This is a genomic window from Kitasatospora albolonga, from assembly GCA_002082585.1.
Classification (GTDB): Bacteria; Actinomycetota; Actinomycetes; order Streptomycetales; family Streptomycetaceae; genus Streptomyces; species Streptomyces stephensoniae.
Window position 1 is genome coordinate 4,535,318 of sequence record CP020563.1, and the last position, 112,487, is coordinate 4,647,804.

The following is a 112,487-nucleotide window of genomic DNA, read 5'->3' on the forward strand; positions in this document are numbered from 1 at the left end:
GACGATGACGTCGACGGCCTGCGCCAGCCGGCGCTCGACGGAGGCCAGGTCCGCCGAGTCGTCGACGGCGACGCCGAGCGTGGCCCAGCCCCGGTGGTCGAGCCGGAAGGTGCAGGCCACGACGGTGGCCCCCGGCGCCTGCCGCAGGAACTCCGCCTCCGGCCACACCGCGTCGTCCAGCCCGGCCACGGCGGACCGGGTCACCACGGGTTCGCCGCCCGGCTCGCGTACGGCGGCCCCCGGCATCGACCGCGTGGTCGCGACGATCACCGGGGCGTCGCTCCCGGCGCTCAGGGCGCGCATGTACCGCAGGACGTGCTGCTCGTCCCACCGCGTGCCCACGACGAGGTGGACCCCCGGGGTGGCGAGGAGCGGCGCGTAGACGTCGTCCGCCAACGCCGCGACCTCCTCGGCCCGCGAAGCCGCCTGCCAGAGCCGGTGCAGCGCACTGGACCACGTGTCGTCGACCATGTCCCCGCCCTCCGGTGCCGTCTCGTCTCCCGAACGCGGCCTTGTCTGCCGTACGCGGTCGTGTCTGCCGTACGAGGCGTTGTCCTCCGCCCTCGGCCAGTATGACCGGCGGGCCGGAATTCATGCCGTGGGAGGGATCACGGCTGTGCCCTTCTAGCCCGCCTGCGGGCGGGTCACCACCTTGATGTTGAAGGTGTGCGACCCCACCCCGCCCGCGATCCCCATGAAGAGGAACGCGAAGTGCTCCTGGCCGCGTGCGGTGGTGATGCCTCCGATGTCCAGCTGGGAGGAGGGCGGCCAGCCGAGGTCCGTGAGGAGGCGGCCGGTGGTCCGCTTGGCCTCGGCGTCGTCGCCGGAGAGGAAGACCGTGCCCGGTTCGGTGAGGTCGCCCGGGGTGGTCATGGTGGTGGAGTCCATCGTGCAGAGCGTCTTGACGACGGGGGTCAGCGGGAACGCTTCCTGGATCAGCTCGCCCAGGCTGCTGTTGGGGTGGGTGAGCTCGGAGAAGTCGTCGGAGAGACCGACCCCGACGTCGATCAGCAGGGTCCCGGCCAGCGCCGGGGCCCCGATGGAGCGCAGCAGCTCCACGGAGACGCCTCCCGGCGTGGCGTTGACCAGCACCTCCGCGTGCGCGGCCGTCTCGTCGAGGCCCGCGACGGGGAGGCCGAGACCGGTGCGCTCCTTCGGGTGGCGTGATCCGAGGAGGACGTCGTGTCCTGCGGCGCGCCAGCCGTGGGCCAGGGCGCGAGCTACATTTCCGGTGCCGAGCAGTCCTATACGCATGAGAACGACGCTAGCCAGCGGGGCGGGCGGGGCGTATCGGGCCGGAGACGGGAGCGCGCCGGGACCTGAGGCGTAGTTCTCGAGGTCCGGGGGGTACGGGGATGGAACCCGTACCCGTGCACGCGGTCCGTCAGACCCCCGCCGGGGTCTTCTCCGGGGAGCCGGGGTCCGTGCCGTCGGGGTCTCCCGGTGAGGCGGGGTGCGGGGACGGGTGGGGGCCGCCCGTGGCGGCGACCGTGGAGGGGGCCGGGTCCTGGGAGACGTTGAACTCGGTGAGCAGGTCCTTGCTGAAGCCGAAGAAGTACGTGGCCAGGAAGCCCGCCACGTAGCCGACCAGCAGGCCGGCCCCGTAGATCGCGATCGTGGTGCCCAGGCCGTGGTTGCCGTCGACCAGCGGGAACAGGGCCCAGCCGGACGGGCCGATGGCGGTCGAGCCGACCGTGTCGCCGAGCTGGTGGAACAGGCCGACGAAACCGCCGCCGAACGCGCCGCCCACGCACGCCGTGACGAACGGGCGGCCCAGCGGCAGCGAGACGCCGTAGATCAGGGGTTCGCCGACGCCCAGCAGACCCGCCGGGAGCGCGGACCTGATGGTGCGGCGGATCGACTCGTTGCGGGGGAGGCGGAAGTAGACCGCCATCGCCGCGCCGACCTGGCCCGCGCCCGCCATCGCCAGGATCGGGAGCAGGACCGTGTACCCCTGCTGCTCGATGAGGGTGGTGTGGATCGGGATCAGCGCCTGGTGCAGGCCCAGCATCACCAGGGGCAGGAACAGGCCGCCGAGGACGAAGCCCGCGCTCGCGCCGCCGTTGGAGAGCAGCCAGTCGGCGAACGTGCCGATCGCGGAGGAGATCTCCCCGGCCACGTACATCAGGCCGAAGATCGTCACCAGGCCCGAGATCAGCACCGTCAGCGTCGGGGTGACCAGCACGTCCAGCGCCTCCGGCACCCAGCGGCGGCACCACTTCTCCACGTACACCGCCAGCACCGCCGCCCCCAGCGCGCCGAGCACACCGCCCTGGCCCGGCGAGAGGGTCTGGCCGAAGGCGTCGATGTTCGCCACGCCCGGGAACACGATGATCGCCGCCACCGCACCGCCCAGGATCGGCGTACCGCCGAACTCCTTCGCCGTGTTGTAGCCCACGAACACCGCGATCAGCGCCATGAAACCGGACGCCATCGCCGCCAGCGCGGGCGTCACGGCGGGCAGCCACCCCAGGTTGACCAGCAGACCGTTGAGGCCCGCGATGATGCCGCAGCCGATGAGGGCCGGGATCAGGGGGACGAAGATATTGGCGATCTTGCGCAGGAACAGCTTGAAGGGGGTGGCGTTCCTCGCCTTCTGCCGCGCCTTGATCGCCGCGCCCTCGGCCGCCAGATCGTCCGCGGAGGCGGAGGCCGTGGGGGCGTTACCCGGAGTCGGTGCCGCCTCCGCCACCAGGCGCTCGAACTCCGGCGTCACCCGCGCCACCGTGCCCGGACCCAGCACGATCTGGTACGTCTCGTCCTCGACCACGCCCATCACGGCGGGCAGCGCCTTCAGCGCCTCGTCGTCCACCAGGGACCGGTCGTGCAGGCCGAGGCGGAGCCGGGTCATGCAGTGGGCGATGGAGCCGACGTTCGCCGCGCCGCCGACGAGCGGGAGGATCGCGGCGGCGGTGGCGCGGTTCTTGTCTTCTGTGGCCATGGTGCTCGGTGCCTTGCTGTGCGGGGGGTGTGGTGCAGGGGGGAGCCTGGGGGCGGGTCAGGTTGCGGTGGTGGGCTTGGCGTTCAGCGCCTTACGGAGGTGGCCGTCCGACTCCGCCAGCCGCTCGGCCGCCGTCGCCGCGTCGACCCGGCCGAGGATCACCAGGATCGCGTGCTTGACCTCGCCGTCGGTGGCGGCGAGCGCGGCCTCGATCTCGGCGTCGGGCGCCCCCGTGGCGAGGGAGACGATGTGCCGGGAGCGGGCCCGGAGCTTCTCGTTGGAGGCGCGGACGTCGACCATGAGGTTCCCGTACGTCTTGCCCAGCCGGATCATCGTGATCGTCGAGATCATGTTGAGGACCAGCTTCTGCGCCGTGCCCGCCTTCAGCCGGGTGGAGCCGGTGAGCAGCTCGGGGCCCGTGACGATCTCCAGGCCGTGTTCCGCCGCGGCGGCCAGCGCCGAGCCCGCGTTGCAGGAGAGCCCGATGGTCAGGGCGCCCTGCGCGCGGGCGTGCTCGACGGCCCCGATCGCGTACGGCGTACGGCCGGAGGCGGAGATGCCGACCACCGTGTCGTCCGCCGTCAGCTTCAGCGCGTCCAGGTCGGCGGCGGCGAGCTCCTTGCTGTCCTCGGCCCCCTCGACGGCCTTCACCATGGCGGACGGGCCGCCCGCGATCAGGCCGACGACCTCGGAGGGGTCGGTGTTGAAGGTGGGCGGGCACTCGCTGGCGTCCAGCACCCCGAGCCGCCCCGCCGTGCCCGCGCCCGCGTAGATCAGCCTCCCGCCCCGGGCCATCCGCCCGGCCGTGGCGTCGATCGCCGCGGCGATCTCCGGGAGGCGCTCGGCGACGGCGGCCGGGACGGTGGCGTCCTCGCCGTTCATCAGCCGCGCGATCTCCGCCGTGGACAGCCGGTCGATCTCGGCCAGCTCGGGGCGGAACGCCTCCGTGGCGAGCGTGGCCAGCTGGGCGCGGAGCTCGCCGTAGCTGTCGGTGCCGGAGGCGTCGGTGGTTCCGGAAGCGTCGGTGGTGGAGGTCATGGAGGGCGGCTCTGCTTTCTCGGGCTTGTTCTCGTACGCGTACGGGTCGTGCGGTGTCAGCGGGTGGAGCGTGGGCTGTGGCGGTGGGCCAGCGCCTCGTAGGAGGCGGAGAGGGCGGGCGCGGCCGTCTCGTACGTACGCTGGGCCACGCCTATGAACAGGCAGTCCACGACCAGCAGCTGGCTCGTCCGGCTCGACATGGCGGCGGGGCGCAGCTCGCTCTCGCGGGCGGTGGACGTGGTCAGTACGTGGTCGGCGTACTGCGATACGGGCCCGTCGGGCCGCCCGGTGATCGCGACCGTCGTCGCCCCCCGGTCGAACGCCACCCGCAGCGGCTCGATGACGTCACCGGTCGAGCCGGAGTGCGTGATCGCTATGGCCACGTCCCCGGCGCGCAGCTGCACGGCGTTGGTCACCGCCAGGTGCGGGTCCGTGTGGGCGTGGGCTATCAGGCCGATCCGGAGCAGCTTCTGCGCGAGGTCCTGGCCGACGAGGGAGGAGGCCCCGACGCCGTAGATGTCGATGCGGCGGGCGGTCGAGGCGGCGGTGACGGCGGCCCCCAGCTGTACGGTGTCCAGCCCGGCGGCGGTGTCCGCGAGGGTCTGCTGCTCGTCGAAGGCGAGCTTGGCGACCACCTCGGCGATCGGGTCGTCCACCGCGATGTCCGCCGTGACGGCGGGGGACCGGCCCGACTCCTGGTGCGCGGCGAGCCCGGCCAGCGCGAGGCGCAGATCCCGGTAGCCGGGGTAGCCGAGGAGGCGGGCGGTGCGGACGACGGTCGCCTCGCTGGTGCCGGTGAGCTCGGCGAGACCGGTGACGGTGAGGGCGGCGCACCCGGCCGGGTCGCCCGCGACGGCTTCGGCGACCAGCTGCATGGAGCGGGTCATGGAGGGCGCGAGCGTCCGCACCTTGGCGGCGAGGGCCGCGGGGGCGGGCGGGGAGTCGCCGCTGAAAATTTCCTTCACGTCTTGGGTCACCTCTGAAAGGTATTTTCAACCCGGGGGTGCGTCAACCCCTCCCGCTGCCCTGTGGTCTGTGCCTCTGGCGCCGCCCCGCGCACGCGCGGGCGCACAATGGGGAGCATGGAGCTGAACCCCCTGGAGCAGGCACTGCACACCGCCCGCGCGCTGGTCATGGCCGATCTCGTCGCGGCGGACGTCGCCGAGGCCGACGTCGTCTCGTTCGTCGAGGACGCCGTGACGCACCGCCGCTGGTGGGTCGAGCAGTGGCCCGAGGGCGCGGAGTTCGTCGCCGGGCTGATCGCCCAGGACGTGCAGGACGCCCTGCTGGAGAAGTACGGGAGGTGGCCGCTCTGCCCCGCCTGCGCCGAGGACGAGCCACACGCGCTGGACGTCGAGCCGGAGCTCGGCCCCGACCCGCACTGGGTGTGCGTCAAGGCGGCGGTGGCCGTGGCGCCGGTGGGGGAGCTGGGCGGGGTACTGCGGCGGTGACCCTTTACATCGACCCGCCCACCTGGCCCGGACACGGCCGCCTCTGGTCGCACCTGGTCAGCGATGTGTCGTTCGAGGAGCTGCACACCTTCGCCGCCGCGATCGGCTGCCCGCCGCGCGCCTTCGAGCGCGACCACTACGACGTACCGGAGGCGTACTACGCGGACGCCGTACGGGCGGGGGCACGGGAGATCGGCTCGAAGGAGCTCGTACGACGGCTCACGGCCGCGGGGCTCCGGCGGCCGAAGGGGCGCGCGGTGCCTTAGGGGGCGTGCCCGGTGCCTTAGGGGGCGCGCGGCACCCTGGAGAGCGTGGCGCCTTTGGGAACGTGCGACGCCCTGAGAGAGCGTGCGACACCTTAGGGAGCGTGCGGCGTCCTAAGAGAGCGCGCGGCGCCCTGAGCCCTGAGAAGTGGTTGGCGCTCCAGCCCTAAGAAGAAGCCGGCTCCGACGCCGTCACCCCGGCCGCCGCCCGGCCCCCGCTCTTCGCGATCAGCCGCGAGCGCGAGAGGCCCCCGCCGCCCCCGCCCCGCTGGAGGCGCAACGACACCGCCACCGCCGCCAGCGCCAGGATTGTCATCCCCGCGCCCGCCCACGCCGTCGCCGCGAAGCCGAAGTCCGCGTCGATCACCGTGCCGCCCAGCCACGGGCCGCTCGTGTTGCCCAGGTTGAACGCGGCCGTCGTCGTGGCCCCGGCCAGCGTCGGGGCCGCCCCGGCCACGTTGAACATCCGGGCGTTCAGCGCGGGGGCCGTGAAGAACGCCGAGAGGCCCAGCAGGAACGCCAGCGCGACGACCGCGACCTGGCTGGAGGCGAACAGGGCCAGCGCCGCCAGGAACACCGTGGACGCCGTGATACCGCTGAGCAGCACCCCGAACAGGTGCGCGTCCGCGACCCGGCCGCCGATCGTCGTACCGATCAGCGCGCCGACCCCGAACAGGCCCAGAATCCACGGCACCCACCCCGAGTCCAGGCCCGCCACATCCGTCAGCAGCGGCGCGAGATAGCTGAAGGCGCAGAACACCCCGCCCGCCGCCAGCGCGGTGATCACGATCGCCAGCCAGACCTGCCGGTCCCGGTAGATCGCCAGCTCCTGCCGGAGCTGCGGCTTCCGCTCCGGCAGCGGGATGTGCGGGATACGGGTGATGACCCCGGCCAGCGCCACCGCCGAGGCCACGCCCACCGCCCAGAACGCCGACCGCCAGCCGAGGTGCTCGCCGAGGAAGGCGCCCATCGGCACGCCCAGCACATTGGCGATCGACAGCCCGCCGATCATCACGGCCATCGCCCGCGCCCGCTGGTTCACCGGCACCATCGCGATGGCCACCGCCGCCCCGACCGCCCAGAAACCCGCGCAGGCGAGCGCGCTCACCACCCGGGAGGCGAAGAGCACCTCGTACGTCGGTGCCAGCGCGCCCGCGACCTGCCCGAGGCCGAAGACCGAGATCAGCGCGATCAGGGTCGTCCGGCGCGGCAGCCGCAGCGTGGCCACGGCGAGCAGCGGGGCGCCGACCACCATGCCGATCGCGAAGGCGGATATGAGGAGTCCGGCCTGTGGGATCGAGACGTTCATGTCGTCCGCGATGGGCGGCAGCAGGCCCGACAGCATGAACTCACTGGTGCCGAGAGCGAAGACCGAGAGGCCGAGGATGTATACGGCCAGCGGCATGGGTGTGCGGCGGCGGGAGGCGGAGTCGGGCATGACTCGTCCCAACGCCGGAGAACGCCCGCGCATTCCCGGCCCCCGGCCTTCTCGGCGGCCGAACATTCCCGGCCCCGGCCTCTCGGCGGCCGACCGGACCGCTGTACGGCGGCCGACCTGACCGCTATTCGGCGGCCGACCTGACCGCTACTCGGCGGGCAGCGCGTTCAGCTTCTTGCCGTGCAGGGCGAAGACGTGCTTGCCGTCGGTGGCCACCAGCCAGGCGCGGTGGTCGCTGGACCCGTCGTTGAACGTCCAGAGCAGGGCGCCGTTCTTCGCGTCGAAGGCGTGGACGCCGCCCTTCTCGTCCAGGTCGGTGGCCCCGTAGAGGGTGGAGCCGACGCGGACGAACTGCCGGGGCACCTGCCCGCCCGCCTTCTTGAGGCTCGTCGACTGCCAGAGGCTCTTTCCGGTCCCCGGCTCGATCGCCCGGAGCGTACGGCCGCTGTCCGCGATGTAGAGCACGCCGTCCAGGACGGCCGGTTCGCTGAAGGTGGTGAACTGCTCGGACTCCACGGACCACTTCTCCGTACCGTCGGAGAGGGCGAACGCCTGGAGCCGCTGCCCCTGCGGGACGATCACCAGGTCCTCGTGGACGGCGAAGGGGCCGTAACTCGTCTTCGTCGTCTTCTGCGTCCACACCTGCCGGCCGGTGGCGGTGTCGCGCACCGTGAGGTTGTTCTTGAAGTCGGTGTAGACGAGGTAGCGGCCCTGTACGGCGGCGTGGACGCCGTTCTGCTGGGTGCCGAGGTCGCGCCGCTCCTTCCAGACGACCTTGCCCGTACGGTTGTCGAGTGCGGCGATCACGTTGGTGCGGGAGGAGTTGTCGGCCTCCAGGATCTCGGCGATGACGTACACCTGCCCGTCGTCCACCGCGACCGGCATCGGCTGCCGGTACTCCTTGCCCAGGCGGCTGCGCCAGGTCTCCTTGCCGGTGGCGGGGGCGTACCCGATGACGTTGCCGTCGAACTTCCCGCTCGCCAGGTACAGGGTGGCGCCGCCGTCGCCGAGCAGCAGCGGGGCGCCGGGGACCGCGCCGCCCTCCAGCGACCACCGCGTCTCGCCGTCGGTCCCCTCCAGGGCGGTCAGCGGGTCACCGCTCGCGATCACCACACCGCCGACGGCCACCAGCTCGTCGTTGTCCCCGTACGTCTCCGCCGAGGTCCTCCTCGCCCACACGGGCGCGGGCGCCTCCCCGTCCTTGCGGGGGGCGGGGGAAGCGTCGCGCGGCGGCGGGATGCTGCCCTCGCCGCCGGTCGCGGACTCGTCCTCGCAACCGGTCAGCCCGGCCCCGAACACCGCCATCGTGATCCCGCCACCGGCCAGGCGAAGTATTCGCCGCCGGGAAGTTCCGCCGGCCGTCGCGCTGTATCCCGTGAACACCTTGGACATGGTGCTGTCCCCCATGGATTCGTCAGAGTGTGTGCAACTGCGATGCCAGACGTTAGCGGTCGTCACGTGTCACCGGCCGGGGCAGGGCGCGACCGGGACGACACCGTGAAAGAACCGGAACATTTGCTGATTGCCTGTCATAGAGGGCCGGTCATGGCCGGTCACTCCGAACCGGGGCGGTCCAGCAGCTCCAGTTCCGTCGCCAGGTTGTGCCGGGCCCGTGCCTCCCACGCGGCCGCCCCGTGCGGCGTACGGAACAGCCTCGGCAGCGCGAGGAGTTGCCGCAGCACCGCCACCCGCCCCGCCCGGAACGCCTCGTCGGGGACGAACCCGTACTCCTCCCGTACCCGCGCCGCATAGTCCGCGTACTCCTGCGGGCCGCCCGCCAGCACCGCCAGGTCCGCGTCGCACAGCACCTCGCCGTTGCGGTCGCCCTCGGCCGGGTCGTGCGTCACGGTGAGCCGGACCAGCCGTGCGACCTCCGCCGTCACCGCCGCCCCCACCCCAGCCTCGGGCAGCGCGCGTTCGGCGAGGGCGGCGCTGCGCTCCTCGTTCTCCGTGCGGTCGGGGCGGTACACCGCGTCGTGGAACCAGGCGGCCAGGCGCACCGCGTGCACATCGTCGGCGTACCCGGCGAGGGTGTCGATCCGGTCCAGGACCGCCGTCAGGTGGGCGGTGGTGTGGTAGCGGCGCTGCGGCTCGTCCCAGCGGGCCAGCAAGTTCTCGGCGTACGGCAGCGGGTCGGGGGCGGAGTCGGGAGCGGGGCCGGGACCGGAGCCGTACGCTCCGGAACGGGCGGCCAGGAGCGTCTCCCGCCAGCGGTCGGGCAGCGCGGCGCGGGAGTTGCCAGTGCCGTGCGGGTCGTACGGGTCGTGAGGGCGCGGGCTGTCCGTCATGGGACGACCTTAGGCCCGGCCGGACGGGGGCGCCCCGGGGGCCGACCGCCCCTCGGACCTGCCCTTGTCGCCCTGTCCCGCAGTCACTACCGTGCGCCCGTGAAGATGGACCTGAACGCGGACCTCGGCGAGGGCTTCGGCCGCTGGACCCTGACCGACGACGAAGCGCTCCTCGCCTGCGTCACCAGCGCCAACGTGGCGTGCGGCTTCCACGCGGGCGACGCCTCCGTCATGCGGCGGGTCTGCGACGCGGCGGCGGCGAACGGCGTACGGATCGGGGCGCAGGTCTCCTACCGGGACCTGGCCGGGTTCGGGCGCCGCTCGATGGATGTGCCGTCCGACGAGCTGACCGCCGAGATCGCCTACCAGATAGGCGCCCTGCGGGTGTTCGCCGAGGCGGCCGGTTCCACCGTCTCGTACGTCAAACCGCACGGCGCCCTCTACAACCGGACCGTCCACGACGAGCAGCAGGCCGCCGCCGTCGTCGCGGGCGTCCGGCTCGCGGGCGGCGGCCTCACCGTCCTCGGGCTCCCCGGCTCCCACCTGCTCGTCCACGCCTCCGCCGCCGGACTGCCCGCCGTGGAGGAGGCGTTCGCGGACCGCGCGTACACCGCGCGGGGCACCCTGGTCCCGCGCGGCGAGCCGGGCGCGGTGGTGCACGACGCCGACGAGGTCGTACGCCGGAGCGTCGGCCTGGCGCTCGACCGCGCGGTCACCGGGGCGGACGGCGGCCGGATACCGGTGGAGGCCCGCTCGCTCTGCGTCCACGGGGACACCCCGGGCGCCGCCGCCCTCGCGCGCCGGGTGCGGGAGGCGCTGGAGGGGGCGGGCGTGCGGGTCGAGGCGTTCACGTGAGGATGGAGAGCGGCGGTACGGAGGGGGCGGGCGGGACGGAGGCGTACGGGATACGCGTGCTGCCCGCCGGGCCGCACGCCCTCCTCGTCGAACTGGCCGACGGCGAACGCGCCGAAGCCTTCCACGCCGAGCTGCTCCGCAGGCGTGAGCGCGGCGCACTCCCCGGCGTACGCGAGATCGTCCCCGGCGCGCGGACCGTGCTGCTCGACGGCATCGAGGACGGTACGGGGCGTGAGGGGCGCGTTCCGGCAGGCCGGGGCCGGGCCCGGGACCGGCTCGCGTGTGACCTCCTCTCCTGGCCGATACCGCCTCTGCGCCGCGAGGAACAGGACGCCGTCGAGATCCCCGTCGTCTACGACGGCCCCGATCTGGAAGAGGTCGCCGCGCTCTGGGGCGTCCGCGCCGACGAGGTGCCCGGCCTCCACTCCCGTACCGCGTTCCGGGTGGCCTTCTGCGGGTTCGCGCCCGGGTTCGGGTATCTCACCGGGCTGCCCGAGCGGCTGTACGTGCCCCGGCGCGCGACCCCGCGCACGAGGGTTCCGGCCGGGGCGCTGGCCCTCGCCGGGCCGTACACCGGGGTCTACCCGCGCCCTTCGCCCGGCGGCTGGCAGCTCATCGGGCGGATGGTGGACCCGGCGGTTCTCTGGGACCCGCGCAGGGAACCGGCGGCGCTGCTGGGGCCGGGCACCCGGGTGCGGTTCGTGGTCCCGGAGCCCGTGCCCCCGCCTCGTACGGAGCCGCGCCGATGACTGCCGTACGGAACGGGCTCCTCCACGTTGTCCGCCCCGGCGCCCTCACCACCGTCCAGGACGCGGGCCGCCCCGGCTGGGCGCACCTCGGCGTCGGGCGGTCCGGGGCGCTGGACGCGCCCGCCGCCCGGCTGGCCAACCGGCTGGCGGGCAATGCGCCGGGCGCCGCCCTCCTGGAGACCACCGTCACCGGGTGCGCCGTCCGCCCCGACCGGCCCGTGGTGGCCGTCGTCGGCGGTGCGGGGTGCCGGGTGACCGTCGACGGGCGGCCCGTGGCGTGGGGCGCGCCCGTACGGGTTCCGGCGGGCGCGGTGCTGGACGTGGGACCCGCGCTCCACGGCGTACGCGGCTATCTGGCGTTCGCGGGCGGCCTGGAGCCGGACCCGGTGCTGGGCAGCCGCTCGGCCGACCTCCTCTCGGGGATCGGCCCGGCCCCGCTGAGCGAAGGCGACACGCTGCCCCTGGGCGAACCGGCCGGCCGGCCACCGGCGTACGGCCCCACCGCCCCCTGGCCCGGTGCTCCGGCCGAGCTGGTCCTCCCGCTCCACCCCGGCCCGCGCGACACCTGGTTCACGCCCGCCGCGCTCCACACGCTCACCACCGCCGCCTACCGGGTCTCCCCGCACAGCAACCGCATCGGCCTCCGCACCGAAGGGCCCGCTCTGGAGCGGGCCCGCGAGGGTGAACTGCCCAGCGAGGGCATGGTGCTGGGGGCGATCCAGGTTCCCCCGGACGGCCTCCCCGTCGTCTTCCTCAACGACCACCCGACGACCGGCGGCTATCCGGTCGTCGGCGTCGTACCGGAAACCGCCCTCGCCAAGGCGGCGCAGGCGGTTCCGGGCACCCCGGTGCGGTTCGTACGGGCCTGAACCCTCACGCTCCCCTGAAGCCGCGCAGCCGCAGCGAGTTGCCGACCACGAACACCGACGAGAACGCCATCGCGGCCCCGGCGATCATCGGGCTGAGGAGCCCCGCGGCGGCCAGCGGCAGTGCGGCGACGTTGTAGGCGAAGGCCCAGAACAGGTTCGTCCGGATCGTGGAGAGGGTGCGGCGCGCGAGCCGGATGGCGTCGGCGGCGGCCCGCAGGTCTCCCCGTACGAGGGTGAGGTCACCGGCCTCGATCGCGGCATCCGTCCCCGTACCCATGGCCAGGCCCAGATCGGCCTGGGCGAGCGCGGCGGCGTCGTTGACCCCATCGCCGACCATGGCGACCGAACGGCCTTCGGCCTGGAGGCGCTTGACGACGTCGACCTTGTCCTCGGGCATGACCTCGGCGTACACCTCGTCGATGCCGACCTCGCGGGCCACGGCGTCGGCCACCGCCCGGTTGTCGCCGGTCAGGAGGATCGGGGTGAGCCCGAGGGCGCGCAGCCGCCGCACGGCCTCGGCGCTGGTGTCCTTCACCGCGTCCGCGACCTCCAGGACCGCCCGCGCCTCCCCGTCCCACGCGACCGTGATCGCCGTCCGCCCGGCGCTCTCCGACTCGGCCTTGGCGCGCGCCAGTTCGGCTGGCAGGCGGATCTCCCACTCGGCCAGCAGCTTCTCCCGGCCGACGAGGACGGCGTGGCCGTCCACCACACCCTGGACGCCGAGTCCGGGGACGTTGGCGAAGCTTTCCGGGGCGGGGAGGGTGGCCCCGCCCAGCCGCTCGACGGCGCCTGCTGCCACGGCCTGGGCGATGGGGTGTTCGGAGGAGTGCTCCACCGCACCGGCCAGTCGCAGGACGTCGTTCTCGTCGGTGCCGTCGGCGGTGTGTACGGCGAGCAGGGTCATCTTCCCCGTCGTGACGGTGCCGGTCTTGTCGAGGACGATGGTGTCGGCGCGGCGGGTGGTTTCGAGGACTTCGGGGCCCTTGATGAGGATGCCGAGCTGGGCGCCGCGGCCGGTGCCGACCATGAGCGCGGTCGGAGTGGCCAGTCCGAGGGCGCAGGGGCAGGCGATGATCAGGACCGCGACGGCCGCCGTGAACGCCGCCGTGAGTCCGGCGCCGCTGCCCAGCCAGAAGCCCAGCGTCCCCAGGGACAGGGCGATGACGATCGGGACGAAAACGGCGGAGATACGGTCGGCGAGGCGCTGGGCGGCGGCCTTGCCGTTCTGTGCGTCCTCGACCAGGCGGGCCATGCGGGCGAGTTGGGTGTCGGAGCCGATCCGGGTGGCTTCGATGACGAGGCGTCCGCCCGCGTTGATGGTGGCTCCGGTGACGGAGTCCCCGACGGCGACCTCCACGGGCACGGACTCGCCCGTCAGCATCGAGGCGTCCACGGCCGAACTGCCCTCGACCACCCTGCCGTCGGTCGCGATCTTCTCCGCGGGCCGGACCAGGAAGCGGTCCCCGACCTGGAGTTCGGCGGTCGGCACGGTCACCTCGCGCCCCTCGCGCAGGACGGTGACCTCCTTCGCGCCCAGCTCCATGAGGGCCTTGAGCGCGGCTCCGGCCTTCCGCTTGGAGCGGGCCTCGAACCAGCGCCCGGCGAGGATGAAGGCGGTCACCCCGGCGGCGGCCTCCAGGTAGATGTTCCCGGCGCCGTCGCCGCGCGCGATGGTCAGCTCGAACGGGTGGGTCATCCCCGTCATCCCCGCCGTACCGAAGAACAGCGCCCACACCGACCACAGGAACGCGGCCGATGTCCCGACCGAGATCAGCGTGTCCATCGTCGCCGCGCCGTGCTTGAGGTTGGTCCAGGCGGCGCGGTGGAAGGGCCAGCCCGCGTAGACGACGACCGGTGCGGCGAGGGTCAGGGAGAGCCACTGCCAGTAGTCGAACTGGAGGGCCGGGATCATCGCCATCGCGATGACCGGGACGGCGAGGACGACCGAGGTGACCAGGCGCTGACGGAGGGCGGTGAGCCCGTCGTCGGGTTCGGACTCCGCCGTTCCGCCCTCCTTCGCCGCCGTCGGGGGTGGCGGTTCCTGGGCGGTGTAGCCGGTGGCCTCGACGGTGGAGATCAGATCCTGTACGGAGACGTCCTCGCCCCGGTACGTCACCTTCGCCTTCTCGGTGGCGTAGTTGACGGTCGCCTCCACGCCGTCCATCCGGTTCAGCTTCTTCTCGATGCGGGCCGCGCAGGAGGCGCAGGTCATACCGCCGATGGTGAGCTCGACGGTGCCGGTGCCGACGGCCGGGGCGGTGCCGGGGGTGGTGGCGGATTGCGTGGGCACGGGGCCTCCTCGGGGCGGGCTTTGATACCCCTAGGGGGTATCTCTTCCTCTCTCCATGTATACCCCCCTCCCCTATGAAGCGCAAGGCGCGCCGGGAGGCGCCTGCGGGGTGGGCTCGCGCATCTCCGCGATCATGCGTTCAGATGGAGGGCTGTGCGGCCGACGGGCCGCCCCGTAGGCTGGCCATTGGACTAGACCTGTAGCCGCGCACAGCTGCGGACAACCGCGTATCGGAGGAATGGGGACCCATGAGCAACCGTGCAGTCCTGGAGGTGATCGCTCTCGACGCGGAGGACGCGGTCGCCGCCCAGGCAGGTGGTGCAGACCGCCTCGAACTGGTCACCGACATGGCCGCGGACGGCCTGACGCCGTCCCGGGAGACCTTCGCGGCGATCCGGTCCGCCGTGGACATCCCGCTGCGCGTCATGCTCAGGCTGGCGGACGGCTTCGCCGCCGGTGACATCGAGGCGCTGGCCCGCAGGGCCCTCGAACTGCGGGCGGAGGGCGCCGAGGAGTTCGTGCTCGGCTTCCTCGACGAGGACGGCCACGCCGACCTCGTGGCCGTCGAGCGGATCGTCGCCCAGCTGGACGGCAGCCCCTGGACCTTCCACCGCGCGATCGACCGGGCCGCCGACCGCGACGCCCTGCGCAAGCAGCTCGCGGACCTGCCCGGCCTGGACACGTTCCTCACGGCGGGTTCGCCGGACGGGGTCGACACGGGCATCCCGACGCTCCTCGCCGAGGCCGCCCGCGGCGGCGAGCCCGGGTACGCGGCGCAGATCCTGGTGGGCGGCGGCCTCCAGCTGCACCATCTGCCGCGGCTGCGGGCGGCGGGGATCGACGCCTTCCACATCGGCGGCGCGGCCCGCCCGTCCGGCTGGTCGGCCCCGGTGGACGCGGCGGCGGTACGGGAGTGGCGCGAGGCGCTCGACGCCTGAGTGCGCAGGGGGCGGGAGCCGCACAGGTCCCGCCCCCGCCCCGTCCCCGTATCTACCCCAGCGCCTCCGGCAGCGGCGCCGCGTGGACGACCGTCAGCCCCGACACCGCACGGGTCAGCGCCACGTACAGCCGCCGCAGCCCGGTCCGCTCGTCCGGTTCGCCGTCCACCACGGCCGCCGGTTCGTCGAGCACCACGTAGTCGTACTCCAGCCCCTTCGCCAGCGACGCGGGCACCAGCGTCAGCCGGGACGCGGCGGTGGTCTCCTCACCGGGCGAGAGGTACGCGTGCCCCGCCGCCTCCAGCGCCGCGCCCAGCACCGGAATCCGGGCGTCGGCGGCGATCAGCCCGATGGACCCCTCGTGCCGCAGCGACTCCTCGCAGGCGGCGACCACGGCCGCGTCCAGTTCCGCCGCCCCGCCCGGCACCTCCCGTACGGCCAAAGACCCCGGCGACTCCCGCACCGACTCCACCGCCGCGAGACCCGGCGAGATCGCGGGCAGCAGCCGGGAGGCGTACGCGATCACCTCGCGCGGCACACGGAATCCGGCGGTCAGCTCCTCCACCACCGCGTCCGCCTTCCCCAGGTGGAACAGGGCCTCGTCCCAGCTCTCCGTGGACCACGGCGTCGTCCCCTGCGCGAGGTCCCCGAGCACGGTGGCGGAACCGGTCGAGCAGCGCCGCCCCACCGCCCGGTACTGCATCGGGGAGAGGTCCTGCGCCTCGTCGAGCACGACATGGCCGAGCGAGTGCGTACGGGCCACCAGGTCGCGGGCCTCGTCGATCAGCACCGCGTCCGCCGCCGACCACTTGGCCGACCGCACGCTCCGGGCGGGCTTCGCCCACAGGATCAGCTTCTGCTCGTCCTCGGTGAGCAGCCCCTCCGCGTGGGCGGCGAGGAACTCCGGGTCGGCCAGCAGCCGCAGCACCAGCTTCTCCGGGTCGACGGCGGGCCAGATCGCCTTCACGGCCGCCTTCACCGCCGGGTTGCGGGCCACGGTGTTCTGCACCCGGTCGTCCGGCGCCTCTCCCGCCTCCTCCATCCGTACGAGGACGGCGTGCGCGATCCGCTGCGGCAGGGCCTCGTGGGCGGAGCCGTACCGCATGTCCCGGGCGAGCAGCTCCTCGACCATCTCCTCGATCTCGTACGCGGGCACGCGCCAGCGCCGCGACCCGCGCACGACCACGACGGGCTCGGTCGGGGTGGTGACATGCGAGCGGACGGCCCGCCGCAGCACCTCGGCCATCCGGGCGTCGCCCTTGACGACGGCGGCGGCCGCGTCGTCGCTGCCGCGCACCGCCACCCCCGCCGTCACCAGGTCGTCCACGGTGGCCTGCTTGACCTCCAGCTCACCGAGGGCGGGCAGGACCTGCTCGATGTAGTGGAGGAAGGACCGGTTCGGCCCGATGACGAGGGTGCCGGTCCGGGCCAGCCGCTCACGGTGCGCGTACAGCAGGAAGGCCACCCGGTGCAGGCCGACGGCGGTCTTCCCGGTGCCGGGGCCGCCCTGCACGCAGACGGTCCCGCCGAGGCCGCTGCGGACGATCTCGTCCTGCTCGGGCTGGATGGTGGCCACGATGTCGCGCATCGGCCCGACGCGGGGCCGCTCGATCTCCGCCTGGAGGAGCCGGCTGGTGTGCGCCGCCTCGGCGGGGTCGGTGAGGTGCTCGTCCTCGTACGCGGTGAGCTCGCCGCCCGTGTACCCGAAGCGGCGGCGGAGCCCGACGTCCTGGGGGTTCTTCGGGGACGCCTGGTAGTACGGCTGGGAGACCGGGGCCCGCCAGTCGATGACCATCGGGTCCCCGGCGGCGTCGTGGACGTGCCTGCGCCCGATGTAGAACCGCTCGCCCTCCGCGCCCTCGGCCAGCTCGCCGCCGACGGCGTGGAGGTAGTCGAGGCGGCCGAAGAACAGGGGGGTGTGGGAGAGGTCGGCGAGCGCCTTGATGCGGTCGTCGATCTGGGACTGGAGCACGGCGGCGTTGACCCAGTTCGCGGTGACATCGCGGATGTCGAGCGCCTGGACGTCCTCGCGCATCGCCCGCAGGGCGGCCCGGGACGCGGCGAGATGGGCGCGTTCGTGCGCCAGGGGGTCGGCGGGGTCGGGGGTGGAGTCGCTTTCTGCTACGTGCGCGGGCACGGTGTTGCCTCCGGCTCTTCAACGCAGGACGGCGGACCGTTCGTCGACCCCGGCGGGAGCCGGAGCAGGACAGTCCGCTCGGAAGGTTCGTTCGCGTGTGTCGGCCGGTTTCCGTCCGGTCGGCGGCGCTCCCGGGGCCGTTGACGCGGCGCGGGAGGCGGGCAGACCGGCGATTGTAGCCACAGGGCGGGGCGGCGGCGAAACGGAATTCGGGCTTCGCCCACGCCGGTACGACGAGCCAGGGGTACCCGTAGGGGATGTGCACGGGCCGAGGGGTACTGGAGAGCTACGCGCCCGGCGTGCGGGTTCCGTCTGCGGGCCGACGCGGCCGAACGGGTGACGGGAGCACCATGGATACATGAGCACAACGACTCTGAACCCACGCAGGACCGGCCCCGCGCACGGCGCGACCGCGGTCACCGGTCACCACCGACCCCATCGCGTCGGAGACGCGGTGCGCGCCGTGAAGGTGTTCGTGACGACGGCGTTCAGCGTGGTCATCCTGGGGGAGTACGCGGAAGGGGCCGGAGTCCTCGGCCGAGGCCGCTGAGCTTCCCGAAGCACCCCCGGGTTCTTACTGGTGCCCGATGCGCACCGCGCCCCGGACGCGGTCCGGCCCGACCAGGGACATCGCGTCGAGCGAGCCGTCGGGAACGGGCAGCAGATGGGCGTCGACCCAGGTCTCTCCGGCGGCCTCGTTGAACCACGGGTCCTCCACCACCACCGCCCCCGGCACCACCCCGTGACACAGCACCCAGTGCGGCACGTCGAACCCCTGCATCACGGCCAGCGACACGAGAAGCAGCACATGCTCCCGTCGGCCGACCGTGTCCCGGAGCCCGGCCAGGGACAGCCGCCGCCCCTCGACCGGGACGCCGAGCCGACCGGCGTCCGCCCGTGACACCCGCTGGAGCACGGCCCGCCACGCCCGCTCGTCCCCGGAGAGATGGTCGAGCAGGACGGGCCCGTCCGTGTCGAGGAACACCTCGACCGGCGAGGACGGCCACCGGCGGCGTACCGCGACACCCAGCCCCACCGGCTCGCACGCGGCGAAGTTGGTCGCGTCCCGCCACAGGGTCAGCTCCGCCTCACGGTCGAGCGCCTCCCGCCGCTCCACGCCCGCGTGCGCCTGCGCGACCAGGGCGGTGACGGCGCCGCAGGTGAAGTCGGTGCTCTGCCGGTAGTACGGCGGTGGCCCGGCAACCCCGTCCCTCCACCCGCCCTCGCCTCCGCCTCCGCCCAGCCACCGCACATACCCGGCCCCGGGCCCGTCCGCCCCCGGCCCGGGCGGCAGTCGCAGCGGGGCGAAGCCCGCCGCACCGGCCTCCCCGGCGCTCGCCGTCCACCCCTCCCACTTGACCTGCGCGAGGCCCTGCCCGTACGCGTACGCGACGACGGCCGCCACCGCCTTCGGCACATCCCCCACCGCGTCCACGATCTTCACGTAGGCGGTACCGGGGCGCGCCGTCACCAGCGCGGCACCGCCCCCGTCGGCCGTGCCCACCAGGCGGGGAGCGTGCGGGGAACGGTCCACCGCGCCCCAGCGCTCCAGCACCTCGGGCGGGGCGATCCGCCGCACCGCGTCGGGCCACGCGCCGGGCCCGTACGGGATCACGGCGTACGTCGACGTCATGCGCGGGACCTCCGGAGCAGCCAGACGAAGTACGGGGCGCCGACCAGGGCGACCATGAGCCCGGCGGGGATCTGGGCGGGCGCGATGAGCGTGCGGCCCAGGGTGTCGGCCACGCAGACCAGCACCCCGCCGATGAGCATCGCGACCGGGATCACGCGGCCGTGCCGGGCGCCGACGAGGGACCGGGCGAGGTGCGGGGCGACGAGCCCGACGAAGCCGACGACACCGATCGCGATCACGCCGAGCGCCGCGAGCACGGCGGCGACCGTGAGCGAGGCGAAGCGGGTGCGGGCCGGGCTGACGCCGAGGATGCGCGGGGTGTCCTCGTCGACGGCGAGCAGGTCGAGCTGACGGCGCATCGAGAGCAGCAGCGGCAGGGCGGCCAGCAGACCGGCCGCGACCGGGACGACATCGGGGAGCGAGCGCCCGTACGTCGTCCCCGAGAGCCAGGTGAGGATGCGGGGCGTGTTCCACGGGTCGGCGCGCAGGAGGAGGAAGGTCGAGACGGCGCTGAGCCCGTACCCGCAGCCGATGCCGATCAGGACGAACCGGTCGGGCAGGAAGCCGCCGCGCCAGGCCAGCAGGGCGATCAGCGCGAACGTGGCGAGGCCCGTGGCGACGGCGGCCGCGATGAGCACCGGCCGCCCGCCGGGCAGGTCCGACGTCACGACGGCCACCGCGCCGAGCCCGGCCCCCGCCGTGATGCCGAGCACGCCCGGCTCCGCCAGCGGGTTGCGTACCGCGCTCTGCACGGCGCACCCGGCAAGACCGAGCGCCGCGCCCGCGAGCACCGCGGCGGCCACCCGGGGCATCCGGTCGTCGAGCGCGCGCCCGACCAGGTCGGGGGCGGTGCCCTGCGCCCAGAGGACGAGGTCCCCGGTGCGCAGCCAGAGGCTTCCGGCCAGCACCCCCACCAGCACGGCTCCGGCCAGGAGCACCACCGCGACGGACACCACCAGCAGGAACGACCGGCGGGACCGGGTGGCGGCCCGGGCCTGCGGGGGCTGCCGGACCGGCCCCGCGTCCCGCAGGCGGAGCGCGAGGACGACGATCACGACGGCGCCGAGCAGCGCGGTCGGGATGCCCGTGGGGACGGAGGCGGCGCCCTCGGCCCCGAGCACCGCGCGCAGCGCCGCGTCCGCGAGCAGGACGAGCAGCGCGCCGAGCAGCCCGGCGCCGGGCACCAGCAGCGCGTGCCGGTGCAGGGCCCGTACGCGTACGGCGATCAGCCGGGCCAGCACCGGGGCGCCGAGCCCGACGAACGCGATCGGGCCCGCGAGGGTCACCGCCGTGCTGGTCAGGAGGACGGCGCAGAGCACCGCGGCCGTACGGGTCGCCCGGACCGGCACGCCGAGCGCGGCCGCGGTGTCCTCGCCGAGGCCCAGCACGTCCAGCTTCCGGGAGAGCGCGAGGGCGGCGCACAGCACCGCGGCCACCAGCGGGATCGCGCGCGTCGACGCGTCGATGTTCAGCTGCGCGAGGGAGCCGCTGCCCCAGGCGAAGAGGCCGGTGGTGTTCCGGTCGAAGAGGATGAGCAGCATCGCGGTCGCCGCTTCCAGCGCCATCGCCGTCGCCGATCCGGCGAGGACGAGGCGCGTTCCGGAGGTCCCCGCCGTACGGCCCGTGAGGGCGAGCACGAGGACCGCCGCGAGCAGACCGCCCGCGAAGGCGACCGCGCCGGAGGCCCAGAGCGGCACGGTGAGCCCGAAGGCGGCGACGGCCGACAGCGTGAAGTAGGCCCCGGCGGTGACCGCGAGGGTGTCCGGCGACGCGAGCGCGTTACGGGTGACGGACTGGAGCAGCGCCCCGGCGGCACCGAGGGCGAACCCCACCGCCACGCCCGCGAGCAGCCGGGGCAGCCGCGACCCGGCGACGATGTCCCCGACCGGCACCCCGCCGATGTCCTCCCGCGCCCCGGCGGCGTACCGGACCAGGTCCCACATGCCCGCGCCGGAGGTCCCCTGCGTCAGATGCCAGAGGCCCACCAGCACGATCGCGGCGGCGAGGAGCCCGAGGACGGCGGCCCCGGCGAAGCGGCTGCCGCCGCTCACCGGGGCCGGTGCCTCCGTGACCGGGGCCGGAGCGCTCACTTCGTGGTGCTGAACGCTCACTTCTTGGTCAGGACATCGACGTACGCGTCGATCGCCTGCTCGCACGAGCGCGGCCCGCCCGCGCCCCAGACCCGGGCGGGGAAGCTGTGCGCCCGGCCTTCCTTCACGGCGGGGAGCGACTTCCAGACCGGGTTCTTCCGGAGGGCCTTGACGTACCCTCCGGCGCCTTCGTCGTTGGCGTAGAAGAGGTTCGCCCTGCCGACGGCGGTCAGCCCTTCGACGTCGGTCTGCGCCAGCCCGTACGAGGGGTCGACGCCCCCGTCCCCGTACGCCTTGTTGATGTCGTCGGTCCAGGCGGCCTTCATGCCCAGCTCCTCGCCGATCGCGGTGAACAGGGCGGCCTCACCGTACGGGCGGACCGTGAGGTTGCCGCCCTGGAGCCAGCCGTCGAAGAACAGGAAGTCCTTCGTCGGCAGATCGGCGTCGGCCACCTGCTTCTTGGCCTCCGCGAGGCGGTCGTCGAACTGGCTGATGACCTGCTTCGCCCGCTCGGTGCGCCCCGTGGCCTCGCCGATCAGGTTGAACACGTCCCGTACGTTGCCGATGGGGTCCTCGGGGTTGGCGCCCCGGGTGGCGATGACGGGTATGCCCCGCTTCTCCAGGGCGACCAGGGTCTCGTCCTTTGCGTCGAACGCCTCCACGACGACGAGGTCGGGCTCGGCGGCGGCGAGCGTGTCGAGGTCGGGCTCCTCGCGGGTTCCGATGTCCGTCACGCCCTGGGGGAGCTTCTCCGCGCTGACCCAGGTCCGGTAGCCCTTGGCGTCGGAGACCGCGACGGGCGTGACGCAGAGGGTGAGGGCGTCCTCGACCTGCTGCCACTCCGTGACGGCGATGCGCTGCGCGGGCTTGTCCAGCTTCACCTTCCGGCCGAGGCTGTCGGTGAGGGTCACCGGCTCCGCCGAGGTCGCCGTGGTGTCCCCGGCGCAGTCCTTGGAGGCCGGGGAGGCGGCGGCACCGGCCTCGGGCGTCTTCACGTCGGTGGTGCCGCAGGCCGTGGCGGCAAGGACGACGGCGAGCCCGGTGGCGGCTGACGCCATGAGGCGGTGGGCGCGGATCATGAGGGGTCCTCTTCTTCTCTGTTACTGCCGGTGGGAGTGGTCGGGGCGGTGGGGGCCGGATGGCGCCCGACGGGGTCGATGCGGACCCGGCCCGTGCGCGGGTCGACGCCCGCCTCGACGCGGATGTCGTAGACCTCGCCGATGTTCTTCGCGGTGAGGACGTCGGCGGGCGGCCCGGTGGCGTGCACGCGGCCGGAGCGCATGAGGACGAGGGTGTCCGCGACGCGCGCGGCGTGGTCGAGGTCGTGCAGCACGATGCCGACGGCGATGCCGTGGTCCTGGACGAGGTCGCGCACCAGGTCGAGCGTCTCGATCTGGTAGCGCAGGTCCAGGTGGTTCGTCGGCTCGTCCAGCAGCACGACACCGGTGTTCTGCGCCAGGCAGGCGGCGAGCCACACACGCTGCATCTCGCCGCCGGAGAGCTCCCCGGCGGCGCGGGCCGCCATGTCCCGTACGCCGGTGGCGTCCATCGCGTACGCGACCGCCGCGCGGTCCGCCGCCGAGAGCCCGGAGAAGCCGCGCCGGTAGGGGTGGCGGCCGAACGCGACGACCTCCGCCACCGTCAGCCCCTGCGGAGCGGGCCGCGACTGGGAGAACAGCGTGACCTCGCGGGCGAACTCCCGCCCGCTGAGGAGGGAGACCGCCCGCTCGGGCTCGCCACCACCGTCGCTGCTGCCGCCGAGTGTCACCCGGCCGCCGTCGACCTGGTGCAGCCGGGCGAGCGAGCGCAGCAGCGTGGACTTGCCGCTGCCGTTGGGTCCCACCAGGGCGGTCGCGCGACCGGGCTCCAGTGTCAGCGAGATGCCGTGCACGACGGGCGTCCTTCCGTACCGCAGGACCAGGTCGTGCCCGTTGAGGGCGGCCGGGGGCGGGGAAGGGCTGCTGCGCATGGGAGGGTCCGGTCGTGTCGAGGGAGGGGGGTGCGAGGGCACCCCGGGCGCCGCGCGTCGCCGACCGGGCTGCCGGCTCTCCTGGGAGCTGTCCTGGCCCGATGACGATCACCTGCGGCGGGCAACAACTAAGGGTTGCCTAAGTCCCTGGAAGGCTATATTCCGCCTGGAGTGTCGGCAATCAGGAGTTGGAGACAGCTGATACGGCGTTCCGGACACCGGGAGCGCCGGAAGGGCCGACGGCCACGGAGGCACCGCCCTCCGGGCCCTCCGCACTCGTACGGGAGAACGCCCCCGGTGTCGTCCCCATGACCCGCCGGAACGCGGCGATGAACGTGCTGGTCTGCGCATAGCCCAGCAGCAGGGCGACGGTCTGCACGTCGAACCCCTCGGAGAGCAGCGTCAACGCCCGGTGGACGCGCAGCGCCTGCCGCCACTGGGCGAAGGACAGCCCGGTGGAGTGGCGGAACGCGCGGGTGATCGTCCGGTCGCTGGTGCCGAGCGCCCGCGCCCACTCCTCCAGCGACCGGGGGTCGGAGGGGTCCTCCAGCAGGGTTTCGGCGATCACGTCGATCCGGGCGTCACCGGGCAGCTGGAGCGCGAGCTGACGCTCCGAGGGCAGCAGTACGTCGAACACGACGGACTCCGCCCGCGCCCGGGCCGCCGCGTCGAGGTCCGTACGGACGAGATGGGTGAGCAACGACTCCAGCAGCGGGGTCATCTCGATGGCGGTCGGCCCGTCGAACGCGACCGGCGTGCGCTCGGGGGCGAAGAAGGCGTCGTGGAACGCGACGCCCGCCGTCAGCCGCCCCCCGTGCACCACCCCGGCGGGCATCCACAGCCCCTGCCCCTCGGAGACGGTGAACACCCGGTCCGCGACCCGGGACACCAGGGTTCCGCCGCGCACCCAGACCAGTTCGTGCAGGGGGTGGGTGTGCGGCTCCCACTCGGTGGGGACGCCGGAGACATGGGACTCGGCGATGATCGCGAACGGGGCGTCGGCCCCCGGCGGAACGGCCGAGGCCCGGCACGTCACGGTGCCGGGCTCCCGCGACCAGGTCCCGACGCCGGTGACGCCGACGTTGCCGACACCGACGCCGGTGACGCCGACGTTTCCGGCACCGACGCCGGTGACGTCGGCACCGGCGGCGAGGTCAGGGGGACGAGGGGACATGGGCCGACTGTATCCAGCTCCAGCTCCAGCTCTGTCTAGCTCTCCGCCAGCAGCTCGTCCGCGTCGACGATGCGGTACGCGTACCCCTGCTCGGCCAGGAACCGCTGGCGGTGCGCCGCGAAGTCCTGGTCGATGGTGTCGCGGGCGACGACCGAGTAGAACCGCGCCTCGTGCCCGTCGGCCTTCGGCCGCAGGACGCGCCCCAGCCGCTGGGCCTCCTCCTGGCGCGACCCGAACGTTCCGGAGACCTGGATGGCGACGGTGGCCTCCGGCAGGTCGATGGAGAAGTTGGCGACCTTGGAGACGACGAGGACGCTGATCTCCCCGTTCCGGAACGCGTCGAAGAGCTTCTCGCGCTGGGCGTTGCTGGTCTCGCCCTTGATGACGGGCGCGTCCAGGTGTTCCCCCAGCTCGTCCAGCTGGTCGATGTACTGCCCGATGACGAGGGTCTGCTCGCCCCGGTGCTTCCGTACGAGCGCCTCGGTGACCTTCCGCTTGGTGGCGGTGGTGGCGCAGAAGCGGTACTTCTCCTCCGCCTCGGCGGTGGCGTACGCGAGCCGCTCGGAGTCGGTGAGGTTGACCCGTACCTCCACGCAGTCGGCGGGCGCGATGTAGCCCTGCGCCTCGATCTCCTTCCACGGGGCGTCGAACCGCTTGGGCCCGATGAGCGAGAACACGTCGGACTCGCGGCCGTCCTCCCGTACGAGGGTGGCGGTGAGGCCGAGCCGCCGCCGGGCCTGGAGGTCGGCGGTGAACTTGAAGACGGGCGCGGGCAGCAGGTGGACCTCGTCGTAGACGACGAGCCCCCAGTCCCGGGAGTCGAAGAGTTCGAGGTGCGGGTAAATCCCCTTCCTGCGGGTGGTCAGCACCTGGTAGGTGGCGATGGTGACCGGCCGGATCTCCTTCCTCGTCCCGCTGTACTCGCCGATCTCGTCCTCGGTGAGTGAGGTCCGCTTCACCAGCTCGTGCTTCCACTGGCGGGCGGAGACGGTGTTGGTGACGAGGATGAGGGTCGTGGCCTTGGCCTCCGCCATGGCACCGGCGCCGACGAGCGTCTTCCCGGCCCCGCAGGGCAGCACGACCACGCCCGACCCACCGTGCCAGAACCCCTCCACTGCCTGCTTCTGGTACGGCCGCAGGGCCCAGCCGTCCTCGGCCAGCTCGATCGGATGGGCCTCGCCGTCCACGTACCCCGCAAGATCCTCGGCGGGCCAGCCCAGCTTGAGCAGGGTCTGCTTGATCTGCCCGCGCTCGGAGGGGTGCACGGCCACGGTGTCCGGGTCGATCCGGGCGCCGACGAGCGGCTGCACCTTCTTCGACCGCAGGATCTCCTCCAGTACGGGCCGGTCGGTGGTGGTGAGGACGAGCCCGTGCACGGGGTGCTTGGAGAGGGTGAGCCGCCCGTAGCGGGCCATGGTCTCCGCGATGTCGACCAGGAGCGCGTGCGGCACGGGGTAGCGGGAGTACTCGACGAGGGCGTCGACGACCTGCTCGGCGTCGTGCCCGGCGGCGCGGGCGTTCCACAGGCCGAGCGGGGTGACCCGGTACGTATGGATGTGCTCGGGCGCCCGCTCCAGCTCGGCGAAGGGGGCGATGGCCCGGCGGCATGCCTCGGCCAGCTCGTGGTCGACCTCCAGGAGGAGCGTCTTGTCGCTCTGGACGATCAGGCAGGACACATGTACCTCCGGAAGTGGGATCGTCCCGCGGAGCGCCGGGGGCGCGGACAGCTTGCGGCTACGGCGGACGCTCACGCGAACAGAAGATTCTACCTCGCCGCCGCTTTTCCGGGCTGTGACCTGCTCCGGCCGCGACCGGTCCGATCACGCCGAGGCAGGCGGGCGCCCTTCGACCAGCCCTTCGACCAGTCCTCCGGCCCGCCCTTCGACCAGTCCTCCGGCCCGCCCTTCGGTCTGCCCTTCGACGGCGGCCAGCAGCTTCCGCAGGATCGCGTCGAAAGCGTGCGCCTCGTCCTCGGTGAGCAGCGAGAGGAGACGGTTCTCGTTGGCGGCGTGCTCGGTGACGGCGGCGTCGACGAGCGCGAGCCCCTCGGGCGTGAGGCCGATGCGCAGACTGCGGCGGTCGTCCGGATCGGCCCGCCGGGTGACGAGGCCGCGCGCCTCCAGCCGGTCGACGCGCTTGGTCATGCCCGCACGCGTGATGAGGAGGATCTCCGCGAGCTGCGAGGGCGGCATCTCGTGCGGAGCCCCCGTACGGCGGAGGCTCGCCAGGACGTCGAACTCCCCGCGGTCCAGGCCGTGGGCGGCGAAGACCGCGTCCACGTGACGGCTGCCGGCGATGTGGAGCCGGGCGAAGCGGGCCAGCGTGCCCATGGCGGCGAAGTCGAGGTCCGGCCGCTCGCGCTCCCAGTGGGCGACGGCGATGTCGGCGAAGTCGGGGGGAGTCCCGGGTCGGTCTGCCATACGGCGATGGTAACGCAACCGCTAACCGGTATATGGTCAACTGGTTAACTACATCGCGAAGGTGTCGCGAAGGTGTTCCGAAAGGCGCTCTGATGAAGCCCATAGCTGTGCGTTCCTCGGCCGTTGTGCAGGCTCCCGCCGGGTTCGTGTGGGATTTCCTCCACGTCTACGCCAATGACCTGGAGTGGCGTTCCGGCCTGGAGAAGATGGCCCAGACCCCGCCCGGCCCGGTGTGCGACGGGGCCAGGGTGGCGGAGTCCCTGCGCGTGCTGGGCAGAGTGGTGGAGAGCGTGGTCGAGGTCGCGGACGTGCGGGAGGGGCACTCCTTCACCTGGCGGGTGGTCGGCGACGCGACCGGGGACGGCGCGACCGCCGAGGGCAGCCGCACGGTGACCGCGACAGGGGAGACGTCCTGCCGGGTGGACATCGTCAAGCGCGTGACCCTGACGGGGAGCGACCGCCTCCTGCGCCCGGTGGTCGCGGCGGTGATCACACGCACGGAGCGCGGGGACCTCCGCCGGGTCAAGCACCTGCTGGAACGTTCCTGGCAGAGCCGCTGAGCCGGTCTCAGCGCCCGCGCCGCTGCGGCCCGAACCGCACGGGGACGCCCGGCGAGTACAGCACGCTCACCGGCTCCCCGACCGGCGCGGGCAGCCCTCCCGCCGCCACCAGATCCTCGTCGCACTCCAGCAGTTCCGCCCGGTGCAGGGGCCACCGGGGATGCACGTTGGGGAGATAGGCGGCCCGCCCGAGGAGCGAGGTGTGCAGGGCCCAACGGGCGGTCAGGAAGTGCTCCAGGGGAGTCGGTTCCCCGATCACCTCCCCGGCCCGCAGCACGATCCGGCTCCGCGCCCCCCGGGGCCCGGGCCACCGCCGCGTACTCGTGTACGTGAGGGTGTCCCCGGCCCGCTCGACCCCCATCCGCGCCCACACATACGGCAACCGGACCGCGACCCGCCCCACGAGCACGGGAATCAGCCGCGAGGCGTCGAGCGACCGGAAGACCACGGCCCGCCGCCCCCGCCCGTCCACCGAGTACAGCCGCACGTTGGTCTCCGGAAAGGACCCCAGATACGGCACCCCCGGCAGCCCGAGCACCCCCACCCGGTGCATCCGGAACGCCACGAGCCCCACGTACGTCGTCGTCCCGTCGAACGTGTCCGGCACGGTCCCCCGGGGCAGCAGCGGCGCCACGTCCGCCGGGTCCACCGCCCAGTGCAGGAACGCCAGATCCAGCCAGGACTGCGTGAGCAGCGGCCGCATGGGTGCGGCGGGCGGGTCGGGCGAGACGGGCTCGGGGTCCCGGTCAGGAGAGGACATGGCCGCAGCATCGCAGACGGCCGTGAAGGGCCCCGCGCAGACGGCCGCGAAAGGCCCTGTGCGGCCAGCTGTGAAGGGCCCCCTCCTTCCCTACGTCCCGTCCTCCGCCAGCTCCGCCACCCCCGTGATCCGGTGCAGCGGGTACGTGCGGACCTCGTCCGCCGTGTGGTCGTACCCCGTGACGAAGCCGCCCTCCACGCGGACCGGGGCGATCACGCGCTGGCTGGCCGCGCCCTCCGCGTTGACGTAGCCGATCCAGACGGCCGAGCCCGTCATCGCCGCCGCCTGGACCGTGGCCAGGGTCTCGGCGGGCGTGGTGCGGGGGAGGGAGCCGGGGGCGGAGGACGGGGTGTCGGCCGGTTCCTTGCGGGCCACAGTGGCGGCCGTGTCGCCCGCGCGGATGGCCCTTACCGCCGCGCCCAGGAGGGTGGCGTCGGGGGTCGGGGGGCCTTCGGGGACGGGGACGGGAGGGGTACGGGGCGGGGTGCGGCGGGCGCCCGCGCGGGTGATCAGGACGTCGCCCTCGGCGGATTCGGCGGCGGGGGCGTACCCCATCTCGCGGAGCGCCTCCAGGAGCGCGCCGGGGTCCGCCTGGGCGGCCAGGACCGTGGGGGCGAGGCGGCGCAGGCGCAGGCCCGTGGAGCGGCGGTCGGCCAGGATCTCGTTGAGGACCGCCTCGTCGTCGCAGCGTACGTACGCGGAGGCCGCCCCGATCCGCAGATGGCCGTGGCGGCGGGCCACGTCGTCGATCAGATAGCTCAGCGGCTGCGGCACCGGCGTACGGCTGTGCGCGGCCAGGAACGCGTGCAGGTCGGCCGCCGCCTGTCCGGCGTCCAGGGCGCGGCGGACGGAGCCCGGCGTGAAGCGGTAGACCGTCGCCCCGCCCTTCGACTCGACGTCCGCGAGGACGGAGAGCGTTTCGGCGAGCGGGCGTTCCAGGGGGCCCGGCGCCACCGCCGTCAGGTCCGCCTGGAGCAGCACGTGGTCCAGGGGTTCGGGGAGGAGGGGGGCCAGGAGCCGGGCAGCCGCCTCCTCGCCCTCGTCTTCGTTCAGCAGGGCGCGGGTGTGCGCCGCCAGCGCGCCCCGGCCCGTGATGCCCAGCAGCTCCGCCTCGTTCAGCGTCCAGAGCGCCAGGCGCGAGCGGAGGTCCGTACCGTCCCCGGAGGGCGCCGAACCCCGCAACGGGCGTTCCCAGCGCAGCCGTCGCAGCAGCGTCTCCGGGTCCGGGGCCGTGCCGGGAGGCAGTTCGGTGAAGAGGGCCAGGACCCGGCGGCGTACGTCGGGCGCGGCCGAGCGGTCCAGCTCCGGGCCCAGCGCGGAGAGGGCCCGGCCCTTCACGTCCTGGCCGCCGACCAGGCCCGGCACCCGGGTGGCCGGGAGCCAGGCGGCGGCCAGATGGGTCCAGCGGTCCTGGGTGGGGAGGTCGAGCCACTCGTCGTACGCGGGGGTCGGCGCGTACCGCTCGTCCGTCTCCCCGTCGGAGGCCAGCAGCCCGGCCGCGTAAGCCAGTTCGACCCAGAACGCGGCGATCGGCTCCGGCACGTCCAGCGCGGTCGCCGCCCGTTTCAGCTCCCGTACGCTCAGGCCGCCCGCGCGCAGGATCGGCGGGCCGCCGCCGTTCCAGAGCTTCAGCAGCTCCTCGACCGTGGACAGCGCGGTGAACGCCTGACCGGCCGCCGCCCTGTCCACAGCCTGTGGATCACGTTCGGCCGCCGCCGTGACGACCGGGGGGACCGGTTCGGGTACGCGGTGCGCGCGCCCGGCGCGCAGGTGGAGCGCCGCCTCGCGCGGCAGGACCACCGTGCGCGTCGAGACCGGCAGGAGCAGGCCCCGGTCCCGCAGCCACTTCACAGGGGGAGTGGGGTTGGGCGTGACCTCTCCGTACGGCGGGCCCCACACCAGCCGGTCCAGCACCGACAGCGCCTCCACCGGGGCCGTGTCCAGCAGCTCCGCCATCCGCGTCCGGTCCGTGAAGAGGGCGGACAGCGCCGCCACCGCCGAGACCGGGTCGTGCGTGGCGGGCAGGCCCGTCGCCGTCAGGATCTCCTGGAGGCGGCCCGGCGACATGCCCGCCGTCGCCTCCGCGACCGTGGGGCCCAGGCCCGTGGGGGAGGGGTGCTGCGGCGACGGGGCGAGCAGTTCGCGGGCCGTGCGCACCAGCCGCAGCCGTTCGTCCTCGCCCCAGACCAGGGCCTGTTCGCGCAGCGTCGCCAGCGCGCCCGGCAGCGCGGCCGTGACCGTGGCCCCCGCGTCGTCGCGCTGCTCGCCGTCGTCCAGCCCGTCGCCGGTGAGGAGCGAGAGCAGGGTGTCGTACGGGGCCGGGTCCGGCGCCACCGCCAGCGCCTCGGCCGTCTGGAGCGCGAACCGGTCCAGATGCTCCAGCGCGCGCACCACGGAGGCCCGCGTTCCGGCCCGGGTGGCGAGCTGGGTGATGTCGTTCGGCACCGGGTTGAGGAGGTCGGGGCGGGCACGCAGCAGCCCGGCCAGCGATTCGTCGCCCCGGGCGCGCAGGGCTTCGGCGAGCGTGCGCGGTGGTGTGGTCGTCCCCATCCGTCCCACGTTAGCCGCTGAAACGCTACCGTCGGGGCAGGGCCGCAAGAGGGGACGCACCGCGTGGGGATCGAGAGCGACCAGCTCGTCTACGACTACCTGAGCCGGGTCGGCGACCTGGCCCAGCAGCACCAGCTGTCGTCGGGCGCCCGGATGCGGCTCGTCTCGACGCTCCGGGGCGAGATCGACCGGCAGCGCGCCTCGGAGGGCGCGGACTCCCCGGCGGCGGTGCGGCGCATCATCGGCAGGCTCGGCACCCCGGACGAACTGGTCGGCGCGGCGGCGGAGTCGGGCGACGGGACGGTGCCGTTGCCGTCGCCCTCGGCGCGTACGGGGACGAGCGCGCGTACGGGCAGGGGTGCGCGTACGGGTGGGGACGCGGGCACGCGGGAGCAACGGCGTGCCGTTCCCCGGCCCCGGAGCGGATTCCTCCGCAAGGGCCCGAAGGGTCCGGGGGATTCGAAGGAACCGGGCCCCGCCGCTGCCCCCGCCTCTGAACCCGCCGCGCCTGCCGGTCCGAAAACCGGCCATGAAGCCGGAGCCGAAGCCGGTTCCGGGCGGGGCGCGTCGCGGCCCGCCCCGCCCGCCGCCGACCACCCTCGTACCGACCACTCCCGTACCGACCACCCCCGTACGGATCTCTCGAAGCCCCCCGCCCCCGACGCCACCCCCTGGCCCCACCCCTCCGCCCCCCACGTCCTCGGCCCCGATCAGCGGGGCGCGGGTGAGGACGACTGGTGGCGGCTGGAGCCCGGCCCCTTCGACGCCGGGACCGCCATCCCTGGGTTCTTCGGCGGCATCGAGGCCCCGGAGCTCCTCGGCAGACGGCCACCGAAGCCGGACGACGAGGAAGAAGCCGAGGAGAAGGAGGGCCAGGAAGAAAAGGAAGGGGACGAGGGAACCGCCCCCGAGGAGGAGACCCGCCGTACCCTCCGCATCCCGAGGCCGCGCCGCCGCAAGCCCGCCCCCGCCCCCGTCGTGGAGCCGGTCGCCGCCGCCGCCCCCGCCCCGCGCGGCGGCTTCGCGCACCCCCTGCTGCTCCTGGCCGCCCTGCTGCTGATCGCCGGAGTGGTCACCGGTTCGTGGATTCCGCTGGCGGGCGGCTGGCTCATCGCGTACGGCTCGCGGACCCTCTCCCGTACGGAGGCGAAGTGGGCGGCCCTCGGGCTGCCGGGCGTCGTCGTCGCCGGGGCGCTCGTCTGGGTGTGGGGGCGGCTGGACGGGCGCTGGGGCGAGCCCATCGAGGAGGGGGCGCTCGGTGAGGTGCTGACCGGCGCCTGGCCGGTCGTCGTCCGTATCGCCGCCGTCGCCTCCGCGCTCTACCTGGTGTGGCGGGCGCGGAGGCGGGCCTGAGGGGCCGGAAAGGCGGCTGCTCCGCCGGACTTGGCCTGGAGCTACGCCGCCGGACCGGCCCGGAGGTGCTTCGTCGGACCGGCCCGGAGCTACTCCGCCGGACCGGCCCGGAGCTGCTTCGTCGGACCGGCCCGGCGGCGGACCTGAGGGGCCTCGGCGGTCACTCCGCCGGGCTGGCCTGGAGGTGCTTCGTCGGACCGGCCCGGAGGCGGACCTGAGGAGCCTCGGCGGTCACTCCGCCGGACCGGTCGCGCAGGAGAGCCCGAAGGACCCTGCAGTCACTTCGTCAGGTTGGTCCGGAGCTCGCTGAGGATCTTGTCGGCGGCCGTGTAGCCGATGCCCTGAATCCACAGCTGGTCGTCGACCGCGAAGACCTTGCCGTTCTTGACCGCGTCCATGTTCTTCCACAGGCCGCTGCCGGTGGTCTGGGTCTCCTTGGACTTCTTCGGGTCGCCGTACGTCGAGTGGAAGATCACGTCCGCGTCCGCGAGGTCGATCTTCTCGGGGCTGACGTCGTAGCTGAAGCCGTCCGCCGCCTTGTCCGTGACGGCCGGGCGGCCGAGGCCCACGTCGGCGAGGATCGTGGCGATGTAGTTCTTCTTGCCGTAGATGCGGATGTCGGCGCCCTCGACGAACCGGACCATGTTGACCTCGGTCGCCGCCGCCTTCTCCTTGCCGCCGAGCGCCTTCGTCACATCGGCCACGTGCCGGGCGTAGTCGTCGGTGACCATCTTCGCCTCGGCCTTCTTGTTGAGGGCCTCCGCGTGGACCTGGAAGTTCTCCTTCCAGGGGTAGCCGGTGTTCTCCGTCATCACGGTCGGCGCGATCTTGGAGAGCTCGGCGTACTTGTCGCCGTGCCGGACCTTGCTGGTGAGGATGAGGTCGGGCTTGAGACCGGCGATGGCCTCCAGGTTCGGGGTCATCATCTGGCCGACGTCCGTGATGCCCGCGACCTGGTCCTTCGGCAGGTAGTTCAGGAAGCCCGACTGCACGTCCGCGTGGGTCGCGCCGACCGGCTTCACGCCGAGGGTGAGGACCGAGTCGAGCTCGGCGGAGTCCAGGACGACGACCCGTTCCGGGGTGGCCGGGACCTTCACGTCACCCATCGCCGTCTTCACCGTACGGGGAGCCCCGGCGGAGGCGTCGTCGGAGCCGGAGGAGCCGGACGCGGAGCCCGAGTCGGAGGAGAAGCCGCAGGCGGACAGGGTCAGGGCGGCGGCCACGGTCAGGGACGCGGCGGCCAGGGTGCGGGAGCGGTGCTGGAGGGTCATGGTTCAGAGGGCCTTTCCGGGAGTCGGATGCGGAGTCTGAGTCGGGGCGGTGGCGGAGGAGGTCCAGGGGGCGCCCGGAACGACGAGCGGTGAACCCGTCACCGGGTCCGGGACGATCACCGCCGCCAGGCCGAAGACCTCACGGACGAGCCCGGCGGTGACGATGTCCTCCGGCCGGCCCTCCGCGACGATCCGGCCCTCCTTCATGGCGACCAGGTGGTCGGCGTACCGGGCCGCCTGGTTGAGGTCGTGCAGCACGGTGACGACGGTACGGCCCCGGGTGCCGTCGGCGGCAGGCGAGGCCAACTGGCGCACCAGGTCGAGGACTTCCACCTGGTGCGCGATGTCCAGATAGGTCGTCGGCTCGTCCAGCAGCAGCAGGTCCGTCTCCTGCGCGAGCGCCATCGCGATCCACACCCGCTGGCGCTGCCCGCCCGACAGCTCGTCCACCGGCCGGTCGGCCAGCGCCGTCACATCCGTACGGGCCATGGCGTCGGTCACCGCGCGCTCGTCCGCGTCCGACCACTGCTGCCACCAGCTCTGGTGCGGCTGGCGGCCCCGGGCCACGAGGTCGGAGACGATGATCGCCTCGGGGGCCACCGGGGTCTGCGGGAGCAGCCCGATGGACCGGGCGATGCGCCGGGTCGGTATCCGCGCCAGCTCCGTACCGTCCAGCAGGACCGCCCCGCCGCGCGGCTTCAGCAGCCGGCCGAGTGCCCGCAGGGTGGTGGACTTGCCGCAGGCGTTGGGGCCGACGATGACGGTGACCTGCCCGTCGGGCACGGCGAGGTCCAGCTCGTGGACGACGGTGCGGTCCTCGTACGCGAGGGTCAGGGCGCGGGCGGCGAGGCGGGAGCCCGTCTGCGCTGCGTCGGTCGACGGACTCATGCGGTGCCTCCACTGCGGCCACGGTGACCGCGGATGATCAGCCAGATCAGGTACGGGGCGCCGACCGCCGCCGTGAGGACGCCCACGGGCAGTTCGGTGGGCGAGAACAGCCTGCGGGCGAGCAGATCGCCGAGGACGACGATCACCGCGCCCAGCAGCGCCGAGGAGACCAGCGGGATCTGTGCCGTACGGGTCATCCGGCGGGCGATCTGCGGGGCGAGCAGCGCCACGAAGTCCACCGGCCCCGCCGTGCCCGTCGCCACGGAGGCCAGGACCACCCCGAGCGCGACGAGTCCGAGCCGTACGCGCCCCAGGCGCACGCCCAGCGCGGTCGCGGTGTCGTCGTCCATCGTCACCGTGCGCTGCGCACGGGCCGCCCAGGCGACGGCGGGCAGCAGGAGGAGCAGCGTCCAGGCGAGCGGGGCGGCCTCCGCCCAGCCGCGCCCGTTGAGCGAACCGGTCATCCAGATCTGCGCCTGCTGCGCGACCAGGTAGTCGCCCTTGGTCAGGAAGAGCATGGTCACCGACCGCAGCGCGATGGCGAAGCCGATGCCGATGAGGACGAAGCGGGTGGCGTGCAGTCCGCCGCGCCAGGCGAAGACGTAGACGAGGGCGGCGGCCGCGATGCCGCCGATGACGGAGAGATGGGGGAGGACGGCGTACGAGGTGATGCCGAAGGTCATCGCGCCGACCGTGAGCGCGCTCGCGCCCTGGCTGATGCCGATGATGTCGGGGCTGGCGAGCGGGTTGCGGGCCACGGTCTGGATGAGCGCCCCCGCGATCCCGAACGCGGCGCCCACCAGCAGCCCGACGGCCATCCGGGGCAGCCGGAGCGTGCCGACGACCAGCTCGGCGGAGGACGGCTGCCCGAGGAGCACCTTCACGACCTCGCCGGGCGCGACGAAGGACTCGCCGACGCAGAGGTAGGCGACACAGACGGCGGCGAGGAGGCCGAGGAGGGCGGCGGCGACGAGGGAGGCGCGCCGGTGCAGCAGGAACCGGCCGCGCGGCCCGGCCTTCACGACGGCGTACCCGGCGGGCCGGACCCGTACGACGGTGGACTTCGCACTCACGCCGGCACCGCCTTCCTCCTTACGAGGGCGACCAGGAACGGCACCCCGATCAGGGCCGTCATCACCCCCGCCGGGACCTCGCCCGGCGGGAACACGATCCGGCCGATGACGTCCGACACCAGCAGCATCACGGGCCCGAGCAGCGCGGCCATGGGCAGCACCCAGCGGTGGTCGTTGCCGACGACCGCGCGGGCGATGTGCGGGACGGCGAGCCCGATGAACGCGATCGGCCCGGCGGCGGCCACCCCGACCCCGGTCAGCACGGTCGCCCCGATCCCGCCGGTGATCCGGACCGCCGCCACGTTCTGCCCGAGCCCCTTCGCCACGTCCTCGCCGAGCGCCAGCGCGTCCAGACCACGGGCGACGGAGAGCACGAGCACCACGCCCAGCAGCAGGAACGGCCACACCTGCTGGACGACCTCCGTCTCCCGCCCCGCGACCGAGCCGACCTGCCAGAACCGGAACTCGTCCAGCGCCGACGCCTTCGTCGTGAGGACCCCCGTCGTCACCGAAACCAGCAGCGCGTTGATCGCCGCACCGCCGAGCGCGAGCTTCACGGGCGTCGCCCCGCCGCGCCCGCCGGAGGCGATGGCGTACACCGCGACCGAGGCGACGGCGGCCCCCGCGAAGGCGAACCAGACGTACCCGGTCAGCGTGTGCACCCCGGCGAACGCGATGGCCAGCACCACCGCCACCGACGCGCCCTGGCTGATACCGAGGACGCCGGGGTCGGCGATGGGGTTACGGGTGATGCCCTGGAGCACCGTGCCCGCGAGGGCCAGCGCCGCGCCGACCATCAGGCCGATCAGCGTGCGCGGCACCCGCATGGTCCGGATGACCTCGGCGGCGTCGGAGCTCCCGCCGTGCAGCAGCGCGTCGAACACCTCGCCCGGCGGGATGGACCGCGCCCCCACGGCGAGGCTCAGCAGAACGGCCAGCAGCAGCGCGAGGACGGCGGCGGCCAGGGCGGTCGTACGCCGGGTGAGCCGGGGTGCGCGGGGCGTGCGGGACGCGACGGCCGGTGCCGGTGCTGGCGCGGGCGCTGACGCTGACATCGGAACCAATCGCGAGGGGCTGCCGGAAGGGTTACTAAGGCTTGGCTAAGTGCGGGCCCAGTCTAGGCGGCGGGTTCCCGCCGGAGACGGCGGTGGGCCGGTCCGCCGGTGCCGTCGGCACAATGGCCCTCATGGCTTCCACGACTGAGCGCCCCCACCCCACTCCCCTCACCGTCGGCTTCGACCTCGACATGACGCTCATCGACTCCCGGCCCGGCATCGCCGCCGCCTTCCGGGTCCTGTCCGCCGAGACGGGGGTGCGCATCGACGAGGCCCTGGTGGTGAGCCGGCTCGGCCCGCCGCTGGATACGGAGCTGGCGCACTGGTTCCCGGCCGACGAGGTGGCCGCCGCCGGTGACCGCTACCGGGAGCTGTACGTCGACCACGCGATAGCCCCGACCACGGCTCTTCCCGGGGCGCGGGAGTCGGTGGCCGAGGTGCGGGCGCTCGGCGGCCGGGCGATCGTCGTCACGGCGAAGTACGAGCCGAACGCGAAGCTGCACCTGGCCCACCTCGGGATCGAGCCGGACGCGGTGATCGGCTGGCTCTGGGCGGAGGCCAAGGGCGAGGCGCTGCGCGAGCACGGGGCGCAGGTGTACGTGGGCGACCACACCGGGGACGTCCGGGGGGCCCGCGCGGCCGGAGCGCTGTCGGTCGCCGTGACCACGGGCCCGTGCGACGAGCGGGAGCTGCGGGCGGCGGGCGCGGATGTGGTGCTGAGCGACCTGACGGAGTTCCCGGCCTGGCTGCGGGCGTACGAGGAGACCCGCGCGGCTGCCTGAGGCGCCGGGCCCGCTACTTCCCCTCCTGGCCCACCCGGTCGATCACCCAGTCCAGGCCGTGCGGCCCCGGATCGTACGAAGGCGCTTCCCGCCAGACGCGGCTGAAGCCGTCGACCAGGGCGGACCGGGCGTCCGCGCCGTCCGGCAGCCGGGAGCGCAGCAGCTCCAGCAGGAGCGGGGCGAGCAGATCGTAGAGCTCGCCGAGGGCGTCCCGGCTGCCGTGCGCGATCTGTACGAGGAGGTCGTCGACGCGCCCCGCGACCCGGCCCGGGACGTCACAGGCTGTGGGAGGGGCCGGAAGGGCGTGCCCTGGCTGCTTCACACGGCAGAGCCTAGCCACCTCCGGGAACCGGCGTGATCCGGACGGAAGATCTACGGAAGATCCTCAGGTGGTGCGGTTCGCGGCCCGCTTGGGGGAGCTGAGCCAGACCGAGCGCACGACGCCCGCCCCGGCGATCAGGAAGCCGACCCCCATGAACATGCAGACCCCGTACGCGATCGGAGGGAACGGTTCCGTACCGAGGAAGAGCGGGGCCACCGTGACGAGAGTGGCCAGTGCGCCGACGAAAAAGACGATCGCGCCGACCTGAACCAGCCGGTCCCCGGCGCCTGAAGGAGTAGTACTCACCCCACCAGGGTAGTTCCCAGCCCGGAGGAACACTCCGGCGACGTCTTGTCACCGGCCGCAGGGCCATTAGCCTGGGACCAGGCGGGTCACGGTGACCCGCTGTACTGCTATCCGGAGCCGTTGTTCGATGTCGAGCACGGCTCTTCCGCACATTGACGAGTACGAGGACGGGGACAGACGTGCCCACCGGCAAGGTGAAGTGGTTCAACAGCGAGAAGGGCTTCGGCTTTCTCTCCCGCGACGACGGCGGTGACGTCTTCGTGCACTCGTCGGTACTCCCTGCCGGGGTCGACGCACTCAAGCCCGGCCAGCGTGTGGAGTTCGGCGTGGTCGCGGGCCAGCGCGGCGACCAGGCCCTGTCCGTGGTGGTCCTCGACCCCACCCCGTCCGTCGCCGCCGCCCAGCGCCGCAAGCCGGACGAGCTGGCGTCGATCGTGCAGGACCTGACGACGGTCCTGGAGAACATCACGCCCCAGCTGGAGCGAGGCCGCTACCCGGACAAGGCGGCCGGTGCGAAGATCGCGGGCCTGCTGCGGGCGGTGGCGGACCAGCTGGACGTGTAGGAGCCCGACAGCGCTGAGGACCTCGTGCCAGGCGGCCGAGGTCTTCAGCACGTCCGGCCCCCTCGGTCTCCCGGGGGACTCAGCTCCGGCTCTCCGCGAAGAGCCGCGCCGACCGGGCGAGGGCGGCCCGGACCGCGCCCCCACGCGTCAACGGGGCCCGGTCGACCCCGGCGAAGAGCGCGACGAGCGCGATGTCCGCGGCGAGGGCGCGCCCGGAGACCCGCACCACCACCTTCCTGCTCCCGCCGAACCCGGACCGGGTGGCCGTGGCCGAGACCCCGGGGTCCTCGTCGTCGGCCTCCCGCCGCAGCACGAACTTCTTCCGGCCGGCCGCCCACAGCCGGTAGCGGTCCCCGCCGTACCGGAAGTGCAGCGCGCGGGCCCGGCGCGTCAGCCCGAACCGGTTGCGGCGCAGGTGGACCAGGGCGTCACCGACCCTGAGGACCGATCCGTTGAGCGTCGGCAGGTCCGCGGCCTCGGTGTGGATGCCGCGGGACTCGAACGTCGCCGTGGGGATCGACGGCCCGCGCACCTCGGAGACCAGGCCGCCGGGGGTGTTCTTCCTGGGCAGCGGTGCGGTGAGCACGATCTCGCCGAACTCCGGCGATGTGCCCCGGTAGCCCGTACGCCGCTCGTGGGTGCGGCCCTCCGCCCAGGCCCTCAGGGTGAATGCGGTCGCCGTGGTGTGCACCGGGCCGCCGTCAGTACGTTCTGAGGCTCGACGGGATGCGGCGGATGGTCGTGCCGCGCTCGACGTCCGTGGTGACGAGGATGTTCGCCGCCGAACCCAGCGCGCCCTTCTCCGTGTCGAGCCGTCCCAGGAGCGCCCTGACCTGACGTTCCCAGGTCGTGTGCGCCGTTTTCAGCCCCTTGCCCGTCGCCCAGCCGGCGAAGGTGCCGGCCGCGCTGGTCATGGAGGCGTCGGACCGGTTGCCGGCCTTCTTGGTGTTCGGCTGGAGTTCGGTCGCGATGGTGTTCGCCGCCGCGCGCTTCCGGGCCGGTGACGATGCCAGGTCGGGGCCGCCGCCCGGCCCGGCCCCGGTCTGCTCCGCTTTCATGCTCTGCCCCCGTGGTTCGTCGCTGTGCATCAGACCTCAGACGTCGGACTTCGGACCTCAGACGTCGGACGCCTGGGGGAACGCCAGTGCGTCCGGGCCGAGGGGCGGTACGAGCCCCTCGGCCGCCGCTCGGGTCAGCAGGCCCCGGACCGCCGCGTAGCCGTCCTCCCCGAGGTCGGCGGTGAACTCGTTCACGTACAGGCCGATGTGCTGGTCCGCGACCGCCGGGTCCATCTCCTGGGCGTGCTCCTGGACGTACGGCCGCGAGACCTCCGGGTGGTCCCAGGCCAGCCGGACCGAGCTGCGGATCGTGTCGGCCAGGCGGCGCAGGGTCTCCTCGCCGAGGGACCGCTTGGCGATGATCGCGCCGAGGGGGATCGGGAGGCCGGTGGTGTCCTCCCAGTGGCGCCCCATGTCGGCCAGGTTGTGGAGCCCGAAATTCCGGTACGTGAAACGGGCCTCGTGGATGACGAGCCCGGCGTCCACCTTGCCGTCCCGGACGGCGGGCATGATCTCGTCGAACGGCATCACCACGACCTCGCCGACCCCGCCCGGCACCCTCTCCGCCGCCCAGAGCCGGAACAGCAGGTACGCCGTCGAGCGCTCGCTCGGCACGGCCACCGTCCGGCCCGTCAGGTCGAGGCCCAGCTCCTTGGTGAGGACCAGCGGACCGCAGCCCCGGCCCAGCGCCCCGCCGCACGGCAGGAGCGCGTACTCGTCCAGCACCCAGGGCAGGACCGCGTACGAGACCTTCAGGACGTCCAGTTCGCCGCGCTCGGCCATGCCGTTGGTGACGTCGATGTCCGCGAAGGTCACGTCCAGGGCAGGCGCGCCGGGGACCCGGCCGTGGGCCCAGGCGTCGAAGACGAAGGTGTCGTTGGGGCAGGGCGAGAAGGCGATCTCGATCGGGCCCGGGGCGGAGTCGGTGGCGGTCTCGGTGTCGGTCGTCATGCCGGGTTCAACCTTCCAGGTCCTCGTGGCTGTTCCTGCCCTTCCAGCCCTCCAGTACGGGAGCCGCCTTCCCGAACGCCTGCGTGAGCGCGGCCAGCGCGTCGCCGATGCGCCAGGCGGCCCGGTCGCGGGGCCCGACGGTGTTCGACACGGCCCGCAGCTCCAGCACGGGCACCCCGGCCCGGTCGGCCGCCTCCGCCACCCCGAAGCCCTCCATCGCCTCGGCCAGCGCACCCGGGTGCGCGGCGAGCAGGGCGGCGGTGCGGTCGGCGGTGCCGGTCACGGTGGAGACGGTGAGCACGGGGCCGGGCGCGGCGCCGGTGGCCGCCGCCACCTCCCGTACCAGCGCGGGCGGCGGGGTGAAGCGGTCCCGGCCGAAGCCGAGCGCGGTGACGGGCAGGAAGCCGTCCGGGGTCTCGGCGCCCAGGTCCGCCGCCACGATGCCGCTCGCCACGACGAGCGAGCCGAGCGGGGCGGCGGGGGCGAACCCGCCACCGATCCCGGCGGAGACGACGAGCCCGTACGGTCGCGGGGGCGTTCCCCCGCACGAAGCCGAAGCCGGGGCCGGAGTAGCCCTCGCCAGGGCGAAGGCCGTCGCCGCCGCTGCCGCCGACGGGCCCGCTCCGCCCGCCAGGACGTCGAACGCGCCGCTGCGGTGCAGCTCGGCCCCCGGCAGGGCGAGCGTCTCCGGGGTGCCTCCGAACGCACGCGTGACCGCGTCCCGTTCCACCGGGACCGCGGTCACGACGAGCACACGCACAGGGAGAGCCTCAGGACTTCTTCCGGTCCTTCTTCTTGCCGCTTCTTACTTCTTCTTGAACTCGAACTGCCAGATGCCGGTGAGCTTGCCGTCGGTCTCCACGATGGAGACGTTCGTCTTGCTGGAGGGCTCGCCCGTCTGGCTGGCGAAGAAGGCGCTGCCGGGGATCGTCCGGTAGGTCTTCTTGAACGGCTCCGGCTCGGCCTGCTGGCCGTTGATGAAGAGCGTCCAGCCGTTCTCGGCGATCTCGGGGTCGACACCGAAGCGGACCTGGTCGTCCATCGCGACCTCGACGACCTTGTCGGCCTTCTTGTTCAGGCAGCCCTGGATCAGCGATTCCTTGATCGGGTCGCCGTCGTTGTAGCAGGCGGCCTCGGTGTTCACCGAGGCGGTGCCGACCGTCACGGTGGCGAGCGGCGTCGGCTTGTCGCAGGCGGACAGGACAAGGAGTCCCGCGGACACGGCACCAAGAGCGACGCCGATTCGACGGCCCTTACCGGAGAAGAACGCAACGGTCATGGGCCGAAGGCTATCGGTCCCCTCCGCTCACGCCACGCGGGGGTGCGGCGAGCCGCGCCGCGCGGCCCCCAGGAGGCCCCGTACGGAGGCGGCCGCGCCGAGGGCGAGAATGCCCGCGGCGACCGACATGCCGAGCACCGCGTTGAGCGGCAGGGCGATCCCGATGCCGCCGCCGACCACCCACGCCATCTGGAGCAGCGTCTCGGACCGGGCGAACGCGGAGGTGCGGACCTCCTCGGGGACGTCCCGCTGGATCATCGCGTCCAGCGACAGCTTCGACAGGGCCTGGGTGAACCCGGCGACCGCGCCGAGCGCGGCGACCAGCGCGGTGGAGAAGAACACCGCGGCGAGCACCGCCGTGCCCAGGGCGAGCCCCAGCACCGTCGCGATGATCACCTCGGGCCCGCGCGCCCGGAGCCACGCGCCCACCGCCGTACCGCAGGCGTTCCCGGCCCCCGCCGACACGCCGACGATGGCGAGCGAGACGGCCGCGCTCTGGCCCGCCATCGGGTGCTCGCGCAGCAGGAACGCCAGGAAGAAGATCAGGAAGCCGGAGAGGGCCCGGTGCGCCGCGTTGGCCTGGAGGCCGTGGAGCACCGACCCGCCGACGGACCTCAGGCCGGGCGGGCGCTCCCTGGGCGGTTTCTCCCCGTTGCCTTTTCTGCCGCGCTGCTGCTGGGGGGCGGCGGAGCGGCGTACGGGCTCCGCGCGGTGCGGGAGGTGCGGGTGGTCCTGGGGGTCGATCAGGCGGGCCCGGCGCTCGCCCTTGGCGGAGTCGACCTTGGGCGGCAGCGTGAAGGCGAGGAAGGTGCCCACGATGAAGATCGCGCAGGCGCCGTAGAGCGGCCAGGCGGAGCCGATGGTCTGGAGGCCGGCCCCGATCGGGGCCGCCACCCCCGTGGCGAGCAGCCCCGCCAGGGTGACCCGTGAGTTGGCTTTGACCAGGGAGAACTTGGGTGGCAGCAGCCGTGGCACGACCGCGCTGCGGACCACCCCGTACGCCTTCGAGGAGACCAGCACCCCCAGCGCGGCCGGATACAGCTCCAGGCCGCCGGTGGCGACCGCGCCCGACATGGTGATCGCCAGCAGCGCGCGGGCCAGCATCGCGCCCGCCATCGCGGCCCGGCGGCCGTGCGGCAGCCGGTCCAGCAGCGGGCCGATCACCGGGGCGAGCAGGGTGAAGGGGGCCATGGTGATGGCGAGGTAGAGCGCGACGCGCCCGCGCGCCTCGTCCGTGGGCACGGAGAAGAAGACGGTGGAGGCGAGGGCGACGGTGATCATGACGTCACCCGCGCCGTTCACCGCGTGCAGTTCGATGAGTTTGCCGAGGCCGGACTCCCCGGCGCCATGGGCGTGCGTCGCCTTGCGGATACCCCGCGCCGCACCGGTGAACGGGGTGCGCAGGGCACGGCCCGTCGCCCGTCCCGCCCTGCGGAACGGGCCGGGACCGTCGTGCGACCTGGCGGCAGTCACTCCGTCATAGTGCCCCAACCCCGGCCGGTATGAACGGTGATCGGCCGGGGACTCGCGTGTGACGCCCTGTCGGACCAGCCCGCCCCGCCGCCGTCCCGTGCCCGGCCGGTGGTGTTCGGCCCGTGCCCGCCCGGCGGTGTGAGGAGGGGCCCGGCGGGGTGGCGCAAGTCCGCCGGGGCGGGGGTGGCCGGATGTCGGAGGGCGCGCGGACGCTCCCGGGCGGGTGTCCGGGGGCCGGGCGCCGGAGCACGGATACGGCACGTTTGGGGCGGGCAGGTGGGCGCGGAGCGGCGGAGAGGGTAGCGTGCGTAACGCGCCACCGGCGGTTGTTCTTGGCCGCGCGCCTCTCCGCGATCCCGCAGAATGGGTGGCAGAAGGCGCGCCCGAGGCAGGCACAACGGGTGTGGACGTCGACGCGGCCCCCAGGTCCGCTCCGCCCGCAGCTGTCTGGCCGAAAACGGCAATCGTGCAGCAGCTGGCGCGCTCGTGAGACTGGCGTATGGAGAGAAGCGAAGACCTGTGAGTGCTGCGACGACGCGAAGCCGTACGGCCCGTACCGCCCGTACCCCCGTTCCCGACCGCCTGTGTGCCGAGGCGGTGGACCTCGCGCGCGCGGCGGCGGAGGAAGCCGCCGCGCCCGGTGTGGTCGGTGAGCATGCCGGTGTGGTCTCCGAGGGGGACCGCGTCGTCACGCACTACTTCGAGTCCAAGGACCCCGGCTACCGGGGTTGGCGCTGGGCCGTGACCGTCGCTCGGGCCTCCCGTGCGAAGAACGTCACCCTGGACGAAACGGTGCTGCTGCCGGGGCCCGACGCGCTCCTGGCCCCGGAGTGGGTGCCGTGGAGCGAGCGGCTGCGCCCCGGCGACATGGGCCCCGGCGACCTGCTGCCGACCGAGGCGGAGGACCTGCGCCTGGAGCCGGGCTGGACCGGCGAGGACGAGCCGCCGCCGAACTCGGCCGTCTCCGACGAGCTGGCGGAGCTCGTCGACTCGGAGGACGCCGAGCTGACGGACCGGCCGGTGGCCGCCACCACCCGGGGCTCCATCGCCGCCGTCGCCGACGAGCTGGGTACGCGGCGGGCGCGGGTGCTGTCGCGGTACGGGCTGTACGAGGCGGCCGACCGCTGGGACGAGGCGTTCGGCCCGAACACCCCGATGGCACAGGCGGCCCCGGCCACCTGTGTGAGCTGCGCGTTCCTGATCCCGATGGCGGGCTCGCTGAAGCAGGCGTTCGGGGTCTGCGCGAACGAGTTCGGCCCGGCGGACGGGCATGTGGTGTCGCTGGCATACGGGTGCGGGGGGCACTCGGAGGCGGCGGTGATGCCGAAGCCGGTGCGGCCGGCGGAGCATGCGCTGGACACGATGCGGGTGGACGAGTACGCGCTCCGCCCCGAGCGCGGGGGCGGCTCGGTGCCGTCCGAGGCCGACGGCGCGTCGGAGGACCTGGGCCACTCGTAGTGGCGGTCACCCGATCCAGCCCGTCCGGCGTTTGAGGACGGAACCGTCGACGTGGTGTCGGGCATCTCTGCGGGGTGCTGGGCCCCAGGGCCCTTGTTTCGTGCCCGCCCACCCAGCCGAGGGTTCCGTCCTCAAACGCCGGACGGGCTGGGTGGCACGGTACCTTCGGGCGCACACTGGGCGGCAGGTACGGAACACAGGCGCAGCCACCCCCACCACGGCGGACGGAGTCGACAGCGTGAGCATGAATGCGACCGAGGGGGCCGATCCGTTCGGGACGGCACGGCTGCGGCGCGGCGTGCTCGACGCCTGGGGCGCGGGCCCCGCCCGCTTCCGGGAGGACGCCAACGCCGAGGAGGACCTCGCCCTCGGCGGCTACCGCGACCGCCTCGTCGTCGAGCTGGCCCAGAACGCCGCCGACGCCGCCGCCCGCGCGGGCGTCCCCGGCCGGCTCCGCCTCACCCTGCACCCCGCCGCCCCCGGCGCCCCGGACGGCCGCTGCGTCCTCGCCGCCGCCAACACCGGCGCCCCCCTGGACGCCACCGGCGTGGAGTCGCTCTCCACCCTTCGCGCCTCCGCCAAGCGCGAGGGCCACGAGTCCGCCGTGGGCCGGTTCGGCGTCGGGTTCGCCGCCGTCCTCGCGGTCAGCGACGAACCGGCCGTGCTCGGCCGCCACGGCGGGGTCCGCTGGTCCCTGGCCGAGGCCCGCGAGATGGCCCGGGACGCGGCCGTCGGCTCCCCCGGCCTCGGCGACGAGCTGCGCCGCCGCGACGGCCACGTACCGCTGCTGCGCCTCCCGCTGCCCGCCGAGGGCTCCGCACCCGAGGGGTACGACACCGTCGTCGTGCTGCCGCTCCGCGACCCCGCCGCCGAGGATCTGGCCGCCCGGCTGCTGGCCGCCGTGGACGACGCGCTGCTGCTCACCCTGCCCGGCCTGGACGAGGTGGTCATCGAGACGCCGGAGGGCGTACGGACCCTGAGCCGGTCGGCCCACGGCCCGTACACGCACATCGACGACTCCGCGCACGGCCTGAACCGCTGGCGCACCGTCTTCCACCACGGCCCCGTCGAGCCCGCCCTCCTCGCCGACCGCCCGGTCGAGGAGCGGCTGCGCCCGCACTGGTCGGTCACCTGGGCGGTCCCGGTCGACGAGTCCGGCGCCCCGCTCACCCCCCGTACGGCCCCGGTCGTCCACGCCCCCACCCCCACCGACGAGCCCCTCGGCATCCCCGCCCTGCTCATCGCCTCCCTCCCCCTGGACACCGCCCGCAGGCACCCGGCCCCCGGGCCGCTCACGGACTTCCTGGTGGAGCGGGCGGCCGACGCGTACGCGGAACTGCTGGGCGCCTGGCGGCCGGTGTCGACCGGGACCATCGACCTGGTGCCGGGCCCGCTCGGCAAGGGCGGCCTGGACGGGGCCCTGCGCGGGGCGATCCTGGCCCGGCTGCCGAGGGTCGCGTTCCTGGAGCCCGCCGCGCCCCGGGACGCGGAGGCCGACCGGAGCTGGGCGGACGACTGGGACCGTACGGAGACCACCAGCGGGACCGCCACCGCCGCCCTGCGCCCCGTCGAGGCGGAGGTCGTCGAGGGCGTCGGGGCCGAGACCGTACGGGTCCTCGCCGAGGTGCTGCCCTGTCTGCTGCCCGCAGGTCTGGAGCGCCGCCCCGAGCTCCGTACCCTCGGCGTCGCCCGGGTGCCCCTGACCGAGGCCATCGACCGCCTCGCCGGTCTTGAGCGCGACCCCGCCTGGTGGCACCGGCTCTACGACAGCCTCGCGGGCATCGACCCCGACCGGCTCTCCGGCCTCCCCGTCCCGCTCGCGGGCGACCCGGAGGACGAGCGGGCAGGCCGCCCGCCGCGCACCACCATTGGCCCCCGCCAGGTGCTGCTGCCCCTCCCGGACGCCCTCACCGGCCCCGTGCTCGCCCGGCTCTCCCGCCTCGGCCTCAAGGTCGCCCACCCGGACGCGGCCCACCCGCTCCTGGAGAAGCTCGGCGCGCTGCCCGCCACCCCCCGCGCCGTTCTGACGACCCCTCAAGTACGTTCCGCGGTCGCCGGATCGCTGGACGCGGGCGAGATCTGGGACGAGGACGCGCTCGACGCCGACGAGCTGGCGGAGACCGTCCTCATCCTCGTACGCGATGCCGAACTGGCCCCCGGCGACGAGCCCTGGCTCGGCGCGCTCGCCCTCCCCGACGAGGACGGCGAACCCGCCCCCGCCGGTGAACTGGTCTTCCCCGGAAGCGCGTTCGCCCAGGTGATCCGGGAAGGGGAACTCGCTCCGGTGGACGAGGAGTTGGCGGAACGCTGGGGTGAGGGTCCGCTCACCGCCTGCGGGGTGCTCGCCACCTTCGCCCTCGTCCGGGCCACCGATGTCGTTCTGGACCCGGACGAACTGGAGCCCCGCGACAGCGACTTCGCCGAGCCGGACGACGCCGGGCTGCTGGACGCCGTCGACGTGTGGTGCGAGGACCTCCTCGACCAGCTGCCCGAGACGCCGGTGCCGCCGGTCGCCACCGAGATCGTCGCCGTACGGGATCTGGACCTGGTGGACGACGACGCCTGGCCGCAGGCGCTCGCGATGCTGGCGCAGCCGCCGTTGCGGGACGCGCTGACGCAGCCGGTGCGGGTGCTGCTGCCGGACGGGACGACGCAGTCCGTGCGCCCGTACACCGCGTGGTGGCTGCGCGACCACCCCGTCCTGGACGGCCGCCGCCCCGCCGGGCTGCGCGCGGCGGGCGGTGACCCGCGTCTGGCGGGGCTGTACGACGCGGTGGACGCCACCGGCTTCGACGACACCCAGGTGCTGCGGGCCCTCGGGGTGCGCACATCGGTCGCCGCCCTTCTGGACGAGCCGGGCGGTGCGGCCGAGCTGCTGGGCCGGCTCGCCGACGAGGACCGGCCCGTCACCCCCGTACAGCTGCACGCCCTGTACACCGCCCTCGCCGAACTCGACCCGGACCAGGTGACGTTGCCGGACGAGCTGCGGGCGGTGGTGGACGGCGAGGTGGTCGTGGTCGACGCGGCGGACGCGGTCATCGCGGACGCCCCGGACGTGCTGCCGCTGACGGAGGGGCTGCCCCTGCTCCCCGTGGCCCCGTCCCGGGCCGCCGAGCTGGCCGACCTGCTCCAGGTGCGGCGGCTCGGCGAGACGATCGAGGCGGGCGTCACCAGCGAGGGCGAGGAGCACCGCGTACCGGAGTCCGTCCGCGTCCTGCTCGGCCCCGCCACCCCGGACACGTACATCGAGCACACCGAACTCCACGCGGGCGGCGTCGAACTGGACTGGCGCCGCACCCCGGACGGCGTCGTCCACGCCGCCACCCTGGAGGGGGTCGCGGCGGGCCTGGCCTGGGCGGCGGGCCAGTGGCCGCGCCGCTTCGAGGTGGCGGCCCTGCTGGAGGACCCGTCGCGTACGGAGGAGCTGGCGCGGGACCGCTGGTTCGACTGAGGGGGGGCGACGCCCGCCCCCTTCGCCCTCCGATCTCCTTCACAGAAAACGCATATCTGTGTACAACCATGCGCGGGCGGGGCGGGTCTCACCGGGTGAGTGGCTGAACTGCCGGAGTCAACAGGCCGTCGGCCACAGTCAGTTCGGACCGGTCCGCCCCCGTTCGCACCTCGGGGCAGGACCCCTTCTCCACGGGGAACACATGCGCATGCGTACGTTTGCGGCCGTCGTCACCGGCGCCCTGGCCGTTACCGCCCTCACGGTCCCGGCCGCCCAGGCGGACGGTCGCTACGGCGACACCACCATCACCAAGGTGACGGTCAACGGCGGCAAGAACGTGGTCGTCGGGACCTCGGGCGTCAAGAAGTTCACGGTCGTCCTGACCGCCAAGGACAACTCCGGCATCAAGGACGCCGACATCAGCCTGCGCGGACCGGCGTTCGGCATCCTGACGACGAGCGCCACCACCTGCAAGAGCAACACCTGCACCGCGAAGTTCGTCGTCGACCCGAAGGTCGACCTGCTGTACGGCAACGACCGGGCGGGCACCTGGTATGTCGACGCCTGGGTCAACGCCAAGGACGGCGACTTCATCTGGACGGAGAAGGCCAAGTCCTTCAAGCTCCAGCGTCAGTCCAAGCTGACCGCGAACGCTTCGCCGGAGCCGGTGAAGAAGGGCAAGACGATCACGGTCACCGGCAAGCTGACGCGCGCCAACTGGGAGACCTTCAAGTACCAGGGCTACGGCAAGCAGTCGGTGAAGCTCCAGTTCAAGAAGAAGGGCGCGAAGACCTACAAGAACATCAAGACGGTCAAGTCGAGCTCGGCCGGTGCTCTGAAGACGACGGTGAAGGCGACCGTGGACGGCCACTGGCGCTACAGCTTCGCCGGTACGTCCTCGACCCCGGCCGTCACCTCGGCCGCCGACTACCTCGACGTGAAGTAGCCCGGCTCACACCCCTGCTCGGCCCGCCCCGGGACGGGCCGAGCAGGGCAGGGGGCACGCGTCACATGGTTCACAGGAAAGTCATAAAGTCGTACAACCATTCACGCAGGTCACCCGTCTGATCCTGTGAGCCAACAGGCTCTGGACCAGATGGGCTCCGCCGGGCTGACAACGCCGCCCCGGAGCCCCTTCTCCACGTGGGGAACATCACATGCGTATTCGTGCCACTGTGGCTGCCGTCTCCGGCGCCCTGGCTCTCTCCGCCCTCGCCGTACCGGCCGCACAGGCCGATGACACCTCTTCGCGGTCGGCGGACCGCGGTTTCACCGCCTTCCAGTCCGTCCCGGGCGACCAGGCGAAGCGTACGGTCGGCGCCGCCGCGAAGTCGGCGAAGGTGAAGATCACCAAGGCGACCGTCAACAGCGGCAAGCCGATCGTCCTCGGCACCTCGGCGAAGAAGAAGGTCTCCTTCTCCGTCACCGCCTCCGACCCCTCCGGGATCGGCGGCGCCGCCCCGTTCATCTGGCACGGCAAGAGCGTCAACAAGGGCATCGGCTTCGGTCCGGACGAGAAGGGCTTCTCCTGCAAGGTTGCCAACGCGACCACCACGACCTGCAAGGGGACCATCACCCTCGACCCGAAGCTGCTGCTGAACTCCGACGCGGCCAACTGGAACGTCGGGGTCGTGGCGGTGACCATGAAGGGCGAGGAGGTCCAGCGTGACTCCGTCGCCAAGGTGCGGGTGCAGCGCCTCTCCAAGCTGACCGCGAACGCTTCGCCGGAGCCGGTGAAGAAGGGCAAGACGATCACGGTCACCGGCAAGCTGACGCGCGCCAACTGGGAGACCTACAAGTACCAGGGCTACAGCAAGCAGTCGGTCAAGCTCCAGTTCAAGAAGAAGGGCGCGAAGACCTACAAGAACATCAAGACGGTCAAGTCCAGCTCGACCGGCGCCCTGAAGACCACGGTGAAGGCGACCGTGGACGGCCACTGGCGCTACAGCTTCGCCGGTACGGCCTCCACCCCGGCCGTCACCTCGGCCGCCGACTACCTCGACGTGAAGTAGTCACAGCCACAGCCATACGGAAGCCCCCGGGAGGCCGAGCCTCCCGGGGGCTTCCGTATGGCTGTGGCACTCCGCGCCCGGCGCCGCCTACGCCCCGAAGCGCCGGCCCACCAGGCGCCAGCTGAACTCCAGCGCGGCCGCCGCCGCCACCGCGATGCCGACCGCCGCCCACGGCATGGTCGTCCCCACCAGCTTCAGGGCGAAGAACTCCTGGAGCCACGGCACCACGAGCACGATCAGGAAGCCGAGCCCCATCGCCGCCACCAGGCCGATGCGCCACCAGGTGTAGGGGCGGGCGATGATCGCCAGGACCCACATCGCGACCAGGAACAGCGTCAGCGTCGCCGCGCTCGTCTCGGCCTCCAGCGCTCCGGGACCGGAGTAGTGGTGGCGGGCCAGCAGGTACGTGGTGAAGGTGGCCGCCGCCGCGATGACGCCCGAGGGGATCGCGTACCGCATGACGCGGCGGACGAAGTGGGGCTGGGCGCGTTCCTTGTTCGGCGCGAGGGCCAGGAAGAACGCGGGGACGCCGATGGTCAGCGTGGCCAGCAGCGTCAGGTGGCGCGGCAGGAACGGGTACTCCACCTGCGAGCAGACCACCAGGATCGCCAGCAGCACCGAGTAGACCGTCTTGGTGAGGAAGAGGGTCGCGACACGGGTGATGTTGCCGATCACCCGGCGGCCCTCGGCCACCACCGACGGGAGCGTGGCGAAGCTGTTGTTCAGCAGCACGATCTGGGCGACCGCGCGCGTGGCCTCGGAGCCGGAGCCCATCGAGACCCCGATGTCGGCGTCCTTGAGGGCCAGGACGTCGTTGACGCCGTCGCCGGTCATCGCCACCGTGTGGCCGCGCGACTGGAGGGCGGCGACCATGTCCCGCTTCTGCTGCGGGGTGACCCGGCCGAAGACCGCGTTCTGCTCCATGGCCGTGGCCATCTCGTCCGGGTCGGTGGGCATCCGGCGGGCGTCGAGGGTGTTCTCGGCGCCCGCGAGGCCCAGCTTCCCGGCGACCGCGCCGACCGAGACGGCGTTGTCGCCGGAGATGACCTTGGTGGCCACGTTCTGCTGGGCGAAGTACTTCAGGGTCTCTGCCGCGTCCGGCCGCAGCCGCTGCTCCAGGACGACGAGCGCGGTGGGCACGTCGCCCTCCGCCGCGTCCGGGGCGTCCAGTTCGCCGCTCGGCACCCGGGCCAGGAGCAGCACGCGCAGGCCCTGCTGGTTGAGGTGGTCGATCTCGTCGAGGGTGGGGTCGCCCTCGGGGAGCAGGACGTCGGGGGCGCCGAGCAGCCAGGCGGAGGAGGTGCCGTCGGCCTCGGTGAACGTGGCGCCGCTGTACTTGCGGGCGGAGGAGAACGGCATCGCTTCGGTGACCGCCCAGGCGGCCTTGCCGTCCCCGCCCGCCGGATAGGCGTCGATGATGGCCTGGAGGCTGGCGTTGGGGCGGGGGTCGGAGGAGCCGAGGGAGCGCAGCACCTGGTGGACGTACGCCTCGTCGCTCCCGTTCAGCGGCCGGACCTCCGTGATGTCCATGCCGCCCTCGGTGAGGGTCCCGGTCTTGTCCAGGCAGACCACGTCGACCCGGGCGAGCCCCTCGATGGCGGGCAGCTCCTGCACGAGGCACTGCTTGCGGCCGAGCCGTACGACGCCGATGGCGAAGGCGACGGAGGTGAGGAGCACCAGCCCCTCGGGGATCATCGGGACGATGCCGCCGACGGTCCGGGCGACGGAGTCCTTGAAGTTGTTGTCCTTCACGACGAGCTGGCTGATGATGAGTCCGATCGCCGTCGGCACCATCATCCAGGTGACGTACTTCAGGATCGTGCTGATGCCGCTGCGCAGCTCGGAGTGGACGAGCGTGAAGCGCGACGCCTCCTCCGCGAGCTGGGCCGCGTACGCCTCGCGCCCGACCTTGGTCGCGGTGAACGCGCCGCCGCCCGCGACGACGAAACTGCCGGACATCACCGGGTCGCCGGGCCGCTTGAGCACCGGGTCGGCCTCACCGGTCAGCAGCGACTCGTCGACCTCCAGGCTGTCGGCCTCCGCGACCGTGCCGTCCACGACCACCTTGTCGCCGGGCCCCAGCTCGATCACGTCCCCGAGGACGATCTCGTGGGTGGAGACCTCGACGGCGCTCCCGTCGCGCCGCACGGTCGGCTTCGCCTCACCGATCACCGCGAGGCTGTCCAGGGTCCGCTTGGCCCGCCACTCCTGGATGATGCCGATGCCGGTGTTGGCGACGATCACGAAGCCGAAGAGGCTGTCCTGGATCGGCGCCACGAACAGCATGATCACCCAGAGCACGCCGATGATCAGGTTGAACCGGGTGAAGACGTTGGCGCGGACGATCTCGGTGAGGGACCGCGAGGACCGTACGGGTACGTCGTTGACCTCACCCCGAGCCACCCGCTCGGCGACCTCGGCCGTGGTGAGGCCGGTGGCGCGATGGCCGGATGGCGGAAGGTCGACCGGATGTACGGGGTCGAGTTCCGCCCCCGCGTCGATCATGGCCGGCCGGGGAGGTCCGGGTGTGTGCTCCCCGGAGGAATCGAGTGCCCGCTGCGTCATGGTTAGAAGGTACGGGCGCCCGGCGCTGATCACCCGTCGGGGGGTCGAAGATCCGACCAGGGGAGGAGCAAGTCGGTCCCAGGGTTGTACGGGGACGGGGAGGAGCCCGTACGGAAGAGGCAGGCGGCCACGCCGTCAGGAGCCCCGACCGCGCACTGCGCACCGCACCGGGCGGCCGCGGCCTACGCCGTCAGACCGTCCGCTTCCGCTTCCGCCTTCGCCCGGGCCTCCGCCTCGGCCTCGGCCTGCGCCTGGGCCGCGTGCCGCTTGAGGGCGGCGTCGCGCCCGCGGACGTACCAGATGCCGATCAGCCCCAGTCCGGCACCGGCCAGCGGGGTCCATACCCACCAGGTGTGCCCCCGGTCGGCGAACCAGCCGTAGAAGGGGAGCTGGGCGAGGAAGAGGACGAACCAGAGGATCGTGCCGCCCACGATGGTGGAGACGACGGGGCCCTCCAGGGGCTCGGGCGCCTCGTGCTTCGGTGTCCACTTCTCCATGAGTTCAGTGTATGGGGCCCCTGTACGGCAGGCCGGGGGGCCGTTCGTCCTCAAGGAACCCGAGGGTCCGTGCAGGGCTCCCAAGGGTCTACGCGCGGAGATAGCGATCTTCGCCTGATGTATTCATACTGAATCTGCTTTGGGCTGGCTCGATTCGTTCGTCTGAACATCCAATGTCGATCACTTTTGCGCCCCTTGCTCTCACCTCTCCGCGCCCCACCCCTACGTACGACTGAGGTCACCCATGCCCCCCTCGGCCACCGCTCCGGTCGACTCCCCGCAGCCCTCGGCCCCGCAGCCCCAGGGCGGCCTGGACCGGTTCTTCAAGATCTCCGAGCGGGGGTCGACCGTCGCGCGCGAATTCCGCGGCGGGTTCGCCACGTTCTTCGCGATGGCGTACATCATCGTGCTCAACCCGATCATCCTGGGCAGCGCGAAGGACATGTACGGCCACCAGCTCGACAACGGCCAGCTGGTCACCGCCACCGTGCTCTCCGCCGCCTTCTCCACGCTCCTGATGGGTGTCATCGGCAATGTGCCGATCGCGCTCGCGGCCGGGCTCGGCGTCAACACCGTCGTCGCGCTCCAGCTCGCCCCCCGGATGAGCTGGCCGGACGCGATGGGCATGGTCGTCCTCGCGGGCATCGTGGTCATGCTGCTGGTCGCGACCGGGCTGCGGGAACGCGTGATGAACGCCGTACCGAAGTCGCTCCGCAAGGGCATCGCGATCGGTATCGGCCTCTTCATCCTGCTGATCGGCCTCGTCGACTCGGGCTTCGTCTCGCGCATCCCGAACGAGGCCCACACCACCGTGCCGCTCCAGCTCGGCGCCGACGGCCACCTCACCGGCTGGCCGATCCTCGTCTTCGTGCTCGGCGCGCTGCTCACGCTCGCGCTGATCGTGCGCAAGGTGCCCGGCGCGATCCTGATCTCGATCATCGCCATGACGCTCCTCGCCGTGGTCATCGACGCGGTGGCGGGCCTGCCCGAGGGGGCCTGGGGCCTGACGACGCCCGCATGGCCGGGGAACCCGGTCTCCGCGCCGGACTTCGGGCTGCTCGGTGAGGTCAGCCTCTTCGGCGGCTTCGCCAAGGTCGGCTATCTGACCGGCATCCTGTTCGTCTTCACCGTGCTGCTGTCCTGCTTCTTCGACGCGATGGGCACCATCCTCGGTGTCGGTGACGAGGCCAAGCTGATGGACGAGAACGGCACCTTCCCCGGCATCAACAAGGTGCTGTTCGTGGACGGCATCGCGGTCGCCTCGGGCGGTGCGACCTCCGCCTCCGCCACCACCTGCTTCGTGGAGTCCACGGCGGGCGTCGGAGAGGGCGCCCGCACCGGACTGGCGAGCGTGGTGACCGGTCTGCTCTTCTCGGTGGCGCTGTTCCTCACACCGCTGGCGACCATGGTCCCGTCGCAGGCGGCCACCCCCGCCCTGCTGGCGGTCGGCTTCCTGATCATCGCGGGGTCGGTACGGGACATCGACTGGAGCGACTACACGCTGGCGGTCCCGGCGTTCCTGGCGATGGTGATGATGCCGTTCACGTACTCGATCACCAACGGCATCGGCATCGGCTTCATCGCCTTCTCCGTGCTGCGGCTGGCGGCGGGCCGGGGCCGTGAGGTCCCGATCGCGATGTACGTGGTGTCGGCGGTCTTCGTCTTCTACTACGCGATGCCGGCGCTCGGCCTCACGTGATCGGGTCCCTCGTCACCGCGGGGCCCGTCGGCCCGCAGAGCCCCTCCGTCTCCCCGTAGAACTTCTCCGTCTCGTCGACGGCCGCCTTGAAGCGTTCGTCGAAGTCGTCGCGCATGAGCGTCCGGACCACATAGTCCTGGACGCTCATGCCGCGTTTCGCGGCGTGCTGCCGGAGCCGGTCGAGCAGCTCACCGTCTATGCGCAGGCTGAGCACTGTCGATCCCATGCCAAGCAGGGTCCCCGCCCGGGGGCGCTTTTCACCTCGCTTTCCGCCCCCATCTCACTCTTTCGGGTGATCTGTTTCTCGCCCACGCATAACCGAGTGGTATTTAGATTGGGTAATGAGTTACGCTAACGAACATGCCTGACCTGATCCACGACGGCGAGAGTGCCGCCGCCGTGAGCTCCCTCCGCTCGGCCGTGATGCTGCTGGGCCGGCGCCTGAAGCACCAGCGCGTCGACGAATCGCTGAGCCCCACCGAGATGTCGGTGCTCGGCACCCTGGCCCGCTGCGGTTCGGCCACCCCCGGTGAGCTGGCCCGCAAGGAGCATGTGCAGCCTCCGTCGATGACCCGCATCGTCGCGCTGCTGGAGGCGAAGGGACTCGTCAGGCTGGAACCGCACCCCGATGACCGTCGGCAGAAGGTCGTCAGCCAGACCGAGCAGGCCGAGGCCATGCTCGCGGAGAGCCGCTCCAAGCGGAACGCCTGGCTGGCCCAGCTCGCCGAGGGCCTGGACGAGGACGAGTGGGAGATGCTGCGGGCCGCCGCGCCCGTGTTGGAGAAGCTCGCCCACCTGTGACCCCGCGGGCGCGACGCCGGTGACCGCCCCGGCCGTACACCGCTGTACGGCCGGACCGATCACCGCCGGAGCGCCCGTCGTCACGTCCTCGTCGGACCGCACGCCGCAGACGTACGAGGAGATGAACCCTTTTGAGTACGGGACCCGGAGCAGACTCCGCCCCCGCACCGACTTCCACCCACGAGAGCACGACCGGCGGGACCTTCTCGTCGCTGAAGATCCGTAACTACCGCCTGTTCGCCACGGGCGCCGTGATCTCCAACACCGGTACCTGGATGTCCCGCATCACGCAGGACTGGCTCGTCCTGAGCCTGACGGGTTCCGCCACCGCCGTCGGCATCACCACGGCCCTCCAGTTCCTGCCCATGCTGCTCTTCGGCCTGTACGGCGGTGTCATCGCCGACCGCCTCCCGAAGCGGCAGATCCTGCTCGTCAGCCAGGCCATGCTCGGCCTGTGCGGTATCGCGCTGGCCGTCCTGACCCTGACCGGGGCCGTCGAGGTCTGGCACGTCTACCTGGTCGCCTTCCTGCTCGGCATGGTGACCGTCGTCGACAACCCGGCCCGCCAGTCGTTCGTCTCCGAGATGGTCGGCCCCGCGCAGCTCCGCAACGCGGTCAGCCTGAACTCGGCGAACTTCCAGTCCGCCCGGCTCATCGGCCCCGCCGTCGCGGGTGTCCTGATCACCACGGTCGGCAGCGGCTGGGCGTTCCTGCTCAACGGCCTCTCCTTCCTGGCCCCGCTCATCGGCCTGCTGATGATGCGGACGAACGAGCTCCACCCCTCGGTGCGGGTGCCCCGCGCCAAGGGACAGCTGCGGGAGGGGCTGCGTTACGTCAAGGGCCGCCCGGAGCTGATCTGGCCGATCGTCCTGGTCGGCTTCGTCGGCACGTTCGGCTTCAACTTCCCGATCTGGCTCACCGCCTTCGCCGACGGGGTCTTCGACGGCGGCGCCGGGATGTACTCGTTCTTCAACATCCTGATGGCCGCCGGTTCGCTGGCCGGAGCGCTGCTCTCGGCCCGCCGCCGCTCCACGCGGCTGCGGATGCTGGTGGCGGCGGGCACGGCGTTCGGCCTGCTGGAGATCGCCGCCTCACTGTCCCCGAGCGTCTGGCTGTTCTCGCTCCTGCTGGTCCCGATCGGCATGCTGGGCCTGACGACGAACATCACCGCGAACACGAGCGTGCAGATGGCGGCCGACCCGGAGATGCGGGGCCGGGTGATGAGCCTGTACATGATGGTCTTCGCCGGGGGTACGCCGGTGGGCGCCCCGATCGTCGGCTGGATCAGCGACACGTACGGCGCCCGCGTCGGCTTCGCGTCCGGCGGCGTGATCTCGGTGATCGCCGCCCTGGCCGTCGGCTTCGCCCTCGCCCGCGTCGGCGGTCTCCGCCTGAAGGTCGACCTCCGCCCGGGCCGCCCGCACGTCCGCTTCGTCCCGCGCGAGCGGCTGACGACGGCGGCGTGAGGTACGCGAAAGGCGCCCGCTTCCCGATGTTCCGGGAGGCGGGCGCCTTTCGCGTGTCCGGGTCAGTCGCGGGGGAAGGCGTCGGTCGCGAGGGTGAGACCGACGACGGTCGACGTCAGGTCGACCGGGGTGCCGAAGTCCAGGCTCAGGACGCTGCGGTACTCGTCGCCCTTCGGGAGCGTGTGCAGGTGCCAGGTCCCGGTGTACGGGTCGACGATGAGGTACACGGGGACCTCGGCGGTGGCGTACACGGCCTTCTTGGCGCCGTAGTCGTTGGCGCCGGTGCTGCGGGAGATCACTTCGGCGACGAACTCGATGTCCTGGTAGCGCCAGCGGCCGTCGTCGCCCTTGACGGCGTCGGAGGCGAGGGCGACGACGTCGGAGGCGAAGCCGTTGAGGAGACCGGGGAAGTCGATGCGTACGTCGGTCTTCAGCTGCCGGCGTTCGTAGGTGGTGCGCAGCTGCTCCAGGATGTCGAAGGTGATCTCCCAGTGCGTGTCCCGCTGCGGCGACATGTAGACGTTCCCCTCGACGATCTCGACCTTGAATCCCTCGGGGGTGGGCTCAAGCCACTCGAACATCATGTCCAGGGTGCGCTCGTCGCTGATGTCGGCCATGTCGATCCTGTCGTCTACGACGGTCATCGTGCCGCTCCTCCCCGCTGCCGCACGGGCGCGCGGGCAGCCGCGTAGTACAACGATAGGCCCGGCTCCTCGGACACGCCCGGACCCGCGTTACTTCCGCCCGGGGCCGTGCGGTGGTACGGGCGGGCTGGGCGCGGGGCCGGTGGGCGGTGCGGTTAGGCTCGAAGGGTGGACCCGAAGACCAGAAACCGCATCATGGCGGCCGCGCTCGTGCTCATGTTCCTCGTCGTCGCCGTGTCGGCCGCCTTCGGCAGCTGAGGCGGGCGGGGCGGCCGGTGCCGACGGCGTACGCGTGCCGGGCGCGGGCGGTGCCCCCGTACCGAGCTGAGCCAGTACCACCGCACCGATGACCCCCGCCGCGCCCAGCAGCTGGAGCGGTCCCAGCGTCTGCCCCATGAAGAGGTAGCCGAGGACCGTGGCGCACAGGGGCGAGGCGAACGACAGGAACGAGGCGGCGAGCGCCGGCAGCCGCGCTATGCCGTTGAACCACACCACGTACGCGAGCAGCGCCCCGATGACGCTCAGGTAGGCGAAGCCGCCGACGTTGCCCCAGGTCAGGTGGTCGGGAAGCGGTTCGCCGAGCAGGGTGACGGGCAGCAGGACGAGGCCGCCGACGGTGAGCTGCCACCCGGTGAACGCCAGCAGCGAGACCCCTTCGGGCCGCCCCCAGCGCTTGGTCAGCACGATGCCCGTCGCCATGCACACGGCCCCCAGCAGTCCGGCGAGTACGCCGACGCCGTCCAGGGCGGCCTGCGGCTGGAGGACCAGGAGCGCGACCCCGGCGGCGGCGAGCAGACAGGCGCCGATGTGCAGGAGCCGTATGCGGGCGCCGAGCAGGAGGGCGCCGAGGAGCAGCACGATCATCGGCTGGACGGTCATGACGAGGGCCGCCACCCCGCCGGGCAGGTGGTAGGCGGCGAGGAAGAGGAAGTAGAAGAAGGCGCCGATGTTGAGGACGCCGAGCACGGTCGCGCGCAGCCACCAGATGCCCCGGGGCAGGACGCGGGTCATCAGGAGCAGGACCAGCCCGGCGGGCAGGGCGCGCACGGTGGAGGCGAGCAGGGGCCGGTCGGGCGGCAGGAACTCGGTGGTGACCAGGTAGGTGGAGCCCCAGACGGCGGGGGCCAGGGCGGTGAGGAGGGAGATCCTGACCAGGCGTTGGTCGGTCATGGCGGGCTCCTGGGGGTCGGGCGGGGCCGTACGGGGCGGTCGGGTGGTCGGGCGGTGCCCGTACGGGGCGGTTCGTACGGGGGTCGGCGGACCCCGGCCCCGTACGAACCGTCGATCATTCGACGTCGAACTATCTCCCATCGAACGAAAAAGTACGGCAGGGAGTAGGCTGACGTCAAACAGTTCGACGTGGAACTATCCGGCGGGAGCGTGGCCGGGAGCCGGGCGGAATGAACAAGGTGGGCCCCATGCGTGACTCGGTCGACGACTTCCTGGACCAGTGGGCCGCCCTGCGGTCCGATCTGGACCTGGAGGCCATGGGGGCGGTGGGCCGGCTCCTGCGGCTGCACCGGCTCCTGGACAGGGAGGTCGGCGGGTACTTCGCCGGGCACGGCATGGAGCGCTGGGAGTTCGACGTCCTCGCCACGCTCCGCCGCAGCGACCGCCCGCTCACCCCCAAGGAGCTCGCCGCGAACGTCATGGTGAGCTCCGCCGCGCTGACGAACCGGATCGACCGCCTCGCCGCCCGCGGCCTGGTCGTCCGGGAGGCCGTGCCCGGCGACCGCCGCAGCCTGTACGTCACGCTCACCGACGCCGGACGCGCCCTCGTCGACAGCACGGTGGAGGGCCATGTGCGCAACGAGCGCCGGATACTCGCGAACCTGAGCGCGCAGGACTGCGAGGAGCTGAACCGGCTGCTGCGGACGCTGGTGAACACGCTGGAGAAGGACAGCTGAGGGCGGGGCGGAGGCGGACCTCGGCCACTCGGCCGACGCGTCCTTGCCTGGAGTGGGCTCGAAGGAGTTGGCTGGGGCGTCATGAAGTACACACAGCTCGGACGCACCGGACTCAAGGTCAGCCGACTCGTCCTCGGGACGATGAACTTCGGCCCGCAGACCAACGAGTCGGACAGCCACACGATCATGGACTCCGCGCTCGGCGCGGGCCTGAACTTCTTCGACACCGCCAACGTCTACGGCTGGGGCGAGAACAAGGGGCGCACCGAGGAGATCCTCGGCACCTGGTTCGCCCAGGGCGGCGGACGCCGCGACAAGGTGGTCCTGGCCACCAAGATGTACGGGAACATGGCCGCCGACGGCGAAGCCTGGCCCAACCACGACAAGCTCTCCGCCGTGAACATCCGGCGGGCGGTCGACGCCTCGCTCAAGCGGCTCCAGACGGACCGCATCGACGTCTACCAGTTCCACCACGTCGACCGGAACACCCCGTTCGAGGAGATCTGGCAGGCGATCGACGTCCTGGTCCAGCAGGGCAAGATCCTGTACGCGGGCTCCTCGAACTTCCCCGGCTACAAGATCGCCCAGGCCAACGAGCAGGCGGCCAGGCGCGGTTCGCTCGGCCTGGTCAGCGAGCAGTGCATCTACAACCTCGCCGAGCGCCGCGCCGAGATGGAGGTCATCCCGGCCGCGCAGGAGTACGGCCTCGGGGTCATCCCCTGGTCCCCGCTCCACGGCGGCCTGCTGGGCGGCGTCATCAAGAAGGAGGCCACGGAGGGCCGCCGCGCCTCGGGCCGCTCGGCCGACGCCCTGGCCAACAGCACGGTCCGGTCCCAGGTCCAGGCGTACGAGGACCTGCTCGAGAAGCACGGCCTGGAACCCGGCGAAACGGCCCTGGCCTGGCTGCTGACCCGCCCCGGCATCACGGGCCCGATCGTCGGCCCCCGTACGACGGAACAACTGGAAAGCGCCCTGCGCGCACTGGAGTTGGAACTCCCCGAGGCGGTACTCACCGGCCTGGACGAGATCTTCCCGGGCCCGGGCCCGTCCCCGGAGGCATTCGCCTGGTAGCTTTCCGCGCAATACCGTGCGGCCGTCGCTCCTGATGTGGGGCGGCGGCCGTATGCATGCGCCGACCGGAATGATCCGAAAAGGAGTGCGCGGGATATTTCGCTAATTCGGAGACCATCCTGACGGGGCCTATTTTCATGGACATGCCCCAGTGGCTCGATGTAGTGTCGAGAGGGTCCCGGGTGTGACCGTAAAGGAACTCTGGAGAGTATTTCCGTGACCCGGGTTCGCGCGATCGCCGAACGGGGGCGTTAGCGGACTTGTTCGGGAATTTTGACGGGGGAGGGGATCTGCCGAGATGGGCCATGTGGTGCTGCGGCGAGTTTCCTGGATGGTGTTCTGCTGGGTGGCCATTGTGGGTATGGGGATCGGCGGGATCATCGCCGTCTTCGCGGTCAGCTCTGCGAACGGGTTCCGGGAGGGGTGGCAGGGGATACCCGCTTTCCTGGCCATCATGGGATTTATCGGGAGGATCGGGAACTGCAAGGTGATTCTGCGTGACGATGAGCTCGCCGTGGTCAACCCTCTGCGGACCTACATTCTCCCGAAATCGGCTGTCCGTGGCGTATCGGTCAACGACGGCGGTACGCTCCGGTTCCACCTCGATGATGACCGGAAAATTTATTCCTTCGCCTTCGGGGGGTCCCTCATCGACCGCTTCGTGGGTTCGAGCGGAAAGGCGGAGCGGAAGGCCGAGACGTGGCTGAGGTCCGACCGCGCGGAGAGCGCGGCAGGGGCTGAGGCCGTGGCCCCTCAAGCCCGCTGGACGCGGTGCGCCAGCGCTGACGCGGCGATCGTTCTCGGCGTTGTCGTGGCGGCCGTCGGGGGCATCTGGATGGCTTTCACCAGCAGTTGACGGCTGCACCGCGGGAGGCCGCGGCGTGCGGCGTAGCCTGGCCGTGTGAACGTGACTCCACGGGTCCTCGCCGTCCTGAACGGCATCCTCGCCTCCGCCGCTCCCGACGAGCGCGGGGCGTTGTGGCAGCTGGCCGAGCCGGGGCGGGAGCTGGACGCCAATCTGGTGCGGCTGCCGGCGGGTGCCGAGGTCGGGGAGCACCAGGAGGACGTGCTCGACGTGCTCCTGGTCGTGCTGGCGGGCGGCGGGCACCTGCGTACCGGTAGCGGGGACGGGCCCGAGGGCCTGGAGCTGGGCGGCTCCACCGTCGTCTGGCTGCCCCGTACCTCCCGCCGCTCCCTCCTCGCGGGCCCCGACGGGCTCACGTATCTGACCGTCCACCGCCGCCGCCCCGGCCTCGCGATCAAGGCGCCGGGCGGGGCGTACGAGGGCGGCGAAGGGCCCTGCATGCTGGACCGGGTCTGCCCGGGGTGCGGGCGGCTCTCCGACGATGCCGCCCCGGTCTTCTGCAGCCGCTGCGGGGAGCGGTTCCCGGAGCGGTGAGCAGGGGGGGCGGGGGGAGCCCACCCCGCCCCCCGCTCACCGCCCCCTCAGTACCCCTTGCACTCCGTCAGGTCCGGGCGGCCCGGCGGGTTCTTCTTGCCCATCAGGCCGGACAGGTTCTTCCGGTACATGTCCTCCCAGACCTTCCCGGCCAGCACGTCCCGCAGCGCCGCGCACACCTCGCCCTTCAGGAGCGGGGTCTTGGGGCGCATCGCCACGCCGTACCCCTCCGCGCCCTGGATGTTCTCCAGCCGCCGCACCTTGCCCGGGTTCGCCTTCTCGTAGCCCGCGAGGATGATGTCGTCCGAGGCCACCGCGTAGACGTCGGACGTCACGTCCAGCAGCTTGTCCAGGCAGTCCTGGTACGTGTTGGGCTGCGAGTCCGTCAGGGTGAAGCCCCTCTTGGGCAGCTCCTTCTCGTACGTCGACTCCCGCGCCGTGCACACCTCGACCTTGAGCCGGCGCAGGTCGCTGGAGTCGTTGATCGTGTACTTGCTGGACTTCTCGCGCACCAGGAACCCCCGGCTCGCCTCGTAGTACGGGCCCGCGAAGTCGACGCTGTAGCCGCCGGGCGTCGCCGTCTTCCGGTCGTCCGTGATGCTGTACGAGGCGATGACGAGGTCCACCTGCTTCGTCTTGAGAGCGGTGCTCCGGAGGTCGGACGCGACCGTGGTGAAGGAGACCTCGTCCCTGTCATACCCCATGCGTTCGGCGATCGCGTAGGCCAGGTCGATGTCGTAACCCGCGTACGTCTCCGTCTTCTCGTCGTACTTGCTCAGGCCCGGCTGGTCGTCCTTGACGCCGATCTCCAGGGTGGGGTGCGTGTCCTTCCATCTCTCCGGCTCGCCCCCTCCCTGACCGCCCGACGCGGTGTCGTTGCTGCCGGGCCCGGTCCCGGTGCTGCCGCCCGGATCGTCGCCCTTCGCCACCAGCCAGCCCGCCGTGGCCAGCAGCGCCACGCAGAGCGTCGCCGTCGCCGCCTTCAGCCAGGGCCACTTCCGGCGGCCGGGGCCGGGGCCGGGGTGCGCCTGCTGCTCGGGCGGGGCCGTCGGCCCGAGGGGTTCGGGGCCGGGGGCAGGGCCCGAGGCGGGCTCCGAGGCGGTCGTCGGGGGGTGTGCCGCCGGGCTCGTCGGGCCTGCCGCGCCCGTGTGCGGCGTGAGGGGGTCGCCGAGCACCTCCCGGAGCATCGCGTCCGCCGTGGCCGCGTCCAGCCGTTCGCGCGGGTCCGTGATCAGCAGCCCCTGGATCACCGGGCCGAGGGGACCGGCGTACCGCAGGACCGGGTCCGGGGCGCGCCGGATGTTCTCCTGGACCTCCCAGACCTCGCCGCCGCCGAAGGGAACGCGTCCCTCGACCATCTCGTACAGCGTGATCCCCAGCGCCCACAGGTCGGAGGCGGGGGTGGGGCCGGGGGAGCCGGGGGTGAAGAGTTCGGGCGCCAGGTACGGGGGCGTGCCGATGACGCTGCCGGACCGGGTCACCTGCTCCGCGCCCTCGAACGTCGCGATCCCGAAGTCCACCAGGACGGCCACCCCGTCGTCCCGGACCAGCACGTTGCCCGGCTTCACATCGCGGTGGACGACCGAGGCCGCGTGCACCGCGCGCAGGCCCCGGAGGATCTGGAGGGCGATGCCCGACGCCCTCGGGACCGTGAACAGCCCTTCGGCGCGCAGCAGATGAGCCACGGACCGGGCTTCGAGCAGCTTCATCACGATCCAGACCTGGTTGTCGGTCTCGACCTGGTCGTGGACGGTCACCACGTTCGGATGCTCGATCTTGGCGATGGCCTCCGCCTCCCGCCGCGCCCGGCGCATCGCGGCGGCCTGGGTTCCGGCGGTCATCGCGTTCCGGTCGAGCAGCCCCTTGACGGCGACGAAGCGGCGGAGCCGCCGGTCATGGGCCTTCCACACCTCGCCCATCCCGCCGCTGCCGATGGGCTCCCGCAGCTCGTAGCGGTCATCGATCACCAGGTGCGGGCTGCCGGGGGCGGGTGAGTCGGCGGGAGACCACATCTGCGGTGCGCCGGGGTCCGCGCGCTGGAGACCGTCGCCCGCCCAGCGCTCGTCGGAGCCACTGACAGCCCCGTCGTCGGCTCTGCCGGGACCGGCCCCGGCCCCGGTTCCGGCCCTGTCTTCGCTGTGCATGCGACCCCCTGTGCACTACATGGACCCCGTCACAGTAGACGTTCCGTCAGAAGTACACAGCGGGAGCGGAGATGGCGCTGTTCCCCGCCCTAGGAAGCCGCCCCGCCGTTGCTCTTCAGCAACTGCCCGTTGACCCACTGGCCTTGCGGAGAGCAGAGGAAATCCACCAGATGCGCCGTGTCCTTCGGGGTGCCCGTGCGGCCGAGCGGGGTGCTCCGGGCGAGCTCCTCCCGCAGCCCGTCTTCCATCCAACCGGTGTCCACCGGGCCGGGGTTGACGACGTTGGCCGTCACCCCGAGGTGGGCCAGTTCATGCGCGGCGGCCTGCGTGATGCGGTCCAGGGCGCCCTTGCTCGCGCCGTACGGCAGGTTGCCCACGGTGTGGTCGCTCGTGAGGGCGACGATGCGGCCCGCGACCGCGTCCGGTTCGCCGCGGAATCGGAGCCCGTACTCGCGAATCAGCAGCCAACTGGCCCGCGTGTTCACGGCGAAGTGCCGGTCGAACGCCTCCACGGTGGTGTCCAGCAGCCCCGAGTCCACCGACTCCGCGTGCGAGAGGACGAGCGCGGTGACCGGGCCGAGGCGCTGCTCCGCCGCGTCGAAGATCCGGGTCGCGGCGTCGGGGTCGCAGAGGTCCGCCTCGATCGCCGCCGTACGGGCTCCGGAGTCCTCCAGCTCCCGAGCGATGGCCGTGGCGGCCCCGTCCTCGGCGCCCCACGTCATGCGCCGGTCGTACGGGGTCCAGTAGGTGAAGGCGATGTCCCAGCCGGAGGCGGCGAGCTGCCGGGCGATGCCCGCGCCGATGCCGATGCTGCGTCCGACACCGGTGATGAGCGCGATGGGGCGGGTCTGGTCCAGATGTGCCGAAGGCTGTTCGTTGATCGTCACGTGTCGATCATTTGTGACCCGTACGGGTACGTCAACGGCTTTCCCGGCCGCCTCCCCGGCCCCACCGCACCCCCTCTGAGCTGCACCGACCCATCTTCCTGGTGGGCCGACGCGATCTTTGTGTTTCCCCGGGGCCGGGGCGCGCTCCTAGCGTGGAAGACGGAAACTGCACCGGAAGTGAACGAAAGCGTCCGCATGCAGTCGAACGCCGCATATCGAGATATGCGGCCGGAGCAGAGAGGTATCGACCATGAGCGAGCAGCAGCCCCTGAACGGCAAGACCGCGGTCGTCGCCGGAGGCGCCAAGAACCTCGGCGGCCTCATCAGCCGGAGCCTGGCCGAGGCCGGGGCCAACGTCGTCGTGCACTACCACGGGGAGAACACCGCCGCCGATGCCGAGAAGACGGCGGAGGCGGTACGGGGCACGGGCGCCCAGGCCCTCGTCGTACGGGAGGACCTGACCCGGGTCGAAGGCGTACGCAGCCTCTTCGACCAGGCGCTCGACGCCTTCGGCGGGGTGGACGTGGCCGTGAACACCACCGGCATGGTGCTCCGTAAACCGATCGGGGAGACCACCGAGGAGGAGTACGACCGCATGTTCGCGATCAACTCCAAGGCGGCGTACTTCTTCCTCCAGGAGGCGGGCGCCCGCCTCAACGACGGCGGGCGGATCGTCAGCCTCGTGACCTCCCTGCTCGCCGCCTTCACCGACGGGTACGCCACCTACGCGGGCGCCAAGGCCCCGCTGGAGCACTTCACCCGGGCGGCGGCCAAGGAGTTCGCCCCGCGCGGGATCGCCGTGAACAATGTGGCCCCGGGGCCGATGGACACGCCGTTCTTCTACCCGCAGGAGACGCCGGAGCGGGTCGAGTTCCACAAGTCGCAGGCCATGGGCGGCAGGCTGACGGAGATCGAGGACATCGCGCCGCTGGTGAAGTTCCTGGTCACCGAGGGCGGCTGGATCACCGGTCAGACGATCTTCGCCAACGGCGGCTACACGGTCCGCTGAGCTCCTTCCCGTACGCCGGGAGAGCTGAGCCCCTCCCGGCGCACGGGAGAGCTGACCCCCTTTCCGGCGTACGGGAGAACGGAAGGCCCGCGTGACCCTGGACCTGCACAAGCTGGAACACCTCGTCGCCGTGGCGGAGGAGGGCGGGTTCACCCGGGCGGCCGAACGGCTGCACCTCAGCCAGCAGGCGCTGAGCACCTCCATCCGCACCCTTGAGCGGTACGTCGGCGTCCAGCTCCTGGACCGCGGCCACCAGCACGTCACCCCCACCCCCGCCGGGCAGGCCCTGATCGACGACGCCCGCGCGCTCCAGGCCCAGGCGCACGCCGCCCTGGAGCGCGCCCGGCGCATCGGCCGGGGTCAGGCCGGGCACCTGCGCATCGGCCACACCCCGGCGGTCACCGCGGAGGAGGTGGTGGAGCTGCTGACCCGGGCCCGTACGGAGGAGCGGGGCATACAGGCCCACGTACGCCAGCTCTTCCCCGACGAGCTGCGCGACCAACTCCTCACCGGGGCCTGCGATGTGGGCCTCAGCCGGTCCATGCCCGCCGACACCGGCCTCACCCGCGCCCGGATCGCCGAACACCGCCTCCGGGTCGCCGTCCCCGCGGGCCACCCGCTCGCCACCCGGCCCGCGGTGGCCCTGGCCGACCTGAGCGGGGAGCCGCTGACGGTGTGGGGCGAGCCGGGCTCGTCCGCGTACACGGACCTCCTGATCGGCCTGTGCCGCCAGGCGGGCGTGGAACCCGACACCCGGCGCAACCCGGTGCAGGGCACCCCGCCCCTCACCGCCGTCAGCGCGACCGGCCGCATCGCCTTCGTCACGGCACCCCCGGGCCCGGCGGCGGGCGGCACGGCCCACGTCATCGACCTGGACCCGCCGGTCCATGTGCCCGTCCACGCGCTGTGGCCCGCGCACACGACGTGCCGGGACCGGGACGTGTTCCTCAGCCGGGCGGGGGAGGGCCAGGGCTCCTTGCCGGGGTGAGGAGGGGCGGCGCTGACCCGGACTCGTACAACTCCTGGCCGACTCGTACAGGTGCCGTACAGGTGCCGTACGAGGTCGGCAGATGCCGTACGGGGGGCGCCACCCACCCCCCGTATGAACGCCGCATGTCTCCCGGCCGCCCCGTACAACCCTCCCGCCCCACCAGCGGTCTCACCTGCACCGGACGATGCGTACGCCGGGTCGCGAGCCCCGGCGGGAGCCGGGTCCGGCGCCCCTGCGCGGTCGGCCCGGAACACCGAACCCGGGCGGCCCGATCGGCGTCGTCCCGCGTGCTGTAGGAGAAGAAGACACGCATGCAGCAGCACCTCCGTACCACCGTTGTGACCATCGCCTCGGCCGCCCTCGTCGGCGGTCTGCTCCTCGTCGGCGGGGGCAGCGCCGCCGCCGCGCCGTCCGGGATATCCGGCGACTTCAACGGCGACGGCTACCGTGACCTCGCCATCGGCGCGCCCCTCGGCAAGGCGGGCAAGAAGGCGAACGCCGGATACGTGGCCGTTGTCTACGGCACGAAAAAGGGCCTCGACCGGTCCAAGCGCACCATCATCAGCCAGGCGAAGACCACCATCCCGGGCACCCCGGAGGGCGGCGACTACTTCGGCGACCGTCTCACCACCGGTGACCTGGACGGCGACGGCTACACCGACCTCGTCATCGGCGTGCACTCCGAGCGGATCGGCAAGAGCAGCTCCTACGGCACCATCACCGTCGTCTGGGGCGGGCCGAAGGGCCTGTCGAAGGGCGTGGACATCTCCTCGCCGCTGCCCAAGTACCGCAGCGAGCTGGGCTGGTCCCTCGCCACCGGCGACTTCGACGGTGACGGCCGCACCGACCTGGCCGCCGTGAACATCGCCGCCCCCGAGCTGAACATCTTCAAGGGGCCGATCTCCCGCAAGGGCAAGGCGGCGGGCCTCGTCGGCATCGACACCCAGGACCAGACGGGGATCAACGCCGACCGGATCATCGCCGGGAACGTCAACGGCGACCGCGCCACCGACCTCCTGGTCATGGGCCAGCAGGCGAAGGGGAACGGGTACATCACCCGTAGCGTCCTCTACAAGGGCGGAACGGCGGGCCTCAAGCCGGCCGGGAAGGTCGCCGGGGGGTACGAGGCGGTGATCGCCGACGTCAACAAGGACGGTTACGGCGACATCGTCACCGGCAACTTCATGGAGAAGTCCGCCGAGGAGCCCAACGGCGGCCCCGGAGGCGCGGTCACCGTGACCTACGGCAGCGCCGCCGGTCTCTCCACCCGTACCCCGGTCCGTATCACCCAGTCGACCGCCAAGGTCCCCGGCACCGCCAAGAAGGGCGACCGCTTCGGCTGGAGCCTGTCGGCCGGGGACACCAACGGCGACGGCTACGCGGACATCGCGGTCGGCGTCCCGGGCAAGGACGTCGCGGGGAAGACCGACGCGGGCGCGGTGGTCGTGCTGCGCGGCTCCGCCAAGGGGCTGACGGGCACCGGTTCGAAGGGCTTCACCCAGAACACGGCCAAGGTGCCCGACACCTCCGAGGAGCGCGACCAGTTCGGCGCCTCCGTCCTGCTGACCGACAGCAACAAGGACCGCCGCGCCGAGCTGGTCGTCGGAGCCTTCGCCGAGAACAACGGCGCGGGTGCGGTCTGGCTCTTCAAGACCACCAAGAGCGGCATCACCGCCACCGGCTCGACCGCCTTCGGGGCGACGGGGGTGGGCGGGCCCAAGGGGCTGTCGTACTTCGGTGATGTTCTCGCCGGATAGCGCGTGCGGGTCGCGTGTGGGTGAAGGGCCCGGCCCCGGGGTTCGGCCCTTCACCCACACGCGGGGGACCGCTCGACATGCGGCGGCGGGCAGGCCGACAGAGACTCGGTACGGATGGATCACCGGGGACACCCGTTCCCGGCCGGGCCGAGGAGGAGCAGCAGCATGACCACATCGATCAGTGACCCGGTGGTGGAGAAGTTCGTCGCCGCCGTCAACGCGGGCGACAAGAACGCCTTCACCGCCGTCCTCACCGAGGACGCCACGATGTCCGACGACGGCAGCGAGCGGGACCTGGCCGCCTGGACGGAGAAGGAGATCTTCTCCCCGCAGGCGAACGGCCGCATGAAGGTCGTGGACGCCTCGGACGGCGGCCGCACCCTCGTCGTCGACTACACGAACGACGCCTGGGGCACGATGCGGACGCGCTGGGTCTTCACGGTCACCGGCGACCGCATCAGCCGCTTCGAGACGGGGCAGGCACCGGCCTGAGCGAGCGGAGAGCGGCCGTCACGCTGGCCACTGCGTGGCCCGTCATGCAGGTCCCGTCACGTGTGTCCCCCGACAACGAATCTTGTGGGACAAGGGGCCCTAGCCTTCGCAGGCTGGTATGAAGCGGTCACGGGGGCCCCTATGTATGTGGTCAAGGCCGCAGGCCAGTAGGTTCGGGTGGTCGAGGGCGGGGCCGAGCTGTAGGGGTGGGTGGGCATGGGGGATAGTCGGATCACGATCGAGCTCACGGCTGATGAGGCGCTGGTGCTGTCGCATTGGCTGGAGAAGCTCCAGATGACGGACCTCAGTCGTGTTGTCGACGATCCGGCGGTCTGGGCGCCGATCCATCGGATCGCCGGGACGTTGGACAAGGTGCTGCCCGAGCTGTTCGCGCCCGATGACGACCGGCGGCTCGAGGCGGCTCGTCAGCGGTTGCGGCCGGAGGACTGACGGATCGGTTTGGCCTCCTCAGCATCCCGTCCAACTCCACGCCGACCACAGCGTCCCCGCAGGGCCGACCTGCGGCTTCTGCCTGCCCCCCATGGAATCCGCCTCAGCCGCCCGCCGTCGGCCGTGGTGCTCGCACGCCTGCCGACAGGCCGCCTACCGAGCACGCGAACTCGGCGAGATTCCCGGGCCGGCTCACACAAGGTTCCGGGCCGGGGCGGCCGGTCAGTCAGCGTCAGCTGGGGTCGCTGACGAACAGGGGATCGAGCGGGTCGCCCTCGTACCCAACAACAAGGCACGCCTCGGCGACGGGCCCTCGGGAGAGCTCCACGAGCCGGGCCAGGGCTGCGGCCTCGGACGGCAGTCCGGCCGGATCGAGGCCGAGCGCCCGGGCCGCGCAGTCGCGTCGCCGGTCGAGGTCGGGCATGTCCTCCCGGTACTCGTCGGCGACCGCCTGGAGTTCTCCGGCTGTCCGTCCGGGAGCATCACGCCACCACGGTGCCACCAGACACAGCCGCACCAGCTCCGGCAGTCCGAGGGCGAGCGGTCCGGCCTCGCCGTCGAGGCTGACGTACACCACGGGGCGTTCCTCTCCGCCCTCGCCGACGAAGCAGAACGCGTCACCCGAGGCCGCCCGCGCAAACTGCTCCAGCCGGGCTCCGGAGGCAAGCCGGACCCCGTCTTCCAGCTCCTGGTCGGCGGGGTCCGTCGCGTCGAGATCCGCAACACCGGCGAAGAAGTCGATGACCTCGTGGTCAGCACCCAGGAGGGGCAACAACGCGCCGTGGTGGGCGGGTACGTCGGCCGGTGCCCTCAATCCGTTCACCCGGCAACCGTAACTGGGGCCTCCGACAGCGGCGGCGCCAGACCGCCAGGGGCCTGGGCAGGGACAGGGACAAGGGGCGAGGCCCGCAGACGTAGGTGCGCTGAGACTGGTCAGGGTCCGATAGGACGGGACAGCACGAGCAAGATTCAATGTCACGAAACCGGTAGTCGCCACGCTCCGACAGCAAACGGGCAAGATCCGATGACACAGGACAACGCGGGTCCCTTCACGCAGGTCCCCGTCACGTGGGCTGTCACGCGGAGGGCCGCGTCACCTGCCCGCGTCACCCGCCCGCATCATCCGCCCCGCAGCCACGGCCGCAGCTTCTCCGGGTTCCGGACCACCCAGATCCGGTTGACGCGGCCGTCGTCGGCGAGATCGAACGAGGCCACGGTCATGACGGTCCCGGCGCGCCGGGCCACCAGCCCCGGCGCCCCGTTGACCGACCGCTCCAGGAGTTCGAGCCCCGGGGCCCTGTCCGCGATGGCGACCATGTACTGCGCGATGCGCGCGCCGCCCTCGATCGGCCGCAGGGCCGTACCGACCAGGCCGCCGCCGTCGGCGGTCATCACGGCGGACGGGTCGAGGAGGTCGACGAGGGCGGCGATGTCCTTGGCTACCCAGGCTTCCTTGACCCGCCGTACGGAGGCGGCCTGTTCGACCACCGCCGCCGCTCCTCGCCCCGCCGAGGGCATCGGGGCCCGCCCGTCGCGCACGCGTCGCCGGGCGGAGGCCGCGAGCTGCTTGCAGGCCGCGGGGGTGCGGCCGAGGATGTCGGCGATCTCGGCGAAGGGGTAGCGGAAGACGTCGTGCAGGACGAACGCCACCCGCTCGGCGGGCGTCATCGACTCCAGTACGACCAGGAAGGCCATGGTCACCGACTCGTCCAGGACCATCTGGTCGGCGGGGTCCGCAGCCCCTTCTCCCCGCCCGAACCCCCACTCGGCACGGTCGGGCAGCGGCTCGGGCAGCCACGCCCCGACATAGCGCTCCCGCCGGGCCCGCGCCGAGCCGAGCACATCCAGGCAGATACGACCGGTCACCGTCGTCAGCCAGGCACCGGGGGAGAGGACCTCGTCCTGCCGGCCGCGCGGCAGGGCGTACCAGCGGGCGTACGCCTCCTGCACGGCGTCCTCGGCCTCGGCCAGCGACCCGAGCAACCGGTAGGCCACATTGATCAGTTGACGCCGCTCACCGGCCACCGTACCGACGCCCGCCCCATCTGCCCCCATGCCTGAACGCCCCCTCGCCTTACCTTTCGCGCGTCTGTGCCGTCGGACTGGTGAAGACCTTATCGATCGGCCAAGTGCCCAGGTTCGGGCAGGAAAAGAGGACCGTGACATGGCCACTCGGGCGACGGCAACGACGGCAACAACAACGACAGCACGGCAGCAGCACCGCTTCCGCTTCTCGTTCCTCCAGGTCGCGGTCGCCCTTCAGACCTTGACCATCTTCGTCCAAGCGGTCTCCGCAGGGCTGCTGTTCACCACGACGTACGGGGAGATGCTGCACAGCGTCGGGGCGCGGGTGATGTACGGGGCGTCGATGCTGTACGTACTCGCGGCGTTGCTGGCCTGGAGGTTGGGCGGGGGTTCGCCCCGGCCGGTCTGGTACGCGACCGGCTTCCTGGTCCTCGCCTCGGTCCAGGTGGCGGTGGGCATCGCGCACCTTTCGTCGGTCCATCTCCCCCTGGGCGTGCTGATGTTCGGGCTGAGCGTGCTGGCACTGGTGATGACGCTGCCGTCGGTGAGGCGCGTCTGATGTCCGGTGGCGCGTCCGACGTCCGGCGGCGCACGGAGGTCAGAAGAGAGCGCGGATCAGCAGCCCCGGGATCAAGAACAGCGCGAAAGGGGCAAACACCACCGTCAGCGCCGCGCACACGCAGGTAACGAGGGCCATCCACAGGGGCGCCAGGATTCCGAGCGGATTGTCGCTGTCCACGACTCCTTGGACGTACCAGACCTTGCGGTACGGCAGGGGGGCCACCGCCGGACCGCCCACCGAACGCCGGTACTCGTGCCGACGGCCCGTCACATCGGTGACGGCGAAGACGTGATAGTGCTTCCCCTGTTTACTGGTCTGTCGGCGTACGAAGGGGGCCCGCACTCGTTCGCCTCGACGCGCTGTCCGCCACAGGACCGAAAGGTGGGAGTAGGTGGCGGATGCGAAGAGACAGCCAACGGCGCCCAGGGCGGTGCCGAGGAAGGAGGCGAACAGAACACCTGCGATACCGTCGAGCGGCTTCCCCCACAAGCCGTCGACGCCGCCCGTCGCGTACAGCGCGACCGCGTGGACGGTCAGCAGAGCGAGCAGGCCCCTCAACGCGAGCTGCTTGCCGGTGTACCGCTCCCGCAGCCGTGGCTTCCTGCCGGGCACGGGGGCATCGCGCAGGGGAGCGGCTGCGACAGGCGCCGCCCGCTTCTGCGGTACGGGCCTGCTTCCGGCGGCCGGTGTACGCGTCGACGGGGATGAGCCGGGACCGGCGCCGTGGGCCGGGGCGCCGACGGCAGGCCCGTCCCCCTCGGAGAGGCGTACCGCGTCCGCCGCGCACACCGCGATCATCCGCACCGCACCGCCGCCCGGCGCCCACGGGTGCTCGCTGACGGAGGGGCCGTGGCGAGGATCGAAGAAGCAGAGCGGAAGCCGCTCGGGCAGGGGCTTCCCCGACAGCCGCGCGTCCAGACAGGCCAGGGCGTGCCGCCCCTCGTCCAGCGCGCGGAGCGCACCCAGGTTGTCCGGGCGCCCCGGCGAGGGGAGAAGCCGCCGCCCTGCGCCGGAACGCCGCCGCCCCGCCCCGAGACTCCGGGTCGCCTGCTCATACGCGTCCAGGGCCCGCCGGTAATCGGCTACCGCGTCCGCGTCGGCACCGGGTTGCCCGGGGACGAACGTATGGGCGGTGAGCAACTCGCCGAAGGCGGTGATCTCCTCGTCCAGGCGGACGGTCTCATCCCGCTGCTGCCTTCGACTCCCGTGCCCCTGGCGATTCTTCAGCACCTGTGCCCCCTAACACCTGCTGTCAGTCTGCCTGACCGAAGCCGAAAACGGGACGGGGATGGGGGCGGCGACGGGGACAGCGGCGGCGACGGGGACGGGGGACAGGTGCAGGGACAGGGACGGAGACGGTGACCTGACCGGATACCGCCGTCCTCCTGTTCGAGACCTGTTCCCGATCGCGTACATGTGCATGCGCTGCGCTAATCTCTCTGGGCGCAGAAGCGGAACGCAGATGGACGGGGGAGCCGTGTCGCATTCGGAGCGCTGGCAGGAGATGTTCGGACCGACCGACGAGGGGCCCGCGACGAGGCTCGCCTCGGCGGCCTCCGACCCCGGGACCGGCACGGGCGGAACCGGAAGGCTCAAGCACAGCAAGGGCCCCTGGGTCAGCGCCTCCGGCACGGCCGGGGATCTGCGTACCCGGGCGGAGAAGAGCAGGTCGGCGCTGGGGCCCGGCCACGAGGGCATCGACGCGGGGGCCGCCGGCCTCAGCTCCGTCGCGGCCCTCAAGAGCGTGCTGACGTCCTGGGAGGAGCGCCTCCAGGCGGTGCGGGACGAGTGCGAACAGCTCAAGGGGACCTTGCTGACGGTCGCCGGGGAGATGGGCGAGACGGAGCGCGCGGTCGACAGGTCCCTCAAGGCCGTCGACACCGTTCACGGGGCGGACGCGAAGCGGTGACCGGAACCCTCACCTGGCAGCTGCTGCGCGACCTCAAGACCTCCGAGTTCACAGAGGCAAGCAAAAAATGGCACGAGGTCTCGGGCCGTTCGGCCTCCGACCGGGTACGGGTCGACCGTGCGATGTCCGCGAAGCTCCGCGAGACCCAGGAGAGCGACGCGGCGGAGGCGGCCCTCGGCAGGCTCCGGCGCCTCAGCCGCAACTTCCAGTACGTACACACCGAGTGCGGGCTCGTCCGTACCGCGCTCAACGGCCTGGCCGGTGATCTCGCCGAGCCCCAGAACCAGTTGAAGCGGGCCCTCGCGGACGCCGCCGCCCTGAACTTCACCGTCCACGCGGACGGTTCCGTCAGCTACCCGGCTGTCGAGGTCGAGGACGTGACCGGGGCGAAACAGGAGACCCCCGGCAGCAGGGCCCGGGGCAGCTCCCGCCTCCCACTGGAACCGCCCGGCCCCGGCCCGCAGGGGCAGCCGCCGCTGCACCCCGGCTACGGGGGCTTCAAGCCGCTGAACCCGAACGCGGCGAAGGCGCAGGACGTGGCCGACCGCATCGCCCGGGCCGTACGGTCCGCGCAGGAGATCGACGCCCGGTACGCGAAGACCCTCAACGGCCTGAGGGCGGAGAAGGGTCTCGACGTCACCGCGGCCACGCTGAAGGACGTCGCCCGGGACACCGCCGACGTCCGCTCCGCCGCCGGTATGCACCTCGGCGAGGGCATCCCGGAGGACAAGAGCCCCGCCGAGCGCAAGAAGTGGTGGGACGGCCTGACCGAAGAACAGCGACAGGAGTACCTGAAGGTCGCCCCGGACCTGATCGGCGACCTGGACGGCATCCCGGCAGCCGCCCGCGACGAGGCGAACCGCACCTACCTGCCGGTCCTCATGGACGAGTTGGCGCGACGGGGCGGCGACGACGCGAGGACCAAGCTCGACGCCCTCCGCATGATCCAGGAGAAACTGGACAAGCCGAGCCACCCGCCCATGTTCCTTCTGGGCATCGGAGACGAGGGCAACGGACGCGCGATCGTCTCGTACGGCAACCCGGACATGTCCCGCAACGTCTCGGCGTACGTTCCCGGTCTCGGCACCAAGCTCGACGGCGAGTTCGTCGAGGACACGATGAAGCGGGCCCAGGACACGGCCAGGGGAGCCCGGCGGGTGGACCCGTCCACTGCCTCGATCATCTGGCTGGGCTATGACGCCCCGCAGAACGTGGACGTGATGTCGAGGGGCGATGCGCAACGGGGTGCCCCGGCGTACAACGAGTTCATGGCGGGCATCTCGGCGACGAACAAGAACGCGGACCCGCATGTGACGGCGATCGGCCATTCCTACGGCTCACTCACCGTGGGCACGGCTGCCAAGGAGTCCGGCGGCATCCCGGGCGTCGATGACGTGATCCTGCTCGGGAGCCCTGGTGTGGACGCGCAGAAGGCGACGGAACTCGGTGTCGGCAAGGATCATGTGTTCGTCGGTGCCGCCGACAACGATCCGGTCACCCACTTGCCCACGAAGGACGAGGTGGCGCTCGGCTGGATCACTGGAGGCCCGGTGGGGCTCAGGACGGGACGCGACCTCTTCGACATCGGCAACGACGATCTGTACTTCGGCAAGGACCCGGCGAGCGCGGCCTTCGGAGCACAGCGCTTCGAGGTCAACGACGGACCCAGGATGATCCGCGACATGGGACTCTTTGACGCCCACTCCCAGTACTTCACTCCCCAAAAGGACCGGGTGTCGGCGGACAACATCGCCAACATCGTCGCAGGACGACCTGATGCCATCGTGAGGGAGAAGCATCGATGAGGCACATCACGCGGACCCTTCGACTGACCTGTGCGGCGGCTTTGGCTGGCTTGCTGCTTGCCGGATGCGGGCTGTTGGGTGGCTCCAAGAACGGAAATGGGGCACTGGAAGGCATGGACATGCAGGGCGCGGCTGAGCGTGCCGACGCGATGCTGTACGCGACGGTCGGGGCGATCAAGCCGGAGATCGAATGGGTTCACGACGGCACGACCACCGGCAGTTGTGATGTGACGCGCTACTGGACCGTGATGACGGTCGTCTCCGAACAGCGCCGGGGCAACTTCCTCGGCGTGGTCGAGCGTTTCTGGAAGGCGAGCGGATACCGGATCGACACGGTGAATCCGAGCAAGGACCTGCCAGCGATCTACGCCACGTCCAAGGACGGCTTCGGTATCACTGTCCTCTTCGGCTACAAGGGCCAGGCGTTCTTCGAAGTCACCAGCCCCTGCGTGGACAAGTCGGAGGTGGCCGCGCCCACGAAGGTGGCGAACGGTCGCGCGTACGAAGGCGAGATCCCCACCCCCAACGTCCGCTCCGCCTTCTGGTCCGCCGAGACGCCAGCGCCTGGCCCCACCCTCTCGCCCTGACCTCCTGACCTCCTGACCTCCCGGCCTGGTGTGAGCGGGCGCTGGGCGACGGTGTCACGCCGACTCGAGCACCAGCCAACTCCAGCGGACGCCGTCACCGCTGTGGAGCTCCGTGCGCTCACCCGGTCTGTCCGGAGTCCGAGTCTGTGATCCAGCGCCCTTCGGCGGAGTCGTGCACGTACGCCGGCCTCCCCCTGGTCCCGCTCGTGCGGAACGGCTTCCCGCCGTCCGTGATCCGCACCGTCCCCGTACGGCCCCCGGCGCTCCACTCCAGCTCCAGGTACCAGCGGCAGTCGCAGCCCGCCGTCCGCGCGGAGACCAGCAGCTCCTCGGGGTCGGAGGAGGTGACCTTGTACGGGAAGGAGACGGCCGGGATCTTCCGGGCCTCGGCGCCGGAAGCGTCAAGGCCGTCGACGGGCCTCGCGAGCGGGCGCGGCCGGTCGAGGTCCACGGCGAAGTGGCGCGGGGTGACGGCGCCGCCGCAGCCGTTGTCCATCCGGTACGCGTTCCACGGCAGCGGCGCGGCGCGGTCGACCACGCGCACGTGCAGGGCATGGAGGACGACGGCGTCGGACGGCGACCGGCCCTGGACCGTGATCCGCACCAGAGCCTCCCTGCCGTGCACGGCACCGTGCGTCCCGGCCCACTCCCCGGAGTCGGCCGCGACCGGCGGCGGGGCGACCGCGCGCGGGGCCCGGTCCACGAGGTAGGTGTGCCCGCAGCCGCCCTCCCAGAGCTGGGAACCGATGCTCCAGGTGAAGGGGAGGGGGGCCGCAGTCCGCCCCGGAGCGGTGGAAGCGGGAGCGGGGGCGGAAGCCGTACGGGTGGGGTGGCCGAGCAGGGCGGCGGCGAGGGCGAGCACGACGAGAGCGACGGTGGCGGCGACGAGGAGGAGGGGAGCGGGGGCGCCACGACGAGGGCGGGCGCGGGGCGCCTCCGGCACGGACGGATGATCTGCGGCGGACGGGTCCGGCGCGGTCGGGGCCGGGGCGGGGCCGGGGCCCGGTTCCGGCGCGGACGGTTCCGGGTTCGATTCCGGCGCGGCCGACACGGCCGGCACAGGCGTGGGCGCGGGCGAGGCCGCTCGGCGGCGGGCGCGGTCCGCCTCCGTCCAGGCCGCCTCCAGGGCCCGCCGTTCCTCCTCGTCGGCCCCGCACAGCAGGGCGAGGCGGTCGACCACGACGAACTCCTCCGGGACGGTCGCGCCCGAGCAGTAGCGGTGGAGGGTGGACGCGCTGACGCTCAGCCGTCGGCCCAGCGCCTCGTAACTCCTCCCGTCCCGCGCCTTCAGCGCGCGCACGAGCCCCGCGAACTCCTCGACGGCGGCGTCCTTCGGCATTCCATCCCCCTCGATCCTGCGTCCCACGCTTCACGTCCTTGCACGTCAGCGGGGGTGGAATGGTTCCGGGACGGCTGGTGGGCGCGTGATCGTTGCAGCCGACGGGCGTCGGCCCCACGCTGGTTGAGCACTGACCGAACGAACGACCCGACGGGGGATCCACCACCATGAACAAGCTCCGCGCCGCACTCGCCACCGCAGCCGCTGCCGCACTGGGCCTCGCGGCCCTCGCCACAGCCCCGGCGCAGGCCGCTGCCCAGCCCGCCTTCCTCGCCGCCTCCCAGATGCCGCCGTCGTCGACGCCGTGGACCGCCACCCAGGTCTTCACCGGCGTCCCGGAGAACGGCGGCGTCCTCTGCACCCCGTACAAGATCCCGGCGCAGAACACCCGCTACCGCGAGTTCAGCACCGAGCTCGACACCAACGGCGTCCAGGTCACCACCGTCGCCCGTACCGAGGCCGACGCCGTGAAGCTGGTCAACACCCTCCGCGGGGCCCTCGCCGGCTGCGGCCCCCTGCTGGAGCAGCAGAACCCGGGCCTGCAGGCCGTCAGCGCCTCCCACGGCAAGCTCGCCGTCGAGGAGGGCGCCTGGGTCTACAGCCTGGACACCGCCGACCCGCAGATCGGCATCTCCGACATCCACCTGTTCTCCGTCGGCCGCGACGGCCGCACCGTCACCCTCATCCGCTGGGGCCAGATGGGTGACCTCAAGGACGCCCCGCTGACCGCCTTCCGCACCACGACGAAGACCGCCGTCAACAAGCTCCACTGACCCGGGGGCTCCCCCGGGGGCTGACCACAGCTCGACAGCGGCGCGCCCGGAACCCGGGCGCGCCGCTGTCGAGCCCACCTGCTCCGCTGGCGGCGGCCACTTCCTGTCCTTCACCAGCATCGCCTGCACTCTCATCTGCTACCGCAGACTCGCCAAATGAGTGGTCTCTTAGGGGGGGCAGGCGGAGCGCCTTGAGCACCCCCGCGCTCAGCACCACGTCGTTGTCCGCGCCCGCGACCGCCCGGCCGCCGTCCACCCCGTACGCCCCCTGTGCGGTGTTCACCAGGGTGAAGCGGCCGTCGTCCTGGGCGTCGAGCAGAAGGACGTACTCCTTGCCCTCGGCCAGGTCGGCGGTCTCCGGGCCGGACCCGGGTGTCGTACAGGGCACCTCGACCGTACGGCCCGGGGCCGCGCCCTTCGCGGTCGCGGCGACCGCCGCCGTGACGGTCGTCCTGTCGATGCCGTCGACCGTCTCCTCCCGCCCGGCTCCGAGCCGCGCCAGGACGATCAGATCCGCCGCTTCCTCCCCGGTCTGCATGGTCTCCACACCCCGTACAGGTCGCGGGTCCGCACTTCCTTACAGTGAGCCCATTCCACCTTCGGTAGCTGCTGGTCAGCGCCATGTCATGTGCATCTGATACACCCTGGCCATGACGTTCGTGGCGGTGGCCGAGGGTGATGAGGGCGGATGGCACGTCGATCGGTGTGCGCTGACCGAGGCCATCCGTGCTCGGTGGCCTGACGTCGAGGTCGATTCGTCGGCCCGTAGCGCAGTGCGCAGTCTCACCTGGGAGCTCGACACGGGGAACGGCCCGGGTGAGGCTTATCTGCACGAAGACGGTACATGCCTGTACATGGACGTGGGGGAGGAGGACGCGGTCCGGCTGGCGATCGCCTTCCGCAGGCTGACACCCACGCGCCTTGACCTGGTGTTCTGCGATGACAGTTACACCTTCGACGTGCACGTATCGGCAGGAACCACCGAGACCGAACTGATGGCTCTGGTGAAGGCCGCAGGGTGAAGCTCAGCGCGCAGCGGCGAGGTGGAGAGCGCCAGGGGGCGGAGCTGGACACGTCGATCCCGGACGGATGAGATCGGGACGGGTGCCGGTCCGAAAAACCTCAGCGCGGATCGATTTCGTCTTGCGATCATGCGGGACGGGAACGATGCGGATGTGTACCGGTCAGGTTGCATCCGGGGTGGGAGCGAAGAGATGCAGGTACACATCCGTCCGTTCGAGGCTCGGGACCTCGACTCGGTGGTCGAACTGTCGCTGCGCGCCTGGGTTCCTGTCTACGAGAGCTTCGCCAAGGTGTTGGGGCCAGAGGTGTTCCAGCGCCAGTATCCGGATTGGCGTGCGTCCCAGCGGAGCGAGGTCGAAGACGCCTGCACAGGAGGGAAAGCGCATGTCTGGGTCGCCGAAGCGGAAGCGAAGGTGGCCGGGTTCGTCGCCGTGGTGCTGGAACCGGACGGGGGCGCTGGAGCCGTCGAGCTGCTGGCGGTTGACCCCGAGTGTCAGGGCCGGGATGTCGGTACGACGCTGACGGAGTTCGCCACCACGTGGATGAAGGAGGCCGGGGTCGCTCTGGCATCCATTTGGACCGGCGGTGACCCGGGCCATGCGCCTGCGCGGAGAACGTACGAGAAGGCGGGGTACACGGCGTTGCCTTTGGTGCGCTACTACAAGGCCCTGTGACTGACGCTCCCGAAGAGTCGTGCAGGGCTGAACGCGCGCCGCGTCAGCTCCTTTTGCTGGTCCGATTGTTGACGGCCTTCGTGTCCCGTTCATGGGGCACGACCACGATCTGTACGTCGTCCTCGTAGATGATCCGCCCCGGGGCTGCGGACCGCAGAGTCCGGCAGTCGACGCCGTGCGCGGACAGGATTTCCAGATAGCCGACGACACGAGCGAGGAGATGAGTGGCTGACGGCTTGAACCACGCCGCCGCACCAGGGTTGACCTCGCTGTCGTAGACACGGGGGTCAACGGTTGAAGGATCGGTGTACGCGGCGTCGTACCAACTGTTGCTGCGGCGGCGGAAGCGCTCCTGCTCGTCCGAGAGCCTTCCCTCCCTCGCCAGATTATTGACGAGCCCGAAGACGCCGGTGAAGTGGCCTCGGCTGTTCCGGTGAGGTGACTGAAACCGCACGTACTGGACGGCCTCACTGCCGCTGTCGCTCATCCCCATCAGCGCATCTTGCCACTGTTCCGCCCCTCCTCAAGTGTCTGACGAATCAGGCCGACGAAGGCGAACGTTCGCGCCGCATCAGGCGCCTGCACAGCTACAGGGGTGCGTGCACCGGTGGGTTTCGCCTGATGAGCTGCGGCTGCTTCATGCTTGAGGGGAAATGGCCCCGTCAATCACCTTTCTTGGGCTGCCATGACCGGACCGGTCGCTGCTTCCCTGTTTCTCGATGACGCGGGCGATCTCCGGCCATGGAGCGTGCAACGGGCCGAACAGCGACCAGTAGTCGTAGACGGCACGGACCATGGCGCTGACGCCCAGCCGGGCAGCATCCGGATTGATGGCACCGATGACGCGCCTCGTGATTCCGCCGGCACCCCGAGCCGCGGGTGCGATTCCCGACCCGAGAAGGAGCGTGGCCGTACGGATGGCGTCCAGCGTCGGTGACGGCGCGACCCGCGCGAAGCGGCCGTAAATCAGGGAGGGCCAGCTCTCCCGGGTGCGAGCCCAAGCAAGGCGCTCCAATCCTGTGCCGAGGTCGACGGCCAGGCGGTCGGGGTGGGCTGTGTTCCACAGTAGGACTATGTCGCCGAGCGGAAGGTCGAGGTGTCGGAATCTCAGTGTGATGCCTTCGACCTGCCGCCGGCGCCATGGGGTGAGCGTGCCGTAGATGCTCAGATGGCGGGCGTGGAACCCGACCTGGGAGAGGACTGTGAGCCAGCCGTCGAGGACGGCGCCGTACTCGTCCATGCTCTGTATGGGCTGGACTCGGGAGATGTTGACGAAGGAAGTCAGAAAGCCGTCCTTCAATTCACCTGCAGCGTCCCGGTGGGCTGTGAAGCGAACGACCGGCTGAGGGATGAACCCGCTTCGGAAGGTGCGGAGTTGGCCGTCCTTGAGGATCGGGTCGAGCGCTTGGACGGCGGAGATGGTCAATTCGGTCTCGCGCCCCCAGCGCAGTGGGAGGCAGACGTCACGAGGGGCGCCGACCTGCGCGAAACCGAGCTCCAGGGAGCCGAGCAGATCCCGCCACGCCGGCGGTCTACGCGGCGGTCGGTAGGGGGTTTCGCGATGTGGGTGAGCGATCTCGATGCGAGGGCCATCGACGGTGAACTCCCAGTGGGGACCTAACGCTGTGCGCAGTACATCTGGTATCTGCTGGGCCAGCTCGTCTCCGACGGAGCCGGTCGCGCGGGTCAGCACGGCCGGGTCGCCATCCCCTGGAAGTGGCGCACAGGGGCGAAGCGTTGCATCCCCACGGCCTGGACGCGGCGATGCTCGAGGCTCTCTGCCTGCTCGATGGCGTCGGCGAGCCTGCGCGCCGCGGTCTCGTCATCCTCTTCCGGGTTGACGACCGCGACCGCGCCCGTCTCGTCGCACAAGGCGGCGTCGGCGCAGGTTCCTTCCCGCCAGGTCAGGGCGGCCATCGGGGTGCCGACGCGGAGGGATTCTCCGAAGACGGCGGCGCCGGCTTCCACGTACGGCCGGGCGTACGTGTAGACGAAGACGGACGCCTCGGCGATGGCGGCGGTCTTGGCGGGGCCACCGAGTTCTCCGACCCACTTCACGTGGTCGGCGGTGAGGAGGCGCTCGTGGCGGCGGACGTACGTCTCGTCGAAGACAGGGCCGACGATCCGGATGCGCCGGCCGAGGATCTGCGCTGCGCGGACGGCGATGTGGGGCGCCTTGTCCTCATCGATCCGACCGAGCCAGACGAGATCGGTGCCGGCGACGGCCGGCGGCTCCTCCTCGTCGAGGCCGAGGTGGACGGCGAGCTCGGGGATCGGTTGGTGCTCCGCGTACCGCTCCGTCATCTCGGGCGAGTAGCAGTAGAGCCGCGACCGCCGGCCGTCGAAGGCGGTGGGGCTGTGCTGGAAGACCGGCGAGTGCTGGAAGGTGGCCACGTCGCAGTCCAGCTCGCTCCAGGTACGCGTCCACGCGGGAAGCGACGGGTACTCGTGGCCGACGACCAGGAGGTCGTACCCGCTGTCGCGCAGCTCGCGCTCGGCGAGCGTTCCGGGCGTGAGGTCCTCCAGGCGGACCGGCTTGCGGACCCAGTCGTGTTCCAGGTCCGTGAGCCAGCCCGGCCCGAGGAGGTGTACGTCGGCGCCTGCGGCCCGGGCGCCTACGGCGACCGCCCACAGCCATCGTTCGATCCCGCCGTATCCGGCGGGGGGAAAGGCGTAGCTACCAGGGAAGTCGCAGACGCCGACGAGCACGTTATGCCTCCGGTGTTCCGTCCGCCGAGATACGGCGGAAGCCGAGGTACGGGAAGAGGGCTTCGGGCAGGACGATCGAGCCGTCCTGCTGCTGGCACTGCTCGAGGAGCGCGGCCAGGGTGCGGCCGACGGGCAGGCCGGAGCCGTTGAGGGTGGCGGCGAGCTTGGGCTTGCCGTCCTCACCTCGGGTCCGGATGTTCGCCCGGCGGGCCTGGAAGGTGCCGAAGTTGGAGACCGAGGAGATCTCGCGGTACGTGTTCTGGCTCGGGATCCAGACCTCGATGTCGTACGTGAGCTGGGCGGAGAAGCCCGTGTCGCCGGCGGGCAGCTTGATGACCCGGTAGGCGAGGCCGAGCTCCTTGAGGCACGCCTCGGCGTGGCCGACCATCTCCTCCAGCTCGGCGTCCGCCGTCTCCGGGTCGACGATCTTGACCATCTCGACCTTGGCGAACTGGTGCTGGCGGATCAGACCGCGGGTGTCCCGGCCGTACGAGCCGGCCTCCGAGCGGAAGCACGGGGTGTGGGCGGTCATGGCCACCGGCAGCTCGGCCCGCGGGATGATCTCGTCGGCGTAGAGGTTGGTCAGCGGGACCTCGGCCGTCGGGATGAGGAAGAGCTCCCGGTCGGCGACGCCGGTCTTGAACAGGTCCTCCTCGAACTTCGGGAGCTGGCCGGTGCCGGTCATGGTCTTGCGGCTGACCAGGTAGGGGACCGCGTATTCGGTGTACCCGTGGCGGCGGGTGTGAAGGTCGAGGAAGAGCGTGGCCAGCGCCCGCTCCAGGGCGGCGCCGGCGCCGCGCGAGACCGCGAAGCGCGGACCGGACAGCTTCGTCGCCCTGCCGAAGTCGAGGATGCCGATGGCCTCGCCGAGGTCGACGTGGTCCTTCGGCTCGAACGCGAAGGCGGGCGGTGTGCCGACGCGCCGGATCTCGACCGCGAACTCCTCGGAGTCGCCGTCGGGGGCCGAGTCGTCCGGCAGATTCGGGATGCTCAGGAGCAGGTCACGCAGCTGGGCCTCGATCTCCTCCTGGCCGGCCTCGATCTCGCGGATCTGGTCCTTCAGCTCGCGGGCGCGCTCCTTGAGCTTGCTGATGTCGCCGCCCTGCTTGGCCGTCTGCTGAACCTCACTGGCCACTCGCTTGGACTCTGCCCGCAGCTCGTCGGCCGAGCGGATGTTCTGGTTGCGCCGAGAGTGGAGGGACTCCAGCTCGGACAGGTCCAGGGTGTAGCCGCGACGAGCGAGCCGACGAACCGCTTCGGCACCCATGTCGATCAGGGCGCGGGCATCATGCATGAGGAAGATCCTTCTGATCTTGCGAGTGGGACGGGGATACGGAATCGACGGTAGCAACCGCCGAGCCGTCCCCGGTCCGGAATATCCCCCAGTCACCGATGCCGCCGGTGCGGTCCTGAACGTCAGTTTCAAGATCGTTCATCAGCGTTCCGATGAAATCCGGCAGCTCCACGTCGGGGATGGCGACGGGCTCGACGTACGGCGCCTCCGGAAAGAACAGGGGCATGGTCTCGCCGGGAGCCCTGTCGCGGTGCCAAAGGAGTACGGAGACCAGCAGTCCGTGGGCCACCAGGACACGGGGGCCGGGATGCTCCAGGGCCGCGAGCACCCCGGTGAGCATCCTGCGGATGCCCTCGCGCTGCGACTCGCTTCCGCCGGGCGGGCGCTCGTGGGCGCCATGGCCGTCGAGCCAGACGGCGTATTCCAGGAACGGGTTTCCCTCGAATTCCCCGTAGTCGAGTTCGTTCAGCCGAGGATCGGTGATCAGTTCCGGCCCGGGGACTCCCATCAGGAGGTTGGCGGTCTGCTGGGCGCGGGGGGATTCGCTGGCCGGCCACGTTTTCACGCTGTGGAGGGGGACGCTGCTCCAGCCCTTGTTCAGCGACCGGCGGCCTTCCTCGCTCAGGCGGATGGGCTTGGGCGGATCGCCGTTGACGAGATAGCGCCGGCTGTAGTTCCTCTGGCCGTGGCGGAGGACGTACGTCGTCATGATCGGTTCCTTGGGGTCGGTGCCGACAGCCATGCGAGGACTTCGGCCATTCGCGGCGCGCGCGGATCACCGGTGTCGAGGTAGAAGAGCAGGCCGTCCAGGGCCAGGGCCCTGCACCACGGCGCGAGGACGGGCACGGGTATGCGGGAGATCCGGGCGGCTGCGGCCAGGCGGGCGTCCATGCCGTGTCCGAGGTCGTAGTACACGGTCCAGAAGGCCCAGTCGAAGGCTGCGTCACCCACCATCGGGAGGGGGTCGATCAGGCGGGGGTGGCCCAGCCAGTCGAAGAGGACGTTTTCCCGGTAGAGGTCCGCGTGCAGGACGGTGGACCGAGCGGAGTCCTCCTCCAGGGCCACGAGGGCGGGAAGCGCCGCGTTGACGTGCTCCAGACACAGGCCGACGTCGACCGATTCCAGTCGGCGCCGTACTCGGGGTCGTACCTCCTGGTGGAGGTACGTGGTCAGGGAAGGAAGGTCTCGCAGCCGGTGCCGACGGCGGCCGAGGGTGTGGAGGCCCTGGAGGGCGGCGGCCACGGTGGGAAGCTCGCGAGGCGGTCGGTCACCACCACCGGGGCGGCCTCCGATCATCTCCAAGGCCGCCGCGGCCAGGTCGTCCGCTGCCTCGACGACGCCCGCCGTCGGCCCGCCCGCCCACAGGCGTAAGGCGGTGACCTCGTTGCGGAACCGGGCGGGATCGGCCCACGCCTTGAGAAGCAGCGGACGTCCGTCGAGGGTTCCGGCCGTGACGACCACCGAGGCGTGTCCGGCGTCGTGGTACGTCCCGAGTGTGAGCTTCCAGTGCTCCGCCGCACGCTCCATCAGTCTGGGCACGGCGTCGAGCCAGCCGGAGACTCCCGGGCCGTAGTGCGTGACCAGCCGCCGTCGGCATTCCTCGGAGACCTCGCCGAGCGTCCGCTTCTCCATCAGCTCAGCACGATCCCGTCGGAGACCAGCTCGTCCGTCAGCGTCGGGAACTCGTCCATGGCCTGCGCCACCAGGGCCTGGACCTTGTCCACTTCGGCGTCCGGGGACGATAGGCGGACGAGGACACGCCACGGCTGGTCGAGGCGCTGCCCGGTCGTGCTCACCAGGTGGACCTCGGCGTGGCTGTCCGTCGTCTCATGGAGCCGCTCGGCGAGTCGTGGGCGCGTTGACCGGGAACGCGCTCGGGCGCCGGGCAGCCGCAGGCCGCCCAGCCGGTGGCACTGGGCGAGTCCCCCAGCACATCGTGGGCAGGCCACGGGGGTGCACAGCTTGCCTCATATGTACACCGTTGTTCACAACCTGCCTGTGAACCCTGGTCGGGTTGCGTATCCGCAGTGACGCTGAGCGCATGGAACTCCGTATCGCTGTCGTTCGCCACGCCGAGTCGACCGAGAACGCAACGAAGCACAGCGGCTTCTACCAGGACCCGCGGCCGTGGACTGGCTCCGCAGCGCACGCCCTGTCCCGGGATCTTGTCGGGCTGACGCCGCGTGGATTCCGCCAGTGCCAGTGGCTGCGTACGGTGATCGGGGGGCTCGTCGGCCCTTGCCCGTACGTGTACAGCTCGCCGTACCGGCGGGCGCTGGACACCGTGGAACTGGCGTTGCCCGGGCGCGGTACCGAGGTCACCGAGCTGCTGTGCGAGCAGCATTACGGCGACGCCACGTACATGACCAAGCGGCAGCTCTTCGTGACCTACCCGGACACCGAGCGGGACAGGCAGACCCGCAAGCACTTGTGGACGCCTCCGGGTGAGGGTGGCGAATCTCTGGCGGTCGGTGTGATGGGCCGGGCAACCGCGTTCGTCGGGAGCCTCGACGGCGCCGCGCCCGTCGTCGTGGCGATGACCCATCACACGGCCATTCTGGCTCTGCGCAGTGTGCTGGAGCGGCGGCCGGTGACCGAGTTGGTCCAGGAGTCCCGTGTGCGCAAGACGCCCAACGCGGGGGTTCTGGTCTATGAGCGGCGTGACGGGTGTTTCCGCCAGGTCGACGCCGCCGAGCCGGACTGCTGAGAGGGGGTGGGCCGCCATGGGCATCATCTACTTCAACGGCCCTGTACAGAATGGCGACTTCAGTCTTGCCAATCGTCCCGGTAAGGCCGTGGGCATACGGATCGCCGAGTCGCTGAACAGGCTGCTCGGCCTGGACCCGGTACCCCACCTGTGGAACACCGTGGCCCTCGCCGGAGACGTACGGCACCGTGATGCGGCAGACCGTGACGTGATCGGGCGGCAGGAGCGTGAGAGGCGGGCGCTCGTGGCGAAGTACGCGCCCGGCCCGGTTCCGGGCAGTGGGCTGCTCACCGATACAGCTCCCGCAGTGGTCTCTCTGGCCCTGGAGATGATCCATACCCTTCTTGCCGATGGGGCGCTGGCCGTACGGGAGATGGCGGTCCGGCTGTGTGTCCGCTGTGGGCACATGACCGGAACGGCGGCGGCGCACAGCTGTCACTCCTGCGGCAAGAGTGTCACCCGGTGCGCACGCCGGGCGCTGCTGGTCTTCGACCGTGTGGAGCACAGGCCGGTGCTTCAGCGGGGTGACTTCCATGCTGCCGGGGCCCGGACCCCGGCGCACCTGCTGAACATGGCCCGCAACGTCCCCCGGTCGCTGGTGCTCTCCCGTACCCGCGATCACGGGGTCTGCCTGGCCTCGCTCGGGCTCGAGGGCATGGTGCTGGACCCCCGGGCCGGTCTGCACATCGCGGTGCTGGCCGCCGCCATCGAGCGAGGCGCCGCACACCCCGTGATGACGGTGACCGAGAACGCGGCGGCCAATGTCGCGGCCTACGGTGCACCGTTCCGGCAGTACGGCACGACACGGTTGCGTTACACGCTCCACGGGCGGGTTCCGTACGACGCCGCAGCGAATCCACGGCTGTACGAGGTGCACCGCGCCGAGGCCGTACAGGAGCTGTTCACCGGCTGGTACTTGCCGTTGTGCGCCGCCCGGGAGCGGTCCGGTGTGAGTGCCGCCCGTCTTCCGGGCCTGCTGAAGTTCCTGCGCCGGGCCTACCTGGCCCGGCCCGCAACACCCCGGGGCGAAGTACTCGCCGAACTGCGCCAACGGGCTGCGGTGGGTGATATGAGCTGGGTCATGGACGTCCGTGCGCTGGCCTGCGCCCTGTCCGATCGGGAGAACGTGAGCGGGCCTGCGGGCCCGCAGGAAGGAGAGCGCCCGTGACAGGCACCGGCTGGCAGTTCGTCAAGAAGCGCACGGCGGACCCGGACGGGGGAGCGGTTTACGTCTCCGCCGACCGGGAGCGCTACCGGCGTACGGGCGGCGAGGCACTGCGGACCGAGGCCGCGTTCCAGCGGATGGCCATCGGCCTGCACTACCCGGTGCCGCAGGTTCTGGAGTGCGGAGAGGCGAGCGACGGTACGTTCTTCGTCGTTGAAGAGTCCCTGGGCGAGCAGTCGCTGCACGAGATGGCGCTGGCCTGCCTGGAGGACGGTGGGCGGGAGCTGGCCGACGCGGTGGTGGACCAGCTCGTCGAGGTCTCCACCCGGCTCCTGTCCGCCCAGGCCGGGCACCCGGTCGACGCGGCCCCCGACGCGCTGCGGCGGTGGGTGGAACAGGCGGGCTGGACGCACACCGTCTTCGCCGAGAACCCCGACTTCGACACCCCTCGCACCCACGCGGCCCTCGACCGGGCAATGGACCAGCTCGACGGCGTGCCCCTGGTGTGGGGCCACCTGGACTACGGCCTGCCCAACGTCCTTCCGGCCGGTGTCATCGACTGGCAGCACCATGGTCTGATCCCGCTCGGTTACGACGTCGCCCCGGCGCTCGACATCATCCCGTTCAAGGGCGGCGCGAAGGGGTACGTCGTCACCCCGGCCCAGCGCGAACGGTACCTGGCCGCGCTGGACTCGGCCGCCCGAGCGGTCGCCGCCGACCCGGTCAGCCCGCACTTGGGGGCGTTCCTCCTGGTCAAGGGGCTCTTCTTCCTTGCGCTGATGCGTCCGGACGACCCGGCCCGCTCCGACAAACACCGGAAGTGGCAGTACCGGCGCCACCTCTTCCTGAAAGGACTTGAGCAGTATGAGCGCACCGGGGCCGTCGACACCGCCCTCTTCCCGACTCTCGACGACTTCGCCGCTGGGCAGGGCTCTGCCGACCGTCCGTGACCGCGACTACCTGCTGGATCGCTCCGGCGTCATCTTCAAGGTGATCGGCGATGTCCACCCGAACTCGCACTGGCTTGGTTACGTGAAGTACTACCCCGACGAGCGTGGTGACCGGACGCTCTTCGGAAAGACCTACCGGCAGAACACGGTCGTCTCCAAGGCGTTCGGCATCCTGGCCGACCGCCCCGAGTGCTACGTCTACTCTCCCGCGATCGGATGTGTGATCACCGGCGTTCCCCGCGAGGAGGTCGTGCTGCACTACTCGTGTCGGCACGCGCTCACAGCCTTGCACAAGGCACCGGACCAGCTGGACGGTTCGCCCGTGAGCAACGACCTGCTCGCCATCATCGACTGGATCACAGCCCAAGGGGCCACGGACGCCATCGGCGTCACCGGTTCCTTCCTCGTCGGAGTGGCGGGCCCCCGCTCGGACGTCGACCTCGTCTGCTACGGCCCTCGCGGGTACGAGGCCGCCGAGGCTCTGTTCGCCGAGCGGTCGCTGATCCACCCTTACGAGGGGGAGAGCCTGACGCGGCTGTACCTGCGCCGGGCCAGGTACATGGCCGGGTCCTCCTTCGACATGCTGCTGCGGCAGGAGGCCCGCAAGCTCCAGGGGCTGACCGCCGGTGCCGGGGCCCACATCAACTGCGAGCCGCTGCGGGCCGACGGTGACCGGACGTTCCACGATGTGGTCGCGCGGGAGGTCGGGCAGATCAGTGTCCTCGCCCGGATCACCGACCACCGCCAGGGACTGGTAACACCAGCTGTGTACGGCATCGAGGTCGAAACCGTCACAGCCTCCACGATCGACGAGCCCGAGGTGTTCGCCCGCCGGATCACGCGCCTGCGCGGCTACCTGGGGGCGTACACCGGGGCGTTTCGAGAGGGCGACACCGTTTACCTGTCCGGGCGGTTGGTGCACACAGGGGCCCCGGGGGCGCTGGCGGGTTCGCCATCGAGCTGACCCCGTGGAGCGCCGCCGAGAGCTGTCTCGCCAGTCTCGCCCGCTGACCCCGGGGGTCTACGAGGCGGCGAACTCCACGAAGGACGCCCAGGTGGTGGAGGAGACGGCGAGCGCGGGGACGGTGAGGTCCTTGGAGTCGCGGATGTGGACGGTGTGGGGGCAGGAGGCTACCTCGACGCAGTCGCCGCCCTGGCTGCCGCTGTACGAGGACTTCGACCAGGCGAGTGCGACCTCTACGCAGTCGCCGCCCTGGGGGCCGCTGTAACTGGACTTGAACCAGGTGAGTGCGACCTCTACGCAGTTGCCGCCCTCGCTGCCGCTGTAGCTGGACTTGAACCAGTGGAGGTCGGTGCTCATAGTTCCTCTGCCATCTTCTCGATCGTTTCCAGCGTCCTCTCCGGAGTGTATGCCTGGGCCCGGGTGACGCCATACTGGCCGAACAGGTTCCCCAGCTCCGGATGTTCGGTGACGAAGAAGCTACCGCCCTGTCCCTCGATATAGGCGAGCTGCTCTCGCATGTCGGTCTCCAGCAGGACGAAGGGGCCGTCCAGCGCCGCATGATCCTCGCGGTACGGGTCCATCAGCTGGATGCGGACGTGCCGCATCCGTGCCACCTCGGCGAGGTGGTGGAGCTGAGCCTTCATCACTCGACGGCCGCCGATCGGCCGGGTCAGCACGATCATCTCCAGGACGAAGCTGATGTCGGGCAGCGGCCTGCGGGTCAGCAGCTTCTGCCGTTCGAGCCGCGCGGCGACCTTCGCCTCGATCTCGTCGTCGTCATAGGTCGGATAGTGGATCGTGAAGATTGCCCGTGCGTACGCCTCCGTCTGGAGCAGTCCGGGGATGACCTGGTTCTCGTACGCGTGCCGAGCCCACGCCTTCTCCTCCTCGTCCGCGAACGGCGTGAACCAGTCCGGCAGCGGCCTGCGCTGCTCCGTCTGCTTCGGCGGCTTCGGTGCCGCGACGATCAGTGCACCTTGTGCACCCAGCACTTCGTCCACCCGCTGCACGAAGATGCCTGTCGGCGGTCGCGCGCCCCGTTCCACCATCGCCACTTGGGACTTGGAGTAGCCGATCCGCTTACCCAACTGCTCCTGCGACAGGCCGGCCCGCTCGCGGAAGTGCCTGAGCAGCAGGCCGAACATCTCGGCGGCGGTCTCGGCCTGATCACTGGAGTGCACGGGGTCACCTCGTCTGTACACCACTGTTCACAACCTGCTTGTGACCCTGGTCACGGTACGTGTCCGGCGCAAAGCTGAGCGCATGGAACCCCGAAATTCACTTGATCCGGTGCCGTCCTGGATTCCCGCCTCCGGGCACGCCCTCCGTGAAGTGGGCGTCACCTTCGACGCCGTACGAGCCATCGGCATGCTCGGTGAGGAAATCGCGTACGAGGTCATGCAGTTCACCGACTTCCGGGCCGGGCCCATCGTCCGGTCCGGCATCGGCGAGCGCAGCATGTACTTCCTGCTGAAGCCCGGCATCGCCGCCGCTCTGCACTGGCCGCCCGGGGTGGAGGTGGTGAGCGGGGGCGAGCGGGGTGCCGCGTTCGTGGGGGTGCCCGCGTTGGACGGGCTCACCTGGCCGTTGGACTGGCGATCGCGGCCGACTGCGGAGAGCCCGTTCGTGGATGCCGTACTGCTTCAGGAGATGGCCTGGCTGCGGACGGGGTGCGCGGTGGAGGAGTGATCGGTGCGGTGCGGGCCGATGTGCGCCTGCCGCCCGGGCGGCCCGCACCGCTCCGGGTCTCCTTCGGGGACGACCGGAGGAGACCCGAGCCGTCCTGTCCACCATCGCCTGAAAGGTAGTCATGGGAACGAGTGACCACACCGCGCCGCCCGCCGACGGGATGACCGGCGTCGATAGCGTCGACACGGTGAACACCGAGGCGACGACCGTCCTCCCCACGCCGGACGCCGACCGGCTGCGCGACGCGCTGGTCGACCGGCTCCGAGCCGACGGAATCGTCCGTACCCCCGCCGTCGAGACGGCCTTGCGGACCGTGCCGCGCCATCTGTTCGTGCCCGACGCGTCGCTCGAAGACGCGTACGCCAACGCTCCGGTCCACATCAAGTACGACACCGACGGCACGTCGATCTCCTGCGCCTCCCAGCCGGGCGTCGTCGCCCTCATGCTCGGCCAACTCGGCGTCCGGCCCGGCGAACACATCCTCGAACTCGGGGCGGGCAGCGGCTACAACGCCGGTCTCCTCGCCCATCTGGTGGGTGACAGCGGGCATGTCACCACCCTCGACGTCGACGCCGACCTCGTGGAGGGCGCCCGCGCCCGTCTTGCCGCCGCCGGTATCACCAACGTCGAGGTGGTCACCCGGGACGGGGCTCTCGGCCATGCGGGAGGCGCGCCGTACGACCGGATCATCGCCACCGTGGGCGCACACGGCGTACCGCATGCCTGGCTGCGGCAACTCGCCCCCGGCGGACGGCTCCTCGTCCCCCAGCGCATCAAGGGCACGGTGTCCCGGTCCATCGCCTATGAGCGGCGGGACGGCCGGTGGCTCTCCCTCGGCAGCGAGATGAACACCTTCATGCCGCTGAGGCGGGGCGTGGCCGACGACGAACGCCGGGTCGTCCCGCTCAGCGCGGACGGCGCCGTACGCCTCCAGGCCCCCGCCCGGCAGCAACAGCTCGACGCCGACGCCCTCATCGGCGTTCTGGAACAGCCGCGTACCGAGGTGTGGACGGGCATGACGGTCCGCGCCATGGAGTCGCCGGAGTGGATGGAGCTCTTCGTCAGCTGCGCTCTCCCCTCCGGCCTCGTCCGGATGCTGTTCCCGCAGAGCGCCAAGGGGACGCTGCTCACCGAGGACCCCTACCCCTCCTCGACCGCCGCCATCGACCAGGGGGCCGTCACCTATCTCGCCCGGCGCCCGTCGGACCGGAGGACCCCCGAGGGCGGCAGGCTCTGGGAGTTCGGCGTCATCGGCCACGGACCGGGCAGCGACGAACTGGCGGCGCGGGTCGCCTCGGCCATCCGTACCTGGGACCGGGAGTACCGGGGCCGCGAAGCCACGTTCGAGATCCTGCCGCCCGACGCTCCCACGCCCGAACAGCGCCCCAGTCTCTTCACCGTCGACACGCCGCTGAACCGCATCGTCGTCGACTGGCGGTGCCACCTGACGCGTAGCTGATGCCGTCGTGATCCGGGAAAGCCCCGCGTGTCGATGACGGGCAGACGGGCCCACCCGCCTGCGGTACCGTAATCGTGACATCACGCTTCGTGTGCGCGGGCTGTAAGGCTGTGCGTATAGGGAGCGGTCCCCGGAGGTGTTAGAGCACCGGCCCGGGGACCTTCACCACTAGTGGATCTGGAGTCCACCCGCGATGCTTGCGCATGTTATCCCGCCCCCTCGGGGCTATACGAAGGCTTCCAACGGTCTGGTACGTCACGCGCGCCTCGGCAGTGACGCGAAGATCCTGGTCCTTTACGTTCAAGGGTTGCCCGAAGGCGATCGTGACAAGGCACTCAGCGAGCACGCCCGGGCTGTTCAGGTCACCGGGCGCCGCTACCAGAAGGCCAAGGCCGAGTTGGTCGCGTGCGGGTACGTGCACGAGAAGCGGGAGGTCGTCGCCGGTGGGCGGTGGCGGACCGTGCAGGTCTTCTCCAACTGTCCGCTGACGGAGGACCAGGCCGCGCGGCTGCGGGCCGGGGTTCCGGCCGATGGGTACGAGGTACTGAGTACGGGCACGGGCACGGGCGGGGATGCGGGCGCGTGCGTGGGCGCGGGTGCCGTTCCGAGTGCGCACTTCCCGACCGTCGGTGAGCCGAGTGCTCGGGTGGTCGGTGGTCAATTACCCGCGGACGAAGAACAGGGGAAGAACGATCCCCACCCACCCACCAAAGCCGATGACGACGGCAGTGACAGTGATGGTGGGGCTGAAGTTGCTCTCGGAGAGCGTGTGCTGCTCTCGTTGCGGCATGAGCGGCGCGAGCTGCACCTCGGCGTCCGTGAGGCCCATACGCTCTCCGGCCTCGCCGCCGAGTGGTTGCGGCGCGGTGTCAGTGCCGCCGATCTGCGGCGGGCCCTGAGCACCGGGCTGCCGTCCGAAGGGGTGCGGTCCGCGGTGCACTTCCTGGCGCACCGGCTCCGGGAGAAGCTGCCCGCCGCCCCCGAGAGCGCACCCCCGCCGGAGCCCTCCCCGCCGCCTCCGGCCCTCATCACCTGCGCCGGTCCCGGCGAGGAGCACGTGTTCCGGCCCAACGTCCCCTGGGCCACCACCTGCGGGCCCTGCCACCAGGAGGAGCAGCGGGCCTACTGGGCCGATGTACGGGCCCGGAGCGAGGCGGCACCCGAGCCCCCGCCGTGGCGTGAGCGCTTCGCCGCCCTCGCGGGAGGCACGGAGGGCGCGGAGAGCGCGGGCGGCGCGGAAGGCGCGGGCTGAGGGCGGACATCGAAGTCGGCAAGGACGGCCCCGGTGCCGGGAGCGCGACTTCGCCTCTGCACCATCACCTTGGCTGGGAGGCGCCAAGGGCCAAGACGGGCCCGGCGCCGAGGGGGTCTTCTGCCCTGAGGCTGTGGTGTGCACCTGCGGCGGCGATGGGCAACCGTTTGTTGATTTCAGCCGTCATATGCACATGACGACGACGCCTGCCCACCCATGGCTCGTGCTGCGCGGCAGCGGTGCCACCGCCCGTTTCGGGGACGGGTTCGATTGCGTGCAGTGGGAGCAGGACGGGCGCGTGACGCGAATTCCGCTGCAGGCCATCGGAGCGGTCCGCAGCCTCGACCGCCGACTTGAGGTCGTTCTGACGACTGCGGAGGCCGACCGCCGTCCTGCCGTGTACGCGGTTGACGATGCCAGCGCCGCCGCCGTGACCGCGTTCTGCACCGCCCTGCGGGCCCGATTGCCCGAGAGCGCCGACGAAGGATTGCGCGTCGACGGCGAAGATCTCATCACCGAAATTCCGGATGGGCACCCCGGGACGCCCTCGAAGCGGGTTCTCGTTGTCGCCGTGATCGCGGTCCTCGCGGTGATCGATGTGACGGTGGCGGTGCTCCGTGAGCCGGCGTGGGCCATCGCTCTGCCGATCGTGCAGCTCTTCGCGTGCGCGGGCGGGGCCATGGCTCTGACGCTGGGACGAGGCTTGCGCGATGCGCTGAGCCTCGCCGATCGCGGCATCACGGTGATGGCCGAACTCGACCACTGCACCGACCGAACCAAGGTGTACCGGTACGAGGACCAGGACGGCGGGCTGCACTTCTACCGGGATTCGACCGGCGGGCAGCAGCTCGGGCTCAGCTACGACCCGAGCAATCCCGGCCGCGCCTCCGCCCGCCAGTCTCTCTACGGCAAGGTCATGATGGCGCTGATGTCAGTCGTGGGCCTCGGTATGGCCTGCGGTGGACTGGGGATCACCGGGTACCAGCTCTTCATCGCGCTGCGTGGCTGACTCCGTATGCGTCCGTGTCGGGATGCGTCCTGTCGAGCACTTCCAGAGCAACCGGCGGTGCTTGTCGAAGTCGTAGCCCCGGTCGGCTTACACACGCCGGGGTTTGCGGAGGGGACGTCCCCGAGCTCCCCGAATCGGCGGAACCGCGCCAAGCAGGGGCAGGAGCTGGGTGACGTCGTGCCGATTGCCGCCGGTGAGCGTGATGGCGAGTGGGGTTCCGTGGCGGTCAACGATCAGGTGGTGCTTGGAGCCGGGGCGGGCGCGGTCGACGGGCGAGGGCCCAACGTGGTTCCCCCTTTGAGGGCCCGGACGTGCGAACCGTCCACGGCGCAGTCGTCCAGGTCCAGCAGGTCGGCGCGGCGAAGCTCGGCCAGCAGAGCGGCGTGCAGGCGCGGCCGGACGCCGGCCTCGGTCCAGTCCCGCAGTCGGCGCCGGGCCGTCACGCCGGAACAGCCCACGGTCTCCGCCGGGACGTCCCGCCAGGCGACACCGGTCCGCAGCACGAACAGGACGCCGGCGAGTGCTGTTCGGTCAGGAACACGCCACCGCCCGGGATGCCGGTGGCGTGTTCGCCAGATCGAGCACTCAGCCCGAGGCGCCCTCCAGCGGAAGGCGGTCTCTAAAGTACTCACACTCCAACCACTCCTCCTTCACGAAGAGCGGACGTGTCAGGTGCCCCGCACCGACCTGCTGCGAGCGCAGAAGAACCCCGAGATCAGTCAGGGAAAGAGAGTCATCAGGTGTGTAGAGCACCCAGTTCCCATGCTCCGCAGCGTGGTCCAGCAGGAACTGCTGGCCCTGCTCCGGATCGCTTCCCGCCAGCGGGAAGCCAGAGAGGAAGACCTGCGGACCGGTGACCGCATCCAACGCAACACAGGCGAGCTTGCCCGCGTCGTAGAACGCCTTCACTCCATCCGGGAAGTCCTCCTGCGCATATGGCCCGCCAACCCGTTCCTGCGGCCCGGGGACCAGAAGTGCCTGGGCGACCTCGGCTGGAGACATCCCGAACCGCAACGGACCCACACCCGTTCCCGACCGCAGCTCCCAGCACTCCCGCTCCGCATCCGCGCCCATCCACCCACTCCTACGTCCGACCGGTCCAGATCTGCTTCTGTTGCTCAGGCCGCATATACGAGGCCATGGGACAAGGTGCCAACTCAGCTGCACAAGTGCCAACAGGGTGACGACGAGCCTGACCGCACCGTTCCTTGCCTGAACGCCTCTGCACCGGGTGCCTGCCGATCCGAACCAGGAACACCACCTGGCCGTCCCCGTCCCCGGCCACGCGCTCGGCGGCCCCGGACAGCCGAACGGCCGGTCACCTGCGGGCGGGGGAGCGCCTGCGGGGACCGGCCGGTCGGGGAGGGCGTACGGAACCTGTACGGCTACGCAACCTGTGCGGCTGCGGAGCCCGTACGGCTCGGAGTTCGTACGGCTACCTGGTCTGTGCCGTCATGGAGTTGGAGTCCGTACGGCTACCGAGTCGGTACGGGACCGGGTCAGCGTACGTCGACGTAGTCGCCGCCGCTCGTGCTGGCCAGGCGGGCCGAGGTGGCCTTGAACTGGGCCTTCCAGGTGCCGTCCTTCTTGGCGGTGAAGCCCTTGGTGAAGACGCCCTTGCTGTTCGTGCGCACGGTGGCCAGCTTGGTCCACTTCTTGGAGCCCTTGGCCTGGAACAGGATGTTCACGGACTGGCCGGAGGTCTTCTTCCACTTGCCGTCCAGGCTGTTCAGCGTGCCCTTGACCGTGATGGTGCGGCCCTTGCGGACCGGCTCCGGGGAGGCGTTGAAGCCGGTGATGGAGGTCTTGAGCTTGACGTCCACGTAGTCCGTGGAGCTGGTCGCCGCGGCGCGGTCGGCGGTGCCCGCGTAACGGGCGCGCCAGGTGCCGTCCTTCTTGGCGGTGATCTTGGGGGAGAAGGCGCCCTTGCTGTTGGTGGTGGCCGTTCCGGCCTTGCTCCACTTCTTGCTGCCCTTGGCCTGGAACTCGATCACGACGGGCGCCTTGGCCAGCGGGCTCCACGTGTTGTTCGTGGCACCGGCGGTCTGGAGCGTACCGGCCGTCTTCAGCTTGCCACCCTTGGCGACCGGCTCGGGGGAGGCGTTGAAGGAGATGATCCGGGCGGGGACGGCGGTCACCGAGAGGGTGGCGGCCGAGGTGGCCGTCTCGGCGGAGGCGTTGACGAACACCGCGCGGTAGCGGTTGCTGTTGAGCGCGGCGCTCGCCTTCACCGTCAGGGTGGTGGAGGTTGCTCCGTCGACGGTGGTCCAGTTGGTGCCACCGTTGGTGCTGCGCTCCCAGCGGACCGTGTCGTAGCCGGTCGCGGCGGCGGTGAAGACCGCGTTGGCGCCGGAGCGGGCCGTACGCGACGTGGGCTGCTGGGTCACGGTGGCGGGCGGCGCGGGCGGCTCGGCGTCGCCGAAGTAGAGCTGCTGGGCCACGTCCTGGGCGCGCGAGGGCATCCAGGTCGGGTCGGTGCCGTCGTGCGAGTTGAAGGTGGTGACGAAGCAGGCGGTCGTGCGGCAGTCGACGGTGGTGGCACCGGAGGTGAACGTCTCGGTGATCTTCGCCGTCACGGTGAACGTGCCGTCGGCGCCCACCTTGCGGACCCAGGCGGCGTTGCCGTAGACGCTGGGGTACGTGGTGCCGTTCAGAGCGACGGACTGCGCCAGGTAGACACCGCGGTCGGGCTGGTAGCCCTTGCCCTCGACCGTGACCTGGGTCTCCTCGCCGAGCTTGGTGACCTGGCTGACGGTCAGCGTGGGGACGCTGGTGGTACCGGCGATGGCGACGGGGTCCAGCGCGGTGCCGGGCTCGTACATGGGGCGGCCCTGGTAGGCGAAGACCTCCGCGCCCTTGGCGGTGAGCTTCGAGGTGATCCCGGTCCAGTTGACCGCTCCGCCGGTCAGGGCGCCGGCCGACGCCTGGAGCGTGGCGAGCTCCACTCCGGCCGTGGTGACCGGGGCCTTGCCCTCCTCCAGGTCCGTGGTCAGGTCCACGAAGAGCGAGCCCACGCCGTTCTTGAGGACGACCCGGGGGTTGGCGAGGGTGATGGCGGTGATGCCGTGGCTGGGCACCGCGTAGGTGACCGAGCCGCCGAAGCGGACGTCGGCGTTGCGCTTGGCGGGGTCGACCGCACCGTGCTTGACGGGGTAGCCGATCAGCCCGGCACCGCTCTTGGTGGCGCCGCCGGCCACGGTCACCGAGCCGCCCATGCCGGTGACGTAGCCGACCCAGGACGCCTTGAAGTTCCAGGACGTCGTGCCGCTCACCAGGATCGGGGAGGCGGCCGAGGCGGTGCCGGGGACGCCCTCGGCCTGCGCGGCGGCTGCCGCGGCCGCGGAGACCGGGGCGGCGGAGGCGGGGACGGCGAGAACGCCTGCGCCGACGGATACGACGGTCAGTGCGGCGAGTGCGGCCAGGTGGCTGCGGCGGGGTATGGACATGCGCTGCATGTCTCCTTCGGGGAAGGGGGCATGGCACACCCGCTGGGCGGAACCGTGCCCTGGACGAACGGAGAACAGGGGGTACCGGCTTCTTGGAGTGTGGGGACCCGAAGACGACGATCGTCATATTAGGTGAGGCTTACCTAAAATGACACCACGGGGGTCGGACTTCTGGTACGGAGGCCGGTTGTACGGCGGTGGCCGACATGCCGGGGGCGCGCTCGCTTTGGCCGAAAATCGCTGTGACCTGCGGATCGAGGCAACCCGGATCGGCATTTTTTCGCTCTTGACCGGGTGGATGCGGTCGAGGTGTGCCCGTGGCCACATCCCGCGTGCACGGTGCCGCGCCGCTGGATGTCCGGCTTCCGGGGATCTTTGATCCTGCGGGGCAGGTGTGAAGGATGGGGAGGCGTGTCCGAACGGACCGGCACGCTGACCTCATCCCCCGGCGTCATTTACATCCGCATCCACCGAAGGCGACCACTGTGAATCCTGACGTGCCCCCGCCCTGGGCCCCTCCTGGCGACTCGAACGAACCCGGCCGGGAGAGCGGAGAGTCGCCTCCGCAGGGTTACGGGCCTCCGCCGCCGGGACCGCAGGCGTACGGGGCGCCGCAGCCCGGCCCGTACGGTTACGGCCCTCCGGGATACGGACCCCCCGGCCACGGCCCCCAGTGGTACGGCCCCCTGCCTCCCGGTTACGGCTACGGCCCGCCCCCCGGTCCCGTACGGGCCGAATCCGGTACCTCCTACGACGCGCAGGGGCGCAACGGGCGGGGCGGCAGGTTCGGGTGGCTCGGGGAGCTCTCGCTCGTCGTGGTCCTGGTCGTGGTGGGCGTCGTCGTCGTTACCCTCGTCGGGGCCGTCCTCGCGGAGGTGCTGGGCGTGGGACCCGAAGAGGCGGACAGCGAGGTCTTCTTCGAGAACCCGGTCGCCGATATGGCCTTCCAGCTCATCGGCATCGCGATCGGCATACCCATCGTCCTGTGGGGCGCCCGCTACCTGGGCAAGCGCCCGGCGGGGACCGTCTCCTCGGTCGTCGGCCGGTTGCGCTGGCGCTGGCTGGGCCTGTGCGCCGCCGTGTCCGTACCCCTCATCATCCTTCAGTTCGGGGCGCTGTTCGCGTGGACCTGGGGTTCGGAGGCGGCCGAACCGTCCGGGGACGGCTTCCCCGGCTGGGCCTCCTTTCTGCTGACCCTCGCCGTGCTGGGGGCCCTGGTCCCGCTTCAGGCGGCGGCGGAGGAGTACGTGTTCCGGGGCTGGCTGGTCCAGGTGATCGGGCGGGCCGTCCGCTCCCCGTGGCCCGCCGTCGTGCTTGCGTCGCTCCTGTTCGCCCTGGCCCACGGGTTCGGTCAGCTCTCCGGCTTCATCCTGCTGTTCTACTCCGCGATGTGGTGGGGCTGGCTGGTCATCCGTACCGGCGGGCTGGAGGCGGTGATCACCCTGCACGTCGCCAACAACCTGCTGGCCCTCGGACTCGCGGCGGGCTTCGGCGAACTCGCCTCCACGCAGACGGCGGCCGACGCGCCCTGGCAGGCCATGGTCCTCGAATTCGTCTTCGCCCCGCTGTACTGCCTGATCATCGCCCGGCTCGCGGACCGGCGGGGCATCGAGCGGGTGAGCCCCTGAACGACGCCCGGCCCCGCCCTGCCGGGGCCCGGGGGTCCACCGTCCTTGCCGGGACTCAGAGCTCCACCACTCCTGCCGGGACTCAGAGCTCGACCACCCCTGCCGGAACTCAGAGCTCCACCGTCAACTGCGCCCGGATATGGGCCCGCAGCACCTCCGCCATGTCCGTCGTGCAGTCGCTGATCAGCCACTGGATCTGGAGGCCGTCCATCAGGGCGATGAGCTGCTGGGCGGCGGTCGCCGGATCGGTGCCGGGCCGGAGCGCGCCGTCGTCGCGGGCCTGGAGGTAGGCGCGTTCGGTGTTGGCGACCGAGGTCCGGTACCGGGTCTCGAAGTAGGCGTGGGCCGGGTGGTCGGGGGAGGTGGCCTCGGCGGCGACCACCGAGAACAGCTCGACGATCCCGCGCCGCTTGGCGTTCAGCTCCGCGAGGTCGGTCAGCCGGCGCAGATGGTCGACGCCCCGGGTCACCCCGAGCGCCAGCCACTCGTCGTCCACGTCGTCGCGGCGCTGGAGCACCGCGAGCAGCAGGGCCTCCTTCGTCGGGAAGTGGTGCAGGAGTCCCGGGTGGGAGATACCGCAGCGGGTGGCGATGGTGCGGAGCGAGGCGCCCCGGTATCCGGCCTCGCCGAACAGGGCCATCGCCTGGTCGAGGATCTCGGTCCGCCTGGCCCGGCCCTTGGCGTAGCCGCGCCGGTTCTCCGGGGTCACGCGCATTCACCCGCTGTCATCGGACGCCTCTCTCACTCCGCCGCGCGGGGACGGCCTCTCCCGTTCCCGCCCCGCGTTCCGGCCCAGATTCTCACAGGGGTGAATACTTACCAAGCGGTCGGCATTGAGCGTACGGTACTGCGGAGTGCCGTCGTGAAAGGAACTCCCGTGGGCCTCCTGCCGCCGTACCTCGACCCCGCGCTCCCCGTCGCGGACCGGGTCGCCGACCTCCTGGGCCGTATGACGCTGCCCGAGAAGGTCGGCCAGATGCTCCAGCTCAACGCCAAGGAGGGCGTGCGGCACCTGGTGGAGGACCTGCACGCCGGATCGATCCTGCACGCCTCGCCCGAACGGGTGCTGGAGGCCGCCGCCCTCACCGAGCGGACCCGGCTGCGCATCCCGCTGCTCGTGGCGGAGGACTGCATCCACGGCCACTCCTTCTGGGAGGGCGCGACGATCTACCCGACGCAGCTCGGCATGGCGGCCACCTGGGACGCCGGACTGGTCGAGCGGATCGCGCGGGCCACGGCGGTGGAGGTCGCGGCGACCGGGGTGCACTGGACGTTCTCGCCGGTCCTGTGCGTCACCCGGGACCTGCGGTGGGGCCGGGTGAGCGAGACCTTCGGCGAAGACCCTTACCTGATCGGGGAGTTGGCCTCCGCGATGGTACGCGGCTACCAGGGCGACGGCCTCGACGACCCGACCGCGATCCTCGCCTGCGCCAAGCACTTCGCCGGGTACTCCGAGACCCAGGGCGGCCGGGACGCCAGCGAGGCGGACATCTCCCGGCGCAAGCTGCGCTCCTGGTTCCTGCCGCCGTTCGAGCGGGTCGCCAGGGAGGGGTGCCGGACGTTCATGCTCGGCTACCAGTCCATGGACGGCGTGCCGATCACCGTGAACGACTGGCTGCTGGGCGAGGTGCTGCGCGGCGAGTGGGGGTACACCGGCACGCTGGTCACCGACTGGGACAACGTCGGCCGCATGGTGTGGGAGCAGAAGATCTACGCCGATTACGCGCAGGCGTCGGCGGCGGCGGTCCGCGCGGGCAACGACATGGTGATGACGACGTCGAAGTTCTTCGAGGGGGCCCAGGACGCGGTGGCGGAGGGCCTCCTCACGGAGGCGGAGATCGACGCCGCCGTACGCCGCGTCCTCACGCTCAAGTTCGAACTCGGCCTGTTCGAGAACCCCCGCCACCCCGACCCCGCCCGGCAGGCCGCGTTCATCGGCGGCTCCGCACACGCCAAACTCAACCTGGAGGCGGCCCGCCGCTCCCTCGTCCTCCTGGCCAACGACGGCACCCTGCCACTGGCGGGCGGCCTGGAGGAGGCAGGGGAAGGGCTGCGGCCCACGGGGCCCGGCCCCCGTACGGTCGCGGTCATCGGCCCCAACGCGGATGACGCACAGACCCAGTTGGGTGACTGGGCGGGCTCCTCGGGGCAGGCGGACTGGCTCCCGGACGGGCAGCCGCGCGCCATGATCCGTACCGTCCTCGACGGCTTCCGGGAGAAGGTGCCCGCCGACTGGACCGTCTCGTACGCGCCTGGCGCCCGCATCCTGAGCGTCGGGCCGGACCCCGAGGGGGAGTTCTTCCCGGACGGACAGCCCCGCCCCGAGGTCGTCGTCCCGGCCGCCCCCGATCCGGAGACGGTCGCGGAGGCGGTGGCCGCCGCCGAGGCCGCCGACTATGTGGTCGCCGTCGTCGGGGACCGGATCGAGCTGATCGGCGAGGGCAAGTCGACGGCCACCCTCGAACTCGTGGGCGACCAGGTCGCGTTGCTGGACGCGCTGGCGGCGACGGGCAGGCCGCTGGTCGTCGTGGTCATCAGCTCCAAGCCGCTGGTGCTGCCGCCGTCCGCGCTCGGTGCGGCGGCGATCGTCTACGCGGCCAACCCGGGGATGCTCGGCGGTACGGCGGTGGCGGAGCTGCTCCTCGGCCTGATCGAGCCCACCGGCCGGCTCCCGCTCTCCTTCGCCCGGCACGCCGGGCAGCAGCCGACGTACTACAACCAGGTGCGGGGCCAGCACGGTTCGCGGTACGCGGACCTCACGCAGAGCCCGGCGTTCGCGTTCGGGGAGGGGCTGAGCTACACCACGGTCACGTACACGGACCTGGAGCTGCTGACGGCGGTCGTCGAACCGACGGAGACGGTACGGGCCCGGGTCACGCTCACCAACACCGGTGCCCGGCCCGCGCTGGAGACGCTCCAGGTGTATGTGAGCGACACGGTGACATCGGTGACCTGGGCGGAGAAGGAGCTGAAGGCGTACGAGCAGGTGGCGCTGGCCCCGGGGGAGTCGCGCCGGATTCCGGTCGAACTCCCCGTCTCCGCCTGCACGTTGGTGGACGCGCAGGGGCGGCGCGTGGTGGAGCCGGGCCGCTTCGAGCTGCTGGTGGGCCCGTCCTCGCGGGAAGAAGCTTTGCTGCGGCGGGAGTTCACGGTGAAGGGCTGACGTCCGTCGCCCTCCTCCGGCCCGGGTCCTCGGGCGGGCCGGGGGTTTCCGGCGGTCCGGCGGCGGCGGTCCTCCGCGAGGCGCGCTGACCGAGCACCACCCCGCACAGGGTGAGCGCGAGGCCGAGGACCTGCCGCCCCGAGAGGGTCTCCCCGGCGAGCAGCAGCCCCAGCAGCACGCCCGTCACGGGGTTGAGCAGCCCCAGCAGGCCGACCGTCCCCGCGGGCAGGTGCTTCAGCCCGAGGAACCAGGCGGCGAAGGCGAGGGCGGTGGCCACCACGGCGAGGTAGCCGAAGCCGAGGAGCGCGGGCCCGTCGAGCGCGGGCGGCGCCCCCTCCACGAGGGCCGCGCACGGCAGGAGCAGCAGCCCGCCGCCGAGCAACTGCCAGCTGGTGGCGGCGAGTACGTCCACCTCGCCGCTCCACCGCTTGGCCAGCACATACCCGTACGAGGACATCGCCATGGCCCCGACGGAGGCGAGCACCCCGACCGCGTCCACGGGCCCGGTCGCCGTGAACACCATCAGGCAGACACCGCCGACACCGGTCACGGCCCCGGCGAGGTGGAGGCGGCCCGGCCGCTCACCGACGAGCGGCCAGGCGATCATCATCATGAACAGCGGCGCGAGGGCCATGATGATGGAGGCCAGGCTGGTCGGGAGGCGCTGCGCCGCCACGTACACGAGGGCGAAGAAGCCGCTCATGTTCAGGGCGCCGAGCACCAGGGACTTCCACCACCAGTCGCCCTTCGGCAGCTTCCGGCAGACGGCCAGCAGCAGGAGCCCGGCGGGGACCGCGCGGAAGGCGGCGCCGTACAGCGGGTGGCTCTCGGGCAGATACTCCCGCGTGACGAAGTAGGTCGTGCCCCAGGCCACGGGGGCCACCGCCGTGACCAGCGACCATTTCAGGTTACCTTCCATGGAAGCTATTATGCCTTCCATGGAAGGTAATGTTGGGGACGAGGTTCCGGGACGCGCGGGCCGGGGCATCGCTCCGGAAAGTGCGGCGCTCGACCATGTGGCCCGCATCCAGGCGGAGTGGGCGCGGGAGCGCCCGGACGTGGACGTGTCCCCGCAGGCGGTCATCGGCCGCCTGCACCGCCTGGGCCGCCTCCTGACCGACCGCCTCGACGTCGTCTACGCCGCCCACGGCCTGTCCGAGGGCGAGTTCGACGTCCTGGCCGCGCTGCGCCGGGCCGGTGCGCCCTTCGAACGGGCCCCGGGCGAACTGGCCGCGCACACCATGGTCACCACGGGGGCGATGACCAAGCGGATCGACCGCCTCCAGCGCGCCGGCCTGGTCACCCGCCGCCGCTCGGCGGCGGACGGCCGGGGCCGGGTGGTCGCGCTGACCCCGGCGGGCCGCTCCCTGATCGACCGGGCGTTCACCGACCACATGCGCAACGAGCGGCACCTGCTGGACGCGCTGGACCCGCAGGAGGCCGAGCAGCTGGAGCGGCTGCTGACGGGGTGGCTGGCGCGGCTGGAGCCGCCGCCCGCGGCTGAGGGTTCGAGCCCCGGGCCTCACGTATGACATCCAAGCCTTACGTATGACATCCGGGTCCTACGTATGACAACCGGCCGGCAATCGGCGCCGCCCCACTCAAACTCCGTTTCGATGCCCAGCCGGGACGCGCCGAGAAGAAGCGTTTCGGCGTGCGAGCATTCGCCCGTACGGGTGTGGCGCGGCACTCCGGCGGACCTCGGGGCGAGCACAATGGGGCGGCGGTTCGTGCAGAGGTGCCGAGGCCCTCTCCCGCACCTTGCGCTGTAGGAGGACCGGTGGCGGATGGCTGGGCGGTTCAGCGGACGGGGCCCGGTGACCAGGCCCGTACCCAGGCGAGGGAACAACTGCTGGACGCCGCACGGGAGCTGTTCGGGGTCGTCGGCTACCGCGAGACCTCCGAGGCGGACCTGTGCGAGGCGGCCGGGGTCACGCCGGAGGTGCTCCGCCAGGAGTACGGGACGCGGGAGGGCCTGCTCATCGCCCTCCACAACCGGGTCACCACCATCGGCCTGCGCGCCGCGGAGGCCGCCCTGCTCTCCGAGGGCATCGACGAGTGCGCCATCGCCGAACGGGTCCGGCGCCTCTTCGACGCGTACGTGGAGGCCGTGACCCGCGACCCGCGCGAGGCCCGGGTGACCTTCGTCGAGGTGCTGGGCGTCAGCGCGGTGGTGGACGAGCACTGCAAGCTCTGGCGCGCGCTATGGACGGAGTTCCTCACAGGGGAGGCCGAGCGGGCGGTGGAGCGGGGGGAGGCGGAGGACCGGGACCACCGGGTCGACGTCATGGTGATGGTCGGCACGGTCCACGAACTGATGGCCCACCACACCCGCCGCTGCCGCCGGGCCCGCCCGGAGGAGGTCTCCCGCGAACTGACGGAACTGGCGCTGACGATGCTGGGGTCGGAGCGGGTGGGGTGAGGGGGCAGGGCGGCGCGCGCCCGCTGTCCGTGTCCGTCCGTCGGGTCTCCGCGTCTCACGCCGGGATCATCACCGACCCTGATCAGGAGTCTCCTCCGCCGGAAACACCGGGTTTCCGTCCTCGCCCGTGAACGGCGGGCGGGACGGCAGGTGCCCCAACGCCTGCCAGACGGCATGGGCGGCGGCGAACTTCACATCGCCCGGACCGGAATCCGCAGGGGCGACGGCGATCTCCGTGATCTCCACCGACCAGCTGCGGACGCCGACGGGCAGTTCCCTCAGCGCGTACCAGGCACCAGCTCGTGCTTCCGCCAGGGCACCCGCGTCCCCCGCACCATCGGCGACAGCCGGGTGGCTCCCGCGGAATACGTCCGCACGGACCACGACCCCGGCACTCGCCGCCGGGACCACACGTACGCGGACCTCGGCGAAACGCGCCCAGCGGTTCGTCTGGCGCCGCAGCCGGAAGATACCGTCCATAACCTGAGTCTCCCGTGCGGCCGAAGCACCAACCGTCACTTTCACAACAGGCCCCAGTGCGGTGTCTCCGTCCCGGCGCCCGGGGGGCGGGTGTTCTTCGCGCACGACTGCTCGGTGTGGGAGCCGTCGGCGGGGCGGGTCAGCCCGTCTCCGCGGCGACCGGTCCGCCGACCAGCGCCGGCCGCCGCGCGTACGGCCCGCCCACCCCCCACGCCTGGTGCATCGCGTCGGCGAAGGTCGCGGCGAGGAGGTGCTCGCCGGTCGGGCCGGGGTGGGTGCCGTCGTACGTGTCCGTGTGGATGTCGTAGCCCGGGGGGTGCGAGGCCAGGAGGAGGGGGGAGGGCGGGGTGTCCAGGTCGGCCACGGCCTTGGCCAGCAGCTCGTTGAAGCGGGCGCAGGAGGCGGCGAAGGGTGCGTCCGTCTCGGCGCGGATGTTGGGTATCACCGGGAGCAGCACCATCCGGATGTGCGGGTTCGCCGTGCGGGCCGCCTCGATGAACGCGCGGGCGTTGGCCGCCGTCTGCTCGGCGTCCGTGTAGAAGCCGAGGTCTATCAGGCCCAGCGAGACCAGCAGCACGTCCGCCTCCGCCTCGCGCACCGCGTCCGCGATCACCGGGGCCATGTGCAGCCACCCCTCGCCCCAGCCCGCCAGGTGCCTTCGCGCGGCGGGCGGGAAGGACGGGTCGGCGTACGCGTCGGAGAGCGCGGTGCCCGTTCCGGGGTCGTACAGCGTCGTCCGCGGGCCGACGATCTCGTACGGGGCCGGGCCGACCGCCTCGAAGTGCTGCCAGAGGCGGTAGCGCCAGGTGAAGTCACCGGTGGCGCCGATGGTCATGGAGTCGCCGACCGGGAGAAAACGCATGGCGTCATCATGGCCGATCATGCCTCGGGGCTGCGACGTGACGATGGACACGGTGGAGTGCGCGGGGACGAACCGGACCGTGGACGGGGGCGGGACCGTGGACACTTGGGCCATGCGTTCGTACCCGATCCGTCCGGCAGGTCCCGTCGCTCCCCTCGCGGCCCTCCTGCTGCTCCTGGGAGCCGCCTCCCCCGCCGTCGCCGCCGACGGCGGGCCCGACCGTGACTTCACGATCGAGGACCCCCGCATCACCGAGTCCAGCGGCCTCGCCGCCAGCCGTCTGCACCCGGGCATCTACTGGACGCACAACGACAGCGACGACGGCCCCTATGTCTTCGCCGTCGACTCCCGCACCGGGAAGACCGTCGCGACCATCACCATGCGGGGCATCGGGGAGCCGCGGGACGTGGAAGGGATCTCGATCGGGCCCGACGGTGACATCTACGTCGGTGACATCGGCGACAACCTGGACGGCACCTGGAGCCATGTCTGGATCTACCGCTTCCCCGAGCCCAAGGCGCTCCGCGACGCCACCGTCACCGCCACCCAGTACGACGTGCAGTACGCCGACGGCCCCCGCAACGCCGAATCGCTGATGGTCCACCCCAAGACCGGCCGCGTCTACATCGCCTCGAAGAACGAGGGCGGCGGCGGGCTCTACGCAGGTCCCGACAAGCTCACCACCGGGTCCATGAACGTCTTCCGGCGGGTGGGGGAGGTGCCGTGGGTGACGGACGGGGCCTTCTCGCCCGACGGGAGGTCGCTGGCGCTGCGCTCGTACTTCAGCGCCCGGGTGTACGACTTCGAGAACGGCCGCCTCGGGGAGAGCCGGGCGGTCGCCGCGCCGTTCCAGCGGCAGGCGGAGTCGGTGACGTACACGGCGGACGGCTCGGCCCTGATGTTCGGCTCGGAGGGGGCGCGCAGTGGGGTGGTGCGCGTCGAGGTCGAGGGGGGCCGTCAGGAGAAGGGGGAGCAGAAGGAGAAGCCCTCCGGGAGCGGTAGCCCCGCCGCCCAGGGGGAGGACGACGGCGACGGCAAGGGCAGTGTGGGGCTCGGTGCGGTGATCATCATCGGCGTGGGGGCCCTCTGGTTCGCGCTGAGGCGGCGGCGCGGGGAGGGGTGAGGCCGGGCCTGGGGGATACCCCCTGCTCGACGTGGCGCCCTGCCCGCCTGCCTCAGTCCGTCCGCGCCCCTCAGCCGCCGTTCGTCACCGGCCACACCTCGTAGTGCAGGGTCCGGTCCCGCTTCAGCCGGTGCACCAGCGGGACCAGCACGCCCTGCACGATCGGGTACTTCCGCGACAGCATCCGCGCCGCGTGCGTGTTCTCCTTCGTGCCCGGGCGCAGCAGCCGGGCGTGGGCGCTGATCTCCGGGCCCGTCGGCCTGCCCCGGACCGTGCACGGGGCGAGCTCCACCTTCGGGTGGTTCCGCATCCGGTCGACCTTCCACGCGGAGGAGAACGTACGGATGAAGGCGTGATCGCCCTCGACGGCGATGTTGACCGGCGTGCCGACGGACGTGCCGTCCTCGCGGTGGGTGCTCAGCAGGACGGCGTACTGCTTCACGAAAGGAGCGAGCTCCCGGCTGGCGTCCATATATCCATTGGGGCACGGGCCGGGCGTGCTGTCATGTCCGGTCCTGTGCGCTGTCCGTCGCCCCGCTCGCCGTCCGCTCCGCCACCAGCGCCTCGAAACCGGCGATCAGCCGTTCCAGCCCGAACCCGAAGTGGTCGAAGTCGGGGCTGAAGGTGTCCTCGGCCATCCCCGCCATCGTCGGGTACGCGCCGCTGAGCATGGCCCGCTCCAGGTAGGGCTGCTGGCTCTTCCAGAACTCCTGGTCGCTCAGCCCCGTCTGCGCCACCGCCTCCGCCGCGTCGGCCTCGGTGCGGGCCAGGCCCTCCACGAAGCTGTTCACCGTGATGATCACGCCGATCAGCTCGGGGTCGCGCAGCCCCATGGACCGCAGCGCGGTGAGCGAGAGTTCGAGGCCCCGCAGGGCGCTGGGGCCGAGCACCGTACGGGCCTGGTTGATCTTCAGCAGCCAGGGGTGGCGGCGCAGGTTGTCCCGGTAGCTGCGGGCCAGGGTGGTGATCGCCACCCGCCAGTCGCCGGGGGCGCCTCCGGCGACTGGCTCGGCCGGCAGCGGTTCGCCCAGCACCCGGTCCAGCATCAGGTCCAGGAGTTCCGCCTTGCCGGGCACGTACCGGTAGAGCGACATCGTGCCCGTGCCGAGCTCGGTGGAGAGCCGGCGCATGGAGACGGCGGACAGGCCCTCCGCGTCCGCGACGGCGATGGCGGCCGTGACGATCCGGTCCAGCGTGAGGCCCGGTTTGGGGCCCCGGCTGGGGCGTTCCCCGGTGCCCCACAGGAGCTCCAGGCTGCGCGCGATGTCACCGCTCCCGGTCGCCGTGCCGTCCGTGGCCGTCCCGTTCGCCTTGGGGCTGCTCGCGGCCGTCGCCGCTGCTGCTGCCGCCGTGCCGCTCGCCGCCGCCGCTGTCGATCCGTCTTTCGCCATGGGGTCAGCGTAGTGCGCCGGAGAGGCTTTGGGTACGCCGTACCCGTATCGAGGTACACCGTACTCAGTTTGGGGTACGGTGTACTCAGTTCGCTTCCGGTTCGGTCGGAGAAGCAGGGGGTTGTGCCATGGCCATGTCCGAAACCAGGTCGAGGTCCGCGTCCGGGTACGCGGTGTTCGCCGAAGGTGTCGTGAAGCGGTACCGGGGGAGAGGGAGGGGCGCGGCGGAGACGCGGGCGCTCGACGGGTTCGACCTCGCCGTCCGCCCCGGCACGGTCCACGGGCTGCTCGGCCCGAACGGGGCCGGGAAGACCACCGCCGTACGGGTCCTCGCGACCCTCCTGCGGTACGACGGGGGCCGGGCGGAGGTCGCCGGGCTCGACGTGGGGCGTGAACCCCGCCGCGTACGGAGCAGGATCGGGCTCGCCGGTCAGTACGCCGCCGTCGACGAGGGCCTCACCGGGCGGCAGAACCTGGAGATGTTCGGCCGCCTCTTCCACCTCGGCAGCCGGGGGGCCCGGCTCCGCGCCGGGGAGCTGCTGGAGCGGTTCGGCCTGGTGGAGGCGGCCGGGAGGAGCGCTCGCGAGTACAGCGGCGGCATGCGGCGGCGGCTCGACCTCGCCTCCTCGATGATCCTCTCGCCCGAGGTGATCTTCCTCGACGAGCCGACCACCGGGCTGGACCCGCGCAGCCGGGGCGAGGTCTGGGAGACCGTACGGGACCTGGTGGCGGGCGGTACGACGGTGCTGCTGACCACGCAGTATCTGGAGGAGGCGGACCGGCTCGCCTTGCGCATCACCGTCATCGACCGGGGGCGGGCCATCGCCGACGACACCCCGGACGCCCTGAAGGACCGCGTCGGCGGCGACCGGATCGAGGTCGTCGCGGCCGACGCGGGCGACCTCGTGGCGGTGGCGAAGGCCGTGGACCGGGTGGCCGGGGGCGGGCTCGTCGTCACCGACGACACCGCCCGCCGGGTGCACGCCCAGGTCACCGACCGGGTGGCCGCGCTCACCGAGGTGGCCCGGAGCCTTCAGGACGACGGGATCGCGGTGGAGGACATCGGGCTGCGCCGGCCGAGCCTGGACGATGTGTTCCTGCGGCTGACGGGCCACGGCACGGGCGCCGACGACGCGCAGGCCGTACGGGAGGTGGCGGCGGCATGACCGTACACGCACCGGCCCCGGCCGCGGCACCCCGCGAGCACGGCCTCGCCTACTGGGCCGTCTCCGACTGCTGGAACATCACCCGCCGCACCCTCACCCACTACCAGCGGCAGCCCTCCGCCATCGTCTGGCAGCTCGGCTTCCCGATCCTCTCCGTCCTGCTGTACGGGTACATCTTCGGCAGCGCCATGAAGGTGCCGGGCGGCGGCGACTACCGGGAGTTCCTGATGCCCGGCATGTTCGCGATGACCATGGCCATGGGCTTCATGAACACCGCCGTGGCCGTCGTCACCGACGCGGGCAAGGGGGTCGTGGACCGTTTCCGGTCCATGCCGATGGCCCCCTCCGCCTTCGCCTCCGGCCGTGGGGTGGCCGACCTGACGGTGGCCGCCGCCGAACTGACCATCCTGGCCGCCACCGCGCTGCTGATCGGCTGGCGCGCGGGCGGCGGGGTGCTGCCCGCCCTGGGGGCGTTCGGGCTGCTCCTGCTGCTGCGGTTCAGCCTGATCTGGGTGGGCGTCTGGCTCGGCCTGCTGGTCCCCACCCCGGAGGCGGCGGGCGGGCTGTACGCGGTCGCCTTCCCGCTCACGATGATCTCCAGCACCTTCGTCGCCCCGTCCCTGATGCCGGGCTGGCTGGGCACGGTCGCCGCCTGGAACCCGATCTCCTCCACCGCGACCGCCACCCGCGAACTCTTCGGCAACCCGGTGGCCGGGGGCGGCACCTGGGTGGAGGAGCACGCCCTGCTGATGGCCGTGGTCTGGCCGGTGGCGATCACGCTGGTCTTCCTGCCGCTGGCGGTACGCCGGTTCCGGCGGCTGAGCCGGTGAGGTGGGGGTCGGGGCGGGCCGGGTGCGCTCCCCGGGGGCGCGTACGGGCGCGGGGCGGGCCGGGTGCGTAACTGAGGGGCGTGCGCGGGCGGGTGCGCGTAGGGTCGGGGGCCGTGCCGACCACCGGGCCCGGACCCTTCACCACCGAGCGCCTCGACGCGCTCCCCCTCGATCCGGCGTACGCCGACGAGATGGCCGCCGTACTCGCGGACCCGGCGCTGTACGTGTTCACCGGGGGCGGCCCGCCGGACCCGGTCGCGCTGCGGGCCCGGTACGAACGCCAGACCGCCGGTTCGCCGGACCCGGGGGAGCGGTGGTGGAACTGGGTGCTCCGGGTCCGCGCCGACGGCCGGCTCGTGGGGTATGTCCAGGCGACCGTACGGGGCTCGTGCGCGGAGATCGCCTGGGTGGTCGGGGTGCCGTGGCAGGGCCGGGGGTACGCGGCCGAGGCGGCGAAGGGGCTCGCGGCGCACCTGTGGTCCGCCGGGGGCGTCCGTACACTCGTCGCCCATATTCACCCCGGCCACGCCGCGTCGGGTGCGGTGGCGGCGGCGGCCGGGCTCGCGCCGACCGGGGAGCGGCGGGAGGAGGACG

The 112,487-nt window shown here is 71.9% G+C and carries 105 protein-coding genes and 7 pseudogenes (2 of these 112 running past the window's edge); 51 read left to right on the top strand and 61 right to left on the bottom strand.

Annotated elements, in window-relative coordinates:
* The 5 genes from B7C62_19845 to B7C62_19865 all read right to left on the bottom strand — a co-directional run.
* Positions 1 to 471: the 5' portion of a hypothetical protein gene (locus B7C62_19845; protein ID ARF74238.1), read on the bottom strand. It extends 1,434 nt beyond the left edge of the window; 471 of the gene's 1,905 nt are visible here — the first part of the coding sequence; the start codon lies at positions 469 to 471; its stop codon lies beyond the left edge, outside the window.
* Positions 472 to 624: 153 nt separating this feature from the next.
* Positions 625 to 1,254, bottom strand: coding sequence for an oxidoreductase (locus B7C62_19850; protein ID ARF74239.1), 630 nt, complete (start codon positions 1,252 to 1,254; stop codon positions 625 to 627).
* Positions 1,255 to 1,384: 130 nt separating this feature from the next.
* On the bottom strand, positions 1,385 to 2,941 hold the full coding sequence (locus B7C62_19855) for a PTS alpha-glucoside transporter subunit IIA (GenBank protein ARF74240.1): 1,557 nt from the start codon (positions 2,939 to 2,941) through the stop codon (positions 1,385 to 1,387).
* A 57-nt stretch (positions 2,942 to 2,998) separates the two neighbouring features.
* On the bottom strand, positions 2,999 to 3,979 hold the full coding sequence (locus B7C62_19860) for an N-acetylmuramic acid 6-phosphate etherase (GenBank protein ARF74241.1): 981 nt from the start codon (positions 3,977 to 3,979) through the stop codon (positions 2,999 to 3,001).
* 56 nt (positions 3,980 to 4,035) lie between these two features.
* Entirely contained in the window at positions 4,036 to 4,956 is a 921-nt protein-coding gene (locus B7C62_19865) for an RpiR family transcriptional regulator (protein ARF74242.1), read from the bottom strand.
* Between the two features lie 105 nt (positions 4,957 to 5,061).
* On the opposite strand from B7C62_19865, the gene B7C62_19870 reads away from it, so the two are divergent.
* Both B7C62_19870 and B7C62_19875 read left to right on the top strand, forming a co-directional pair.
* On the top strand, positions 5,062 to 5,430 hold the full coding sequence (locus tag B7C62_19870) for a hypothetical protein (GenBank protein ID ARF74243.1): 369 nt from the start codon (positions 5,062 to 5,064) through the stop codon (positions 5,428 to 5,430).
* Entirely contained in the window at positions 5,427 to 5,696 is a 270-nt protein-coding gene (locus tag B7C62_19875; GenBank protein ID ARF74244.1) for a hypothetical protein, read from the top strand. The genes B7C62_19870 and B7C62_19875 overlap by 4 nt, the downstream gene beginning before the upstream one ends.
* A 163-nt stretch (positions 5,697 to 5,859) precedes the next feature.
* On the opposite strand, the gene B7C62_19880 is transcribed toward B7C62_19875, so the two are convergent.
* From B7C62_19880 to B7C62_19890, 3 genes are all read right to left on the bottom strand, one after another.
* A complete protein-coding gene (locus tag B7C62_19880) occupies positions 5,860 to 7,164 on the bottom strand; it encodes a chemotaxis protein (protein ID ARF74245.1) in 1,305 nt (434 codons plus the stop codon).
* Between the two features lie 114 nt (positions 7,165 to 7,278).
* Positions 7,279 to 8,523, bottom strand: coding sequence for a hypothetical protein (locus tag B7C62_19885; protein ARF77278.1), 1,245 nt, complete (start codon positions 8,521 to 8,523; stop codon positions 7,279 to 7,281).
* 161 nt (positions 8,524 to 8,684) lie between these two features.
* The gene (locus B7C62_19890; protein ARF74246.1) at positions 8,685 to 9,419 is read right to left on the bottom strand and encodes a hypothetical protein; all 735 of its coding nucleotides are present in this window, start codon (positions 9,417 to 9,419) and stop codon (positions 8,685 to 8,687) included.
* 105 nt (positions 9,420 to 9,524) lie between these two features.
* On the opposite strand from B7C62_19890, the gene B7C62_19895 reads away from it, so the two are divergent.
* From B7C62_19895 to B7C62_19905, 3 genes are read left to right on the top strand one after another with little or no spacing between them, the layout of a single operon-like run.
* Positions 9,525 to 10,274 (top strand): hypothetical protein, encoded by a 750-nt coding sequence (locus B7C62_19895; GenBank protein ARF77279.1) that lies wholly within the window; start codon positions 9,525 to 9,527, stop codon positions 10,272 to 10,274.
* 56 nt (positions 10,275 to 10,330) lie between these two features.
* Positions 10,331 to 11,023, top strand: a complete 693-nt coding sequence (locus B7C62_19900; protein ARF77280.1) for an allophanate hydrolase — start codon at positions 10,331 to 10,333, stop codon at positions 11,021 to 11,023.
* A complete protein-coding gene (locus tag B7C62_19905; protein ARF74247.1) occupies positions 11,020 to 11,892 on the top strand; it encodes an allophanate hydrolase in 873 nt (290 codons plus the stop codon). Before B7C62_19900 ends, B7C62_19905 begins: the two co-directional genes overlap by 4 nt.
* A 4-nt stretch (positions 11,893 to 11,896) precedes the next feature.
* Here B7C62_19905 and B7C62_19910 read toward each other — a convergent pair whose 3' ends face one another.
* Positions 11,897 to 14,182 (bottom strand): copper-translocating P-type ATPase, encoded by a 2,286-nt coding sequence (locus B7C62_19910; GenBank protein ID ARF74248.1) that lies wholly within the window; start codon positions 14,180 to 14,182, stop codon positions 11,897 to 11,899.
* Positions 14,183 to 14,430: 248 nt separating this feature from the next.
* On the opposite strand from B7C62_19910, the gene B7C62_19915 reads away from it, so the two are divergent.
* Positions 14,431 to 15,120, top strand: a complete 690-nt coding sequence (locus tag B7C62_19915; GenBank protein ID ARF74249.1) for a copper homeostasis protein CutC — start codon at positions 14,431 to 14,433, stop codon at positions 15,118 to 15,120.
* Between the two features lie 52 nt (positions 15,121 to 15,172).
* Here B7C62_19915 and B7C62_19920 read toward each other — a convergent pair whose 3' ends face one another.
* Positions 15,173 to 17,257, bottom strand: coding sequence for an AAA family ATPase (locus B7C62_19920; protein ID ARF74250.1), 2,085 nt, complete (start codon positions 17,255 to 17,257; stop codon positions 15,173 to 15,175).
* A 358-nt stretch (positions 17,258 to 17,615) separates the two neighbouring features.
* On the opposite strand from B7C62_19920, the gene B7C62_19925 reads away from it, so the two are divergent.
* Positions 17,616 to 17,807, top strand: coding sequence for a hypothetical protein (locus B7C62_19925; GenBank protein ARF74251.1), 192 nt, complete (start codon positions 17,616 to 17,618; stop codon positions 17,805 to 17,807).
* Between the two features lie 24 nt (positions 17,808 to 17,831).
* Here the strand turns inward: B7C62_19925 and B7C62_19930 are convergent, their stop codons facing one another.
* The 7 genes and pseudogenes from B7C62_19930 to B7C62_19960 all read right to left on the bottom strand — a co-directional run bounded on the left by B7C62_19930 (position 17,832) and on the right by B7C62_19960 (position 26,543).
* On the bottom strand, positions 17,832 to 18,890 hold the full coding sequence (locus B7C62_19930; protein ID ARF74252.1) for an acetyltransferase: 1,059 nt from the start codon (positions 18,888 to 18,890) through the stop codon (positions 17,832 to 17,834).
* Positions 18,887 to 20,980: an ABC transporter permease gene (locus B7C62_19935; protein ARF74253.1), complete on the bottom strand. Its 2,094-nt coding sequence runs from the start codon at positions 20,978 to 20,980 to the stop codon at positions 18,887 to 18,889. Before B7C62_19935 ends, B7C62_19930 begins: the two co-directional genes overlap by 4 nt.
* A 17-nt stretch (positions 20,981 to 20,997) precedes the next feature.
* A complete protein-coding gene (locus tag B7C62_19940) occupies positions 20,998 to 22,059 on the bottom strand; it encodes a Fe3+-hydroxamate ABC transporter (protein ID ARF74254.1) in 1,062 nt (353 codons plus the stop codon).
* Positions 22,056 to 22,949 (bottom strand): iron ABC transporter, encoded by an 894-nt coding sequence (locus tag B7C62_19945; protein ID ARF74255.1) that lies wholly within the window; start codon positions 22,947 to 22,949, stop codon positions 22,056 to 22,058. Before B7C62_19945 ends, B7C62_19940 begins: the two co-directional genes overlap by 4 nt.
* Positions 22,950 to 23,130: 181 nt before the next feature.
* Complete coding sequence (locus tag B7C62_19950; protein ARF77281.1) at positions 23,131 to 23,985, bottom strand: AraC family transcriptional regulator; 855 nt, start codon at positions 23,983 to 23,985, stop codon at positions 23,131 to 23,133.
* Positions 23,986 to 24,158: 173 nt separating this feature from the next.
* Entirely contained in the window at positions 24,159 to 25,799 is a 1,641-nt protein-coding gene (locus tag B7C62_19955; protein ID ARF74256.1) for a helicase, read from the bottom strand.
* 243 nt (positions 25,800 to 26,042) lie between these two features.
* Positions 26,043 to 26,543 (bottom strand): annotated as a pseudogene (locus tag B7C62_19960) (MarR family transcriptional regulator).
* A 107-nt stretch (positions 26,544 to 26,650) separates the two neighbouring features.
* Here B7C62_19960 and B7C62_19965 point away from each other — a divergent pair.
* Positions 26,651 to 27,103 carry a hypothetical protein gene (locus B7C62_19965; protein ID ARF74257.1) on the top strand — a complete coding sequence of 151 codons (453 nt, stop codon included), beginning with the start codon at positions 26,651 to 26,653 and terminating at the stop codon, positions 27,101 to 27,103.
* Positions 27,104 to 27,110: 7 nt separating this feature from the next.
* Here B7C62_19965 and B7C62_19970 read toward each other — a convergent pair whose 3' ends face one another.
* Together B7C62_19970 and B7C62_19975 are read right to left on the bottom strand one after the other, a co-directional pair.
* The gene (locus tag B7C62_19970) at positions 27,111 to 27,863 is read right to left on the bottom strand and encodes a hypothetical protein (protein ID ARF74258.1); all 753 of its coding nucleotides are present in this window, start codon (positions 27,861 to 27,863) and stop codon (positions 27,111 to 27,113) included.
* Between the two features lie 90 nt (positions 27,864 to 27,953).
* Positions 27,954 to 30,413: a DNA-binding protein gene (locus B7C62_19975; protein ARF74259.1), complete on the bottom strand. Its 2,460-nt coding sequence runs from the start codon at positions 30,411 to 30,413 to the stop codon at positions 27,954 to 27,956.
* A 63-nt stretch (positions 30,414 to 30,476) separates the two neighbouring features.
* On the opposite strand from B7C62_19975, the pseudogene B7C62_19980 reads away from it, so the two are divergent.
* Positions 30,477 to 31,766, top strand: a pseudogene (locus B7C62_19980) (hypothetical protein).
* A 278-nt stretch (positions 31,767 to 32,044) separates the two neighbouring features.
* On the opposite strand, the gene B7C62_19985 reads toward B7C62_19980, so the two are convergent.
* Genes B7C62_19985 through B7C62_20000 form a run of 4 tightly spaced genes read right to left on the bottom strand, consistent with a single transcriptional unit; the run spans position 32,045 to position 36,053 of the window.
* Entirely contained in the window at positions 32,045 to 33,037 is a 993-nt protein-coding gene (locus B7C62_19985; GenBank protein ARF74260.1) for an iron-siderophore ABC transporter substrate-binding protein, read from the bottom strand.
* A gap of 3 nt (positions 33,038 to 33,040) precedes the next feature.
* Complete coding sequence (locus B7C62_19990) at positions 33,041 to 33,925, bottom strand: ABC transporter (protein ARF74261.1); 885 nt, start codon at positions 33,923 to 33,925, stop codon at positions 33,041 to 33,043.
* Positions 33,922 to 34,998 carry an iron ABC transporter gene (locus B7C62_19995; protein ID ARF74262.1) on the bottom strand — a complete coding sequence of 359 codons (1,077 nt, stop codon included), beginning with the start codon at positions 34,996 to 34,998 and terminating at the stop codon, positions 33,922 to 33,924. Before B7C62_19995 ends, B7C62_19990 begins: the two co-directional genes overlap by 4 nt.
* Entirely contained in the window at positions 34,995 to 36,053 is a 1,059-nt protein-coding gene (locus B7C62_20000; protein ID ARF74263.1) for an iron ABC transporter permease, read from the bottom strand. Before B7C62_20000 ends, B7C62_19995 begins: the two co-directional genes overlap by 4 nt.
* Before the next feature lie 131 nt (positions 36,054 to 36,184).
* Here B7C62_20000 and B7C62_20005 point away from each other — a divergent pair, with 131 nt between their 5' ends.
* On the top strand, positions 36,185 to 36,835 hold the full coding sequence (locus tag B7C62_20005; GenBank protein ARF77282.1) for a haloacid dehalogenase: 651 nt from the start codon (positions 36,185 to 36,187) through the stop codon (positions 36,833 to 36,835).
* A 13-nt stretch (positions 36,836 to 36,848) separates the two neighbouring features.
* Here B7C62_20005 and B7C62_20010 read toward each other — a convergent pair whose 3' ends face one another.
* Both B7C62_20010 and B7C62_20015 read right to left on the bottom strand, forming a co-directional pair.
* On the bottom strand, positions 36,849 to 37,157 hold the full coding sequence (locus tag B7C62_20010) for a hypothetical protein (protein ID ARF74264.1): 309 nt from the start codon (positions 37,155 to 37,157) through the stop codon (positions 36,849 to 36,851).
* Positions 37,158 to 37,220: 63 nt separating this feature from the next.
* A complete protein-coding gene (locus B7C62_20015; protein ID ARF74265.1) occupies positions 37,221 to 37,463 on the bottom strand; it encodes a hypothetical protein in 243 nt (80 codons plus the stop codon).
* Between the two features lie 179 nt (positions 37,464 to 37,642).
* On the opposite strand from B7C62_20015, the gene B7C62_20020 reads away from it, so the two are divergent.
* Positions 37,643 to 38,026: a cold-shock protein gene (locus B7C62_20020; GenBank protein ID ARF74266.1), complete on the top strand. Its 384-nt coding sequence runs from the start codon at positions 37,643 to 37,645 to the stop codon at positions 38,024 to 38,026.
* 79 nt (positions 38,027 to 38,105) lie between these two features.
* Here B7C62_20020 and B7C62_20025 read toward each other — a convergent pair whose 3' ends face one another.
* From B7C62_20025 to B7C62_20050, 6 genes are read right to left on the bottom strand one after another with little or no spacing between them, the layout of a single operon-like run.
* The gene (locus B7C62_20025) at positions 38,106 to 38,717 is read right to left on the bottom strand and encodes a hypothetical protein (GenBank protein ID ARF74267.1); all 612 of its coding nucleotides are present in this window, start codon (positions 38,715 to 38,717) and stop codon (positions 38,106 to 38,108) included.
* Positions 38,718 to 38,727: 10 nt separating this feature from the next.
* Positions 38,728 to 39,084: a hypothetical protein gene (locus B7C62_20030; GenBank protein ID ARF74268.1), complete on the bottom strand. Its 357-nt coding sequence runs from the start codon at positions 39,082 to 39,084 to the stop codon at positions 38,728 to 38,730.
* Positions 39,085 to 39,141: 57 nt separating this feature from the next.
* Positions 39,142 to 40,035: a 1,4-dihydroxy-6-naphthoate synthase gene (locus B7C62_20035; protein ID ARF74269.1), complete on the bottom strand. Its 894-nt coding sequence runs from the start codon at positions 40,033 to 40,035 to the stop codon at positions 39,142 to 39,144.
* Between the two features lie 7 nt (positions 40,036 to 40,042).
* Positions 40,043 to 40,795, bottom strand: a complete 753-nt coding sequence (locus B7C62_20040) for a futalosine hydrolase (protein ARF74270.1) — start codon at positions 40,793 to 40,795, stop codon at positions 40,043 to 40,045.
* Positions 40,796 to 40,840: 45 nt separating this feature from the next.
* Positions 40,841 to 41,314, bottom strand: coding sequence for a DUF2771 domain-containing protein (locus B7C62_20045; protein ARF74271.1), 474 nt, complete (start codon positions 41,312 to 41,314; stop codon positions 40,841 to 40,843).
* 27 nt (positions 41,315 to 41,341) lie between these two features.
* Positions 41,342 to 42,787: a hypothetical protein gene (locus B7C62_20050; protein ARF74272.1), complete on the bottom strand. Its 1,446-nt coding sequence runs from the start codon at positions 42,785 to 42,787 to the stop codon at positions 41,342 to 41,344.
* Positions 42,788 to 43,010: 223 nt separating this feature from the next.
* On the opposite strand from B7C62_20050, the pseudogene B7C62_20055 reads away from it, so the two are divergent.
* From B7C62_20055 to B7C62_20075, 5 genes and pseudogenes are all read left to right on the top strand, one after another.
* Positions 43,011 to 43,440: pseudogene (locus B7C62_20055) on the top strand (hypothetical protein).
* Positions 43,385 to 44,245, top strand: coding sequence for a hypothetical protein (locus tag B7C62_20060; GenBank protein ID ARF74273.1), 861 nt, complete (start codon positions 43,385 to 43,387; stop codon positions 44,243 to 44,245). The pseudogene B7C62_20055 and the gene B7C62_20060 overlap by 56 nt, the downstream one beginning before the upstream one ends.
* A gap of 244 nt (positions 44,246 to 44,489) precedes the next feature.
* Positions 44,490 to 47,696 carry a molecular chaperone Hsp90 gene (locus tag B7C62_20065; GenBank protein ARF74274.1) on the top strand — a complete coding sequence of 1,069 codons (3,207 nt, stop codon included), beginning with the start codon at positions 44,490 to 44,492 and terminating at the stop codon, positions 47,694 to 47,696.
* A gap of 202 nt (positions 47,697 to 47,898) precedes the next feature.
* Positions 47,899 to 48,642 (top strand): calcium-binding protein, encoded by a 744-nt coding sequence (locus B7C62_20070; GenBank protein ARF74275.1) that lies wholly within the window; start codon positions 47,899 to 47,901, stop codon positions 48,640 to 48,642.
* 211 nt (positions 48,643 to 48,853) lie between these two features.
* The gene (locus B7C62_20075) at positions 48,854 to 49,708 is read left to right on the top strand and encodes a calcium-binding protein (protein ID ARF74276.1); all 855 of its coding nucleotides are present in this window, start codon (positions 48,854 to 48,856) and stop codon (positions 49,706 to 49,708) included.
* 87 nt (positions 49,709 to 49,795) lie between these two features.
* On the opposite strand, the gene B7C62_20080 is transcribed toward B7C62_20075, so the two are convergent.
* Positions 49,796 to 52,273, bottom strand: coding sequence for a magnesium-transporting ATPase (locus B7C62_20080; protein ARF74277.1), 2,478 nt, complete (start codon positions 52,271 to 52,273; stop codon positions 49,796 to 49,798).
* 182 nt (positions 52,274 to 52,455) lie between these two features.
* Positions 52,456 to 52,770: a DUF2530 domain-containing protein gene (locus tag B7C62_20085; GenBank protein ID ARF74278.1), complete on the bottom strand. Its 315-nt coding sequence runs from the start codon at positions 52,768 to 52,770 to the stop codon at positions 52,456 to 52,458.
* Positions 52,771 to 53,014: 244 nt separating this feature from the next.
* Here B7C62_20085 and B7C62_20090 point away from each other — a divergent pair, with 244 nt between their 5' ends.
* Positions 53,015 to 54,469, top strand: coding sequence for an MFS transporter (locus B7C62_20090; protein ARF74279.1), 1,455 nt, complete (start codon positions 53,015 to 53,017; stop codon positions 54,467 to 54,469).
* Here B7C62_20090 and B7C62_20095 read toward each other — a convergent pair.
* On the bottom strand, positions 54,462 to 54,695 hold the full coding sequence (locus tag B7C62_20095; protein ID ARF74280.1) for a hypothetical protein: 234 nt from the start codon (positions 54,693 to 54,695) through the stop codon (positions 54,462 to 54,464). The genes B7C62_20090 and B7C62_20095 overlap by 8 nt on opposite strands.
* Before the next feature lie 134 nt (positions 54,696 to 54,829).
* On the opposite strand from B7C62_20095, the gene B7C62_20100 reads away from it, so the two are divergent.
* The gene (locus tag B7C62_20100) at positions 54,830 to 55,270 is read left to right on the top strand and encodes a MarR family transcriptional regulator (GenBank protein ID ARF74281.1); all 441 of its coding nucleotides are present in this window, start codon (positions 54,830 to 54,832) and stop codon (positions 55,268 to 55,270) included.
* Between the two features lie 131 nt (positions 55,271 to 55,401).
* Positions 55,402 to 56,736 carry an MFS transporter gene (locus tag B7C62_20105; protein ID ARF74282.1) on the top strand — a complete coding sequence of 445 codons (1,335 nt, stop codon included), beginning with the start codon at positions 55,402 to 55,404 and terminating at the stop codon, positions 56,734 to 56,736.
* Positions 56,737 to 56,798: 62 nt separating this feature from the next.
* On the opposite strand, the gene B7C62_20110 is transcribed toward B7C62_20105, so the two are convergent.
* Together B7C62_20110 and B7C62_20115 are read right to left on the bottom strand one after the other, a co-directional pair.
* Positions 56,799 to 57,380: a hypothetical protein gene (locus B7C62_20110; GenBank protein ID ARF74283.1), complete on the bottom strand. Its 582-nt coding sequence runs from the start codon at positions 57,378 to 57,380 to the stop codon at positions 56,799 to 56,801.
* Between the two features lie 90 nt (positions 57,381 to 57,470).
* Positions 57,471 to 58,550 (bottom strand): EamA family transporter, encoded by a 1,080-nt coding sequence (locus tag B7C62_20115; GenBank protein ID ARF74284.1) that lies wholly within the window; start codon positions 58,548 to 58,550, stop codon positions 57,471 to 57,473.
* A 248-nt stretch (positions 58,551 to 58,798) separates the two neighbouring features.
* Here B7C62_20115 and B7C62_20120 point away from each other — a divergent pair, with 248 nt between their 5' ends.
* From B7C62_20120 to B7C62_20135, 4 genes are all read left to right on the top strand, one after another.
* Entirely contained in the window at positions 58,799 to 59,287 is a 489-nt protein-coding gene (locus B7C62_20120; GenBank protein ARF77283.1) for a MarR family transcriptional regulator, read from the top strand.
* Positions 59,288 to 59,368: 81 nt separating this feature from the next.
* Entirely contained in the window at positions 59,369 to 60,358 is a 990-nt protein-coding gene (locus B7C62_20125; GenBank protein ID ARF74285.1) for an aldo/keto reductase, read from the top strand.
* A gap of 298 nt (positions 60,359 to 60,656) precedes the next feature.
* On the top strand, positions 60,657 to 61,214 hold the full coding sequence (locus tag B7C62_20130; protein ARF74286.1) for a hypothetical protein: 558 nt from the start codon (positions 60,657 to 60,659) through the stop codon (positions 61,212 to 61,214).
* A 45-nt stretch (positions 61,215 to 61,259) separates the two neighbouring features.
* Positions 61,260 to 61,757, top strand: coding sequence for a hypothetical protein (locus B7C62_20135; GenBank protein ARF74287.1), 498 nt, complete (start codon positions 61,260 to 61,262; stop codon positions 61,755 to 61,757).
* A 47-nt stretch (positions 61,758 to 61,804) separates the two neighbouring features.
* Here the strand turns inward: B7C62_20135 and B7C62_20140 are convergent, their stop codons facing one another.
* Both B7C62_20140 and B7C62_20145 read right to left on the bottom strand, forming a co-directional pair.
* Positions 61,805 to 63,901: a serine/threonine protein kinase gene (locus B7C62_20140; protein ID ARF74288.1), complete on the bottom strand. Its 2,097-nt coding sequence runs from the start codon at positions 63,899 to 63,901 to the stop codon at positions 61,805 to 61,807.
* Positions 63,902 to 63,990: 89 nt separating this feature from the next.
* On the bottom strand, positions 63,991 to 64,788 hold the full coding sequence (locus B7C62_20145) for a short-chain dehydrogenase (GenBank protein ARF74289.1): 798 nt from the start codon (positions 64,786 to 64,788) through the stop codon (positions 63,991 to 63,993).
* Positions 64,789 to 65,038: 250 nt separating this feature from the next.
* Between B7C62_20145 and B7C62_20150 the strand changes: the two genes are divergently transcribed.
* The 5 genes from B7C62_20150 to B7C62_20170 all read left to right on the top strand — a co-directional run bounded on the left by B7C62_20150 (position 65,039) and on the right by B7C62_20170 (position 69,487).
* Positions 65,039 to 65,797, top strand: coding sequence for a short chain dehydrogenase (locus tag B7C62_20150; GenBank protein ARF74290.1), 759 nt, complete (start codon positions 65,039 to 65,041; stop codon positions 65,795 to 65,797).
* Positions 65,798 to 65,888: 91 nt separating this feature from the next.
* Complete coding sequence (locus tag B7C62_20155; protein ID ARF74291.1) at positions 65,889 to 66,785, top strand: LysR family transcriptional regulator; 897 nt, start codon at positions 65,889 to 65,891, stop codon at positions 66,783 to 66,785.
* Between the two features lie 314 nt (positions 66,786 to 67,099).
* Positions 67,100 to 68,545 carry a hypothetical protein gene (locus tag B7C62_20160; protein ARF74292.1) on the top strand — a complete coding sequence of 482 codons (1,446 nt, stop codon included), beginning with the start codon at positions 67,100 to 67,102 and terminating at the stop codon, positions 68,543 to 68,545.
* Positions 68,546 to 68,710: 165 nt separating this feature from the next.
* Entirely contained in the window at positions 68,711 to 69,037 is a 327-nt protein-coding gene (locus B7C62_20165) for a hypothetical protein (GenBank protein ID ARF74293.1), read from the top strand.
* 216 nt (positions 69,038 to 69,253) lie between these two features.
* Entirely contained in the window at positions 69,254 to 69,487 is a 234-nt protein-coding gene (locus tag B7C62_20170; GenBank protein ARF74294.1) for a hypothetical protein, read from the top strand.
* A gap of 232 nt (positions 69,488 to 69,719) precedes the next feature.
* Here the strand turns inward: B7C62_20170 and B7C62_20175 are convergent, their stop codons facing one another.
* The gene (locus B7C62_20175; protein ARF74295.1) at positions 69,720 to 70,262 is read right to left on the bottom strand and encodes a hypothetical protein; all 543 of its coding nucleotides are present in this window, start codon (positions 70,260 to 70,262) and stop codon (positions 69,720 to 69,722) included.
* 344 nt (positions 70,263 to 70,606) lie between these two features.
* On the bottom strand, positions 70,607 to 71,542 hold the full coding sequence (locus B7C62_20180) for an RNA polymerase subunit sigma-24 (protein ARF74296.1): 936 nt from the start codon (positions 71,540 to 71,542) through the stop codon (positions 70,607 to 70,609).
* Positions 71,543 to 71,651: 109 nt separating this feature from the next.
* Here B7C62_20180 and B7C62_20185 point away from each other — a divergent pair, with 109 nt between their 5' ends.
* On the top strand, positions 71,652 to 72,071 hold the full coding sequence (locus B7C62_20185; protein ARF74297.1) for a hypothetical protein: 420 nt from the start codon (positions 71,652 to 71,654) through the stop codon (positions 72,069 to 72,071).
* Between the two features lie 39 nt (positions 72,072 to 72,110).
* Here the strand turns inward: B7C62_20185 and B7C62_20190 are convergent, their stop codons facing one another.
* Positions 72,111 to 73,304, bottom strand: a complete 1,194-nt coding sequence (locus B7C62_20190; GenBank protein ID ARF74298.1) for a hypothetical protein — start codon at positions 73,302 to 73,304, stop codon at positions 72,111 to 72,113.
* Positions 73,305 to 73,578: 274 nt separating this feature from the next.
* On the opposite strand from B7C62_20190, the gene B7C62_20195 reads away from it, so the two are divergent.
* The 3 genes from B7C62_20195 to B7C62_20205 are packed head-to-tail and all read left to right on the top strand — an operon-like array spanning position 73,579 to position 76,375.
* Positions 73,579 to 73,983 carry a hypothetical protein gene (locus tag B7C62_20195; GenBank protein ARF77284.1) on the top strand — a complete coding sequence of 135 codons (405 nt, stop codon included), beginning with the start codon at positions 73,579 to 73,581 and terminating at the stop codon, positions 73,981 to 73,983.
* The gene (locus B7C62_20200) at positions 73,980 to 75,788 is read left to right on the top strand and encodes a hypothetical protein (GenBank protein ID ARF74299.1); all 1,809 of its coding nucleotides are present in this window, start codon (positions 73,980 to 73,982) and stop codon (positions 75,786 to 75,788) included. The genes B7C62_20195 and B7C62_20200 overlap by 4 nt, the downstream gene beginning before the upstream one ends.
* Complete coding sequence (locus B7C62_20205; GenBank protein ARF74300.1) at positions 75,785 to 76,375, top strand: hypothetical protein; 591 nt, start codon at positions 75,785 to 75,787, stop codon at positions 76,373 to 76,375. The genes B7C62_20200 and B7C62_20205 overlap by 4 nt, the downstream gene beginning before the upstream one ends.
* A 118-nt stretch (positions 76,376 to 76,493) precedes the next feature.
* On the opposite strand, the gene B7C62_20210 is transcribed toward B7C62_20205, so the two are convergent.
* Complete coding sequence (locus tag B7C62_20210; protein ARF74301.1) at positions 76,494 to 77,714, bottom strand: transcriptional regulator; 1,221 nt, start codon at positions 77,712 to 77,714, stop codon at positions 76,494 to 76,496.
* Between the two features lie 167 nt (positions 77,715 to 77,881).
* On the opposite strand from B7C62_20210, the gene B7C62_20215 reads away from it, so the two are divergent.
* Positions 77,882 to 78,487 carry a hypothetical protein gene (locus B7C62_20215; GenBank protein ID ARF74302.1) on the top strand — a complete coding sequence of 202 codons (606 nt, stop codon included), beginning with the start codon at positions 77,882 to 77,884 and terminating at the stop codon, positions 78,485 to 78,487.
* Here the strand turns inward: B7C62_20215 and B7C62_20220 are convergent.
* Positions 78,471 to 79,034 (bottom strand): hypothetical protein, encoded by a 564-nt coding sequence (locus B7C62_20220; protein ARF74303.1) that lies wholly within the window; start codon positions 79,032 to 79,034, stop codon positions 78,471 to 78,473. The two genes, B7C62_20215 and B7C62_20220, sit on opposite strands and share 17 nt — an antisense overlap.
* 103 nt (positions 79,035 to 79,137) lie before the next feature.
* Between B7C62_20220 and B7C62_20225 the strand changes: the two genes are divergently transcribed.
* Together B7C62_20225 and B7C62_20230 are read left to right on the top strand one after the other, a co-directional pair.
* On the top strand, positions 79,138 to 79,509 hold the full coding sequence (locus tag B7C62_20225; protein ARF74304.1) for a hypothetical protein: 372 nt from the start codon (positions 79,138 to 79,140) through the stop codon (positions 79,507 to 79,509).
* A 192-nt stretch (positions 79,510 to 79,701) separates the two neighbouring features.
* Positions 79,702 to 80,184, top strand: a complete 483-nt coding sequence (locus tag B7C62_20230; GenBank protein ARF74305.1) for a GNAT family N-acetyltransferase — start codon at positions 79,702 to 79,704, stop codon at positions 80,182 to 80,184.
* Positions 80,185 to 80,227: 43 nt separating this feature from the next.
* Here the strand turns inward: B7C62_20230 and B7C62_20235 are convergent, their stop codons facing one another.
* From B7C62_20235 to B7C62_20265, 7 genes and pseudogenes are all read right to left on the bottom strand, one after another.
* Positions 80,228 to 80,677: a hypothetical protein gene (locus B7C62_20235; protein ARF74306.1), complete on the bottom strand. Its 450-nt coding sequence runs from the start codon at positions 80,675 to 80,677 to the stop codon at positions 80,228 to 80,230.
* A gap of 144 nt (positions 80,678 to 80,821) precedes the next feature.
* A complete protein-coding gene (locus B7C62_20240) occupies positions 80,822 to 81,877 on the bottom strand; it encodes a hypothetical protein (GenBank protein ARF74307.1) in 1,056 nt (351 codons plus the stop codon).
* Positions 81,871 to 82,893 carry a glycosyltransferase gene (locus B7C62_20245; protein ID ARF74308.1) on the bottom strand — a complete coding sequence of 341 codons (1,023 nt, stop codon included), beginning with the start codon at positions 82,891 to 82,893 and terminating at the stop codon, positions 81,871 to 81,873. Before B7C62_20245 ends, B7C62_20240 begins: the two co-directional genes overlap by 7 nt.
* A gap of 1 nt (position 82,894) precedes the next feature.
* Entirely contained in the window at positions 82,895 to 84,187 is a 1,293-nt protein-coding gene (locus B7C62_20250) for a serine--tRNA ligase (protein ID ARF74309.1), read from the bottom strand.
* Positions 84,180 to 84,896, bottom strand: coding sequence for a histidine phosphatase family protein (locus B7C62_20255; GenBank protein ID ARF74310.1), 717 nt, complete (start codon positions 84,894 to 84,896; stop codon positions 84,180 to 84,182). The genes B7C62_20250 and B7C62_20255 overlap by 8 nt, the downstream gene beginning before the upstream one ends.
* Positions 84,893 to 85,819, bottom strand: coding sequence for a phosphotransferase (locus B7C62_20260; GenBank protein ID ARF74311.1), 927 nt, complete (start codon positions 85,817 to 85,819; stop codon positions 84,893 to 84,895). Before B7C62_20260 ends, B7C62_20255 begins: the two co-directional genes overlap by 4 nt.
* Positions 85,819 to 86,109 (bottom strand): annotated as a pseudogene (locus B7C62_20265) (hypothetical protein). Before B7C62_20265 ends, B7C62_20260 begins: the two are co-directional and overlap by 1 nt.
* 119 nt (positions 86,110 to 86,228) lie before the next feature.
* On the opposite strand from B7C62_20265, the gene B7C62_20270 reads away from it, so the two are divergent.
* The 4 genes and pseudogenes from B7C62_20270 (at position 86,229) to B7C62_20285 (ending at position 90,020) form a co-directional block, all read left to right on the top strand.
* Entirely contained in the window at positions 86,229 to 86,894 is a 666-nt protein-coding gene (locus B7C62_20270; GenBank protein ID ARF74312.1) for a hypothetical protein, read from the top strand.
* A gap of 16 nt (positions 86,895 to 86,910) precedes the next feature.
* Positions 86,911 to 88,062 carry a hypothetical protein gene (locus B7C62_20275; GenBank protein ARF74313.1) on the top strand — a complete coding sequence of 384 codons (1,152 nt, stop codon included), beginning with the start codon at positions 86,911 to 86,913 and terminating at the stop codon, positions 88,060 to 88,062.
* Complete coding sequence (locus tag B7C62_20280; GenBank protein ID ARF74314.1) at positions 88,059 to 89,009, top strand: aminoglycoside phosphotransferase; 951 nt, start codon at positions 88,059 to 88,061, stop codon at positions 89,007 to 89,009. Before B7C62_20275 ends, B7C62_20280 begins: the two co-directional genes overlap by 4 nt.
* A 40-nt stretch (positions 89,010 to 89,049) precedes the next feature.
* A pseudogene (locus B7C62_20285) lies at positions 89,050 to 90,020 on the top strand (hypothetical protein).
* 10 nt (positions 90,021 to 90,030) lie between these two features.
* Here the strand turns inward: B7C62_20285 and B7C62_20290 are convergent.
* Both B7C62_20290 and B7C62_20295 read right to left on the bottom strand, forming a co-directional pair.
* Complete coding sequence (locus B7C62_20290; protein ARF74315.1) at positions 90,031 to 90,330, bottom strand: DUF397 domain-containing protein; 300 nt, start codon at positions 90,328 to 90,330, stop codon at positions 90,031 to 90,033.
* Positions 90,327 to 91,154 carry a transcriptional regulator gene (locus B7C62_20295; protein ID ARF74316.1) on the bottom strand — a complete coding sequence of 276 codons (828 nt, stop codon included), beginning with the start codon at positions 91,152 to 91,154 and terminating at the stop codon, positions 90,327 to 90,329. Before B7C62_20295 ends, B7C62_20290 begins: the two co-directional genes overlap by 4 nt.
* An 82-nt stretch (positions 91,155 to 91,236) precedes the next feature.
* On the opposite strand from B7C62_20295, the gene B7C62_20300 reads away from it, so the two are divergent.
* The 4 genes and pseudogenes from B7C62_20300 (at position 91,237) to B7C62_20315 (ending at position 95,382) form a co-directional block, all read left to right on the top strand.
* Positions 91,237 to 91,662 carry a hypothetical protein gene (locus B7C62_20300; protein ARF74317.1) on the top strand — a complete coding sequence of 142 codons (426 nt, stop codon included), beginning with the start codon at positions 91,237 to 91,239 and terminating at the stop codon, positions 91,660 to 91,662.
* A gap of 55 nt (positions 91,663 to 91,717) precedes the next feature.
* Positions 91,718 to 93,121 (top strand): annotated as a pseudogene (locus B7C62_20305) (methyltransferase, FxLD system).
* 193 nt (positions 93,122 to 93,314) lie between these two features.
* Complete coding sequence (locus tag B7C62_20310) at positions 93,315 to 94,373, top strand: hypothetical protein (protein ID ARF74318.1); 1,059 nt, start codon at positions 93,315 to 93,317, stop codon at positions 94,371 to 94,373.
* Between the two features lie 187 nt (positions 94,374 to 94,560).
* Positions 94,561 to 95,382: a hypothetical protein gene (locus tag B7C62_20315; protein ID ARF74319.1), complete on the top strand. Its 822-nt coding sequence runs from the start codon at positions 94,561 to 94,563 to the stop codon at positions 95,380 to 95,382.
* Positions 95,383 to 95,472: 90 nt separating this feature from the next.
* On the opposite strand, the pseudogene B7C62_20320 reads toward B7C62_20315, so the two are convergent.
* The 3 genes and pseudogenes from B7C62_20320 to B7C62_20330 all read right to left on the bottom strand — a co-directional run bounded on the left by B7C62_20320 (position 95,473) and on the right by B7C62_20330 (position 98,828).
* Positions 95,473 to 96,014: pseudogene (locus B7C62_20320) on the bottom strand (hypothetical protein).
* Entirely contained in the window at positions 95,968 to 96,405 is a 438-nt protein-coding gene (locus tag B7C62_20325) for a hypothetical protein (protein ARF77285.1), read from the bottom strand. Before B7C62_20325 ends, B7C62_20320 begins: the two are co-directional and overlap by 47 nt.
* Positions 96,406 to 96,881: 476 nt before the next feature.
* On the bottom strand, positions 96,882 to 98,828 hold the full coding sequence (locus B7C62_20330; protein ID ARF74320.1) for an Htaa domain protein: 1,947 nt from the start codon (positions 98,826 to 98,828) through the stop codon (positions 96,882 to 96,884).
* Positions 98,829 to 99,514: 686 nt separating this feature from the next.
* Between B7C62_20330 and B7C62_20335 the strand changes: the two genes are divergently transcribed.
* Positions 99,515 to 100,456, top strand: a complete 942-nt coding sequence (locus B7C62_20335) for a CPBP family intramembrane metalloprotease domain-containing protein (GenBank protein ARF77286.1) — start codon at positions 99,515 to 99,517, stop codon at positions 100,454 to 100,456.
* A gap of 109 nt (positions 100,457 to 100,565) precedes the next feature.
* On the opposite strand, the gene B7C62_20340 is transcribed toward B7C62_20335, so the two are convergent.
* Positions 100,566 to 101,171: a TetR family transcriptional regulator gene (locus tag B7C62_20340; protein ARF74321.1), complete on the bottom strand. Its 606-nt coding sequence runs from the start codon at positions 101,169 to 101,171 to the stop codon at positions 100,566 to 100,568.
* A gap of 162 nt (positions 101,172 to 101,333) precedes the next feature.
* On the opposite strand from B7C62_20340, the gene B7C62_20345 reads away from it, so the two are divergent.
* Positions 101,334 to 103,619: a beta-glucosidase gene (locus tag B7C62_20345; protein ID ARF74322.1), complete on the top strand. Its 2,286-nt coding sequence runs from the start codon at positions 101,334 to 101,336 to the stop codon at positions 103,617 to 103,619.
* Here B7C62_20345 and B7C62_20350 read toward each other — a convergent pair.
* Entirely contained in the window at positions 103,603 to 104,538 is a 936-nt protein-coding gene (locus tag B7C62_20350) for an EamA family transporter (GenBank protein ARF74323.1), read from the bottom strand. The two genes, B7C62_20345 and B7C62_20350, sit on opposite strands and share 17 nt — an antisense overlap.
* 19 nt (positions 104,539 to 104,557) lie before the next feature.
* On the opposite strand from B7C62_20350, the gene B7C62_20355 reads away from it, so the two are divergent.
* Both B7C62_20355 and B7C62_20360 read left to right on the top strand, forming a co-directional pair.
* Entirely contained in the window at positions 104,558 to 105,151 is a 594-nt protein-coding gene (locus B7C62_20355; GenBank protein ARF74324.1) for a MarR family transcriptional regulator, read from the top strand.
* Positions 105,152 to 105,399: 248 nt separating this feature from the next.
* Positions 105,400 to 106,041, top strand: coding sequence for a TetR family transcriptional regulator (locus B7C62_20360; GenBank protein ID ARF74325.1), 642 nt, complete (start codon positions 105,400 to 105,402; stop codon positions 106,039 to 106,041).
* Positions 106,042 to 106,110: 69 nt separating this feature from the next.
* Here B7C62_20360 and B7C62_20365 read toward each other — a convergent pair whose 3' ends face one another.
* Together B7C62_20365 and B7C62_20370 are read right to left on the bottom strand one after the other, a co-directional pair.
* Positions 106,111 to 106,521, bottom strand: a complete 411-nt coding sequence (locus B7C62_20365; protein ARF74326.1) for a hypothetical protein — start codon at positions 106,519 to 106,521, stop codon at positions 106,111 to 106,113.
* 139 nt (positions 106,522 to 106,660) lie between these two features.
* Positions 106,661 to 107,434, bottom strand: coding sequence for a hypothetical protein (locus B7C62_20370; protein ID ARF77287.1), 774 nt, complete (start codon positions 107,432 to 107,434; stop codon positions 106,661 to 106,663).
* Positions 107,435 to 107,495: 61 nt separating this feature from the next.
* Between B7C62_20370 and B7C62_20375 the strand changes: the two genes are divergently transcribed.
* On the top strand, positions 107,496 to 108,506 hold the full coding sequence (locus tag B7C62_20375) for a hypothetical protein (protein ARF77288.1): 1,011 nt from the start codon (positions 107,496 to 107,498) through the stop codon (positions 108,504 to 108,506).
* A 70-nt stretch (positions 108,507 to 108,576) separates the two neighbouring features.
* Here B7C62_20375 and B7C62_20380 read toward each other — a convergent pair whose 3' ends face one another.
* Both B7C62_20380 and B7C62_20385 read right to left on the bottom strand, forming a co-directional pair.
* Entirely contained in the window at positions 108,577 to 108,978 is a 402-nt protein-coding gene (locus B7C62_20380; GenBank protein ID ARF74327.1) for a PPOX class F420-dependent enzyme, read from the bottom strand.
* A 31-nt stretch (positions 108,979 to 109,009) separates the two neighbouring features.
* The gene (locus B7C62_20385; protein ID ARF74328.1) at positions 109,010 to 109,897 is read right to left on the bottom strand and encodes a TetR family transcriptional regulator; all 888 of its coding nucleotides are present in this window, start codon (positions 109,895 to 109,897) and stop codon (positions 109,010 to 109,012) included.
* Between the two features lie 128 nt (positions 109,898 to 110,025).
* Here B7C62_20385 and B7C62_20390 point away from each other — a divergent pair, with 128 nt between their 5' ends.
* The 3 genes from B7C62_20390 to B7C62_20400 all read left to right on the top strand — a co-directional run.
* Entirely contained in the window at positions 110,026 to 111,063 is a 1,038-nt protein-coding gene (locus tag B7C62_20390; protein ID ARF74329.1) for a daunorubicin/doxorubicin resistance ABC transporter ATP-binding protein DrrA, read from the top strand.
* On the top strand, positions 111,060 to 111,893 hold the full coding sequence (locus tag B7C62_20395) for a multidrug ABC transporter permease (GenBank protein ARF74330.1): 834 nt from the start codon (positions 111,060 to 111,062) through the stop codon (positions 111,891 to 111,893). The genes B7C62_20390 and B7C62_20395 overlap by 4 nt, the downstream gene beginning before the upstream one ends.
* A gap of 113 nt (positions 111,894 to 112,006) precedes the next feature.
* A protein-coding gene (locus tag B7C62_20400; GenBank protein ARF74331.1) for a GNAT family N-acetyltransferase crosses the window boundary here: on the top strand, positions 112,007 to 112,487 show its 5' portion. 47 nt of this gene lie beyond the right edge of the window; 481 of the gene's 528 nt are visible here — the first part of the coding sequence; its start codon is at positions 112,007 to 112,009; its stop codon lies beyond the right edge, outside the window.

Bases quoted from the DNA above. Each gene is read 5' to 3' on its own strand.
- B7C62_19985 (ARF74260.1), bottom strand. From the start codon at position 33,037: ATGACCCTCCAGCACCGCTCCCGCACCCTGGCCGCCGCGTCCCTGACC.
- B7C62_19890 (ARF74246.1), bottom strand. From the start codon at position 9,419: ATGACGGACAGCCCGCGCCCTCACGACCCGTACGACCCGCACGGCACT.
- B7C62_20045 (ARF74271.1), bottom strand. From the start codon at position 41,314: ATGACCGTTGCGTTCTTCTCCGGTAAGGGCCGTCGAATCGGCGTCGCT.
- B7C62_19885 (ARF77278.1), bottom strand. From the start codon at position 8,523: ATGTCCAAGGTGTTCACGGGATACAGCGCGACGGCCGGCGGAACTTCC.
- B7C62_20195 (ARF77284.1), top strand. From the start codon at position 73,579: ATGTTCGGACCGACCGACGAGGGGCCCGCGACGAGGCTCGCCTCGGCG.
- B7C62_20170 (ARF74294.1), top strand. From the start codon at position 69,254: ATGGGGGATAGTCGGATCACGATCGAGCTCACGGCTGATGAGGCGCTG.
- B7C62_20100 (ARF74281.1), top strand. From the start codon at position 54,830: ATGCCTGACCTGATCCACGACGGCGAGAGTGCCGCCGCCGTGAGCTCC.
- B7C62_20120 (ARF77283.1), top strand. From the start codon at position 58,799: ATGCGTGACTCGGTCGACGACTTCCTGGACCAGTGGGCCGCCCTGCGG.
- B7C62_20095 (ARF74280.1), bottom strand. From the start codon at position 54,695: ATGGGATCGACAGTGCTCAGCCTGCGCATAGACGGTGAGCTGCTCGAC.
- B7C62_20065 (ARF74274.1), top strand. From the start codon at position 44,490: ATGAATGCGACCGAGGGGGCCGATCCGTTCGGGACGGCACGGCTGCGG.
- B7C62_20185 (ARF74297.1), top strand. From the start codon at position 71,652: ATGGCCACTCGGGCGACGGCAACGACGGCAACAACAACGACAGCACGG.
- B7C62_20090 (ARF74279.1), top strand. From the start codon at position 53,015: ATGCCCCCCTCGGCCACCGCTCCGGTCGACTCCCCGCAGCCCTCGGCC.
- B7C62_19975 (ARF74259.1), bottom strand. From the start codon at position 30,413: ATGGGGACGACCACACCACCGCGCACGCTCGCCGAAGCCCTGCGCGCC.
- B7C62_19860 (ARF74241.1), bottom strand. From the start codon at position 3,979: ATGACCTCCACCACCGACGCTTCCGGAACCACCGACGCCTCCGGCACC.
- B7C62_20180 (ARF74296.1), bottom strand. From the start codon at position 71,542: ATGGGGGCAGATGGGGCGGGCGTCGGTACGGTGGCCGGTGAGCGGCGT.
- B7C62_19915 (ARF74249.1), top strand. From the start codon at position 14,431: ATGAGCAACCGTGCAGTCCTGGAGGTGATCGCTCTCGACGCGGAGGAC.
- B7C62_19855 (ARF74240.1), bottom strand. From the start codon at position 2,941: ATGGCCACAGAAGACAAGAACCGCGCCACCGCCGCCGCGATCCTCCCG.
- B7C62_20235 (ARF74306.1), bottom strand. From the start codon at position 80,677: ATGGGGATGAGCGACAGCGGCAGTGAGGCCGTCCAGTACGTGCGGTTT.
- B7C62_20110 (ARF74283.1), bottom strand. From the start codon at position 57,380: ATGACCGTCGTAGACGACAGGATCGACATGGCCGACATCAGCGACGAG.
- B7C62_20290 (ARF74315.1), bottom strand. From the start codon at position 90,330: ATGAGCACCGACCTCCACTGGTTCAAGTCCAGCTACAGCGGCAGCGAG.
- B7C62_20385 (ARF74328.1), bottom strand. From the start codon at position 109,897: ATGGCGAAAGACGGATCGACAGCGGCGGCGGCGAGCGGCACGGCGGCA.
- B7C62_20160 (ARF74292.1), top strand. From the start codon at position 67,100: ATGCAGCAGCACCTCCGTACCACCGTTGTGACCATCGCCTCGGCCGCC.
- B7C62_20375 (ARF77288.1), top strand. From the start codon at position 107,496: ATGCGTTCGTACCCGATCCGTCCGGCAGGTCCCGTCGCTCCCCTCGCG.
- B7C62_20075 (ARF74276.1), top strand. From the start codon at position 48,854: ATGCGTATTCGTGCCACTGTGGCTGCCGTCTCCGGCGCCCTGGCTCTC.
- B7C62_19870 (ARF74243.1), top strand. From the start codon at position 5,062: ATGGAGCTGAACCCCCTGGAGCAGGCACTGCACACCGCCCGCGCGCTG.
- B7C62_20125 (ARF74285.1), top strand. From the start codon at position 59,369: ATGAAGTACACACAGCTCGGACGCACCGGACTCAAGGTCAGCCGACTC.
- B7C62_19990 (ARF74261.1), bottom strand. From the start codon at position 33,925: ATGAGTCCGTCGACCGACGCAGCGCAGACGGGCTCCCGCCTCGCCGCC.
- B7C62_20005 (ARF77282.1), top strand. From the start codon at position 36,185: ATGGCTTCCACGACTGAGCGCCCCCACCCCACTCCCCTCACCGTCGGC.
- B7C62_19850 (ARF74239.1), bottom strand. From the start codon at position 1,254: ATGCGTATAGGACTGCTCGGCACCGGAAATGTAGCTCGCGCCCTGGCC.
- B7C62_19930 (ARF74252.1), bottom strand. From the start codon at position 18,890: ATGACGTCGACGTACGCCGTGATCCCGTACGGGCCCGGCGCGTGGCCC.
- B7C62_20300 (ARF74317.1), top strand. From the start codon at position 91,237: ATGGAACCCCGAAATTCACTTGATCCGGTGCCGTCCTGGATTCCCGCC.
- B7C62_20115 (ARF74284.1), bottom strand. From the start codon at position 58,550: ATGACCGACCAACGCCTGGTCAGGATCTCCCTCCTCACCGCCCTGGCC.
- B7C62_20260 (ARF74311.1), bottom strand. From the start codon at position 85,819: ATGGAGAAGCGGACGCTCGGCGAGGTCTCCGAGGAATGCCGACGGCGG.
- B7C62_20210 (ARF74301.1), bottom strand. From the start codon at position 77,714: ATGCCGAAGGACGCCGCCGTCGAGGAGTTCGCGGGGCTCGTGCGCGCG.
- B7C62_19940 (ARF74254.1), bottom strand. From the start codon at position 22,059: ATGATCCGCGCCCACCGCCTCATGGCGTCAGCCGCCACCGGGCTCGCC.
- B7C62_20130 (ARF74286.1), top strand. From the start codon at position 60,657: ATGGGCCATGTGGTGCTGCGGCGAGTTTCCTGGATGGTGTTCTGCTGG.
- B7C62_20310 (ARF74318.1), top strand. From the start codon at position 93,315: ATGCTTGCGCATGTTATCCCGCCCCCTCGGGGCTATACGAAGGCTTCC.
- B7C62_20165 (ARF74293.1), top strand. From the start codon at position 68,711: ATGACCACATCGATCAGTGACCCGGTGGTGGAGAAGTTCGTCGCCGCC.
- B7C62_19970 (ARF74258.1), bottom strand. From the start codon at position 27,863: ATGTCCTCTCCTGACCGGGACCCCGAGCCCGTCTCGCCCGACCCGCCC.
- B7C62_20270 (ARF74312.1), top strand. From the start codon at position 86,229: ATGGAACTCCGTATCGCTGTCGTTCGCCACGCCGAGTCGACCGAGAAC.
- B7C62_20365 (ARF74326.1), bottom strand. From the start codon at position 106,521: ATGGACGGTATCTTCCGGCTGCGGCGCCAGACGAACCGCTGGGCGCGT.
- B7C62_20380 (ARF74327.1), bottom strand. From the start codon at position 108,978: ATGGACGCCAGCCGGGAGCTCGCTCCTTTCGTGAAGCAGTACGCCGTC.
- B7C62_20230 (ARF74305.1), top strand. From the start codon at position 79,702: ATGCAGGTACACATCCGTCCGTTCGAGGCTCGGGACCTCGACTCGGTG.
- B7C62_20205 (ARF74300.1), top strand. From the start codon at position 75,785: ATGAGGCACATCACGCGGACCCTTCGACTGACCTGTGCGGCGGCTTTG.
- B7C62_20340 (ARF74321.1), bottom strand. From the start codon at position 101,171: ATGCGCGTGACCCCGGAGAACCGGCGCGGCTACGCCAAGGGCCGGGCC.
- B7C62_20140 (ARF74288.1), bottom strand. From the start codon at position 63,901: ATGCACAGCGAAGACAGGGCCGGAACCGGGGCCGGGGCCGGTCCCGGC.
- B7C62_20035 (ARF74269.1), bottom strand. From the start codon at position 40,035: ATGACGACCGACACCGAGACCGCCACCGACTCCGCCCCGGGCCCGATC.
- B7C62_20315 (ARF74319.1), top strand. From the start codon at position 94,561: ATGCACATGACGACGACGCCTGCCCACCCATGGCTCGTGCTGCGCGGC.
- B7C62_20355 (ARF74324.1), top strand. From the start codon at position 104,558: ATGGAAGGTAATGTTGGGGACGAGGTTCCGGGACGCGCGGGCCGGGGC.
- B7C62_20215 (ARF74302.1), top strand. From the start codon at position 77,882: ATGAACAAGCTCCGCGCCGCACTCGCCACCGCAGCCGCTGCCGCACTG.
- B7C62_19905 (ARF74247.1), top strand. From the start codon at position 11,020: ATGACTGCCGTACGGAACGGGCTCCTCCACGTTGTCCGCCCCGGCGCC.
- B7C62_20275 (ARF74313.1), top strand. From the start codon at position 86,911: ATGGGCATCATCTACTTCAACGGCCCTGTACAGAATGGCGACTTCAGT.
- B7C62_20395 (ARF74330.1), top strand. From the start codon at position 111,060: ATGACCGTACACGCACCGGCCCCGGCCGCGGCACCCCGCGAGCACGGC.
- B7C62_20330 (ARF74320.1), bottom strand. From the start codon at position 98,828: ATGTCCATACCCCGCCGCAGCCACCTGGCCGCACTCGCCGCACTGACC.
- B7C62_19925 (ARF74251.1), top strand. From the start codon at position 17,616: ATGAGCACAACGACTCTGAACCCACGCAGGACCGGCCCCGCGCACGGC.
- B7C62_20080 (ARF74277.1), bottom strand. From the start codon at position 52,273: ATGACGCAGCGGGCACTCGATTCCTCCGGGGAGCACACACCCGGACCT.
- B7C62_20085 (ARF74278.1), bottom strand. From the start codon at position 52,770: ATGGAGAAGTGGACACCGAAGCACGAGGCGCCCGAGCCCCTGGAGGGC.
- B7C62_20000 (ARF74263.1), bottom strand. From the start codon at position 36,053: ATGTCAGCGTCAGCGCCCGCGCCAGCACCGGCACCGGCCGTCGCGTCC.
- B7C62_20390 (ARF74329.1), top strand. From the start codon at position 110,026: ATGGCCATGTCCGAAACCAGGTCGAGGTCCGCGTCCGGGTACGCGGTG.
- B7C62_19945 (ARF74255.1), bottom strand. From the start codon at position 22,949: ATGCGCAGCAGCCCTTCCCCGCCCCCGGCCGCCCTCAACGGGCACGAC.
- B7C62_20250 (ARF74309.1), bottom strand. From the start codon at position 84,187: ATGCATGATGCCCGCGCCCTGATCGACATGGGTGCCGAAGCGGTTCGT.
- B7C62_19880 (ARF74245.1), bottom strand. From the start codon at position 7,164: ATGCGCGGGCGTTCTCCGGCGTTGGGACGAGTCATGCCCGACTCCGCC.
- B7C62_20350 (ARF74323.1), bottom strand. From the start codon at position 104,538: ATGGAAGGTAACCTGAAATGGTCGCTGGTCACGGCGGTGGCCCCCGTG.
- B7C62_20255 (ARF74310.1), bottom strand. From the start codon at position 84,896: ATGACGACGTACGTCCTCCGCCACGGCCAGAGGAACTACAGCCGGCGC.
- B7C62_19895 (ARF77279.1), top strand. From the start codon at position 9,525: ATGGACCTGAACGCGGACCTCGGCGAGGGCTTCGGCCGCTGGACCCTG.
- B7C62_20150 (ARF74290.1), top strand. From the start codon at position 65,039: ATGAGCGAGCAGCAGCCCCTGAACGGCAAGACCGCGGTCGTCGCCGGA.
- B7C62_20070 (ARF74275.1), top strand. From the start codon at position 47,899: ATGCGCATGCGTACGTTTGCGGCCGTCGTCACCGGCGCCCTGGCCGTT.
- B7C62_20225 (ARF74304.1), top strand. From the start codon at position 79,138: ATGACGTTCGTGGCGGTGGCCGAGGGTGATGAGGGCGGATGGCACGTC.
- B7C62_20030 (ARF74268.1), bottom strand. From the start codon at position 39,084: ATGAAAGCGGAGCAGACCGGGGCCGGGCCGGGCGGCGGCCCCGACCTG.